Origin of the sequence: Jiangella aurantiaca (genome assembly GCF_004349105.1) — a bacterium.
Taxonomy (GTDB): Bacteria; Actinomycetota; Actinomycetes; order Jiangellales; family Jiangellaceae; genus Jiangella; species Jiangella aurantiaca.
This window is the reverse complement of the sequence record NZ_SMLB01000004.1, coordinates 1-113659: the sequence shown is the minus strand read 5'-3', so window position 1 is coordinate 113659 and position 113659 is coordinate 1. Positions and strand designations below refer to the sequence as shown.

Below are 113659 nucleotides of genomic sequence, written 5' to 3'. Positions count from 1 at the left end.
GTCCGCGCCCGCGGTGGCGGACCGGACGACGGGGTCGGCGCCGGCGGCCTGGACGGGGTGCAGCCGCAGGCTCGCGCCGTCGTCGACCGGCACCGTCACCGCGGACGGCGTCGCGTTGAAGACCACGACCAGCCGCTCGCGGTCCGGGTCGAGGTCCTCACCTGCCCGGTCGTCGAGCTGCATGACGATGGCGCCGGCGGGCTGCGACGGTCCGCCGTCGCCGAACGACACCCGCTCCCGCACCAGCTCGGCCGACCCGAGCCGGAACAGCGGCGACGAGAACCGCAGCCGCAGCAGGTCCTGCGCCATCGCCGTCGACGTCGCGAGGTCGGCCGGGCCCGGCTTCAGCGACGGCGACGCGAGCAGCGGGCGCATGAAGTCCCACTTCGCGGAGTTGTCGGTCGCGGGCGGCAGGCCGGATCCGAACGTGCTCTCCTGCCCTGTCCAGTCGATCCGGTTGAACCAGTCGCCGGAGTCGTAGGAGTTGCGGTCCAGCGACTTCGACCGCAGCAGGTCCGCGCCCGCGTGCCAGAACGACGGGCCCTGGGCGAGCGCCGTCGTGGCCAGCGACAGCACGTTCATCCGCACGCGGTCGGCCATCGGCGTGTCCGCCGGCAGCTTGTACGCGAGCGCGTCGTAGAGCGTCTCGTTGTCGTGCGCGTCGACGTAGGTGATGACCTCGGCCGGGTCGGCGGTGTAGCCGGCCGGCGAGCCGTTGTAGTCGACGTCGGCGCCGGTCACGGCCGCGCCGGTGCTGTCGGTGAACGGGTAGTCGCGCAGGTTGCCGGTCAGCCCGACCTTGATCAGGTCCTGCAGGTGCAGCAGCCGTTCGCGCTGCTCGCCCGGCGTCCCGTTGACGGCCGCGCCGTTCGGGTCGGTGAACAGGCCGCTGCCGAAGCCCTGCTGCCGCGGGTCCTCGTCGAACGGGCCGCCGCCGCGGACGCCGTCGCGCAGCCGGTCGTTGAAGGTCCCGATGCCAGCGCCGTACAGCTCCAGCTGCGTGGCCTGCCGGAACCGGGCGTTGTTCGCGACCTCGCCGAAGTTCCAGCCCTCGCCGTACACGTAGACGGACGCGCCGTCGACGCCGTCGCGCTCCACCGTCAGCTCGTCCAGGGCGGCGCGGACGCGCTCCATCGTCGCCCGGCTGTGGTGGCCCATGAGGTCGAACCGGAACCCGTCGACCTTGTAGTCGCGCGCCCAGGTGACGACGGAGTCGACGATCAGCTTCTCCATCATCGCGTGCTCCGACGCCGTGTTCGCGCAGCAGGTGGACGTCTCGACGGTGCCGGTGGCGGAGAGCCGCTGGTAGTAGCCGGGCACGATCCGGTCCAGCACCGACTGGTCGTCCTGGCCGGCGGCGTGGGTGTGGTTGTAGACGACGTCCATGACGACCCGCAGCCCGGCGCCGTTGAGCGCTGCCACCATCTCGCGGAACTCCCGCGTCCGGCCGGGGCCGTCCGGGTTCGTCGCGTAGGAGCCCTCCGGGACGGTGTAGTGCAGGGGGTCGTAGCCCCAGTTGAACCCGTCCTGCCCGGCGACCGCCGCGGTGCACGCCTGCTGTGCCTCGCCCGCGGGGTCCGCCTCTGTCAGCGCTTCGAGATCGCAGTCGGGGGTGGCCTGTGCGGCGCGGTCCTCCGGCACCGTAGCGATGTCGAACACCGGCAGCAGGTGGACGGTGTTGAGCCCGGCGTCGGCGAGCGCGGACAGGTGCCGCATCCCGGCCCCGTCGGCGTCAGCGAAGGCCAGGTACGTGCCGCGGTGCGCCTCCGGCACGGACTCGTCGCCGATGGAGAAGTCGCGGACGTGCAGCTCGTAGATGGTGGAGTCCTCCGGCTGCGCCAGCTCCGGCTTGACGAGACCGGCCCACGCCGGCGGCGCCAGCGCGGGGTCGTCCAGGTCCACGACCAGCGACCGCTGCGAGTTCGTCGTCAGCGCCATGCTGTACGGATCGGTGACGACGTTGGTCTCGACGGCGCCGGTCTCCGGCACGTACACCTGCACGGCGAACGCGTACGCAGCGCCGGCCCAGCGCGGGTTTCCGCGGGCGGTCCAGACGCCGTCGCCGTCGCGGCGCATCGGCACCGTCTGCTCGGTGCTCGACCCGGGCGGCGTGAGCAGCAGGTCGACCTGCTTCGCCGTCGGCGCCCAGACCGCGATGTCCGGGCGGCGGCCGTGCCAGACGACGCCCAGCTCACGGTCCGCGGCGCGCACGTGGACGTCGTCCAGGACGCCGGGCAGCTGGACCCCGGTGGCGTCGACCAGCCGGCCGAGGTCGTCGTACGCGGCGACGGCGAGCTGCCCGGTGAGCAGCTCCTCGACGTCCTTCGTGGCGGCCAGAATGAGCGCGTCGTACCCGGCCAGGTGCGGGTACTGCTCCCGAATCTCCTCCGGCAGCTCACCCAGGGTGAGCGGGTACGACGTCCCGCCGGTGACGGCCTCGGCGTCCAGCCCGAGGCCGCCCGACGGCGCCGCGTGCAGCCGGAAGCTCCAGTCCGCCGCGGCCGCCGGCAGGTCCCAGGCCAGCAGCCCACGCTCCAGCCAGTGCGCCTTCTGCTGGGTGAGGTCGGCCTGCGACTCCGCGGCCGACGCCGTCACCGTCAGCACGTGGGTGGCGACGTCATAGCTCAACGTGGCGCGGGCGCCGGCCGGCACGGTGAAAGCGATGTTGGACCCGTCCGGCGCACCACCCGCGCCGTAGTTCTCGTCCCAGCTCAGCCCGTGCGTCACCTTCGCCTCGTACGTCCCGGCGGCGATGCCCGTCGTCGAGAGTGTGTAGATGCCGTCGCCGTCGGGATCCTTCAACCACGATCGCATGCAGGCCGGGTCCCAGTCGCCCGGGCAGCCCAGCTCGGACTGGAACGACCCCGGCACGGTGACGATCGGGTCCTGCGCGTCGCTGGTGATCCAGTGCGTGGCATGGTCGTAGTAGAACGTGACGTCGCCGGCCGCGGGCAGCGGCAGTGGGATGTTCGGGCCGTCGCGGCGGGCGCCCAGGCCATAGTTCTCCGCCCACGAGCCGTCGATCGCGACCTTGTACTCGAAGTCACCCGCGGGCAGTGCGAACGTGCCCTTCCAGACGTCGTCGTTCGCGTCCAGCGTCAGGCCGGCCTGCACGCACGCCGGGTCCCAGTCGCCGCCGCAGCCCATCTCGGTGTTCAGGCTGCCGGGGACGGTGACCCGGTCCGGCTGCTCGACCGGCCCGCCGCCGCCCGGCTCCTCGCCCTCGTCCTGCGGCTCGCCCACCACGCCGTACGTCGAGGTCACCGAGAGGTTGCCGGAATGGTCCTTCAGCACCGCGCGGTACTCCACCAGCGTCCCGTGCGCGAGGTCCGTGACGTCGTGGAAGACGCGGTACGGGGCGTTGTCGTCGGTACCGAGCACCTGCCACGCGGACGTGCCGAGCGGCCGCCAGGCCAGCGTCACCTGGTTGAAGCCGCCGGCCGGCACGGAGACCCCGACCTCGGCGCGGCCGCCGACGGTCCCGCCGGCGCCGGGCGTGCGGAAGTGCAGCGCCGGCGCGTCCTTGGCCGCCTTCAGCGGCTTCGGCGCCCGCCAGACCGTCGCCGACAGCGGCGGCACGGTGACGGTGACGCGGCCGTCGGCGTCGGAGCGGAGGTCGGCGGCGCCGGCCGGCCAGACGCCCTTGAACGAGGTGCGGGCGTTGAACGTGTCGAAGCCGACCGTCTGCGGTTGCGTCGAGTTGTTGGTGGCGACGACGTACTCGACCTGCTCGTCGGCGTCGATGCGGCTGAACGCGTACACGCCGGCGTCGTCGCTGGCGTAGCGGTGGATCTGCGCGCCGTCGGCGAGCGCCGGGTGCTCGTCGCGCAGTGCGGACAGCTCGGCCAGGCGCCGGTAGATCGGGTGCTCCGAATCGAAGTTCTCCTCCGCCGTCGTGGCGTCGGTGCCGATGAGGTCGTCGTCGTTGTAGCTGGCGACCTGGCTCTCGAACATGTCCTGCCGGGCGTCCTTGTCGCCGCCGTCGCCGGTGAAGCCCTGCTCGTCGCCGTAGTAGACGACCGGCTGGCCGCGGGTCAGGTACATGAGGTCGTGCGCGAGCAGGGAGCGGTCCAGCTGCTCGTCCGGCGCTACCCCGGTGTCCTGGACGAACATCCCGATGCGGCCCATGTCGTGGTTGCCGAGGAAGGTCGGCAGCGAGTACGCGTTGGAGTCGGCGTCGGTGTAGTGGTCGTCGCCGGCGAACAGGTCACGCAGCTCCGTCGTCGGGCGGCCGGTCGCGAAGCCCTGCGCCCGGGCCTGGAAGCCGAAGTCGATGGTGGCCTGCAGCCCGCCCTCGGTCGTGTACCGCGACATCGCGGCCGGGTTCGCGTCGTACACCTCGCCGAACATGAAGAAGTCGTCGGCTCCGGAGTCGTGCGCGGCGTCGAGCACCTCGGGCGCGAACTTCTGCCAGAACTCCATGTTGACGTGCTTGACGGTGTCGATGCGGAACCCGTCGACGCCGAACGCGGCCCAGTACCGGTAGATGTCGATCATCCCGTCGCGGACGGCGGGCTGCTCGGTGAACAGGTCGTCCAACCCGACGAAGTCGCCGTACAGGTCGCCCTCGCTGCCGTCGAAGGCCGCGTTGCCGCGGTTGTGGTAGAGCGTCGGGTCGTTCAGCCAGGCCGGGACCTTGACCGTCGCATCCTCGGGCGTGCGGAAGAACGGCGTGTACGGGAACGAGGTCTCCGTGTCCAGCGGCGGGAACGTGTCGCCGGCGGCGTACTGGCTGTCGTCGAAGACGTTGCCGACGGCGTCGCGGTACGGGACGTCGCTCTTCGGGACGTACGTGTACTGCCCCTGCTCGTAGTCGATGACGTCGGCGGTGTGGTTGGTGATGATGTCGAAGAACACCTTGATGCCCCGTGCGTGCGCCTCGTCGATGAGCCGGCGCAGTTCGTCGTTGGTGCCCAGGTGCGGGTCGATCCGGGTGAAGTCGGTGATCCAGTAGCCGTGGTAGCCGGCGCTGACGTCGGCGCCGCTGCCCTGCACCGGGCGGTTCATGAACGACGGCGTCAGCCAGATCGCCGTCGTGCCGAGGTCCTCGATGTAGTCCAGCCGGCGCAGGATCCCGGCGAGGTCGCCGCCGTGGTAGAAGCCCTTGTCCGCGGGGTCGTGCCCATGGACCAGCCGCGGTTCCTCCGCCCCGGGCGGTACCCCGTGACCCCCGGTGTCGTTCGCCGGGTCGCCGTTGTCGAACCGGTCGGCCATGACGAAGTAGAACCGCTCATCGGTGAGCCCGGCGCGCAGGCTGTCGCCGGCCAGCTGTTCGTCCTCCTCGGTGAGGCCGGGCTGCGGGTGCGTCGGCGCGACGGCGATCCGGTGCGACGCGTGGTCGTAGGAGAACGTCACCTCGGCGTCGGCCTCGAGGACCAGCGGGAGGTTCGGGCCGTTCGCGACGCCGCCCGCGCCATAGTTCTCGTCCCAGCCGCCGTTCAGCGCGACCTTGAACTCGTAGCTGCCCGGCTCGAGGGTGACGGCGCTCTCGTAGGTCCCCGTGCTCGTGCGGGTCAGCTCGGTGGCGTCGCAGGCGGGGTCCCAGTCACCGGCACATCCCAGTTCGCTCTGCAGACTGCCCACCAGCGTGACGGTGTCGGGCTGCGGCGTGTGGTCGGCGACGGCGGGAGTGGCGGCCGTCGCTGCGGTGGCGGCGACGAGCCCCAGGGAGGCCGTCAGAACGAGGAGGCGGCGGGCGGTCGGCAGGGTCGGCATCGAGCACTCCCGGGGCGGACGGCGGTGTCACGGTGTCCGAGACGCTAGCCACCCCCGGCGACCGTTGCAAGACTTGCAGCAAGCTTTCAAGGCCGGGGTTCGACGCGTGCCTTGTGGTGACGTATGGAATGATCCGGTGTCATGACACCCGCTCGCGTCGTCGTGTCCACTCTCGCCGCGGCGGGATTGGTGCTGGCCGCTGCCGCGTGCTCTGGTGAGTCCGAGGAGCCCACCGGCCTCGAGACGTCTGCCGCGACGGCCGCGCCCACGACCACTGAAGACCCCGACGCCGCCGCCGTCGCCGAGATCGAGGCGCAGTACCAGCGCTACTGGGACATTGTCATCGCGTCCGAGAACGAGCTCGACGAGTCCTACGAAGAGCTCAAGACCGTGGCGACGGAGCTGATCGCCCAGACTCAGGTGGCCGACGTCCGCGGCCTGGTCGACACCGGCGTCACCCGCGACGGCGCGCCGGTCCTCGGCCCGCCGCAGGTCACCGTCGACGGCGACACCGCCCGGGTCGAGAGCTGCGTCGACGAGGACGGCTGGAACGTGTACCAGAACGGCGAGCCGCTGGAGCGCGAGCTGCTGGGCCCGCGGCCCCGGGTCTTCGACCTCGAGCGGGTCGACGGGCAATGGTTGGTCAGCGAACGAGTGGATCAGAGCGAGGCGACCATCACATGCTGAGGCGAACGATCACGTCGCTGCGGCTGCTGCTGGCCACGGCGGTGGCCGCCACCGGCCTGCTGGTCATGCTGCCCACCGCGTCGGCCGAGTGCGAGCTGGTGTGGTCGGAGCTGCCGAACGGCGAGATGGGCTGGGTCGAGGAGTGCAGCGACTCCGGCGGCGACGACGGCGAGGACACCGGTGGCGACAACGGTGACGGCGGCGAGCAGGAGCCCACGTGCGACCTGAGCCAGGTCGAGGGCGAGGGCCCGCCCACCGCGGTGCAGTGGTGCATGGGCACCGAGGCCTGCTGGGGCAACATCCCCTCGCTGAACCCGCCGGAGGACTGGGAGCAGCTGGCCGGCGAGCCGTCGCCGGGCGAGGGCTACATCGTCACGTTCGTGGTCTGCTACCCGAGCAACCCCGGCGGCACCTGGCAGTGGATCCTCCCGCCGGAGGAGCAGGGCCCGAGCCTGTGGGACCTCGCCTGGCAGGCGTTCGGCAACATCGCCACGCCCGACTTCACGCTGGCGTTCTCGCCGCCGGACCGGTCCTTCGTCAACCTCGACACCTGGTACTGGGCCGAGGGCCCGAGCGACGGCGAGATCATCGGCGAGTCCACGGGCGCGGTCAACGCCATCGCGACGCCCGACCGCATCGAGGTCGACCCCGGCGACGGCAGCGGCGTGCTGCAGTGCCCGTTCACCGTGGCAGAGAGCGACGCCTGCAGCCACGTCTACGCCGAGGCGTCCGTCGACCATCCCGACGGCTACCCGGCCCGCATGCGGCTGGTCTACGACATCTCGTTCACCAACAACGGCGATCCGCTGGAGCTGGATGGACTACCCACCACGCTGGAGAGCCCCTGGGTGGACGGCCCGCTCCCGGTCGCCGAGGCCCAGTCGATCGTCGTCGAGTGAGCCCCGCCGCCGGTCCCCGTCACGCGGCGCCGGAAGTGCACGCGACCGGTTCTCACCGACCGAGGTGGGGGCGCCTTGCATGTCAGCGCGATGAGCCATGGGCAGGGCAGCACAAAGGGTTGATGATCACGGAGAAACGCGGGTTCCGGGACGCTGGGAACGCCCCGACCCGTGGAACCGGGACCACGCCAGTGCACCTGGAGGTGTGCCCAGACTCGCCCCGCCCCCTGCATAGCGCCCTGGGCCGCCGTCGCCTCATGTTGATCATGGAGAAGGTCGAGTTTCCAGCGCCCCGGGACCCGACCTTCTCCATGATCAACAAGGATTTGGTGACGTGCGAGAAGCCCCCTGATCGCTCGGCTCGCCCGATCCTCGAGTCAGGCCGCTCGCCGTCGCGTCACGCGGCGGGAACGGGCACGGGCGGCGGCGGGCCGACGTAGCGGGCCGCCGGCCGGATGATCTTGCTGTCGGCGGCCTGCTCGAGGATGTTCGCCGTCCAGCCGACCACCCGGGCGACGGCGAACGTCGGGGTGAACATCGCGCGCGGCAGCCCGCACTGCTCCATGACGACGCCGGCGTAGAACTCGACGTTGGTGTGCAGCTCGCGGCCGGGCTTGAGCTCGGCCAGGATCGCCTCGACCTGCCGCTCCACCTCGACGGCGAACTCGACCAGCGGGCCACCGAAGCCGACCGCGATCTCGCGCAGCATCCGCGACCGCGGGTCCTCGGTGCGGTAGACCGGGTGGCCGAAGCCCATGATCCGGTCGCCGGCCAGCACCCGCTCGCGCACCCATGACTGGATCCGGTCCGGCGTCCCGATGGCGTCCAGTGTGTCCAGTGCCCGGCTCGGCGCGCCGCCGTGCAGTGGGCCGGACAGCGCCGCGATGCCGCCGACCAGGCAGGCGGCGACGTCGGCACCGGTCGACGCGATGACCCGGCCGGTGAACGTCGACGCGTTGAAGCCGTGGTCGATGGTCGAGATGAGGTACCGCTCGACGGCGCGGGCGTGCTCGGGCGCCGGCTCCCGGCCGGACAGCATGTAGAGGTAGTTGGCCGTGTGCCCGAGGTCGGCGCGCGGCTCGACCGGGTCCAGCCCCTGCCCGAGCCGGTACAGCGCCGCCAGCAGCGTCGGCACCACGGCGCCGGCCAGCAGCGCATCGTCGCGCCGCTCGTCGGCGGTGAGGTCGTAGACCGGACGGAACCCGGCGGCGGCGCCGGTCAGCGACAGCGCCGTACGCAGCCCGGCCATCGGCCCCGACGCCGCGCTCGCGCGGGCGATCGCAGGCAGCGCCGCCCGCACGTCGTCCGGCAGCGCCCGCAGCCCGGCGACCCGGCGGGCGAACGCCGCACCCTCCGCCGCGGACGGCAGCGCGCCGGCCAGCATCAGGTGCCAGACGTCCTCGAACGTCCGGGTCGTGGCCAGCTCGACGGCGGAGTACTCGCGGTAGTGGTAGAAGCCCTCGCTGCCACGGACGTCGCCGAGGACGGTCTCGGTGACGACGACCCCCGCCAGCCCGCGCGGCACCTGTGCAGTCATGATCCCTCCAGCCCAGCATGCTCAATGGTTGACGACCATCGTAGATATATTGATTTCGGTCAAGATCGGAGTCGAGGAGGCGGGACGATGGCTGACCAGCGGCGTCTCACGACGCGACAGGTCGCGGCCAGGCTCGGCGTCAAGCCCGAGACGGTGTACGCCTACGTGAGCCGTGGGCTGCTCGGCAGCCGCCGAGGCCCCGGCGGCCGGGCCAGCACGTTCGACCCCGACGAGGTGGAGCGGCTCGCCCACCGGCGCCGCGGCCGCCCCGGCGGCGGACCGGCCGCGGCCCGCGAGCAGGACGCCGCCGGCCCGGTGTACAGCGGCGTCACGCTGATCGAGGACGACCGCTACTACTACCGCGGCGTCGACCCGATCGAGCTGGCGCGGCGGGCCTCGTTCGAGGAGGTCGCCTGGTGGCTGTGGACCGCCGACCAGCGGCCGGGGCCGCCGTTCGCCGCCCCGCCCGACGGGCTGTCCGCGGCCCGGGCGGTCGGAGACGCGCTGCCGGCCCAGGCCGGACTGGTCGACCGGCTCCGGGTGGCCGCGGTCGCCGCGGCGGCGGCCGACCCGGTCCGGTTCGACCTGCGCCCCCGCACCGTGGCGGCGACGGCCCGCGGCCTCATCGCCACCTTCGTCGACGCACTCCCCCGCCGCGACGGCGCCCCGCCCAGCACCCAGTCCGGCGCCGTCGAGGGCTCGATCGCGGCCCGCCTGTGGCCGCGGCTGACCGCGCGCCCGGCCGACCCACACACCGTCACCGCCCTCGACACCGCGCTGGTCCTGCTCATCGACCACGGGCTGGCCGCGTCCACCGTCACCGCACGGGCGGCCGCGTCGGCGCGGGCGCATCCGTACGCCGTCGTCTCGGCGGCGCTGGGCGCCGTCGAAGGGCCGCTGCACGGCGCGGCGAGCGGGCTGGCGCACCGGATGCTCGCCGATGTGCTCGAGCGCGGCGCCGGGCCGGTCGTCGCCGAGCACCTGCGGGCCGGGCGGCGGCTGCCCGGACTGGGGCACCGGCTCTACCGGACCACCGACCCGCGGGCGCAGGTGCTGTTCGAGCGGCTCGCGGCGGTCCCCGAGGCCGCGCCCGTCCTGGCCGCCGCGCACGCCGTCACCGAGACCGCCGCGACCCACCTGCCACTGCCGGCGAACGTCGACCTCGCGCTCGCGACACTGTCCGTCGCGACGGAGATGCCGCCGGAGGCCGGTGAGACGATCTTCGCGGTGGCCCGGACCGCGGGCTGGATCGCGCACGCGCTCGAGGAGTACGAGGAGCGGGCGCTGCGGGTGCGGGTCACGGGGCGCTACGAGGGACCGCCACCGCCGGTCCCGCCGCCGTCACTGCGCTGACGGCTCCGGCGGGAGGTGCTCGACGGCCCAGGCGGAGATCTGGTCGAGCGCCGGCAGCAGCGCGCGGCCGCGCTCGGTGAGCTCGTAGGTGACGGAGACCGGCGGCCCCGCGTCGACCCGCCGGTGCACAAGCTGATGCCGCGTCAGCTCTGCCAGCCGGTCGGCGAGGACGGAGTCACTGAGCCCGTCGATTGCGCGGGACAGTTCGCGGAACCCGGCCGGGCCGAACCTCAGACTGCCCAGGACCAGCGCGTTCCAGCGCTTGCCGAGGATGACGAACGCCCGGGTGAGCGCTTCGTCGGCCCGCACACAGGTGTCCAGGTCGTGACTGGTGCGGACGTTCGCGGCCATAGGAGGAATACTAGCGCGAGCGATGTTGCTTCGAATTTCGAAGCTGCTACGAGACAGCTCGTAGCTTCGACTCTCCGAGGAGAATTCCGTGACCGAGACCCACGGCTCGCGCCCCTCCGTCGTCATCGTCGGCGGCGGGTTCGGCGGCATCAACGCCGCCAAGGCGCTCGACGAGGTGGCCGATGTGACCCTGGTCGACCCGTCCGACACGTTCCTGCACAACCTCGCGTCCTGGCGCGCGCTGGTCGAGCCGGAGTGGCTGGACCGCATCTTCCTGCCGTACGACCGGCTGCTCGCCCACGGCCGGTTCGTCCGCGACCGGGCCGTCGACGCCGACGGCACCGGCGTCACGCTGGCCTCCGGCGAACGGCTGGCCGCCGACTACGTCATCCTCGCGACCGGCTCCTCGTACCCCTTCCCGGCCAAGACCGACGAGCCCGACGTCGCCGTCGCGCGCGGACGGTTCCTGGAGGCGCACCACGCGCTTCGCGGGTCGGCCCGCGCTCTGGTGATCGGCGCGGGAGCGGCCGGCCTGGAGCTGGCCGGCGAGATCAAGACCGCCTACCCGGAGAAGGACGTCACGCTGGTCGACCTGGCCGACGACATCCTGCCCGGCCCGTACGACCAGGAGCTGCGCGAGGAGCTGCGCCGCCAGCTCGACAAGCTCGGCGTCCGCCTGGTCCTCGGCAGCCCGCTGCGGGCCCTGCCGGACGCCCCGGCCGCGACGGCGGCTCCGGTCACCGTCACCACGGAGGCCGGCGAGGAGCTGACCGCCGACATCTGGTTCCGCGCGTTCGGCGTCACCCCGGCGACGGGGTTCGTCACCGGCTCGCTGGCCGCGGCCCGCGACGCCCAGGGTTACCTGCGCGTCGACGACCAGCTGCGGGTCGTCGGGCACGAGAACGTGTATGCGATCGGCGACATCGCCGACGCCGACCGCAACATGGCGGCGACCGCCCGGCTGCAGGCGGAGCTCGTCGCGGCCAACCTGACCGCGCGGATCACGGACAACGGCGAGGTGGCCGACTACCAGAAGCTGCCGCCGCTGGTCGCCATCCCGCTCGGCCCCGAGGGCGGCGCCGGCCAGCTCCCCGGCGTCGACGGCGTTGCCGGACCCGAGGTGATCTCGCAGGTCAAGGGCAAGGCGATGCTCATGGAGGCATACGACGACCTGTTCAACGTCCAACCGGCCGCCTGACGCAATCGCTCCGGCCCGCCCGCCGCGGGCGGGCCGGAGCCTCGACGGGGTGCATGCATGTTGGTAGCATTGCATGCATGGAGACGAAGCCCATTCAGATCCGGGATGTTCCCGTCGACGCCCTCGACGTCATGCGCATGCGCGCCGCCGCCGAAGGGATGAGCCTCGCCGCATACCTCCGGCGCATGGTCATCGAGGCGGCCGCGCAACCCACCGTCGCCGAGGTGCTTGCACGTGCGGCCCAGCGCCCGGCCGCGGGGTTGACGATGGCTGACATCGTTGCGGCGACCCGCGCCGGGAGAGGTGAGTGAGCGCGCTCGTCGTCGACACCTCGCTGGTCCTCTACGCCTTGAGCGAGGCGCAGCATGACGACGTGCTGCGCAAGCGGTTGTCGGCCCCACGGGTCCTGCACGCGCCGCACCTCATCGACTTCGAGATCAGCAACGCTCTGCGCGGCCTCACACTGGGCGGCAAACTGACCGTGGCTCAGGCCGACGGCATCAGGGCCGACTTCGTCGAGTTGCGCATCGAGCGCTTCCCGGGCGCGATCTTGTCCGGACGAATGTGGGAGCTCCGCCACAACTACACCGCCTACGACGCCGCCTACATCGCGCTAGCCGAACTCCTCGCCTGTCCGCTGCTCACCGGCGACGCCAAGCTGCTGGGTGCCCACCACGCCGAGATCGAGCTCTATCCGACCCCGTAGCCGACCTTCACCGGGTGAGCGAATACGCCGTGACGTCCGTAGACGTGGTTCGAGGTGGGGTCGGCCAGGTCCGTGTAGCGATGCCACCGCTCGAACCGTCGTCGGCCGCGGTCGCGAAGGTGCCGCCGGACCTGTCACCGCGGACCCGGTCGACGGCTGTGAGCAGCACCGAGTGCAGCCGGCTCGCGCTCCCGCCAGGCGTGTGCCCGCTGCCGGAACTCGTCCCGCGTCGGCGGTGACGTCGACCCGCACCGTCAGCGCACCCGGGTGACGCGGCCCTCGTCCCAGACCGGCTCCGGTGACTCGTAGACCGAGCCGTTGGCGCCGAAGACCAGAAAGCGGTCGAAGTCGCGGGCGAACCAGCGGTCGTGGGTGACCGCGAGCACCGTCCCGTCGAAGGCCGCCAGCCCGTCCTGGAGGGCCTCGGCCGACACGAGGTCGAGGTTGTCGGTGGGCTCGTCGAGTAGCAGCAACGTGGCGCCGGACAGCTCCAGCAGCAGGATCTGCAGCCGCGCCTGCTGTCCGCCGGACAGCGACTCGAACCTCTGCTCGCCGGCGTGGGCGAGCTCGTAACGGTCCAGCGCCCGGCTGGCCTCCTCGCGGGGCATCCCGGCCCGGCGGCCGTCGCCGCGATGCAGGATCTCCAGCAGACTGCGGCCGATGAGCTCCGGGTGGTCGTGCGTCTGCGCGAACCAGCCGGGCCGCACCCGCGCGCCCAGCCGCGCGAGCCCCGTGTGTAGCACCGGCGCGATCGGCACGTCGTCGACGGGCTGGTGCTCGGGCTCCGGGTCGGACCCGCCGGCGGCCAGCAGCCGCAGGAAGTGCGACTTGCCGGAGCCGTTCGAACCGAGCACGGCGACCCGCTCGCCGTACCAGACCTCCAGGTCGAACGGCTTCATCAACCCGGTCATCTCCAGCGACTCACAGATGACGGCGCGCTTGCCGGTGCGCCCGCCGCGCAGCCGCATGCGGACGTTCTGCTCGCGCGGGATGGCCTGGGGCGGGCCGGCGTCCTCGAACTTCTGCAGCCGGGTCTGCGCGGCCTGGTACCGCGAGGCCAGGCCGTCGTTGTAGGCGGCCTTTTGCTTGTACATGAGCACCAGCGCCTTGAGCTTGGCGTGCTCCTCGTCCCAGCGCCGGCGCAGCTCCTCGAGCTTGGCGAACCGCTCGCGCCGTGCCTCGTGATAGCTGGCGAACCCACCTGGATGCACCCAGGCGGTGTTGCCGGCCGCGCCCAGCTCGACGGTGACGACGCGGGTGGCGGTGCGATCGAGCAGCTCGCGGTCGTGGCTGACATAGAGGACCGTCTTCGGCGACTCCACGATGCGGTCCTCGAGCCAGCGCTTGGCCGGGACGTCGAGGAAGTTGTCGGGCTCGTCCAGCAGCAGCACCTCGTCGGGACCACGCAGCAGCGCCTCGAGCACCAGCCGCTTCTGCTCGCCGCCGGACAGCGACGACACTTCGCGCCAGCGGCACCGCTCGAACGGGATGCCCAGCGCGGCCGTGGTGCACACGTCCCACAGCACCTCGGTCTCGTACCCGCCCGCGTCGGCCCACTCGCCCAGCGCGGCGGCGTACTTCATCTGGGTGGGCTCGTCGTCGCGGTCCATCATGGCCAGCTCGGCGGCGTCGACGGCGGCAGCGGCGGCCCGCACCCGCGGCGGCGCCACCGACAGCAGCAGGTCGCGGACGTCCTGCGCGCCGCGGGCCACGAACTGCCGCATGACGCCGACCCCGCCGCTGCGTGTCACCGCGCCGCCGTGCGGGGCGAGGTCGCCGGCGACGATGCGCAGCAGCGTCGTCTTGCCCGACCCGTTCGCACCGACCAGCGCGACCTTGGCGCCGTCGCCGACCCGGAACGAGATGTCGTCGAGCAGCACCCGCCCGTCGGGCAGCGTGAACGAGACGGCGTTGAGGTCGACGTGGCCCATGCGCTCAGTCTCGCCCGCGCCGGCCGCGCCGGTCGAGAGGTTTTCACCGGGTCAGAAGCCGGGCGGCTGCTCCCCCGCCATGACGGCGACCAGCACGTCAGGCGCGAGGTCCTCCTTGTGGACGTACGCCCGCGCGCCGCTGGTCCGGGCGTCCTGCGGCAGGTCCGACGCCGGGTACGTCGACATCAGCAGCACGACGGTGTCAGGCGCGGCCGCGACGAGCCGGCGCGTCGCCTCGAGGCCGGAGATGCCGGGCAGGTTGATGTCCATCAGGACGAGCCCGGGCCGCAGCGCCGCCGCCTGCGTGACCGCGTTTTCGCCGCTGGTGGCTTCGCCGGCCACCCGGAACCCGGGCGTGGCGCCGACCACGAACCGCGCGACGGACAGGTAGGTCTCCTGGTCGTCGACCACGAGGACGTCGACGACGGCGGGCGGAGCCTCGGCGTGGGGGGTGTGCGCACTACCGGCCATGCAACCAGCATCGCCCTCCCACGATCTCCGCGGCCACCCGGACACCACCAGTCCCGGAGGGGTGCCAGCACCCCCAGCCCGTCAGCGCAGCGAGGCGAGGTACAGCAGGACGGCGGTGACCCTGCGGTGCACGTCGGGCTCGGCGGTGAGGCCGAGCTTGGCGAACAGCGCGTTGATGTGTTTCTCGACGGCGCGTTCGGTCAGCACCAGGGCTGCGGCCACCCCGGCGTTGCTCTTGCCCTGCGCGATCTGCTCGAGCACCTCCAGCTCGCGCTTCGTCAGCCCGGCGAGCGGGTCGCCGGCCGGACGGGTGCCGGCGACCAGAACCTCGACGACGCGCGGGTCGACGACGCTGCCGCCGCGGGCCACCTCGCGGACCGCGGCGGCCAGCTGGTCGGGCTCGCTGACCCGCTCCTTGAGCAGGTAGGCGCGCCGCTGCGAGCCGCCGGAGAGCAGCTCCAGCGCGTACGCGGGCGCGGCGTACTGCGACAGCACGACGACGCCGGTCTCGGGCGCGGTCTGCCGCAGCCGGGTGGCGGCGCGGATGCCCTCGTCGCTGGACGTGGGCGGCATCCGGATGTCGGTGACGACGACGTCGGGCCGGTGTTCGTCGACGGCGGCGAGCAGGCCGTCGAGGTCGCCGGCCACGCCGACGACCTCGATGTCGGGGAACAGGCCGAGCACGCGCTGGACGCCCTCGCGCACCAGCAGGGCGTCGTCGGCGACGACGACGCGGACCCGGGTGCCTGTGGTCACGGGTGGGAGCGTACCGGTTGCGGCCACCGAGGACGGGGTCATACCGGCAGCGTCCCGTGCACGACGGTGCCCCGGCCCGGTCCGCTCTCGACGGTCAGCCGGCCACCGAGCGCGCCGAGGCGGTCGCGCATGTTCACGAACCCGTGGCTCTCGCCCGTGGCCGCGGGGTCGAAGCCGGCACCGTCGTCGCACACCTCGAACTCCAGCCCGCCGTCCGCCGCCTCTGCGACGCGCACCGTCACCGACGCCCCCACGCCCGCGTGCTTCCCGGCGTTCTGCATGGCCTCGAGGCAGCAGAAGTAGACGGCTGCCTCGGCGCCGGGCTCGAACCGGCGCTCGGTGGCGACGTCGACGGTGGTCGGGCGGGCGGCGCGCCCGGCGGCCGAGCGCAGCGCCTCGCCCAGCCCGTGCTCGCGCAGCAGCGGCGGGTAGATGCCGTGCGCCAGGTCGCGAAGCTCGGTCAGCGTCTCATGCACGTCGGTGCGCAGCTCGTCCAGCAGCACGGCGGTGCCTCCGGACGCCAGCCGGCGGGCCAGGCCCAGCTTCACCTCCAGCGCCACCAGGCGCTGCTGCGCGCCGTCGTGCAGGTTGCGCTCGATCTCCCGGCGCGACGCGTCGGCCGCGGAGACGATGCGCGCACGCGACTCGCGCACCTCGACCAGCTGCAGCGCGACGGCGGCCCGCAGCCCGGCGTTGTCCAGCTCGGGGCGGGCCGCGGCGACGACGGCGTGCAGCAGCTCCCGCGGCGTGCCGGGCGCTCCGCCGATGCTGGCGATCGGCTGGTCCGGTCCGGACAGCCGGACGTCGTCGTCGCCCGCGACCGTTGGCCGCCCGTCGCCCGTGACCCACTCGCCGCGACCCTCCACCCAGTAGGCCACTCGCAGGTCCGGGTCGCCGAGCGCACGGCGGAGCACGTCGTCGATGGTCACGTCCGGCGCCGGGTCGTGGACGTGCTCGCGGACCATGCGCACGGCCTCGAACCGGCGCCGGTTGAATCGGCGGTCGACGGCGTCCTGCAGCCGGCGGCGCGCCGCACCGGCCACGCTCACCGCGGCGAGGGTGGCGACGACGGCGGACAGCTGCGACTCGCCCACCGCGGCTCCGGCGGCGACCACCACGACGACGTAGACGGCGGCCAGGACGGCGCTGAGCAGCGCGTATGTCAGTGCGCGGCTGAGGATCCGGTCGACGTCGAACAGGTGGTACCGCGTGATCGCCAGCCCCGTCGCCACCGGCAGCAGGATGAGGAAGAGCCCACCGACCACGTCGAGGACGGCCTGGTAGTCCAGGTAGGACGTCACGAACGCCGCCGCCACCAGCACCGGGATCAGCACAGCGGCCGGCGCCAGCCAGAGCAGCTGCCGGCGCTCCCGGCCGGCGGCCCGGCGGAAGCGCACCAGCAGCGACAGCGCACCGACCAGCACGCCGAGACCGGTGGCGATCCCCGCGGCGACACGGACCGCGTCGAGCTCGTCAGCCACGCCGGTCAGCGGCACCGGGGTCTCGATCTCGGCCAGGGGCGGGTCGAGGTTCGCCTTCGTGACGAACGCGGAGCCGATGGCGACCACTCCGCTGATCACCGTCGCCCACGCCAGCCGGCCCCACGCCGGCGAGAGCGGCCGGCCGTCCGGCGTCAGGTGGAACACCAGCGCGATGGCGACGAACCACAGCAGGTACGCGGAGTCGGCCACCACTGCGACCACTGCCGCGAACGGCAGGCTTCCCGGCCGGGCGACCGCGCCATAGGCGGCATAGCCGGTCATGGCCGGGCCGACGGCCTGAAGCGCGCCAAGGAGGAGGAAGAGCCATCCGACCGGGTGCCGAGGCCGGCGGATCGTCAGGGCGGACCCGACCACCAGTGCGCTGAGCATCGCCAGGACGTACATGAAGCCTTCGGTCAGGCCCTGGGTCAGGTCCGGGCGGCCGGCGTCGCTCACCAGTTCGTCGGTGACCAGCACCAGCGCGATGCAGGCCAGCACCAGCAGCCACACCGTCGCGACGGCCGCGCCGATGAATCGGCGGGACGTGATCGGGTCCAGCCGCGGCCGAGTCAGCCGCCCGCTCATGGCCGGCCCGCCTCCGCGGCCCGTTCGCGCGGTGCCAGAGCGGCCGTCGGCAGCGTCCCTCGGACGGAGGCGCCCGCGCCGGGCGCGCTGTCGACCGTCAGCTCGCCGCCGAACGCGCCGAGGCGGTCGCGCATGTTGACGAAGCCGTGGCTCTCGCCGGTGGTCGTGGGGTCGAAGCCGGCGCCGTCATCTGCGACCTCGAACTCCAGGCCGCCGGCCGCAGAGCCGTTCACCCGGACCGTCACCGACGCGCCCGGGCCGGCGTGCTTGGCGGCGTTCTGCATCGCTTCGAGGCAGCAGAAGTACACCGCCGCCTCGGCCTCCGGCGGATACCGCAGGTCGGTCGCCGGCTCCACGCGGGTGGGCACGGCGGCCCGGTTCGCGGCATTGCGCAGCGCCTCGCCGAGGCCGTGCTCGCGCAGCAGCGGCGGGTAGATGCCGTGCGCCAGCTCGCGCAGTTCCGTCAGCGTCTCCTGGACGTCGGTGCGCAGCTCGTCCAGCAGGGCCGCCGCGTCGCCGGTCGCCAGCCTGCGGGCCAGCCCGAGCTTCACCGCAAGCGCGACGAGCCGCTGCTGCGCGCCGTCGTGCAGGTTCCGCTCGATCTGCCGCCGCGACGCGTCGGCCGCGGAGACGATGCGGGCCCGCGACGCCTGCAGCTCGGCGTTGCGGCGGCGCAGCTCCTCCAGCGAGGCCTGCAGCGCGGAGTCGAGACGGACGTTGTGCAGCGCCAGGCCGACCTGCCGGGCGAGGTCGGTCAGCACGCGGTCATCGTCGTCGCTGAACGGACGGTCTTCCGTGGAGCGCACCACCACGAGCAGCCCGAGCAGCCGGCCCAGGTGCGTCACCGACGCGACCCGTACCGACCGCCGTCCCGGCTCGCCGGCGCCGGCCAGAACCGACGGCAACCACATCGCCGCCCACGCGTTGCCGGAGACCCGCGCCCGGCTGACGGCGGCCAGCTCGGCCCCGGCGAGGGCCAGCCGGCCGCGGCCGCGCTCCGGCACCGAGACCGTCCGTTCCAGTACGCCGTCCTCGCCTGTCCACACCTCCGCGCCGAGCGGTCCGAGGGTCGAGCGGAGCGTCTCGGCCAGCTGCAGCAGCAGCTCGTCCATCGGGACGGCGCGGGTCATCCGCGACCCGAACGTCTCCAGCGCCGAGGACGCCGGCCGCTGCGGCCGGCCGGCCCACTGCTCGGCCAGCTCGCGCAGCCGGACGCGCACCGGCTCGGCCAGCAGGACCGCCGTCAGCGCGGCCAGCATCGAGAACGCCAACACGCCCTGCCCGTCCTCGTCGACCTCGCTGCCCAGCCCGATCACCACGACCAGGTAGACGGCCAGCACCGTGAGCACCAGCCCGCAGAACACGAACGACGGGCCGGCGACGGCGCCCGCGCGGCGACGCAGCCGGGGCACGGCGGCCGCCGTCACGGCGACCGGGACCGCGGCCAGCCCGAGCAGCGCCCACGGCAGCAGCTCCCCCGGCACGTCGATCAGCGTGCGCAGCGCCCACACCGTGAGGGCGACAGTGCCCGCGACCAGGGACGCCCATCCGGCCCACAGCGCCACGTCGCGCCGGTTCCGAGCCCGGGCCGCGGCGAGTGTCGCGTTCATGCCGGCCACCTCCTCATTCCGCTCTCAAGGCCTGCCAAACGGGGAACGACCCCGCCCGCCGGGCCGGCCACACTGCCAGCGCGACGGCGGCCAGCAGCGCCACGGGGACCACGACGACCAGCGCCGGCAGCACCGGTGGCGGCACGTAGTGCGTCACCGTCGCGTCGGTGACGTAGCGCCACAGCCAGCGGCCGGCCGCGACGCCGAGCGGCGCGCCGATCGCCAGCCCGGCCAGCACGATGACCACCGCCTGGGTGACGACCGCGGCACGGCACTGCCGGCCGGTCAGCCCGGCGGCGCGCAGCACAGCGAGGTCGTGCCGCCGCCGGCGGACCGCCACGGCCAGCGCGTGCCCGACGGCGGCCAGGGCGAGCACGGCGAGGAACACTGAAAGGTAGAGCGGGATCGCGCGTATCACGCGTAGCTCCACCGAGTGGTCGCGCTGCAGCGCCGGCGTCACCGCCTGGTCCGCTGCGACCGTCGACACGGCCCGGTCCAGCCGCTCGGCCACGGCCGCCGGGTCGGCGCCGTCGCGCAGCGCGATGTGGGCGACGTGGAAGGCGGGGGCGTCGAACAGCGCGTCGAACCCGGCCGCGCTGACCCAGGCACCGTCGACGTTGTAGTTCTCCGGCCCCTCCGGCAGGAAGGCAAGCCCGGTGACCGTGAATCGATGTGACGCCCGGGTCCCGGTCAGCTCGACAGTGTCACCCACGCGGACCGACAGCAGCTCGGCCACGTACGGGCCCAGCGCGACCTCGTCGGCGGCGGCCGGCATCCGCCCCTCGTCCACGATGACCGGCAGCGGCGTGGCCACCGGCTGGAAGGAGTAGACCATCGGGTTGGTCGCGCCGGCCTGCGCCACCGCCGACCGGCTGTCGTTGACGGCGGCGACCTCCGGGTCGGCCGCGAGCAACGACAGGACCCGCGCGGCCGTGCCGTCGCCGGCGGCGTCCAGCGGAGCCTCCAGCGCGTGCACCTGGCCGTACCGGGCGGGGGTGGTCTGGGCGTCGTTGACGCCGGCCGCCAGGGTGAGTGCGGCCACCGTGCCCGCGACCCCGGCGACGGCGCCGGTCAGCGCCGGCCGGACGGGCACGGCCCGCCGGCCGCGTCCCGGCTCCAGTGCCAGCCGCGTGCCGAGCACCACGGCCAGCGACGGCATGGTGCGGTTGACCGCGTCCGCGACCGGCGAGCGGCGTGGCGAGCCGGCCACCCGGTCCGCTCGCAACGTGGCGACGGCTGCGAGCGCCGCACCCGCCGCCACCGAGGCCACCACGGCGCACCACCCGCCAGCGAGCACCGGCCAGTCCGCTTCGATGCCGGGCGTCGGCTCGCGGTGCGCCGCCGTCCCGACCGGGAACCACGCCGACGCGAGCACGGCCGCGCCGGCTCCGGCCGTGACCCCGGCCACGCCGGCGAGCACCGGGCCCGTCGCCGCCGCTGCCACCTGCTGCCGCGGCGTGAGCCCCAGCGCGCCGAGCACCCGCAGCTCGGTCACGGACGCCGCGGCGTAGCGGGCGATCGCCTGGCCCACCAGGAACACGGCGGCGGCCGTGGCGGCGACGGCGAAGCCGTTGACGGCCGTCGTCTCGATGTCGATGATTCCCTGGACGAAGACGGACGCCGCGGCATGGTTCCACATCGTGAGGTCGGTCCGGCCGGTGTACTCGGCCAGCGCGTCCTTGAAGGCCGCGTAGCCGCTGCCGCCGTCGTCCAGCCGGACCAGCCCTCTCGTGTCGCCCGGATCGCGCAGCAGGTTCGGCGCGTACGCCGTGAAGAAGGCGGCCGCGGGGACCAGCCAGCCCGGCGCGCCCTCCGTATCGGTGAGCAGCGCCGAGCGCACCACACCGACGATGCGGATCCGCACCGATGGCCCGTCCGCCGGTGGGAGGCCGGCCCCGTCCGCCGAGCTACCGCCACGCCAGTCGACTATCGCGGCGGCCAGCGTTTCGGGTCGGTAGAGGCGCACCGTGACGGTGTCGCCGACGCCGCGGCCGTACGTCCGGACGAACCGCGGCGTCACGATCGCCTCGTCGAGCCGCCCAGGGTCGGCGAGCCGGCCCTCGAAGACCACCGGGCGTTCCACCGTCCTCAGGACGTCCAGGTCGGCCGGTACTGGACCCTCCACCGGCACGCCGTCCAGCTCGTAACTGGCGAACGCCACCTCGCCGACGGCCGCGACGCCCGGCAGCGCGCGGACCGCGTCCCAGTCGAACCCCGGGTCGCCGGGCAACACCTCCGCCGTGGCCGGCAGCGTGCTGTGCTCCAGACGCTCGACGGCGCTCTCGCCGCGCCGGGCGCCGGCCACCGCCGTCAGCACGGCCGCGGTCGCGAACGCCACCAGCAGCGCCAGCACCAGCAGTGAACGCCACCGCCGCCGCAACTCCAGCCGCAGCCACGCCCCCGTCATCACTCAGCCCTCAGGACGGAACCGACCCGCATCGACGCGGCCCGGTGCGACGGCCACGCCGCCAGCAGGTTCGCCGCCACCAGCGCCGCCGGCACGACCAGCGCGAGCGCGGTGGCGGCCACCGGCGGCACGTAGAACAGCGGCGTGGTCTCGGCGACGTACCGCCACACCACGCGCCCGAGCGCGACGCCCAGCGGGACGCCGGCCACCAGACCGGCCAGGGCCAGGACCGACGCCTGCGTCGCCACGACGGCCCGTGATTGCGGCCGGGTCATCCCGACGGCCCGCAGCACGGCCATCTCGTGCCGGCGCCGCCGCACCGCGGTCGCCAGCGCGTGCCCGACGGCGCCCAGCGCGAGCACCGCGAGGAAAGCGGCGAGGATGACCGGCAGCTCACGTATGGACGCCAGCTCGGCCACCGGCGACGGCGGCTCCACCGGCTCCGGCGCGACGTTCTCGCCGCCCGGTACCGTGGCCGCCGCCTCGGCGAGCTCCTGACCGATGTCGTCGAGCGTCACCCCGGGTTCCAGGTCGACGAAGCCGGCGTGGAAGCGGAAGCCGTCGAACAGCCCGTCGTAGGTCGCCGCCGTGACGAGTCCGCCGTCGGTGTAGCGGTTGTGCGAAAGCTCCGGCATCAGCCCGACGCCGACCACGGTCAGGCCGTCCTGGCCCGCGGTCCCCGTGAGCTCGATCGTGTCGCCGACGCCGGCGTCGAGCTGACGTGCGGAGTCCGGGCCGAGCATGATCTCGCCGGCCGCCTCCGGCCGCCGGCCCTCGGTGACGACGACGTCCAGAGGCTCGCCGACAGGGTCGGAGGTGAGGACGGCGAGCGGCCGGGCGCCGGTCTCGGCCACGGCGGATCGGGTGTCGTTGACGCCACGAACCCCGTCGACGCCGGCCACCGCCGTGAACAGCTCCCGCGCTGCCGGCAGGACGTCCTCGCCGTCCTGGCCGTCGAGGCCGACGTACAGGGTGAGGTCGTGGACGACGCCGAGCCGCTCCGGATGGGCGGCGACGTCGTCGACGCCGTCGGAGAACGTGAACGCCGCGATGACGCCGAGCACGCCGAACACCGCGCCGGCCAGCGCCGGCCGTACCGGCAGGGCGCGCCGGCCGCGGCCGGGCTCCAGCGCGAACCGGGCGCCTACGACCGCGGCGACCGGCAGCCCGGCCCGCGCCGCGGCGGTGGCGACGACGGATCGGCGGCCCGGAGCGGCGCTGTCGGCGGCGCGCAACGCCGCCGCGGCGGACAGGACGGCGCCCAGCGTCACCAGCGCCGGGGTGAGGACCAGCCCGGCACCGAGCACGACCGAGTCGGCGTCGAACCCGGGATCCGGCTCGGCCGGTGCCGCCGCGCCGATGGGGAACCAGCGCGACGCCACGACGGCGCCGGCGACCGCGAGCAGCGCACCGGCGGTCGCGGCCAGCGCGGGACCGGTCACCGCGACGCGCAGCGCCTGGCCAGGGGTCAGCCCGAGCGCCTGGAGCACCCGCAGGTCGTTCACCGTCGCGGCGGTGTTCCGGGCCACCGCCTGGCCCACCAGGACCACCGCCGCGGCGGCCGCGACCAGGGCGAACACCCGCAACCCGGCCGCCTCGAACGCGGTGAGGTCGCGCTGGCGGGCGTGGATGACCTCGCCCAGGTCCCAGACGTCGATGTCGGACCGGCCGGTGGCGGCGGCGAGCTCGCCGGCGAACCGCTCGGTCGCTCCCGGTCCGGGCGCCAGCCGCACCAGCGCGTTGCTGCGGGCGGTGTTCTGGGCGCCGTAGAAGCTCTCCGGGTACGCGGCCAGCACGGCCGGCGACAGCACCACTCCGCCCGCGCCGTCGGGAGCATCGCTGAACCACGGCGAGCGGACCACGCCGACGATCGTCACGTCCAGCCGCGGCCCGGTCGCCACTTCGGGCTCGGCCTGCTCGAGGTGGTAGAGGTCGACGGCCTCCGGCGAGAGCAGCCGCACATCGATGGAGTCGCCGACGCCGCTGCCCTGGGCGTCCGGCCAGGCCGCGGTGACGACCGCCTCGTCGAGGCGATCGGGATCGGGCAGCCGGCCGTCGAGCACGACCGGCCGCTCGATGTCGCGCAACGCGGCCTCGTCCATGACCCATGTGTCCGGGTCGCCGGTGGAGCCGGCGACCTCGACCTGTCCGAGCGGCCACACCGCCAGCGCCTCGACCGAGGGCAGCCGGCGCACCGGGTCCCAGTCGAAGCCGGCGCTGTTCGGCAGCACCACGGCCGTCGCCGGCAGCGTCCGTTGCACCAGGCGGTCGACGGCGGTCTCCCCGCGGCGGGCGCCCGCGAGCGCCGTCATCACGGTCGCCGCGGCCACGGCCACCAGCAGCGCCAGCACCAGCAGCGAGCGCCACCGCCGGCGCAGGTCCACCCGCAGCCACGCCGCCGTCATCACTCGGCCCTCAGCACGTGTCCGACCCGCATGGTGGCCGCACGCCGCGACGGCCAGAGTGCGAGCAGCCCGGCCGTGAGCAGCGAGAGCAGCGCCACGAGGGCCACCTCACGCCACACCGCCGGCGGCAGGTAGTGCGCTTGCATGGCGTGCGCGACCGAACGCCAGACGGTGCGTCCCAGGGCGATGCCGAGCGGAACGCCGAAGGCCAGCCCGACGAGCGCCAGGACGACTGACTGCGTCGTCACCGCGACCCGGGACTGCCTGGGCGTCATGCCCAGCGCGCGCAGCACCGCCACTTCCCGCCGACGGCGCCGGACCGCCGTCACCACCGCGTGGCCGACGGCTCCGGCGGCCAGCGCAGCCACGAAACCGCCGAGGGCGATGGGTACCGAACGCATGAGCCGCAGCTCCGCGGGGCTGTCGAACTCGAATGGACGGACTCCGTAGGACTGGTCAGGGGCCGCCTCGGCCAGCCGAGGAATGATCGTCTCCGGCTCGACGCCGGGCTCCAGGCCGATCTCGGCGTACTCGTACAGGAACGCGCCATCGAACAGGGCCTCGTATGCCGCGGCCGAGACGAGCGCCGCCCGCCCGAATCCGGGACCGAGGACGCCGATGCCGACGACGGTCAGGTCGGCCTCGCCCGCGGTCCCGGCGAGCGGGAGGGCGTCGCCCATGCGCAGGCTCAAGGCATCGGCCGCGCTGCGCGAGATCAGGACCTCGTCCGCGCCGGCCGGCATGCGGCCGGCGGCGACGAGGTATCCCAACGGCTCACCGACCGGGCTGAACGAGAGCACGGTGAGCTGGGCACCGCCGGCCTCGCCCAGCTGGCCGCGGATGCCGTTGACCCCGCGGACGCCCGGCACCTCGGCGAGCGCCGGGAACACGTCGTCCGCCGGCGCGAAGGCGCCGCGGTCGAAGCCGACCCAAGCCTCCACCTGGTGGACGACGCCGAACCGGGCCGGGTTCTCCGCCGCATCCCGGGCGGCTGCGGCGAACGTCAGCGCCGCCAGCACGCCGGTCACCCCGACCACGGCCCCGACGAGCGCCGGCCGGACCGGGCCGGCGGTCCTCGCCGTGCCGGGCTCCAGAGCGAACCGGGTGCCCAGGACCAGCGCCATCGGCAGCCCCGCACGCGAGGCGGCGCGGGTGACGCCGGAGGTGCGCGTCCGCGCCGGACGCCGCGCCGACCATCCCGCCGCGACCACACCAGCCGCCGCGATGGTGACCAGCAGCGGGAACCCGAGCAGTCCGGGGAGCAGCACCACCGCGTCGACGTCGAACCCCGGCGCCGGCTCGTGGAACAAGGCGGAGCCGACCGGGAACCATCGCGATGCCACCACGGCGCCGGCGACGCCGAGCACGGTCCCCGCCGCCGCCGCGATCGCCGGGCCGGCCGCCGCGGCGCGGGCGACTTGGCCGGGGGTCATGCCGACGGCCGAGAGCACGCGCAGGCCGGCTCGTGCCGCGATGACGTGACGGCTGATCGCCCCGCCGATCAGGAAGGCGGCGGCCACCGTCGCCGTGCCGGCGAGGACGTACAACGCGGTGGCTTCGAACCTGAGGGTGTCGCCGACGGCGCGGGCCGGGCCGGCCAGGTCGTGCACCGTGATGTCGGCCCGCCCGGTGACCCGTGCCAGGCCGGCCCGGAAGGCCGGAATCGCGTCCTCGCCGCCGGCCAGCCGGACCAGGGCGCTGACGGCCGCGAGGCCCCGCGTGCCGAGGAGGTTCGGCCGGTACGCCGCGTACAGGCCGGCCGAGGGCACCAGGACGCCGGGGCTGTCGAGCTCGTCGCCGAACAGCGGCGACCGGACGACACCGACGATCGTGGCGCTGACGACCGGGCCGGCCGCCGGCGCGCCGGAGTCCGGCTCCAGACCGGCCTCGACCGCGGCCGCCTGCTGCGGGTACGTCAGCAGCCACACGTCGCCGCCCAGCAGGCCGATCCGCACGCCGCCCGGCACCTGCCCGGTGTCCACCTGCTCCGGCGAATAGAGCCCGAGCGCGACGGTGTCGCCGACACCCTTGTCATAGGTGCGGGTGAACGCCGGGGTCACCACCACCTGGTCGGCTCGGGCCGGGTCGGCCAACCGGCCCTCGAGTACGACCGGACGCTCCAGCGCGCGCATGGTGCCGGTGTCGGCCGGCGGCAGCATGAACGAGCCGGGTGCGGGCCGGCCGTCGATCTCATAGCCGGTGTGGGCGACCAGCCCAAGGGCCTCGACCTCGGGGAGCTCACGGACCGGCGTCCAGTCGAAGCCGGGCGTGACCGGCGCGACCAGCAGCGTGGCCGGCGCGGTGGCGTCCTGCAGCCGGTCCATGGCACTGGCGCCGCGTCTGGCGCCGGCCACCGCCGTCAGCACCGTCGCCGTCGCCAGAGCCACCAGCAACGCCAGTACGAGCAGCGAGCGCCAGCGGCGGCGGAGGTCCAGCCGCAGCCAGGCCGCGGTCATCATTCGGCCCTCAGCACGGAACCGACCCGCATCGACGCGGCCCGGTGCGACGGCCAGGCGGCCAGCAGGTTCGCGGCGACGAGCGCCAGCGGCACCACCAGGAGCAGCGCGAGCGCGGCGATCGGCGCGACGTAGAGCAGCGGCGTCGTCTCCGCGACGTAGCGCCACACAGTGCGGCCCAGCGCCAGGCCCAGCGGCACGCCGGCCGCCAGCCCGATCAGCGCCAGCAGGCTCGCCTGCGTCACCACGAGGCCGCGGGACTGCCAGCGGGTCATCCCGAGCGCCCGTAGCACCGCCACCTCGTGCCGGCGCCGGCGGACGGCGGTGGCCAGCGCGTGGCCAACGGCGCCGAGCGCCAGCACGGCCAGGAACCCGGCCAGGAGCACCGGCAGCGTGCGCACCTGCCGGATCTCCGCCAGCCGGCTGGGCTCCGGTGCCGGGTAGAGCATGTTCGCCGGGTCGAGCTCTGCCGGGTCCATCCCGGCCGCCTCGGCGGCGGCCGCGACGACCGGCGTCACGGCGGTGACGAGCCGGCCGGTCACCTCGGCCGGATCGCTTCCGGGCCGCAGCGCGACCATCACCATGTGGTACTTGAACGCCGGCGAGACCGGGCTGTCGGCGTCGAACAGCGTGTCGTAGCCGTCCGCAGTGACCCACCCGCCGGAGACATAGTTGTTGTGCGCGCCCTCCGGCACGAACGCCAGGCCGGTGACCGTCATCTCACGGACGCCGGCCGTGCCGGTGACGGACACGACGTCGCCCACCGACACGCCCATCGCCGCGGCGCTGTCCGGAGCCAGCGCCACCTCGGCTGGATCCTCCGGTGGCCGCCCCTCCGTCAGCACCGGCTGCAGGGGCGCGCCGACCGGGTCCAGCGTGAACAGGGTCACCGGCCGGTGGTCCAGCTCGGCCACCGCGACACGGGTGTCGTTCACGGCGACGACGTCCGGCTCGGCGGCCAGCACGCGCAGCACGTCGGGCGCCGGGACCATGTCCTCGCCCTCCAGGCCGAGGTAGCCCTCGATCTGATGCACCTGCCCGAAGCGCGACGGGTTCGCGACGGCGTCGTCGACACCGTCGGAGAACGTGAACGTCGCGACCACGCCCAGGACGCCCACGACCGCACCCACCAGTGCCGGCCGCACGGGGACGGCCTGCCGGCCGCGCCCCGGCTCGAGCGCGAACCGGGTGCCGACCACCACCGGCACCGGCGCGCCCAGCCGCCGCGCCACCGCGGCCAGCGCCGACGGCCGGCTGCGTGCCGACCGCGCAGACCGCAGCGCAAGCCGGGCCGCGGTGACGGCGCCCAGCGCCGCGAGCACGGACGTGAGCACGCCGACCACCAGGACGACTGGCAGGTCGACGTCGAACCCCGGCGCCGGCTCGAACAGCGCGGCCGTGCCGATCGGGAACCAGCGCGACGCCACGACGGACGCCGCGGCCCCGGCCATCGCCCCGGCGACGGCCGCGGCCACCGGTGCGGCGGCCGCGGCCAGGGCGGACTGTCCCACCGTCATACCGACCGCACGCAGCACCTGCAGGTCCGCGGCCGACGACGCCGCGTACCGAGCCACCGCCTGGCCGACAAGGAAGACCGCCGCCGCGCCCGCGGCGACGGCGAACACCGTCAGCGCCTCGGCCTCGAAGTCGGCCACGTCGGCTGCGTGCCGGCCCTCCCCGGCCAGGTCCATGAAGTCGATGTCGCTGCGCCCGCTGACCTCCTCCAGGCCGGCCTTGAACGCCGGGAGGTCCGCCTCGCCGCCGCGCAGCCGGACCAGCGCGTTGGCGATGCCCTGTCCCGAGGCGCCGAACAGGTTCGGCCCGTACCGCGCGGCCAGGCCTGGCGACGGGGACAGCCCGCCCTCGGCGTCGCCGAGCTTGTCACTGAACCACGGCGAGCGGATCACACCCACGATCCGGGCGTCGACGACCGGGCCGTCGGGCTCTGGCGGCGACATGGCGCCGCTGGCGAGAAGGTCCTGGGTCTCCGGAGCGAACAGCCGCAGCGTGACGCTGTCTCCGACGCCGAGGCCGCGGGTCTCCTCGAAGTTCGGGCTGATCGCGACCTCGTCGGCGCGAGTGGGATCCGGGAGCCGGCCCTCCAGTACCACGGGGCGCTCGATGGTGCGGAACACCTCGTCGTCGCCCGGTGGGAACGCCAGGGCGAAGGAGTCCGGCGGCACGCCGTCGACCACGTACGAGGCGGTGAGCACGAAGGTCGTCAGTGCCTCGACCTCGGGCAGCGCGCGGACGGCGTCCCAGTCGAAGCCCGGCTGGTTCGGCAGGACGGCGATGTCGGCCGGGAGCGTCCGGTCCATGAGCCGGTCGACGGCGGTGGCGCCGCGGCGGGCGCCGGCCAGCGCCGTCATGACGGTGCCGGCGGCCAGCGCCACCAGCAGCGCCATCACCAGCAGCGAGCGCCACCGGCGCCGGGTGTCCAGGAGCAGCCAGGCGCGGACAGCGGTCACGGAGCGCGCTCCTCCGCCACCGCTGTGGTGGCCGCCGGGCCGATCCGGACGCCGTCGTCGCCGTCGATGCGACCATCACGCATCCGCACCACGCGCGACGCGCCGGCGGCGACGTCGGCGGAGTGGGTGACCATGAGGATGGTCTGGCCGTCGCCGTGCAGCCGGCGGAACAGCTCCAGGATCTCCGCGCCGCCCTCGCTGTCCAGAGCGCCGGTCGGCTCGTCGGCCAGCAGCACGGCCGGCTCGTTGACCAGCGCGCGGGCGATCGCCAGCCGCTGCCGCTGCCCGCCGGAGAGCACCGACGGCAGCTGCTCGGTGCGGTCGCCGAGGCCCAGCAGGTCGAGCAGGTCGCGGGCGCGCGACTCGGCGGCCCGGCGGCGCAGCCCGCCCAGGATCGCCGGCAGCGCGATGTTGTCCAGCGCAGAGACGCCCTCGAGCAGGTTGAAGAACTGGAACACTATGCCCACGTGGTGCCGGCGGAACCGGGCCAGCCAGTTCTCGTCGCGGCCGCTCACCACGAGGTCGTCGACGACCACCTCGCCCTCGTCGGCCTGGTCGAGCCCGGCGAAGATGTTCAGCAGGGTCGACTTGCCACAGCCGGACGGTCCCATCAGCGCGACGAACTCGCCGCGGTCCACCCGCAGGTCGACGCCGCGCAGTGCACGGACGGGCGCCAGCTCCGCCTCGAACGTCCGGCGGACCCCCTGAGCCAGCAGTGCGGTCATCGGCTGTACTCCTTCACCTCGTCGTGCGCGGCCGCGGGCGCGACCACCCGGCACGCCGTCACGGCAGCGTCGCGGCCCTTGACCCGCACGGGGTCCAGCCGCTGGAACGTCCACGCCGGCGCGGCCCCCGCGGTGGCCTCGCTGGCCACCGTCGTGCCGGCCGGGCGGGCGAGGTCCTGCAGGCGTTGCGCCAGGTTCACGGTGTCGCCGACCAGCGTGTACTCCAGCCGCTCGTCGCTGCCGAGCAGCGCGGCGGCCACCTCGCCGGTGGACAGGCCGATGCCCATGCCGAACGGTTCCAGCCCCTCGGCCGCCCACTCGGCGTCGACGACGGCCTGCCGCCGGTGCATGTCGAGGGCGGCCCGCAGCGCCCGCTCGGCGTGGTCCGGCTGCGGGAACGGTGCTCCGAAGACCGCCATCACGGCGTCGCCCACATACTGCATCACGGTGCCCCCTTGGTCGAGGATGGCACCGTTCATGGCCCGGCGGTGGGCATTCAGCTGACGCGCCAGCGTCGACGGGTCGGACCGCTCGGCGATGCCGGAGTAGCCGCGCACGTCAGACATCAGCACGGTGACGATCAGCCGCTCGGTGCGCGCGACCGCGCCGGGGTCGTCGCGCAGCTTGTTCGCCAGCCCGGACGGCAGCAGCCGGGTGAGCGTCTCGCCCTGCTCCTCGCGCTCCAGGATCGCGGTGTGCAGCTTGCGCAGCCGCTCCAACGCCCCGCGCACGCCGGAGCTGGCGTCGCGGGCGAGATGCAGGAACAGCTCCTCGACGGCGTGGTCGACCGCTTCGGGCGTGCTCTGCAGTGTGGCGGCGATGGCCTTGACGGCCCGCCCCTCGGCCACCATGGTGAGCAGCCGTTCCTCGTCGGCGGACAGCCCGGCGCCACTCCGCGCCGGTGTCACGAGGGCCTGGACGATCTCAGGGTCGAGCATGGAACCCCCCGCCGCGACCTCGCGGACCGCCCGGGCGAGCCGGTCGCCGTCCGCCACCCGCTCCTTGAGCAGGTATGCGTACCCGGCCGCCCCCTGGGCCAGCAGTGCGACCGCGTACTCCGGGTCGTCGTACTGCGAGAGCACGACGATCCCCGTCCCGGGCAGGCGCTTGCGGACCTCCTTGGCCCCCTCGATCCCCTCGTCGGCGAACCGCGGCGGCATCCGGATGTCGGTGACGACGACCTGCGGCCGGTGCTCGTCGGCTCGAGCCACGAGGCTGTCGTAGTCCTCGGCCATCGCGACGACGTCGATGTCACCGGCGACGCGCAGCAACGCCCGAACGCCCTCGCGGACGAGCAGGTTGTCGTCTGCGAGGAGCACTGTGATGCGCGCGCCGGTCGAGGTCATGCGGATATGACACTCCTACCGGCGCATTTGCACCAGTGCTGCAGCCACCCGAATGCGCGGGGTGCCAGCATCCCCATCCGGGGCACATCACGACGTTTTCTGGAGCCTCACCGACGACTGCAATCGTGTCGAGGCTCGGGTGATCCTGGTGATGTACGCGATCGTTGATGATCACAGCTCACGGACCCCGGCCGCCGCCGCTACGTCATGCGGCCGGGACCGCCGAAGGTGGCCAGGCCGACGACCCAGCCGGTGAACAACCCGTAGGCAGCACCCGCCGCGGCCGCCTGGAACGCGCCCAGCGTCGACGGGTCGCTCATGAAGATCGCCGCCAGCAGACCGGCGCCGGCGCCGGCGAAGATGTACGCAGACCAGCCGGTGAGCAGCTGGGCGGCGCCACTGCGCTCTCGCGAGAGGCGCGGGCCCGTGAGCAGGGCCAGGAACACCGCGGTCAGGACGATCACGAGAATCGCGCGCAGTGCGATAGCGACGATGTCCCGGACCGGAAGGTCGGCGTCGAAGTCCCATGACGGCCAGGTGAGGAGGGTGAGGAACCAGTCGAGGGCACCTGTCCCGTTCGCGTTGTCACGGGCCCAGTCGCCATACGGCGGACTGCCGAACACGAGGACCAGAACGAGCGCCGCGATCACGCCGGCGGCGGTCGTCGCCCGATACCGCGTCAAGACTCCCATATCGGGAGGAATACCCCGCGCGATCACGGTCACACCGGGCGTGCCAGCACCCCTCCGGACCGGCCTGCCTGCACCCTGCCCCGCGCCTCGGGCGCTTCCTACCGTGGTGACCAGGCTCGACACGTCCGTCCGAGGGGGCACACCATGACCACCCGAATCGAGGCCACCGCCACCACGCTGTCGTGGATCCCGTCCGAGGCCGTCACGGGACTCACCAAGGCCGCCTTCGAGACCGGCTTCACCCACTACGACCCGCCGCCGCCCGACGTCGTCGGGGACCTCGACCAGCTGCGTGCCGACGACCGGTTCCGGTACGCGAACCTGCTGACCGGCTGGGCCGAGGTCGAGGACGGGCGGATCGTCCGGGCCGGCTACGGCGACGCGTCCGGCGTGCTGATGGGGTCGACGACGGTGCGCGTCGGCCGGCTGGGCGCCACGTTCGCCGCGGTCGCGCTGCCGGTGCTGCGCCACGAGCCGGAGTTCCGGCCCGACGGCAGCGTGCGGCTGACGCAGACCTGCGGCGGCCGGACCGCGCTGCCGGCACCGCGCGCCGTCCCGCACCCGCCGTACGTCAAGCTGCAGGCGCCGCTGGTGTGGACGACGCTCACTCTGACGCTGTACCCGGACGGCCGCTCCGAGCCGGGCCTGCCGGGCGCCAGCACGTTCCCGCGCCACTGGGTCTACGACGACGCCGGCGCGCTGGTGCTGAAGTCCGGCCTGACCGACTACTCGGCCTGGGCGGCGCACTCGTTCGGCGCCCGCACGCCGTGGGGCGACGAGGACTCGCCGGCGCTGACCGTCGAGGTGGAGAGCGCGACCGAGCGCGTGCTGTCGCGCATGCTGATGAGCGGGGAGCAGAAGCCGGTCATCCGCACGCTGGCCGCCGACGAGATGCTGACGCTGCAGGGCGAGCCCGGCGACGATCTCTACCTGCTGCTCGACGGGGTGCTGCGAGTCGAGGTGGACGGGCGCCGGCTGGCTGAGATCGGGCCCGGCGCGGTGCTGGGCGAGCGCGCCGTCCTGGAGGGCGGACGACGCACCTCGACGCTCATGGCCGTCACGCCGATCCGCGTCGCGGTCTGCTCCGGCGCCGCGATCGACCGGGGCAAGCTGGCCGAGCTCGCCGAGCGGCACCGTGCGGAGGACGTGCCGGCGTGAGGATCACCCTGCACGGTGTCCGGGGCTCGACGCCCGCGCCCGGTGCCGCGTTCGTGCGCACCGGCGGGCACACGTCGTGCGTCACGGTCACCGTGCGGGGTGAGCCGGACCCGCGGCTGGTGCTCGACGCCGGCACCGGGCTCACGAACCTGACGACGATGCTGGGCGGCGCGCCGTACCGCGGCGACCTGGTGCTGAGCCACCTGCACTGGGACCACGTGCAGGGGCTGCCGTTCTTCCGTTCCGGCGACGTCGACGGCGCGGAGGTGCGGCTGTGGCTGCCTGCGCAGGACGGCGCCGCGCCGGACGTACCGGGGTCGGCAGCCGCGCTGCTGCGCCGGGCGATGTCGCCGCCGCACTTCCCGATCGGACCCGACGGGCTGGCCGGGCGGTGGCGGTTCGAGGCCCGCGACGCCGGCTGGGCGGAGGCGGGTGGGGCGCGGGTCCAGCTGGCCGACATCCCGCACAAGGGCGGCCGCACGTTCGGCATCAGGGTGACGGCCGACGGCGCCTCGTTCGCCTACCTGCCCGACCACGCCGCCGGCGCCGGCGACGGCCCCGCCGCCGACCTCGTCCGCGGCGTCGACCTCCTGCTGCACGACGCGCAGTTCTCCGACGCCGAGCGCTACTGGGCCGAGGCGTACGGCCACTCGACCATCGGCGACGCGATCGCGCTGGCCGCGCGGGCGCGGGTGGGCCGGCTGGTGCTCATCCACCACGCCCCCACGCGTTCGGACGACGACGTGGACGAGCTGGCCGCGAAGCACGCCGCGGCCGCCCCGCTCCCCGTCACCGTCGGCCGCGAGGGCGACGTGCTGGAGCTGTGAGCTGCTGTCGGTCACGGACCGAGCAGAGCCGCGGGGATGACGGCGATGCCGTCCGGGCGCCGATACGCCGCCTTCCCCGTGGTGATGACACCGGCGTCGAGTAGATCGTCCTGCAGCTGCTCACGCAACCAGCGCAGGTGCGTGATGTCCTTGTCGTCGACGGACGGTGAGAGTTTGACCTCGAATGCCACGACGCGTCCGTCGTCTCGAGCGACGATCAGATCGACCTCACGGTCGCCACGTGCGGTGCGCAGGTGATGGACGTCCGCCCGCGATCTCTGCGCATAGACCCGAACGCTCAACGTCACGAGTGATTCGAAGAGCGCACCGAGAAGCGGCCCGTCGCGGCGGACCGGCGGACCCGCCGACGGCTGATCGAGCAGCGCCGATGCGCCGACGCCCAGTAGACGCGCAGCCAGCGCCGGATCGGCAAGGTGGTGCTTGGGCGCCTGGCTCAGCCGAGTGAAATGGTTACGCGTCGGCAGCCAGCCCGGGACCGGCTCGAGGAGCCAGAGCTGGGCGAGAACGTCTCGGTAGGCGATCGTGGTCGTCTTGGCGGGTTGCTCACCGTCGCCGGCGGTGGCCGCTTGGAGGATGACGTTGTAGGAGGCCGTGCTCGCTGTCGCGGCCGCATACGCCTGGAGCCAGGCTCGCAAGGTGGCCGGGCGACGAACGACGTGTCCCTGCTCGGGGAAGTCCCGCCTGACGATCTCCGCCAGGTAGCCGTCGAGGGCGTCCCTGCGGTGCGGTTCATCCAGGGTACGGATCGCGGGGAACCCGGATCGGACGACCTCGTCGGTGTAGGCGGCCAGGTCCAGCCGGCTCTCCCCAGCGATCTCGGGGCGACGGCCGGTCAGGAGGGCGGCCAGGCTGACCGTCGGTGTTGTCACTTGGCGCTCGCACAATGACATGGGCCGCATGCGGAGCCGCACGATGCGACCAGCGCCGGAATGGGTCGGCGCGTCCACCGGGCTGGCGCTCCCGGTCAGAACGAACCGGCCGGCTGACGGGTTGCGGTCGACACTTCGCCTGACCAGGTCCCACACCCGGGGGTACCGCTGCCATTCGTCGACCAGCACTGGGGGCGGCAGCCGATCGAGCCGGCCACGATCGGCGTCGAGGAGCGCCATCTCGTCGTCATCGTCGAGAGCGATCAGTGAGGTGGCTCGACGCGACGCGGTGGCCGTCTTGCCTACGGCCTTCGGACCCTCGATGCTGAGCGCGGGAAGTCCGGCCAGCATGTCATCGAGTTCGACATCCACGATCCGCGGGATGTATCGCACCCAGCCACAACCGTTCTTCGCGCTCAAACGCTACCGTTTTACGGTTTCAAACGCTACCGTTTTACGGCCTCAAACGCTACCACAGAGCGGTGTACTGGAGCTGTGAGCTACTGGATGCCGTGGCGGCGCAGGATGGCCTCGATGTCGTCGAGCTCCGGGTCGCCCGTCGACGACTGCTGCTGCTTCTTACCGCGCTTCGGGCCGGCGTCGACCGCGCCCTTCGGGGCCGGCCCCGACTCGCCGACGGCGTCGGGCTTGGCCGAGCCCTTGGGGACCTCGAGCTTCTGGCCAACCGAGAACAGCAGGCCCGCGATGCCGAGCATGATGACACCCGCCCAGGCGACCGGCGAAAGCACGAGCCCGGCGATGAAGCCGACGATGCCGATGGCGGAGGCGCCCATGAGCAGGAACCCGCCCGCCGCCATCTGCAGCGAGGCCGCCCAGCCCTTGGCCCGTGCCTGTCGCACGGACAGCACGACAAGGCCGAGGCCCAGAATGGCTACGGCAATCTCGATCGCGTCGGTGAACACTCCTCCAGGCTACGCGTCCCGGCCGCGTTTGCCCTCAGGGATCTCCCCGAGCTTTCCACCCTCCGCGAGATGGAGGTCAGCGCAGCGTGCGGACGTTGCGGGCGGCGCGGGCGCGGGCGGCCAGCTCGGCGTCGGGCGGGTAGCCGACGGACTCCAGCGTCAGCCCGTGCGGCGGGATGACGACGACGGCGGGGTCACGCCGGCCCGCCGCGAGCACCGTCGCCGGCCACTCGACCGGCCGCCGGCCGTCGCCGACCAGCAGCAGTGCGCCGATCATCGCTCGCACCTGGTTGTGGCAGAACGCGTCTGCCTCGATGGTCGCGACGGCCAGGCCGTCGGCCGTCCGCTCCCAGGTCAGCACCCGCAGCTCGCGGATCGTCGTGGCACCCTCGCGTGGCCGGCAGTACGCCGCGAAGTCGTGCTCGCCGAGCAGCCCGGCGGCCGCGGCGTTCATCGCGTCGACGTCGAGCGGGCGGTCGTGCCACAGTACGAACGAGCGCAGCAGCGGGTCGGCGCCGTACGGGGTGTCGGCGACGCGGTAGCGGTAGCGGCGCCAGACGGCGGAGAACCGGGCGTCGAAGCCGGGCGGCGCCTCTGCGACGCCGTGCACCCGGACGTCGGCCGGCAGCACCCCGGCCAGTCGCCGCAGGAGCGCGACCGCCGGCGGCCGGTCCGAGCGGCCGGGCGCCGCCGCCCACGCCGTCGCCGGTACGTCGACGTGGCAGACCTGGCCGCGGGCGTGCACCCCGGCGTCGGTCCGCCCGGCGACGGTGACCCGCGGCGGGTCGATGCGCAGCACCCGGCCCAGCGCCTCCTCGAGGACGCCCTGGACGGTGCGCCGGCCGGGCTGCGCGGCCCAGCCGGAGAAGCCCGACCCGTCGTAGGCGAGGTCGAGCCGGACGCGCAGCAGCCCGCCGACCCCGGACACGAGATCGGCGGGCTGCATGATGCTGCTGACGCGGTGAGGGAGGGTCAGGCCTTCTCGGCCGGGCCCTCGGCGGCGTCGGCCGCGGCCTCCTCAGCGGTGTCGGACGCGGACTCCTCGGCACCGGCCGCCTCGTCGACGGCAGCCTGAGAGGGCGTTGTCTCGGTGGTCGATTCGTCCGCCGGAGCGTCGGTGACCTCGGCCGCCGACGCGGCAGCGGCAGCCGGAGCCGCCGTCGCCGCGCGCCGGGCGGCGTTCGTCGCCTCGGTCACCACCTGCTCGGCCAGCGGCTCGACCAGCTCGATGACCGCCATCGGAGCGTTGTCACCCTTCCGCGGACCGATCTTCACGATCCGGGTGTAGCCGCCGTTGCGGTTCTCGTAGCGCGGGCCGATCTCGGCGAACAGCGCGTGCACGACGTCCTTGTCGCGGATCGTGCTGAGCACCTGGCGCCGCGCGTGCAGGTCGCCGCGCTTGGCCTTGCTGATCAGCCGCTCGGCGACCGGACGCAACCGGCGGGCCTTGGCCTCGGTAGTAGTGATGCGGCCGTGCTCGAACAGCGCGGTCGCCAGGTTGGCGAGGATCGCGCGCTGGTGAGCCGGCGAGCCTCCCAGGCGAGCACCCTTGGTTGGGGTGGGCATGGTGATCGTTCTCCTGTGTGGTGGCGACCGCTACCGGCCGCGCTCGGTCAGTACTGCTCGTCTTCGGCGTAGGACTGGTCGTCGTCGCCGTAGCTGTCGACGGCCGCGGCCGGGTCGAAGCCCGGCGCGCTGTCCTTCAGGCCGAGGCCCATGGTGGCCAGCTTCGCCTTGACCTCGTCGATCGACTTCTGGCCGAAGTTGCGGATGTCGAGGAGGTCGGCCTCGCTGCGGGAGACGAGCTCACCCACGGAGTGGATGCCCTCACGCTTGAGGCAGTTGTACGAGCGGACGGTGAGCTGCAGGTCCTCGATCGGCAGCGCGAGGTCCGCGGCCAGCTGGGCGTCGACCGGCGACGGGCCGATCTCGATGCCCTCGGCCTCGATGTTCAGCTCGCGAGCGAGACCGAACAGCTCGACCAGCGTGCTGCCGGCCGACGCGAGCGCGTCGCGCGGCCGGATCGACGGCTTGGTCTCGACGTCGACGATGAGGCGGTCGAAGTCGGTACGGCCCTCGACGCGGGTCGCCTCGACCTTGTAGGTGACCTTCAGCACCGGCGAGTAGATGGAGTCGACCGGGATGCGGCCGATCTCGGCGTCGGCGCGCTTGTTCTGCACGGCCGACACGTAGCCGCGGCCGCGCTCGACCGTCAGCTCCATCTCCAGCTTGCCCTTGCCGTTCAGCGTGGCGATGTGCAGGTCGGGGTTGTGCACCTCGACCCCGGCGGGCGGCGCGATGTCGGCGGCGGTGACGGCGCCGGGGCCCTGCTTGCGCAGGTACATCACGACCGGCTCGTCGTGCTCGGACGAGACGACGAGGCCCTTGAGGTTCAGGATGACGTCGGTGACGTCCTCCTTCACCCCGGGGATGGTGGTGAACTCGTGCAGCACACCGTCGATGCGGATCGACGTGATGGCCGCGCCGGGGATGGACGAGAGCAGGGTCCGGCGCAGCGAGTTGCCGAGCGTGTAGCCGAAGCCCGGCTCCAGCGGCTCGATGGTGAACCGGGCGCGGTAGTCGTTCAGCGACTCTTCGCTGAGACTGGGACGCTGGGTGATGAGCACTTCTGACTTCCTCTCCGCGACGCCCGCTATATGACTGTCGCGATCAGGCTGCCGTGGCCGGCCGGATTGCCGGCCGCGGCGGTGGTGCGGACTACTTCGAGTAGAACTCGACGATGAGCTGCTCCTGCACCGGCGTGTCGATCTGCTGCCGGGACGGGAGCTGGTGGACCAGCACGCGCAGCTGGTTCGGGATCACCTCGAGCCACGCGGGGACCGGGCGGTCGCCGTGGGTCTCGCGGGCGATGATGAACGGTGTCGTCTCCTTGGACTTGTCCCGCACGTCGATGACGTCGTGCAGCGCCACCTGGTACGACGGCACGTTCACCTTGCGGCCGTTGACCAGGAAGTGGCCGTGGACGACCAGCTGGCGGGCGTGCCGGCGGGTACGGGCCAGGCCGGCGCGGTAGACGACGTTGTCCAGGCGCGACTCCAGCAGCTGGAGGAGGACGTCACCGGTGCGACCCTGGCGACGGTTGGCCTCCTCGTAGTAGCGGCGGAACTGCTTCTCCAGGACGCCGTAGGTGTAGCGCGCCTTCTGCTTCTCGTGCAGCTGGAGGCGGTACTCGCTCTCCTTCTGCCGGCCGCGGCCGTGCTGGCCGGGCGGGTACGGACGGCGTTCGTACGCCTTGTCCTCGCCGATCAGGTCGACGCCGAGCCGGCGCGACTTCTTCGTGAGTGGACCGGTGTAACGGGCCATGGTGGTTCAGGTCTCCTCGTTCGTCTCGGTGGCGTCAGACGCGGCGGCGCTTCGGCGGCCGGCAACCGTTGTGGGCCTGCGGGGTCACGTCCGAAATGGAACCGACCTCGAGGCCGACGGCCTGCAGCGAGCGGATCGCGGTCTCCCGGCCCGAGCCCGGGCCCTTGACGAACACGTCGACCTTACGCATGCCGTGCTCCTGAGCACGGCGGGCGGCGGCCTCGGCAGCCATCTGCGCGGCGAACGGCGTCGACTTACGCGAGCCCTTGAAGCCGACCTGGCCGGCACTGGCCCATGCGATCACGTTGCCCTGGGGGTCGGTGATCGAGACGATCGTGTTGTTGAACGTGCTCTTGATGTGCGCGACACCGTGAGCGACGTTCTTCTTCTCCTTGCGGCGCACCTTGGTCTGGCGGCCCTTTGCGGGTGGCATGTGTGCGGTACTCCTGTCCGAAAGCTTCTGAGGTCAGCGGTTCGCTGCTCGCGACGGCGTGAGAGACGCCGTCGCGGCACTCACTTGCCGGCCTTCTTCTTGCCGGCGACGGTCTTCTTCCGACCCTTGCGGGTACGGGCATTCGTGTGAGTGCGCTGACCACGGACGGGGAGCCCGCGGCGGTGCCGGATGCCCTGATAGCTACCGATCTCGATCTTGCGGCGGATGTCGCTCTGCACCTCGCGGCGCAGGTCACCCTCGATCTGGTAGTTCGCCTCGATCCAGTCGCGGAGCTTGACCAGCTCCTCGTCGCCGAGGTCCTTGACGCGGATGTCCGGGCTGACGCCCGTGTTCTTCAGAGTCTCCAGCGCTCGGGTACGCCCGATGCCGAAGATGTAGGTGAGTGCTACCTCCAGGCGCTTGTCGCGCGGGAGGTCGACGCCGACGAGGCGTGCCATGCGGTGTTCCTCACTTCATTTTCGCGGAGGTGTCTGGCGCACCGCGTCTCGGTGGCCCTGTGCCGCCGAGCCCCGGCCTCCGCCCGGGGGTAGTCCCTGCCGTGCGAGGCAGGGGTGCAGGTGCGTTGTCCTGGAGTATTCAGTTGTGTCCGGGCGAGCGGTGCGGGTGATCAGCCCTGGCGCTGCTTGTGGCGCAGGTTCTCGCAGATCACCATGACCCGGCCGTGACGGCGGATCACCTTGCACTTGTCGCAGATCGGCTTGACGCTCGGCTTGACCTTCATCGGGGACTCTTTCGTTGACGTGTGCCGAGAGTTCGGAGCGTGGGCCGAAGCCGCCGGCAGTGTCGTGGGTGGTTTGCTACTTGTAGCGGTAGACGATGCGACCGCGGGTCAAGTCGTACGGGCTCAGCTCCACCACCACGCGGTCCTCGGGGAGGATCCGGATGTAGTGCTGGCGCATCTTGCCGGAAATGTGGGCGAGCACCTTGTGACCGTTCGAGAGCTCTACCCGGAACATCGCGTTCGGGAGAGCCTCGGTCACGGTGCCCTCGATCTCGATGACCCCGTCCTTCTTCGGCATGTCCTCCGCACTTCTTCTGTCGGTCGTCTTCCGCCTCGGCACACCACGCCACCAGGAGTCCTGAGAGGGACGGGCGGCGAGCTGTCACGAGCACCCCGTCCCGGTCGAGAACGACCGGAACCAGCCGCAGGGCGCAACGAAACAGACCACAGTGGGCCGACCAAGAATTGTACGGCACTCGGCCTACCAGAGGCCAATCGCGGTTGGCAAGCCGACCGGCGGTCAGCGCTGCGCGGGAGTCTCCCCCGAACGGTACGCCATCTCGAGGCCGCCGAGCAGCACGCCCCAGGGCCCGGCCACCCAGATCGGCCAGAAGTACTCCGGGCCGCCGCCACCGATGCTGACCAGCAGCCACACCATCAGGTTGATGGCCACGCAGATGCCGTAGAACCACCACGCCGCGGTGAGCATGCCGCGTGCGATGCGCCGTCCGGTGCGCCGCGGCACCGGGCGCGGCGCGGACAGCGGCCGCGGCATGATGCCGGCCGGTTGGCGGCGCACCGGCAAGTCGGCGATGATCCGGTCGAGGTCCTGGTACGTCTTGGCGGCATACGTCGATTCGACCCGGGAGAGCAGCTCGTCCTGGTTCAGCCGGCCCTCTCCGTGCGCGTCGCGCAGGATCTCCGCCACGCGATCGCGATCGGCGTCGCTGGCGCGCATCTCGAATCGCTCGGCTCCCATGCGTTCCAGTATCCGCCGGTGCACGGGGTCCGCCTATCGGGGTAACCCCCCAGTTCGCCCCCGGGACCACCCCCGAAATGACCACGTTCAGCAGGCCCGACCGGCGTTGATCAGTTTCCGGCGGCCGGGCCGGGCCATCACCAGGATTTCTCGAGCATCAACACGATTACAGACGTAGTGCGACACGAGAGTTCGTAGTGAACGTGATCTTTTCGCGGCCGGAGGAGGCCAGCGGCGCCCAGCCAGAGCGGAGTCGAGCAGGGGGCTGGCCAAACGCGGCAACCCCGACAGACGTCAGGCGCGGTGGGCAGCGGCGGCCGGCACGCCGAGCGCCTCCAGCCGCACGGCGCCGCCGTCGAGGGCGGTGAGCACCCACGGGCCGTCGGGGGTGACTGCGATGCTGTGCTCGAAGTGTGCCGCCCAGGAGCCGTCGTCGGTCTTGACGGTCCAGTCGTCGTCGAGGACGTGAGTCTCGGGGCCGCCGAGGGTGATCATCGGCTCGACCGCGAGGCACAGGCCCGGCACCAGCTTGGGGCCGCGCTGGCGGGTGCGGTAGTTCATCACGTGCGGGTCCATGTGCATCGCGGTGCCGATGCCGTGGCCGCCGTACTCCTCGACGATGCCGTAGTCGCCGCGGGCCTCGATGGTCTGCTCGATGGCGGTGCCGATGTCGCGCACCCGGCGGCCGGCCTTCATCGCGGCGATGCCGGACCACAGCGCGTCCTCGCAGTCGACGAGGAGCCGGGCCACCTCGTCCGGCAGCTCGCCGTCGCCCACCGGCACGGTCACGGCGGCGTCGCCGTGCCAGCCGTTCAGGACGGCGCCGAAGTCGAGCGAGACGATGTCGCCGTCGCGGAACGGGGTGTCGTCGGGGATGCCATGGACGACGACGTCGTTGACGGAGACGCAGACCGTCGCCGGGAAGCCGCCGTAGCCGAGGAAGTTCGACGTGGCGCCGCGAACCTTCAGCTCGCGCCGGGCGATCGCGTCGAGGTCGAGCGGAGTGGCGCCGGGCACGATGGCCGCGCGCATCAGCTCGTGGATCTCGGCCACGACCAGCCCGGCCGCCCGCATGCCGGCCAGCTGCTCCGGCGACTTGATCTCGATGATCGCTCCTGGGTGGCTCAGTTCGGCGGCTGCGGCGGCTGCTCGATCGCGTCGGCCACCCGCCGCTGGACCTCCTCGACCGAGCCCAGGCCGTCGACCTCGAAGACGAGGCCGCGCTCGCGGTAGACCGCGATCAGCGGATCGGTCTGCTCGAGGTAGACCTCCTGCCGCTTGCGGATGGTCTCGGGGGTGTCGTCCTCGCGACCCTCCTTGAGCGCCCGTTGGTGCAGCCGCTTGACGACCTCGTCGACGTCGACTTTCAGGACGATGACGTGGTCGAGCTCGTGGCCCTGCTCGGCCAGCACCTTGTCGAGGAAGTCGACCTGCGCCAGCGTGCGCGGGTAGCCGTCGAGCAGGAAGCCGTCGGCGACGTCGGCCTGCGAGAGGCGGTCGCGGACCACCTCGTTGGTCAGCTCGTCCGGCACGTAGAGGCCTGGGCCGAGGTAGGGCTTCACCCGGCGGCCGAGGTCGGTCTCGTTCGCGATGTTCGACCGGAAGATGTCACCGGTTGAGATGGCCGGCACCGCGAAGCGCTTGGCCACCAGCTCGGCCTGGGTGCCCTTACCCGCGCCCGGCGGGCCCATGATCAACAGTCGCGTCACCGCAAGAACCCCTCGTAGTTGCGCTGCTGCAGCTGGCTCTCGATCTGCTGCACGGTCTGCAGGCCGACACCGACCATGATCAGGATGGAGGTGCCGCCGAACATGTTGTTGAACGACTGGCCGCCGTCGGCGGGGTTCAGCACGTTGAAGGCCAGCAGTGGCAACAGGGCCACGAGCGCCAGGTAGACGGCGCCGGCCGACGTGATGCGGTTGAGCACGTAGGCCAGGTATTCCTCGGTGGCCCGGCCGGCACGGATGCCCGGCACGAAGCCGCCGTAGCGCTTCATGTTGTCGGAGATGTCCTTCGGGTTGAACGTGATGGACACGTAGAAGAACGCGAAGCCGACGATGAACAAGAAGTACGCCACGATGTACGCGGGGTGGTCGCCGCGGGTGAAGTTGTCCTGGATCCACAGCGCCCAGCCGGACGTCTGGTTGAACTGTGCGGCCAGCAGCGGGATGTAGAGCAGGGACGAGGCGAAGATGACCGGGATGACGCCGGCCTGGTTGATCTTCAGCGGGATGTACGTGGCCGAGCCGCCGTACATGCGCCGGCCGACCATCCGCTTGGCGTACTGGACCGGGATGCGGCGCTGTGCCTGCTCGACGAAGACGATGAGCGCGACGACGATCAGCGCGACCAGGATCACCAGGCCGAAAATGCCCCAGCCGCGGCTGGTCTGGATGCCCCAGAACAGGCCCGGCACGCTGGCGACGATCTGGGTGAAGATCAGCAGCGACATGCCGTTGCCGACGCCGCGGTCGGTGATCAGCTCGCCCAGCCACATGACCAGGCCGGTGCCGGCCGTCATCACGATGATCATGATCGCGGCGGTGGTCAGCGAGTCGTCCTGCAGCACCTCTTCCGGGCAGTTCGGGAAGAACTGCCCGCGGCGGGCCAGCGTGACGATGGTGGTCGCCTGCAGCAGCGCCAGGCCGATGGTGAGGTACCGGGTGTACTGCGTGATCTGCGCCTGTCCCGACGCGCCTTCCTTGCGCAGCGCCTCGATGCGCGGGATCACGACCGTCAGCAGCTGCAGGATGATGCTGGCGGTGATGTACGGGATGATGCCCAGCGCGAACACCGCGAGCTGCAACATCGCTCCGCCGGAGAACAGGTTGAGCATCCCGTAGATGCCCTCGTTCCCGGCGAGGTCCACGCAGGTACGTACCGCGGGGACGTCGACGCCGGGCGTGGGCAGGACCGACCCGACTCGGAAGATCGCGATGATGCCCAGCGTGAACAGCAATTTCTGGCGCAGGTCAGGTGTACGGAACGCCTGTGCGAACACTCTGAGCACTTCAGGGCCTCCTGCATGGCCGACGGCGGAGACGACTGCGCAGTCGAAGCCGGCGCGGTGGTACGGACGGAAAAGACGGTAACACCGCCGGGTCCGAACGACCGAAAGCGCCTGTCGCCTGGTAAGACGGCAGGACGCTCTCGGAACCGTTCGGCCACACGGTGCGGGGCGCCTACACCTCGGTGACGGTGCCCCCAGCAGCGGTGATCTTCTCCTTGGCGCTGGAGGAGAACGCGTTGGCGTTCACTCGCAGCGCAACGGAGATCTCACCGGTGCCCAGAACCTTGACCGGCTTGCCGGCCCGCACAGCGCCCTTGGCCACGAGGTCGTCGACGGTGACGTCCCCGCCCTCCGGGAACAGCGCCGCCAGCTTGTCCAGGTTCACGACCTGGAACTCGACGCGGAACGGGTTCTTGAACCCCTTCAGCTTCGGCAGGCGCATGTGCAGCGGCATCTGGCCGCCCTCGAAGCGGGCCGGTACCTGGTAGCGGGCCTTGGTGCCCTTGGTGCCGCGACCCGCGGTCTTGCCCTTCGACGCCTCTCCGCGACCCACACGGGTCTTCGGGGTCTTGGCGCCGGGGGCCGGCCGCAGGTGGTGCGGCTTCAGCGGCGAGTTGCTCATGTGTCTCTCGACCTCCTCGGCTGTACATTTTCGGCCTCAGCGGCGGAGATTGCTTCGACCGTGACGAGGTGCGCCACCGTCTTGACCATGCCCCGGATCTCAGGGCGGTCCTCCTTGACGACCTCGTGTCCGATCCGCTTCAGGCCGAGCGAGCGCAGGGTGTTGCGCTGGGACGACGTCCCGCCGATCGGGCTCTTGACCTGACGGACCTTCAGCTGCCCGCTCATGCCGACGCTCCCGCGGCCTGGGCGCGCAGCAGCGCGGCCGGTGCGACGTCCTCCAGCGGCAGGCCGCGGCGGGCCGCCACCTGCTCCGGACGCTCGAGCGACTTCAGCGCCTCCACCGTGGCATGCACGATGTTGATCGCGTTGGACGAGCCGAGCGACTTGCTCAGGACGTCGTGGACGCCCGCGGCCTCCAGGACGGCGCGCACCGGGCCACCGGCGATGACGCCGGTACCGGGCGAGGCCGGACGGAGCAGCACGACGCCGGCAGCCTTCTCACCCTGCACGGGGTGCGGGATGGTGCCCTGGATCCGCGGCACCTTGAAGAACTGCTTCTTGGCCTCCTCGACGCCCTTGGCGATGGCCGAGGGCACCTCCTTGGCCTTGCCGTAGCCGACGCCCACGGTGCCGTCGCCGTCGCCGACGACGACCAGAGCGGTGAAGCTGAAGCGACGGCCACCCTGCACGACCTTGGCGACGCGGTTGATGGCGACCACGGTCTCGATGTAGTTGGTCTTGTCCGCACCGCCGTCGCCGCGACGGTTGTCGCGATCGCGACGGTCACGACGATCGCGGCGCTCGCCACCGGCACCGCCACCGCGGCGCTGGGGTTCAGCCATGATGTCCCTCTATCCTCTCGAGAATCTTGCCGGTCGTCAGAGCTTCAGGCCGCCCTCACGGGCGCCCTCCGCCACCGCGGCCACACGGCCGTGGTACTGGTTGCCGCCACGATCAAAGACAACGGAGACCACTCCGATTGCCTTGGCGCGGTCGGCGACGAGCTCGCCGACCCGGCGCGCCTTGGCGGTCTTGTCGCCGTCGAGCGAGCGCAGGTCGGCCTCCATGCTGGTGGCCGAGGCCAGGGTGCGGCCGGTGGAGTCGTCGACGACCTGGACCACCATGTGCCGCAGCGACCGGGTGACGACCAGGCGCGGACGCTCGGCCGTGCCGGTGACCTTCTTCCGGACCCGCAGGTGCCGGCGGTCGCGGGCAACCCGCTTGTCGCCCTTCTTGATGTGGCGATTGATCGCGATGCCCATGCCTTACTTCCCAGCCTTTCCGACCTTGCGCCGGACGTGCTCGCCCTCGTAGCGCACGCCCTTGCCCTTGTACGGCTCGGGCTTGCGGATCTTGCGGATGTTCGCCGCGGTCTCGCCGACCTTCTGCTTGTCGATGCCCTGCACCGAGAACTTGGTCGGCGACTCGACGGCGAACGTGATGCCCTCGGGCGGCTCGACGACGACCGGGTGGCTGAAGCCGAGCGCGAACTCGAGGTTCTGGCCCTTGGCGGTGACGCGGTAGCCGACGCCGACGATCTCGAGCTTCTTCACGTAGCCCTCGGTGACGCCGGTGACCATGTTGGCGACCAGCGTGCGGGTGAGCCCGTGCAGCGCCCTGCTCTCGCGCTCGTCGTCGGGACGGACGACCTGCAACGCGCCGTCGTCACCCTTCTCGACGCCGATGATCTCGGGCAGCGTGTGGTTCAGGGTGCCCTTCGGCCCCTTGACCGTCAGCGCGCGGCCGTCGACGTTGACCTCGACGCCCGACGGAACGGGGATCGGGAGCTTGCCGATACGCGACATGAGTGTTGCGCTCCTTTCCCGTTACCAGACGTAGGCGAGGACTTCCCCGCCCACGCCCTGCTTGGCTGCCGCCTGGCCGGTGAGCAGGCCCTGCGACGTGGAGATGATGGCGATGCCCAGCCCACCGAGCACGCGCGGCATGTTGGTGGCCTTCGCGTAGACCCGCAGGCCCGGCTTGCTGACGCGGCGGATGCCGGCGATCGAGCGCTCACGGGACGGGCCGTACTTCAGGGTGAGTTCGAGCGTCTTGCCCACCTGACCCTCGGCCGGCTCACGCACGGAGAACCCGGCGATGTAGCCCTGCTGCTTGAGGATCTCGGCGATGTGCACCTTGATCTTGCTGTGCGGCATCGCCACGGTGTCGTGGTGCGCCGTGTTGGCGTTGCGCAGACGGGTGAGCATGTCTGCGATCGGGTCGGTCATGGTCATGTGTGGTTGCCGCTTTCCCGTCGTGGTTTCCGCTTCGCGGACCTGCGACGATCCGAAGGGTCTGGCTGCTGGGTGACCAGCATTGGCCGATTACCAGCTGGACTTGGTGATGCCCGGCAGCTCGCCGCGGTGCGCCATCTCGCGCAGGCACACCCGGCACAGCCCGAACTTCCGGTACACCGAGTGCGGACGCCCGCACTTCTGGCACCGGGTGTACGCGCGTACCGCGAACTTCGGCTTGCGCGAAGCCTTGATGACAAGAGCCTTCTTGGCCACGTCAGTTCTCCTTGAACGGGAAACCGAGCAGCTTGAGCAGCGCCCGACCCTGGTCGTCGTTGGTGGCGGTCGTGACGACCGTGATGTCCATGCCGCGGACCCGGTCGATCCTGTCCTGGTTGATCTCGTGGAACATCGACTGCTCGTTGAGGCCGAAGGTGTAGTTCCCGTTGCCGTCGAACTGCTTGCCCGACAGGCCGCGGAAGTCCCGGATGCGCGGCAGCGCGATGGTCACCAGGCGGTCCAGGAACTCCCACATGCGGTCGCCGCGCAGCGTGGCGTGCGCACCGATGGGCATGCCCTCGCGCAGCTTGAACTGCGCGATCGACTTGCGCGCCTTGGTGATCGCCGGCCGCTGGCCGGTGATGGCCGCGAGGTCGGCGACCGCGCCCTCGATGAGCTTCGCGTCGCGGGCGGCCTCGCCGACACCCATGTTGACGACGACCTTGGTCACCGTCGGCACCTGCATGACGTTCGCGATCTGGAACTGCTCGCGCAGCGCCGCGATGATCTCGTCGCGGTAGCGCTGCTTGAGCCGCGGCAGTGCGCGGGTCTCAGTGGTGGTGGTCATCAGATGTCCTCACCGGTGCGCTTGGCGTACCGGACCTTGTTGCCGTTGTCGTCGATGCGGTACCCGACCCGGGTGCCCACCGTCTTCTTCTTGCCCTCCACGTCGGCCTCGACGGCGATCATCACGTTCGAGACGTGGATCGGCGCCTCCTGGTGGATGATCCCACCGGACTGCTGCGTGCCGCGGGCCGTCTGGGTCGGCTTCTGGTGCTTGGTGATGCGGTTGACGCCCTCGACGAGGACACGCTCCTGGCGTGGGTAGGCCGCGATGACCTTGCCCACCAGGCCCTTGTCCTTGCCGGCGATGACGATGACCTTGTCACCCTTCTTGATCTTCATCTCACAACACCTCCGGAGCGAGCGAGATGATGCGCATGAAACGCTTGTCCCGCAGCTCACGACCGACGGGGCCGAAGATGCGCGTCCCGCGCGGGTCCCCGCCGTCCCTGATGATGACCGCCGCGTTCTCGTCGAAGCGGATGTAGGAGCCGTCCGGACGGCGTCGCTCCTTCACGGTCCGCACGACGACGGCCTTGACGACGTCGCCCTTCTTGACCGCGCCGCCGGGAATGGCGTCCTTGACGGTGGCCACGATGACATCACCGATGCCGGCGTATCGCCGACCGGAGCCACCGAGCACACGGATGCACAAGAGCTCCTTGGCACCGGTGTTGTCGGCGACCCGCAGTCGCGACTCCTGCTGAATCATCTCGCTCCTACTTCGCCTTCTCGAGGATCTCCACGACGCGCCAGCGCTTCGTGGCCGACAGCGGACGGGTCTCCATGAGCAGGACGCGGTCGCCGATGCCGGCGGTGTTCTGCTCGTCGTGGGCCTTCAGCTTGCTCGACCGACGGACGACCTTGCCGTAGAGCGGGTGCTTGAAGCGGTCCTCGACGGTGACGACGACGGTCTTGTCCATCTTGTCGCTGACCACCACGCCCTGGCGGGTCTTGCGGTAGCCACGGCCGCCCGGGGCACTTCCGGCGGTCTTCGGGCTCTCGGTCACGTTCTCTTCCTTGTTCGCGGGGCTCACTCGGCACCGTCCTCGTCCGAGGCACGCTTCTCAGCCGAGGACGCAGTGTCCTGGGGGGCTGCCTTCTTGGCCGTCCGCTTGCGCGGAGCGGCCTTCTTCGGCGCCTCGGCGTCATCGGCCTCGGGCTCGGCCTTGGCGGCGGTCTTCTTGGCCGCCGTCTTCTTCGGCTCGGCCTTGGCCTCCGCCTTCTCGGCCTTCGCCTCAGCCTTCTTCTCGGCCGGGGCGGCCACGACCGTGACGATGCCCAGCTCGCGCTCGCGCATCACCGTGTAGATGCGCGCGATGTCGCGCCGGACGGCCTTCAGCCGGCCGTGGCTCTCGAGCTGACCGGTCGCACCCTGGAACCGCAGGTTGAACAGCGACTCCTTGGCCTTCTTCAGCTCCTCGACCAGCTCGTCGTCCGAGCGGTCGCGCAGCGAAACGGCGTCGAGGTTCTTCGAACCGATCGCCATCAGAACTCACCTGCCTCGCGCTTGACGATGCGCGCCTTCATGGGGAGCTTGTGGATCGCACGCGTGAGCGCCTCGCGAGCCACGGTCTCGTTCGGGTACGACAGCTCGAACATGACCCGGCCCGGCTTGACGTTGGCGATCCACCACTCCGGCGAACCCTTACCGGAACCCATGCGGGTCTCGGCCGGCTTCTTGGTCAGCGGACGGTCGGGGTAGATGTTGATCCACACCTTGCCGCCACGACGGATGTGCCGGGTGATGGCGATACGAGCGGCCTCGATCTGACGGTTGGTCACGTAGTGGCCCTCGACCGCCTGGATGCCGTACTCACCGAAGGCCAGCGACGTGCCGCCCTTGGCCATGCCGCGGCGCTTCGGGTGGTGCTGCTTGCGGTGCTTGACCTTGCGGGGGATCAGCATGGTCTCAACCCTCCTGGCCCGTCGTGGTCGCGGCGGCGTCGGCGGCCGGCGCCTCAGGCGCGGTCGCCTCGGCCGGAGCGGCCTGGGTGGCGGGAGCGTTGTCGCGGTCGCCGCGGCCACCCGGCCGGCGGCGCTCGGGACGGCCACGGCCGCCACCGCCGCCGCGCTGCTGCTGAGCGCGGGCCTGCGCGGCCTGCTCAGCGGCGCGCTCGGCGCGGGAGCCGCTCACGTCACCCTTGTAGATCCACACCTTCACGCCGATGCGGCCGAAGGTGGTGCGGGCCTCGTAGAAGCCGTAGTCGACGTCGGCGCGCAGCGTGTGCAGCGGGACCCGGCCCTCGCGGTAGAACTCCGAGCGGCTCATCTCGGCGCCGCCGAGACGGCCCGAGCACTGGATCCGGACACCCTTGGCACCGGCACGCATCGTGGTCTGCAGCGCCTTGCGCATCGCGCGGCGGAACGCCACACGAGCCGAGAGCTGCTCGGCCACGCCCTGGGCGACCAGCTGAGCGTCGATCTCGGGCTGCTTGACCTCGAGGACGTTCATCTGGACCTGCTTGCCGGTGAGCTTCTCGAGCTCAGAGCGCAGGCGGTCCGCGCCCACCCCGCGGCGGCCGATGACAATGCCCGGCCGGGCGGTGTGGATGTCGACGCGCACGCGGTCGCGAGTGCGCTCGATGTCGACGTGCGAGATGCCGGCGCGCTCCATGCCGTCGGTCATCAGCTTGCGGATGGCGACGTCTTCGGCGATGTAGTCGCGGTAGCGCTGACCCTGGGTCGTGCTGTCGGCGAACCACCGGCTCTTGTGATCGGTGGAGACACCCAGCCGGAACCCGTGCGGGTTGATCTTCTGACCCACTAGCGGGCCCCTCCCTTCGCTGCGGCACCGGCCGAGGCACGTTTCCCCGTCGAGGCCGCGGTGACTGTCGCCTTGTCGTCGACGATCACCGTGATGTGGCACGTCCGCTTGTTGATGCGGCTCGCGCGGCCGTGTGCGCGCGGACGAAACCGCTTCATCGTCGGGCCGTCGTCGACATACGCCTGCGCGATGACGAGCGTCTCGCGCGGCGTGCCGGCGAGGTCGTCGGCGTTGGCGATGGCGCTCTCGAGCACCTTGCGCACCGGCTCGGCGGCCGCCTGCGGGGCGAACCGCAGCAGCGCCGAGGCCTCGTCCGCGTCCATTCCACGGATCAGGTCCACCACACGGCGCGCCTTCATGGGCGTGACGCGGACGAACCGCGCTTGAGCCCTGGCTTCCATCGTTACTCCTCAGTCATTCCGTGGTGGACGTCACCGGCGCCGGGCGCGGCGGTCGTCCTTCTCGTGGCCCTTGAACGTGCGCGTGGGCGCGAACTCGCCGAGCTTGTGCCCGACCATCGCCTCAGTGACGAACACCGGGACGTGCTTGCGGCCGTCGTGCACCGCGATGGTGTGGCCGATCATGTCCGGCACGATCATCGAGCGACGGGACCAGGTCTTGATGACGTTCTTCGTGCCCTTCTCGTTCTGAACATCGACCTTCTTGGCCAGGTGCTCGTCGACGAAGGGGCCCTTCTTCAGGCTGCGCGGCATCTTTTCCTACTCCCGACTCAGCGCTTCTTGCCGGTCTTGCGACGGCGGACGATCTGACGGTCGCTGGGCTTGTTCTTCCGGCGGGTGCGCCCCTCGGGACGGCCGTTCGGGTTGACCGGGTGACGGCCACCGGAGGTCTTGCCCTCACCACCACCGTGCGGGTGGTCGACCGGGTTCATGGCGACACCGCGGACCGTCGGGCGCTTGCCCTTCCAGCGCATGCGGCCGGCCTTGCCCCAGTTGATGTTCGACTGCTCGGCGTTGCCGACCTCGCCGACGGTGGCGCGGCAGCGCACGTCGACGTTGCGGATCTCGCCGGACGGCATGCGCAGCTGCGCCCAGGTGCCCTCCTTGGCGACCAGCTGGACGCTGGCGCCGGCGGAGCGGGCGATCTTCGCGCCGCCACCGGGCCGTAGCTCGATGGCGTGGACGACCGTACCGACCGGGATGTTGCGCAGCGGCAGGTTGTTGCCGGGCTTGATGTCAGCACCCGGGCCGGCCTCGACCGTGGCGCCCTGCGCCAGGCGGAACGGCGCCAGGATGTAGCGCTTCTCGCCGTCGGCGTAGTGCAGCAGCGCGATGCGCGACGTCCGGTTCGGGTCGTACTCGATGTGCGCGACCTTCGCCGGAACGCCGTCCTTGTCGGCCCGCCGGAAGTCGATGACCCGGTACTGGCGCTTGTGCCCGCCACCCTGGTGACGGGTGGTGATCTTGCCGGAGTTGTTGCGCCCGCCCTTCTTGGGCAGCGGCCGCACCAGCGACTTCTCGGGCGTGGACCGGGTGACCTCGACGAAGTCGGCGACGCTGGAGCCGCGTCGGCCCGGTGTCGTCGGCTTGTACTTACGGATTCCCATTCGTCGTTACCTCGGTAGCTCGTGTCCTGGCCGGCTCAGCCGACCGGGCCGGAGAAGATGTCGATGCGCTGGCCTTCGGCGACCGTCACGATCGCGCGCTTGGTGTCCGGGCGCTTGCCCACGCCGAAGCGGGTGCGGCGGCGCTTGCCCTGGCGGTTCTGGGTGTTGACACCGGTGACCTTGACGTTGAACACCTTCTCGACCGCGATCTTGATCTCGGTCTTGTTCGCGTCGGGCGCGACGACGAAGGTGTACTTGTTCTCGTCGAGAAGGCTGTAGCTCTTCTCGGACACGACCGGCACGATGAGGATGTCGCGCGGGTCCCTGCGGTTGACGGTCACTTGGTGTCCTCCCCTGTGGAGGTCGTGGTGGCCGCGTCCGATTCGCTGCCGCCCAGGAACGCGTCGAGCGCGCCCTTGGTGAAGACGATGTCGTCGGCGCAGAGCACGTCGTAGGTGTTCAGCTGGTCGGCCACGAGCAGGTGCACCTGCGGCGCGTTGCGCAGGCTCTTCACCGTCACCTCGTCACCCCGCTCCACCACGACCAGCACGCTGCGGCGATCGGTCAGGGTCTGCAGAGTCGTCAACGCGGCCTTGGTGCTCGGCGCGTCGCCGTCGACGAAGCCGGTGACCACGTGCACGCGGCCGTGGGTCGCACGGTCGGACAGCGCACCGCGCAGCGCGGCGGCCTTCATCTTCTTCGGCGTCCGCTGCGAGTAGTCGCGCGGCTGCGGGCCGTGGACGATGCCACCGCCGGTGAACTGCGGCGCGCGGATCGAGCCCTGGCGGGCCCGGCCGGTGCCCTTCTGGCGGTACGGCTTGGCGCCGCCGCCGGAGACCTCGGCGCGGGTCTTCGTGGAGTGCGTGCCCTGCCGGGCCGCGGCCAGCTGCGCCACCACGACCTGGTGGATCAACGGGACGTTGACCTGGACCTCGAAGACCGACGCGGGGAGCTCAACAGTGCTGTCGGTGCCGCCCTTGGGGTCGAGAACCGTCACGGTGCTCACTTCACAACTCCCTTCGCGGCCGTGCGGACGAAGACGAGCCCGCCATTGGGGCCCGGGACCGCACCCTTGAGGAGCAGCAGCCCCTTCTCGGCGTCGACCGCCTGGACGGCGATGTTCTGGGTGGTCATGCGCTCGGCGCCCATGCGGCCGGCCATGCGCATGCCCTTGAAGACGCGGCCCGGCGTGGCGCAGCCTCCGATGGAGCCCGGCGAGCGGTGCTTGCGCTGCACACCGTGCGAGGCGCGAAGACCGTGGAAGCCGTGGCGCTTCATGACACCGGCGAAGCCCTTGCCCTTGGTCGTGCCCGTGACGTCGACCTCCTGGCCGGCCTCGAACACCTCGACCGTGACCTCCTGGCCGAGCGTGTACTCGGACGCGTCGGCGGTACGCAGCTCGGCGACGTGCCGACGCGGCGTGACGCCGGCCTTCTCGAAGTGGCCCTGGGCGGGCTTGGTGACCTTGCGCGGGTTCGGCGCGCCGAAGCCGAGCTGGACCGCGTCGTAGCCGTCCTTCTCGGGCGTGCGGACCTGCGTGACCACGCACGGCCCGGCCTTGATCACGGTGACCGGCACGATGCGGTTGTTCTCGTCCCACACCTGGGTCATGCCGAGCTTCTCGCCCAGCAGGCCCTTGCGCACCGTGGTCACGGCCTCGGAAGACTGAATACTCATCGTCGGCGGTCCCTCAGAGCTTGATTTCGATGTCGACGCCGGCCGGCAGGTCGAGACGCATGAGCGAGTCGACGGTCTTCGGCGTCGGGTCGATGATGTCGATGAGCCGCTTGTGCGTACGCATCTCGAAGTGCTCGCGGCTGTCCTTGTACTTGTGCGGCGACCGGATGACGCAGTACACGTTCTTCTCGGTAGGCAGCGGCACCGGGCCTGCGACCTGCGCACCCGTGCGCGTCACCGTGTCGACGATCTTCCGCGCCGACGTGTCGATGACCTCGTGGTCATAGGCCTTGAGCCGGATGCGGATCTTCTGTCCCGCCATGGCTGCTTGTCGTCCTCACTCTTCGTACTGCTAAGACCCGATCTGAACCAACACTGAGCTGCTGCTCCGCCGACCCCCGCGGTCGGGCGTGTCGCATCTCGCGGCACATATCGGCCACGACGAACACGCTGGTCATCGGGGTTTGCGGCCGGACCAGGCCACGCCATGACGGCGCAGTGCCAGCCCTATCGGAGTTCTTCGTCATCGGCCCCGGTGTCTCACCGTGCCTGAACGCACAGGCGCCTGACGTCGCCCTCCGCCGAGCAACCTGAACAGTATGCCAGATCAGATTGGCTGAGGCCAATCGCGGTACGAGGGGCGGCCGAGACGGCCGCCCCTCGCAATGTCGAACTACTTGAGGATCTTGGTGACGTTGCCGGCACCGACGGTCCGGCCACCCTCACGGATGGCGAACTTCAGACCCTCTTCCATGGCCACCGGCTGGATCAGCTCGACGGTCATCGAGGTGTTGTCACCCGGCATGACCATCTCGGTGCCCTCGGGCAGCGTGACGACGCCGGTGACGTCCGTGGTCCGGAAGTAGAACTGCGGACGGTAGTTGTTGAAGAACGGCGTGTGCCGGCCACCCTCGTCCTTGGACAGGATGTAGACCTGCGCCTCGAAGTCGGTGTGCGGCGTGTTGCTGCCGGGCTTCACGGCCACCATGCCGCGCTCGACGTCCTCACGCTTGGTGCCACGGAGGAGCAGGCCGACGTTCTCGCCGGCGCGCGCCTCGTCGAGGGTCTTGCGGAACATCTCGACGGCGGTGACGGTGGTCTTCTGCGCCGGGCCGGGACGGATGCCGACGAGCTCGACCTCCTCGTTGGCCTTCAGCACACCGCGCTCGACGCGGCCGGTGACGACCGTGCCACGACCGGTGATGGTGAAGACGTCCTCGATCGGCATGAGGAAGGGCTTCTCGATGTCGCGCACCGGGTCCGGCACGTTCTCGTCGACGGCCTCCATGAGGTCCTCGACCGTCTTGACCCACTCCGGGTCGCCCTCGAGCGCCTTGAGCGCCGAGACCTTGACGACCGGGACGTCGTCGCCCGGGAACTCGTACTCGGAGAGCAGCTCACGCACCTCGAGCTCGACGAGCTCCAGGATCTCCTCGTCGTCGACCATGTCGGCCTTGTTCAGCGCGACCAGGATGTACGGCACGCCGACCTGACGGGCCAGCAGCACGTGCTCCTTGGTCTGCGGCATCGGGCCGTCGGTGGCCGCGACCACCAGGATCGCGCCGTCCATCTGCGCCGCGCCGGTGATCATGTTCTTGATGTAGTCGGCGTGGCCCGGAGCGTCGACGTGCGCGTAGTGACGCTTGTCGGTCTGGTACTCGACGTGCGCGATGTTGATGGTGATACCGCGCTGCTTCTCCTCCGGCGCCTTGTCGATGTCGTCGAAGGCGAAGGTCTCGTTCAGGTCCGGATACTTGTCGTGCAGCACCTTGGTGATGGCAGCCGTGAGCGTGGTCTTGCCGTGGTCGACGTGACCGATGGTGCCGATGTTGACGTGCGGCTTGGTCCGCTCGAACTTCGCCTTAGCCACTGTAGGGCCCTCCTGTGGACTTCGTACGTTGCCGATCCCCCGCGGTGCGGTGTGTTCGGCTGTGCGTTTCTGGTCGGGATTGCTCGTGGTGCATGGACCGGGCAGAAGACCCGGAGAGATTACTCTCCCCGGACCTTCTTGATGATCTCTTCCGCGACATTCCGGGGAACCTCGGCGTAAGAGTCGAACTGCATGGAGTAACTCGCCCGGCCCTGGGTCTTGCTGCGGAGGTCACCGACGTAGCCGAACATCTCCGACAGCGGGACCAGCGCCTTGACGATGCGCTGGCCGGCACGCTCCTCCATGGCCTGAATCTGGCCACGGCGGGAGTTGAGGTCGCCGATGACCTCGCCCATGTAGTCCTCGGGCGTGGACACCTCGACCTCGAACATCGGCTCGAGCAGCACCGGGTCGGCGCGCCGAGCAGCTTCCTTGAACGCCATGGAACCGGCGATCTTGAAGGCCAGCTCCGAGGAGTCGACCTCGTGGTACGCACCGTCCCGCAGCGTCACCTTGACGTCGACCAGCGGATAGCCGGCGACGACACCGAACTCCATCGCCTCCTGCGCGCCCGCGTCGACCGAGGGGATGTACTCGCGCGGGACGCGGCCGCCGGTGACCGAGTTCACGAACTCGTAGCCGCCGTCGCCCTCGCCGCCCGTAGGCTCGATGTCGATGATGACCCTCGCGAACTGGCCGGATCCGCCGGTCTGCTTCTTGTGGGTGTACTCGACCTTCTCGACCTTGCGGCGGATGGTCTCGCGGTAGGCGACCTGCGGTTTGCCGACGTTGGCCTCGACCTTGAACTCGCGCTTCATGCGGTCGACCAGGATCTCGAGGTGGAGCTCGCCCATGCCCGAGATGATGGTCTGGCCGGTGTCCTCGTCGGTGCGGACCTGGAAGGTCGGGTCCTCGTCGGCGAGGCGCTGGATGGCGGTGCCCAGCTTCTCCTGGTCGCTCTTCGTCTTCGGCTCGATGGCCACCGAGATGACCGGAGCCGGGAACTTCATCGACTCCAGGATCACCGGCTGCGCCGAGTCGGACAGGGTGTCGCCGGTCGTGGTGTTCTTCAGCCCCATGACGGCGACGATCTGGCCGGCGCTGGCCTTCTCGATCTCCTCACGCTTGTTCGCGTGCATCCGGTAGATCTTGCCGATGCGCTCCTTGTTGCCCTTGGTGCTGTTCAGCACCATGGTCCCCGTGGTCAGCGTGCCCGAGTAGACCCGGACGAACGTGAGCTTGCCGAGGTGCGGGTCGGCCATGATCTTGAACGCCAGCGACGACAGCGGAGCGTCCTCGTCGGGCTCGCGCGACAGGATCTCTTCCTCGCTGTCGACCGCGTGGCCCTCGACCGCGCCGACGTCGACCGGCGACGGCAGGTAGCGCACGACGGCGTCGAGCATGGGCTGAACGCCCTTGTTCTTGAACGCCGAGCCGGTGAGCACCGGGGTGAGATTGCCGGCGATGGTGGCGCGGCGGATCGCGGCGATGAGCTCGTCGCGCTCCGGCTCCTTGCCGTCGAGGTACAGCTCCATCATCGCCTCGTCGTTCTCGGCGATGGTCTCGAGCAGGCGGTCGCGCCACTCCTGGGCGGCCTCGATGTGGGTGTCGGGGATGTCGACGGTGTCGTACATCTCGCCCAGCGGCGTCTCGGCCGACCAGACCAGCGCCTTCATGTCGACGAGGTCGACGAGACCGCGGAAGTCCGCCTCGGCACCGATCGGCAGCTGCAGGACCAGCGGGGTGGCCTTCAGCCGCGTCACGATCATGTCGACGCAGCGGTGGAACTCGGCACCGGTGCGGTCGAGCTTGTTGATGAAGCAGATGCGCGGAACACCGTACTTGTTGGCCTGGTGCCAGACGGTCTCCGACTGCGGCTCGACGCCGGCGACGCCGTCGAACACGGCCACCGCACCGTCGAGGACGCGCAGCGACCGCTCGACCTCGACCGTGAAGTCGACGTGGCCGGGCGTGTCGATGATGTTGATGGTGTGGCCGTCCCACTCACAGGTGGTCGCGGCCGAGGTGATCGTGATGCCGCGTTCCTGCTCCTGCTCCATCCAGTCCATGGTGGCTGCGCCATCGTGGACCTCACCGATCTTGTAGTTGATACCGGTGTAGTACAGGATCCGCTCGGTGGTAGTGGTCTTGCCCGCGTCGATGTGGGCCATGATGCCGATGTTGCGGACCTTGGCCAGATCGAGCTTGCGGAGGTCGGTCGCCATGTGCGTGCGTTCGCTTCCTTATATGCGGTCTCGTCGACTCGGCGCCAGCGACTACCAGCGGTAGTGCGCGAAGGCCTTGTTCGACTCGGCCATCTTGTGGGTGTCCTCGCGCCGCTTCACGCTGGCGCCGAGGCCGTTGGAGGCGTCGAGGATCTCGTTCATCAGACGCTCCGTCATGGTCTTCTCACGACGGGCGCGGGAGTAGCTGACCAGCCAGCGCAGGGCCAGCGTGGTGCTGCGGCCGGCGCGCACCTCGATCGGCACCTGGTAGGTCGCGCCACCGACGCGGCGGCTGCGGACCTCGAGGGTCGGCTTGACGTTGTCGAGCGCGCGCTTCAGCGTGACGACGGGGTCGGTGCCGGTCTTCTCGCGGCAGCCCTCGAGGGCGCCGTGCACGATGCCCTCGGCGATCGACTTCTTGCCGTCCTCGAGCACCTTGTTGACCAGCTGGGTGACCAGCGGCGACCCGTAGACCGGGTCGACGACGACCGGCCGCTTCGGGGCAGGACCCTTGCGGGGCATCAGCTCTTCTCCTTCTTCGCGCCGTAACGGCTGCGCGCCTGCTTGCGGTTCTTGACGCCCTGCGTGTCGAGCGAACCGCGGATGATCTTGTACCGGACACCCGGGAGGTCCTTCACCCGGCCGCCGCGCACGAGCACCATCGAGTGCTCCTGCAGGTTGTGGCCGACACCGGGGATGTACGCGGTGACCTCGATCTGGCTGGTCAGCTTGACACGGGCAACCTTGCGCAGAGCCGAGTTCGGCTTCTTCGGCGTGGTGGTGTACACACGCGTGCACACGCCGCGACGCTGCGGGCTGCCCTTGAGCGCCGGGGTCTTGTTCTTGGCGACCTTGTCCTGGCGGCCCTTGCGGACCAACTGCTGGATCGTAGGCACTACGTCTCCGTGTCCTCTGCTCGTCGAACTGCCTCGACTGGTCTGGTTTCCGGGGATCACACCGCTCGTTCGCCTGGCGTCTGCGCAGGTCGCGGGTGCCTTTCGGCGACCCCCGCGGTCGGGCGTGTCGGCCCGGTCCCACGCCGCACGATCAGGCTCCCGATCGATGTGGTCGGTTGATCTGTCCGGTATGCGCCAGCCTCTGAAGCCGGGCGCGCCGGATTGCCCGGAGCAGTCCAGGCACGAAGACTGAGGTTACCCGGTCGAGGGTACCCAGGTCAAAGTGATGCCGCAGCTCGACGGGAAGACGTCTGCTGACGATAACGCACCGGTCTCGCCCGCGTCACGACCCCACGCCGGAGGCGTCACGTCCGCCGTCCCCGGCGGGGCGGGCGTGGTCAGCAGCGGTAGCCGGCGTCGGCCAGCCCGGCCTCGCGCTCCAGCGGGTGCTCGCACGGCTTGCGTGGGTTGTGCCGGACGACGTACTTCCAGATGAACCGGGCGTACCCGTACCGCGCCCACTGCTCGGAGTGCACCCGCTCGTGCCGCAGCAACCGGGCCAGGCTCGGCGCGCCGGACCCGGGCGGTCGCCGACCGGCCTCCACCGTCGTCCGCAGCACCTCGGCCGGATCGTCGAACGACCCGTTCACCAGGTAGATCTCGCCCCAGGTGGTGCCGCCGCGGGCGGCGAACCAGTCGACCGGGTTGGGGACGGCGCGCAGCGCGCGGCCGCCGGCGGCCGCCAGCATGGTCCCCTCCGGGGTGGCTACCAGCGCGCCACGCTTCACCGCAACGCCGGCGTCGCCGCGGTTCATGCCGAGCAGCCCGGTGTACGACCAGCGATTGCGGTCGCGCCGCGCGTCGGCGCGGTTCGGCCGTCCGCCGTTGACCAGCTCCGTCAGCCGGGCCAGCTCGCGTGCCCGCCGGGCGTCGTCCACCAGCACGTACGGCCGGCCGTCCGGGCCGCGCCAGACGGTGCGCCCGGCCAGCGGAGCGAATGTCGCCGCCGTGACGCCTTCCTCGCGCGCGACGTCGACCACCTGCTCCGGCGTGAGCCCGGACGCCAGCGTCCAGCGCACCCACTCGCGGTACCACTCGTCCGGCTCGCCATGCAGCCGGCCGGCGTCACGGAGCAGTCCGACTGTCGGCTCGGTCATCGGCTCCTCCTCGGCCGGCGGCGGGACCCCGCCCGGTGGCGGCGGATCCCCGCCCGCTTGGGTGGGGTCCCACCCTACGGGCGGGCGCCGACACTCGCCGATGCTTCGGTGGCCTGCGGCGCCAACCAACTGGCGCCAAGCCGGCCGGTGTGGTCCCTGGCGGCAGTGAGTCCCACAAGGTTCGCTGGTGTCCACGTGGCGAGATTTGGCGGCGTTTCAGGGGTCATCATGAGGCTATTTGGTGCCCCAACACGATTGCAGGCGTGTTGAGGCTCGGGTAATCCTGGTGATGTCGACGAGCCGGAAATGGGAAACGAGGCGCTGTCACATTCGGGTTCCGGGAACGACCCATAGGAAGTGTGGTCCTCTCGTCCTCCGCGCGACCGGTACGGACCGCCGCCCGCGGGCTGGCGGAGCTGTCCGGCCTGGTTCACGACGGCACCGGCACCCTCGCCGCGTCGGTTCTGTCCCACGTTCGCCTCGCCGGCCGGTGCGCGGGCCCGGCGCTGTCACCGTCGCAGCACAACGCCGTCCGTGCCGCCGCCGTCGCCATGCAACAGGCGCTCGCGGCCGCCGCCGAGACGCTGACGCTCGTCGTCGAGTCCGCGGCCGACGACCTCGGCGCCCTGCTCCGCCCGGTCCCGGCCGCGGCGGATGCCACCCCGCACGGCCCGCGGCGCGGCCTCACGCCGTCGCAGCGCCGGGCACTCCATCACTACACGACGATCGAGGGGGTCGAGGAGATGAACGCCTACCTGCGCCGGCCGGCCGAGGTGCCGGCGCGGCGGCGGCCCGTGCTGCGCCGGCTGATCGACGACGCCGTGGCGGGGCTGGCGGCGCTGCCGCGATTCACCGGCGTCGCCTATCGCGGCACGTCGCTGCCGGCCGCGCAGCTGCCGCGGTGGCGGCCGGGCGTCGTCGTCGCCGATCGGGGGTTCGTCAGCGCGTCGGCCAGCGTGTCGGTGGCCGAGGCGTTCCGCGGTGGCGGCAACGCCTTCATCACCGTCGTCGGCCGCAGTTGCGCGGACATCCGGGCGCTGTCGTCGTTCGCGCACGAGGCCGAGGTGCTGTATCCGCCCGGCACGCGCTTCCGGGTGATCGGCCGGTCGTGGGACGATCGACATGAGTGCTGGAGCTTCCTGATCGAGGAGGTGGACCCATGCGCTTCGACCGCGACACCTACGACGGGCTGAGCGACGAGGACAAGTCCCTGTATCTGCAGGCGGTCCGCGACGCCCAGCAGGACGTCCCGCCACCGGGCGAGATCGCCCCCGAGAAGGGGGCGAGCCAGGAGGGCTTGGAGGTCGTCGACGACGACGAGGACTGACGAGCCCGGGAATGACGACGGCGCCGCCACCCACGCGGGGTGACGGCGCCGTCGTTCAGGGACGCCGGACTCGTCAGTTGTACGAGCCGAAGTCGTAGTCCTCCAGGCGCACGGCCTCGCCCGACCCCTGGCCGAACTCGTAGTCGGAGTAGTCGGCGCCGTAGTCGACCATGGAGTACATGGCCGCCTTGGCCTCCTCGGTCGGCTCGACCCGCAGGTTGCGGTAGCGGGGCAGGCCCGTACCGGCCGGGATGAGCTTTCCGAGGATGACGTTCTCCTTCAGGCCGATCAGCGGGTCGGACTTGGCGTTGATGGCCGCCTCCGTGAGCACCCGCGTGGTCTCCTGGAACGACGCCGCCGACAGCCACGAGTCGGTGGCCAGCGACGCCTTGGTGATGCCCATCAGCTGCGGACGACCCGAGGCCGGCTGACCGCCCTCGGCCACCGCACGCCGGTTCTCCTCCTCGAACCGCGACCGCTCGACCAGCTCGCCGGGGAGCAGGTCGGTGGTGCCGCTCTCGAGCACGGTGATCCGGCGCAGCATCTGCCGCACGATGATCTCGATGTGCTTGTCGTGGATCGACACACCCTGCGACCGGTAGACCTCCTGGACCTGGTCGGTCAGGAAGACCTGGACCGCCCGCTGGCCCTGGACCCGCAGCACGTCGTGCGGGTCGGCCGTACCGGAGTGCAGCAGCTCGCCGACCTCGACGCGGTCGCCGTCCTGGACACGCCACTGGGCGATCCCCGGGGCGCGCCGGTTGGTCCACTCGAACACGCGACGCGACAGCGGGAACGACTGCTCCTCGCCGCCATCGTCGGGGACGATGACCGCGTGGGCGCCCTTGGCGTCCTCCTCGATGCGGACCCGGCCGGCCGTCTCCGCGAGCGGAGCCTTGCCCTTCGGGGCGCGCGCCTCGAACAGCTCGACCACACGCGGCAGACCGTGCGTGATGTCCTCACCGGCGACGCCGCCGGTGTGGAACGTCCGCATGGTGAGCTGGGTGCCGGGCTCGCCGATGGACTGGGCGGCGATGATGCCGACCGCCTCGCCGACGTCGACGAGCTTGCCCGAGGCCAGCGACCGGCCGTAGCACATGGCACAGACGCCGGTCTTGCTCTCGCAGGTCAGGACGCTGCGGACGCGGACGTTCTCGACGCCCGCGGCCACCAGCCGGCCGATCTCGACGTCGCCGAGGTCGTCGCCGGCCGAGGCCACCTTCGTGCCGTCGGGCGCCACGACGTCCTCGGACAGCGAGCGCGCGTAGACCGAGGTCTCGACGTGCTCGTCGACGACGAGCCGGCCGTCGGCGCCGGTCGTCGCGATCGGCAGCGACAGACCACGCTCGGTCCCGCAGTCGACCTCGCGGATGATGACGTCCTGGGAGACGTCGACCAGCCGGCGGGTCAGGTAACCGGAGTCGGCGGTCCGCAGCGCGGTGTCGGCCAGACCCTTGCGGGCACCGTGCGTCGAGATGAAGAACTCGACGACGGACAGACCCTCGCGGAAGCTCGCCTTGATCGGCCGCGGGATGGTCTCACCCTTCGGGTTGGCGACCAGGCCGCGCATACCCGCCAGCTGGCGGATCTGCATCCAGTTACCACGGGCACCGGAGGTGACCATGATGTTGATGGCGTTCTCCGACGCGAACGACGCGCGCATGGCCTCGTCGACCGCGTTGGTGGCGTCGGTCCAGATGTCGATGAGCTCCTCGCGCCGCTCGCCGTCGGAGATGACACCGCGGGCGAAGTTGCGCTCGACCTTCTCGGCCTTGGACTCGAACTCCTCCAGGATGGCGGACTTCGTCGGCGGCGCCACGACGTCGTCGAACGAGACCGTCACGCCGGACCGGGTGGCCCAGTGGAAGCCGATCTCCTTCAGCGCGTCCAGCGTCGCGGCCACCTGAATCTTCGGGTACCGCTCGGCGAGGTCGTTGACGATGCTGCCGAGGCGCTTCTTGTCCACGACGGCGTCGACGAACGGGTAGTCCAGCGGCAGCGCCTCGTTGAACAGCGCCCGGCCCAGGGTGGTGCGCAGCGTCAGCGGCTGGCCCGACTCCCAGTCCTCCGGGGTCTCGTAGCCGGCCGGCGGCACGACGTCGTTCACCCGCAGGGTGATCGGCGCCTGCAGCGACAGCTCACCGCGGTCGAAGGCGGCGATGCCCTCGGCGACGGACGAGAACGCCCGGCCCTCGCCGGTCTGCTCGCCGCGGTCCGAGGTCAGGAAGTAGATGCCCAGCACCATGTCCTGCGTCGGCATGGTGACCGGCCGGCCGTCGGCCGGCTTGAGGATGTTGTTGCTGGACAGCATCAGGACGCGAGCCTCGGCCTGGGCCTCGGCCGACAGCGGCAGGTGCACGGCCATCTGGTCGCCGTCGAAGTCGGCGTTGAACGCCGTGCAGACGAGCGGATGGATCTGGATGGCCTTGCCCTCGATGAGCTGCGGCTCGAACGCCTGGATGCCGAGGCGGTGCAGCGTGGGCGCCCGGTTCAGCAGGACCGGGTGCTCGGCGATGACCTCCTCGAGGACGTCCCAGACGACCGGGCGCGCGCGCTCGACCATGCGCTTCGCGCTCTTGATGTTCTGCGCGTGCGACAGGTCGACCAGCCGCTTCATGACGAACGGCTTGAACAGCTCGATCGCCATGCCCTTCGGCAGGCCGCACTGGTGCAGCTTGAGCTGCGGGCCGACGACGATGACCGAACGGCCGGAGTAGTCCACGCGCTTGCCCAGCAGGTTCTGGCGGAACCGGCCCTGCTTGCCCTTGAGCATGTCGGAGATCGACTTCAGCGGCCGGTTGCCGGGACCCGTGACGGGACGCCCGCGGCGGCCGTTGTCGAACAGCGCGTCCACGGACTCCTGGAGCATCCGCTTCTCGTTGTTGACGATGATCTCGGGCGCGCCGAGGTCGAGCAGCCGCTTGAGGCGGTTGTTCCGGTTGATGACCCGGCGGTAGAGGTCGTTGAGGTCGCTGGTCGCGAACCGGCCACCGTCGAGCTGCACCATCGGGCGCAGGTCCGGCGGGATGACCGGGACGGCGTCGAGCACCATGCCGCGGGGGTCGTTCTTCGTCGTCAGGAACGGCGAGACGACCTTGAGCCGCTTGAGCGCACGGGTCTTCTTCTGGCCCTTGCCGGTGCGGATGAGGTCGCGCAGCTTCTCGGCCTCGGCCTCGAGGTCGAAGCCGTCGATGCGCTCCTTGATGGCCTGCGCGCCCATGCCGCCGCGGAAGTACTGGCCGAAGCGGTCGCGCATCTCGCGGTACAGCAGCTCGTCGCCCTCGAGGTCCTGGACCTTGAGGTTGCGGAAGCGGTCCCAGACCGCGTTCAGGCGATCGATCTCGGCCTCGGCGCGCTTGCGCAGCTGGCTCATCTCGCGCTCGGCCGACTCCTTGACCTTGCGGCGAGCGTCGCCCTTGGCGCCCTCGGCCTCGAGCTCGGCGAGGTCGGCCTCCAGCTTCTTCGCCCGGGTCTCGATGTCGGCGTCGCGGCGCTGCTCGATCTGCTTGCGCTCGACGTCGATCTGGCCCTCGAGCGAGGAGAGGTCGCGGTGCCGCGACTCCTCGTCGACCCAGGTGATCATGTAGGCGGCGAAGTAGATGACCTTCTCGAGGTCCTTCGGCGCGAGGTCGAGCAGGTAGCCCAGGCGCGACGGCACACCCTTGAAGTACCAGATGTGCGTGACGGGGGCGGCCAGCTCGATGTGGCCCATCCGCTCGCGGCGCACCTTGGCGCGGGTGACCTCGACGCCACAGCGCTCACAGATGATGCCCTTGAAGCGGACGCGCTTGTACTTGCCGCAATAGCACTCCCAGTCGCGGGTGGGACCGAAGATCTTCTCGCAGAAGAGCCCGTCCTTCTCCGGCTTGAGGGTGCGGTAGTTGATGGTCTCAGGCTTCTTGACCTCACCGTGCGACCACTCGCGAATGTTGTCGGCGGTCGCGAGGCCGATGCGTAGCTCGTCGAAGAAATTGACGTCGAGCACGTGTGTCCTTCTCTCGCTCAGATGTATCAGGTCTGTGGTGGCCGGCGGAAATGGGAGGCCGGCTCAGCGGACCGGCCTCCCACCACCGTCAGACCTCTTCGACGCTGCTCGGCTCGCGCCGGGACAGGTCGATTCCGAGTTCTTCTGCCGCGCGGAAGACGTCCTCGTCGGTCTCCCGCATCTCGATCTGCGACCCGTCGCTGGAGAGCACTTCGACGTTGAGGCACAACGCCTGCATCTCCTTGAAGAGCACCTTGAACGACTCAGGGATACCCGACTCGGGGATGTTCTCGCCCTTGACGATGGCCTCGTAGACCTTGACCCGGCCGGGAACGTCGTCGGACTTGATGGTGAGCAGCTCCTGCAGCGCGTAGGCGGCGCCGTAGGCCTGGAGCGCCCAGACCTCCATCTCGCCGAAGCGCTGACCGCCGAACTGCGCCTTACCACCCAGCGGCTGCTGCGTGACCATCGAGTACGGACCGGTCGACCGGGCGTGGATCTTGTCGTCGACGTGGTGGTTGAGCTTCAGGATGTACATGTAGCCCACCGCCACCGGCTTCGGGAACGGCTCACCGGACCGGCCGTCGAACAGCTGCGCCTTGCCGTCGCCGCCCACCAGGCGGACGCCGTCGCGGGTCTTGGTCGTCGATCCGAGCAGGCCGGCGATCTCGTCCTCGCGCGCACCGTCGAAGACCGGCGTGGCGACCTTGGTGTCGGCCGGCGCCTCGGCGGCGCCGATGGCCCGCAGGCGGGTCTTCCACTCCTCGTCGTCGCCGTCGACCTCCCAGCCGGTCTTGGCCACCCAACCGAGGTGGGTCTCCATGACCTGGCCGAGGTTCATGCGGCTCGGGACGCCCAGTGGGTTCAGCACCATGTCGACCGGGGTGCCGTCCTCGAGGAACGGCATGTCCTCGACCGGGAGGATCTTCGCGATGACGCCCTTGTTGCCGTGCCGGCCGGCGAGCTTGTCGCCGTCCTGGATCTTGCGCATCTGGGCGATGTAGACGCGGACCAGCTGGTTGACGCCCGGCGGGAGCTCGTCGCCCTCGTCGCGGTCGAACACCCGGACGCCGATGACCTTGCCGGACTCACCGTGCGGCACCTTCAGCGAGGTGTCGCGGACCTCGCGCGCCTTCTCACCGAAGATCGCGCGGAGCAGCCGCTCCTCCGGGGTCAGCTCGGTCTCACCCTTCGGGGTGACCTTGCCGACCAGGATGTCGCCGTTGGTGACCTCGGCGCCGATACGGATGATGCCCCGCTCGTCGAGATCGGCGAGGACTTCGTCGGACACGTTCGGGATGTCGCGGGTGATCTCCTCGGGGCCCAGCTTGGTGTCGCGGGCGTCGACCTCGTGCTCCTCGATCTTGATCGAGGTGAGGACGTCGTCCTGGATGAGCCGCTGCGAGATGACGATGGCGTCCTCGTAGTTGTGGCCCTCCCACGACATGAACGCGACCAAGAGGTTCTTGCCCAGCGCCATCTCACCGAGCTCGGTGGACGGGCCGTCGGCGATGACCTGGCCGGCCTCGATGCGCTGCCCCTCGTCGACGATCGGCTTCTGGTTGATGCACGACCCGGCGTTGGAGCGGCGGAACTTGGCCAGCTGGTAGGTCTGGTAGGTGCCGTCGTCGGCCATGACGGTGATGTAGTCGGCCGACAGCTCGGTGACCACACCGCTCTTCTCCGCCAGGATGACGTCGCCGGCGTCCTCGGCCGCGTGCGACTCCATGCCGGTGCCGACCAGCGGCGACTCGGACCGGAGCAGCGGCACGGCCTGCCGCTGCATGTTCGAGCCCATGAGTGCGCGGTTGGCGTCGTCGTGCTCGAGGAACGGGATCATCGCGGTGGCCACGGAGACCATCTGCCGCGGCGACACGTCCATGTAGTCGACCTGGTCGCCCGGGACGGTCTCGATCTCACCGCCGCGCTTGCGGACCAGCACCTTGTCCTCGGCGAACCGGCTGTCGTCGGCCAGCGGCGCGTTGGCCTGCGCGATGACCTTGCGGTCCTCTTCGTCGGCGCTGAGGTACTCGATGTCGTCGGTGACCTGGCCGTCGACGACCTTCCGGTACGGCGTCTCGATGAAGCCGAACGGGTTGATGCGTCCGTAGGTGGCCAGCGAGCCGATCAGGCCGATGTTCGGGCCCTCAGGCGTCTCGATGGGACACATGCGGCCGTAGTGCGACGGGTGGACGTCGCGGACCTCCATGCCGGCCCGCTCACGGGACAGACCGCCCGGACCCAGCGCGTTGAGCCGGCGCTTGTGCGTCAGCCCGGCCAGCGGGTTGGTCTGGTCCATGAACTGCGATAGCTGGGAGGTCCCGAAGAACTCCTTGATCGCGGCCACGACCGGCCGGATGTTGATCAGCGTCTGCGGCGTGATGGCCTCGACGTCCTGAGTGGTCATGCGCTCGCGGACGACGCGCTCCATGCGGGACAGACCCGTGCGGACCTGGTTCTGGATGAGCTCGCCGACGGTGCGGATGCGGCGGTTGCCGAAGTGGTCGATGTCGTCGACCTCGACCGGCACCGTGAGGTCGCCGTTCGTCAGCTCCGTCTCACCGGCGTGCAGCCGCACGAGGTAGCGCAGCGTGCCGATGATGTCGTCGATGGTCAGCGTGCTCTGGTCGAGCGCGACGTCCAGGCCGAGCTTCTTGCCCAGCTTGTAGCGGCCGACCCGGGCGAGGTCGTAGCGCTTCGGGTTGAAGTACGCGTTCTCGAGCAGCTGCTGCGCGGCCTCGCGCGTCGGCGGCTCACCCGGACGCATCTTCCGGTAGATGTCGAGCAGCGCCTCGTCCTGGGTGGTGGTGTGGTCCTTCTCCAGGGTGGCGCGCATCGACTCGTAGTCGCCGAACTCCTCGAGGATCTGCTCGTTGGTCCAGCCCATGGCCTTGAGCAGCACGGTGACGTTCTGCTTGCGCTTGCGGTCGAGCCGGACGCCGACCATGTCGCGCTTGTCGATCTCGAACTCCAGCCAGGCACCCCGGGACGGGATGACCTTGGCGGTGTAGATGTCCTTGTCCGAGGTCTTGTCGAGCGAGCGCTCGAAGTACAGGCCCGGCGACCGCACCAGCTGCGACACGACGACGCGCTCGGTGCCGTTGACGATGAACGTCCCCTTGGGGGTCATGAGCGGGAAGTCGCCCATGAACACCGTCTGAGACTTGATCTCGCCGGTCTCGTTGTTGATGAACTCGGCGGTGACGAACAGCGGCGCGGAGTACGTGAAGTCGCGCATCTTGCACTCGTCGATGCTGTTCTTGGGGTCCTCGAAGCGAGGGTTCGAGAACGACAGCGACATGGTCGCCGAGAAGTCCTCGATGGGGCTGATCTCGTCGAGGATCTCCTGCAGGCCCGACGTGGTGTTGACGTCGGTGCGCCCCTCGGCCTCGGCGGCGGCGACTCGCGCCTGCCAGCGCTCGTTGCCGAGCAGCCAGTCGAAGCTGTCTATCTGAAGGGCGAGAAGGTTCGGAACGTCAAGAGGTTCGCGAATCTTGGCAAAAGAGATGCGGCGCGAGACATTGGGGCCAGCAGTGGTGGTGGGCGTGACGGCCAACAGGGGTCCTTCCGAGGGCACACGGTCGGAATGCACGCGCAGTCCTCAACCCAAGCGGGCAGCATCGGCGAAGGGCAGCGCAAAGCTGCAGTCTAACCCAATGGGCACACTGCTGTCGAGTGGTCAGCCACTCCGCGCTTCCTTCTGTCTCGCATCCCCCACCCCGCTGCCAGATCAGCATCTCGTCAGGAGGTCGCCCACGTCAAGCACCGACGCCCCCCAGTTCGCCGATTTCTCCCCTCAATTGCCGCATTCGGCGTGCTCAGAAGCTGATCGACGAATCATCCGAACGTACGATCCAGTCGTGCGCCGGGGGGTGGCCGGGGACGGGTGCGGCACTGCGGAGGTGCGGGTGAGAGGTGGTCGGAGGCGGCCGAATTTCGCTGTGGGCGAACGAACCGGCCGTCGTTCCCGTGTGCCGGACGGGCGTCGCGGTCGGCCGAGCTGAGCCGGAAGATCTCCAGCCCATGCCAGAGCCCTCGTCCTGCCCCGACAGCCGTGATCATCAGCTGGCGGCTGCCCCCAGGGAGGTGGCCCACGGCAGCCCGATCATGCCGGCGCACGTCCGCCCAGGCAATGTCACCGATCGCGATGTCACCGATCGCGATGTCACCGACCGGCTGTGAGCCGCCATTGAAACTGCCGATGATGGCGTCACTGATCATGAGGATCTGGCGGTCACGGGCGAGGCCGGGTGATCGGCACGGCGACGTCGGCGTCGTCACGCACCCCATGGCAGCTCACACCGCCGCCACCGAGTCGATCATGGAGAAGGGTCGGTTTCCCGCAACTGCAGAGCCGACCTTCTCCATGATCAAGCCGTACCCGGTCGTCGTCGTTGCCGTGTGCGCCAGCCTCGTCACCGACAACGGCGGCTGACAGCCGGCCAGCGCCGAGAGACGTCACCGGCCAGTCCCTGTCACCGATCCAGCCCACCGCGGCACCCAGAACGCGAACGGGCCCGGCACCCCACATGGGGTACCGGGCCCGTGCTGCCAGTGGGTCAGTGACTCACTTGACGGAGACGGTGGCGCCGGCGGCCTCGAGGGCCTCCTTGGCCTTGTCCGCGGCCTCCTTGTTGACCTTCTCGAGCAGCGGCTTCGGCGCGGCCTCGACCAGGTCCTTGGCCTCCTTGAGGCCGAGCGAGGTCAGGGCGCGGACCTCCTTGATGACCTGGATCTTCTTGTCACCGGCCGACTCGAGGATGACGTCGAACTCGTCCTTCTCCTCCTCGGCCGGGGCGGCACCACCGGGGGCAGCGGCGCCCGGAGCGGCGGCGACGGCGACCGGGGCGGCCGCGGTGACCTCGAAGGTCTCCTCGAACTTCTTCACGAACTCGGAGAGCTCGATGAGGGTCATCTCCTTGAACGCGTCGAGGAGCTCCTCGGTGTTGAGCTTCGCCATGGTGGCGGGTTTCCTTTCTCTGTTCGGCTGACTGCCGGGTTGTCGTACGGGCTCGGGGCCGTTGGACGACCCCCGGGCGTTCAGCCCTCGTTCTGCTCCGTCGCCTCGGCCGCGTCGGCGGCCTCGGCAGCGGGTGCCTCGTCGGCGGCCGCCTCAGCAGCGGGCGCCTCCTCGGCCGGCGCCTCGACGGCGGCCGGCGCCTCGACGGCGGCCGGCGTGCCGGCGCCACCGGCGAGGATGCTCGGGTCCTCTTCGGCCTTCTGCCGCAGCGCCTCGACGACGCGAGCGGTCTGCGCCAGCGGGGCGTTGAACAGCGACACCGCGTTCTGCAGCGACGCCTTCATCGCACCGGCCAGCTTGGCCAGCAGGACCTCGCGCGACTCGAGGTCGGCGAGCTTGGTGATCTCCTCGCCGGTGAGCGGGGCCCCGTCGAGCAGGCCACCCTTCACCACGAGGACGGGGTTCGCCTTGGCGAAGTCACGCAGGCCCTTCGCGGCCTCGACCGGGTCGCCCTTGACGAAGGCGATGGCCGACGGGCCGGACAGGTAGTCGTCGAGCCCCGAGATCCCGGCTTCCTTCGCCGCGATCTTGGTCAGCGTGTTCTTCACCACGGCGTAGGACGCGTTCCCACCGAGCGACCGACGCAGTTCCGTCAGCTGCTTGACGGTGAGGCCGCGGTACTCGGTCAGCACGACCGCGTTGCTGGCACGGAACTCGTCCGCGAGCTCGGCGACCGCGGCTGCCTTGTCAGGCCTCGCCATGGGGCTCCTTCTCCAGATGGTGGTGCCGGTGGAGACCCTCAGACATGAAGAACGCCCCGGCGCAGGCGCGGGGCGAAAACACACCGGCGGCAACGGCCGACGGCACGACATTCGTCTCTCACCTGCGCGGGCCGCCCACATTGCTGCGGGACCTTCGTCACGATCGGCGGGCGATCGTGAGACCGGCGGTCTTTGGCAGCGTCAATGGTACGGGCAGCGGGGCGCCGTCGCCAAATCAGCCGAACGGGCCGGTCTTCTGGTCCTGGAACGAGTGCACCATGTCGCGCAGCTCCTCAGTGCGCTCGGCCGGCCAGTCGTCCGGCGGCGCGACCGCCAACCAGGCGTCCACCAGCTCGCCGCCGTAGTTGTGCCCGTGCCCAGCCGGCACCGTCGCCGACAACGCCATGTCAGCGGTGACCTGCCAGAACGTGACGAACGGGTACCAGTCGAGGGACGGCAGGACGTCCGGACCGTGCTCCTCGTCGATCCACTCGGGCTGCTCGAACATCAGGTCCCACGACCACAGCGTCACCGGGTCGGAGGCGTGCTGCAGGAACAGCACCGGCGGTCCTTCGTCGAACTCGAGGTCAAGCGGCTCCTGCCAGCCGCCCCAGAACTTCACCTCGCGTCCGCCGTCGACCACCGGCAGCCGGGCGGGCGAGCCGGGGTCGCGCCGCGCGGTCAGCTCGGTGCGCAGCGAGTGTCGGCTGGGCGAGCCGACCCACAGCGCGCCGTCGACCTTCGAGCGCAGGTCGTCCAGCGAGTCGAAGGCGGACGCGCTGCCCATCGCGCCGAGGCTCTCACCGTAGACGATGAGCTTCGGCCGCTGCGACGGCAGCCGCTCCAGCCAGGCCTCGTGGACGGCCTCGAACAGCGCCTGGCCGGCGAGGCGCACCTGCTCCTGGTCGGCGACGAACGAGATCCAGCTGGGCAGGTAGGAGTACTGCAGAGCGACGATTGCGGAGTCGCCGTTGTAGAGGTACTCCAGCGCGTCGGCGGCCGCGCCGTCGACCCAGCCGGTGCCGGTCGTCGTCACGACCACGAGGACCTGACGGTTGAAGCCCCCGGCCCGCTCCAGCTCCCGCACGGCCAGCGACGCCAGCCCGGCCGGCGTCTCGGCGGAGTCCATGCCGACGTAGGCGCGGACGGGGTCCAGCGCGGGCCGGCCGCTGAACACCGTCAGCTCGTCGACGGTCGGCCCGGACGACACGAACTCGCGGCCCTTGCGGCCCAGCGAGGCCCAGGTCACCAGCGAGCCGGGGCCGCCGGAGTGGGTCACGGAGCCAGGCGCGTTGTTGCCGGCCTCGGTCTCCATGTTGACCGCGGCGAACGCATCGTTGGCCACGCCGAGCAGCGTCGGATAGAGCAGGCCGGTCCACGACCAGAACGTCAGCCCGCCCACGCACAGCACCGACGCGACCAGCGCCACGGCCGGCGGCACCCAGCGGGCGAAGAACCGCCGCAGCCGCCGCGACGCACCGCGCACCAGCCGGGCCAGCGCCAGGAAGACGACGAAGACGGCGCCCGCGACCAGCAGGATCAGCAGGTAGTGGTTGGGCCCCGGACTCTCGACGTCCATCAGGGCGCGCAGCTCGGTCTGCCAGGCGGCGTTGTCGGCCAGGTACCAGGCGACCGCCGCAGCCGTCATCCCCGCCAGGCCCCACCAGGCGATCAGCTGGGTCCGCCGCGACGGCGCCAGCAGTTCCGGCCGCATCCGGCGCACGAACAGCCGGACGACCCAGCCGATCAGCACGCCGAGCGCGTAGCCGATGGTCGCCGTCAGACCACTGACCAGCGCCTGGTAGATCCAGGTGCGCGGCAGCAGGGTCGGCGTCAGCGACCAGCAGAAGAAGCAGGCGGCGCCGATCAGCCCGCCGTAGTCGGGACGCAGCCAGCTGAGGAACCGGCCGAGCACCGGGATCTCGCGCACCGACGGCAGCCCGCGGCGCACGGACGCGCCGCGGTCCAGCAGCTGCGTCACCACGACCACGTCCCGACGGCGTCATGGGCAGGAGAACACGACCGCCGCGAGCCAGCAGACTGGATCGCGGCGGTCGGCGGGCGGCGAGCCGTCAGCAACGGCTCACCGGTTCGAACTCATGCGTCGGCGGTCTCCGTCACCCGCACCTTGGACGGGTCGAGCGGGATGCTCGGGCCCATGGTGGTGGTGAGCGTCGCCTTGCGGATGTAGCGACCCTTCGACGCCGACGGCTTGAGGCGGTTGACCTCGTCGAGGGCGGCCGCGTAGTTCTCGGCCAGCGCCTGCTCGGTGAACGACGTCTTGCCGATGATGAAGTGGAGGTTCGCGTGCCGGTCGACCCGGAACTCGATCTTGCCGCCCTTGATGTCGGAGACGGCCTTCTCGACGTCCATGGTGACGGTGCCGGTCTTCGGGTTCGGCATCAGGCCGCGCGGGCCGAGCACCCGGCCCAGCCGGCCGACCTTGCCCATGAGGTCCGGCGTGGCGACGACGGCGTCGAAGTCGAGCCGGCCGCCCTGGACCTCCTCGACGAGCTCGTCGCCGCCGACGATGTCGGCGCCCGCAGCCTTGGCCTCCTCAGCCTTCGGACCGACGGCGAAGACCAGGACCCGAGCGGTCTTGCCGGTGCCGTGCGGGAGGTTGACGGTGCCGCGCACCATCTGGTCCGCCTTGCGGGGGTCGACGCCCAGCCGCAGCGCCACCTCGACGGTGGAGTCGTACTTGGTGGTCGACGTCTCGCGGGCCAGCTTGACGGCCTCGAGCGGGTTGTACAGGCGGTCGCGGTCGATCTTCTCGGCCGCGGCGCGGTAGGACTTGCTGCGCTTCATGTCTTCTCCTCGTGGTTCCTGGAGTCGTGGTGCGGGCCCAGCGCTGGGACCCTCCCACTGGCCGGCCGGTCAGCCCGGCCGGCGGTTTCAGTCGGCGACCGTGACGCCCATCTGCCGGGCGGTGCCCGCGATGATCTTCTCGGCGGCCTCGATGTCGTTGGCGTTGAGGTCGGGCATCTTCTGCTCGGCGATGGCCCGCAGCTGCTCGCGGCTGATCGACGCGACCTTGGTGCGGTGCGGCTCGCCGGAGCCCTTCTCCACACCCGCGGCCTTGAGGATCAGCTTGGCGGCCGGCGGCGTCTTCGTGACGAAGGTGAAGGAACGGTCCTCGTAGACCGTGATCTCCACCGGGATCACGTTGCCGCGCTGCGACTCGGTGGCCGCGTTGTACGCCTTGCAGAACTCCATGATGTTGACGCCGTGCTGGCCCAGCGCAGGGCCGACCGGCGGTGCGGGGGTCGCCTGGCCGGCCTGGATCTGGAGCTTGATCAGGCCTGCGACCTTCTTCTTCGCTGGCATTCCTCGGGTCCTTGTCGTGATGGTGATGCTGTCCCATGCGCACCGGACGGCGCGCGCGGGGCCGTCAGAGCTTCTGGATCTGGTTGAACGAGAGCTCGACGGGGGTCTCGCGGCCGAAGATCTCGACCAGTCCCTTGATCTTCTGGGAGTCGGCGTTGATCTCGTTGATGGTCGCGTGCAGGGTGGCGAACGGCCCGTCGACGACCATGACGGAGTCGCCGACCTCGAAGTCTACGACCTCGACCTGCTTCTTCTCCTCCGCCGGCTTGGCCTGCTCGGCCACCTGCGGGGCGAGCCACCGCTCGACCTCGTCGAGACCCAGCGGGATCGGCTGGTGCGCGTGTCCGACGAACCCGGTGACGGCCGGGGTGTTGCGGACCGCGGACCACGACTCGTCGGTCATGTCCATGCGCACCAGCACGTAGCCGGGGAAGCGGTTGCGCTTCACCAGGCGGCGCTGGCCGTTCTTGATCTCGGCGACCTCTTCGGTGGGCACCTCGATCTCGAAGATGTAGTCCTCCATGTTGAGGCTGCCGATGCGGTTCTCGAGGTTGGCCCGGACCCGGTTCTCCATGCCGGAGTAGGTCTGGACGACGAACCACTCGCCCGGCTTCGCGCGCAGCACCCGGCGGAACTCCGCCAGCGGGTCGGACTCCTCGGACTCGACGCTGCCGGCGGCCTCGTCCGCGGCGGACTCCGCCTCGGTGGCAGCCTCAGCCGGACCGGGCTCGCCCGCAGGCGTCTCCTCGGTCTCGACGTCCTCGATGGTCGACTCGTGCTCGGACACTGTGTGCGCTTCTTCCTCCTGGATGCGGCTGATCACGGATCGATCAGCCGAAGATCTCGAACATCGCCCAGCCCAGACCCAGATCGAGCAGCGAGACGACGGTGATCATGATCGCCACGAAGACGAGCACGACCGCCGTGTACGTCAGCAGCTGCTTGCGGGTCGGGTAGACGACCTTGCGCAGCTCGGCCACGACCTGGCGGGTCCAGAGCGACAGTCGAGCGAACGGCCCGCGGCGCCGGGGCGAACGCGGACGCTCGGGTATAGCGGTCTTGCCGCTGGTCTCCGTCACGTGCTACCTCGCTGACTCTGGAACGTCGCCCGGGGCCGGACTCCGTCGTCGATCAGGCCGCTGGGTGTGGCGACCTCGCAGGGCAGGAGGGACTTGAACCCCCAACCGCCGGTTTTGGAGACCGGTGCTCTACCAATTGAGCTACTGCCCTTCGAATGGACGCGACCGTCCCAGCCAAAGATGTGCGGGCACGCTTCGGCCGGGGGTCGGACGACCACCCAAGAGTGAGAGTGTACGGGGTGAGGGCCGTCCTGGTCGAACTCGCTGCGGAGAGCGCTCATCACCACCACAGACCACCCAACGGAGATCGCCCTCGATCCGTTCCGGCCCTGAGGCCGCTGATCGCTGGCGCCGCCGGTCAGCGGCTTCTACTGTCGGAAGAGAGGCCCGCGACCGGACGGAGAACGGCATGAGCGGTACGGCGGACCCGCCCACGAACGCCGACGCAGGCAGCGCCGGCCCCGGCAGCGCCGCGCAGTTGCGCCCGCCCCGCGACGTCCTCCTGGCCGTGCGCCTGATGTATGCCGGCGCCGCGCTGACGGCGCTGCTCGGTCTGCTGCGGCTGATCGACCCCGACGCCTACGAGGACGCCCTCGACACCTCGTCGGGCACCAGCGCGCGCGGCTCGTACGTCGCCTACCTGTTCGTCGTCGCACTGATCTGGCTGCTGGTGGCCCGGTACTGCGGCCGCGGCAGCCGGCGGGCCCGGCGGGGCGCGACGTTCTTCGCCGTGCTGTACATGGCCGCCGTGGCGGCAACGCTCGTCAGCACGCCGCGGTTCGACGCCTACAACGTCGTGAGCGTGCTCATCGCGGTGGTGGCCGTCGCCGTGATCTGGCTGCTGTACCGGCCCGATTCACGGCGCTGGTTCACGCGCCCCCGACCCCCGACCAGCTAGGGTGCCGTGCCAACAGGCACCCCGACGAGACGATGGAGATCGACCATGAGTGGCACCAACCCTCCGCCGGGAACCGGCCCGGGCGAGGACGAGAACCCATACGCGCAGTCGGGCCAGAACCGGCCGCCGGAGCAGCCGTGGGCGTCCACGCCGCCGCCCAGCGGTCCGCCGGCTTGGAGTGGACCGGTCGACGGGGGTGCCCCGGCCTGGGGTGACCCCGCCCCGCCATCGGAGCCGCCGCAGACGCTGCGCCGCGCGGCCGTGCTCATGTACGTCGGCGCCGGCCTGTCGGTGCTGGGCGTGCTGCTGACGTTCCTGGCCCGTGACGCCATCCGCGACGCGATCGCCGACAGCGACAGCAGCCTCAGCGCCGACGACGTCGACGCCGCCGCGAACCTCACCGTCGGAGTGGGCGTCGTGGTCGGCCTCATCGGCGCCGCGCTCTGGCTGTGGATGGCGGCCATGAACAAGGCCGGAAAGTCCTGGGCCCGTGTGGTCGCCACCGTGCTCGGTGGTCTGAACATCCTGTTCACGCTGTTCTCGCTGAGCGGGGGCGGCGGCCTCAACGTGATCATCAACGTGCTGACGATCGCGCTGGCCGGCTACATCCTGTACCTGCTGTACCGGCCGGAGTCGAGCGCCTACTACGCCGCGATGAGCGGCCGGCGGCGCTGACGTCGCCCAATCCGCACAACCCCTTGGCGCCGGATCAGCACTGCCGAGGTCGTCCGAGGGGAGATCGGAGAACCCCTTGGCGCGGCGCGGCGAGGTGATGCCAGGATGGACCGCATGACCTCGCCTGCGCCCGCCGGCGCCCACCCACGTGTCTCTGCCCGCATCTCCGCCATCGCCGAGTCGGCCACGCTCGCGGTGGATGCGAAGGCGAAGGCGCTCAAGGCGGCGGGCCGCCCGGTCATCGGCTTCGGGGCCGGCGAGCCCGACTTCCCGACGCCCGACTACATCGTCGAGGCGGCCGTCGAGGCTTGCCGCGACCCGCGCAATCACCGCTACACCCCCGCCGGCGGGCTGCCGGAGCTGAAGGAGGCCGTCGCCGCGAAGACGGCGCGCGACTCCGGTTACCAGGTCGAGCCGAGCCAGGTGCTCATCACCAACGGCGGCAAGCAGGCCGTGTACGAGACCTTCGCGGCGCTGCTGGACCCGGGCGACGAGGTCCTCATGCCGACGCCGTACTGGACCACCTATCCGGAGTCCATCGCGCTGGCCGGCGGCGTCCCCGTCGAGGTGCTGGCCGACGAGACCACCGGCTACCGCGTGAGGGTCGAGCAGCTCGAGGCCGCCCGCACGTCGCGCACCAAAGTGCTGCTGTTCGTGTCGCCGTCGAACCCGACCGGCGCGGTGTACTCCCCCGAGGCGGTCCGCGAGATCGGCCGGTGGGCCCACGAGCACGGCTTGTGGGTGGTCACCGACGAGATCTACGAGCACCTCGTCTACGGCGAGGCCCGGTTCTCCTCCATCGTCGTCGAGGTGCCGGAGCTGGCCCCCACCTGCGTCGTCGTCAACGGCGTCGCCAAGACGTACGCGATGACCGGCTGGCGGGTCGGCTGGATGATCGGCCCGAAGGACGTCATCAAGGCCGCGGGCAACCTGCAGTCGCACGCCACGTCCAACGTCTCGAACGTGGCGCAGCGGGCCGCGCTGGCCGCCGTCTCGGGCGACCTGTCCGCCGTCGAGCACATGCGCGCCGCGTTCGACCGCCGCCGGCGCACCATCGTGTCGATGCTCAACGAGATCGACGGCGTCTACTGCCCGGAGCCCGAGGGGGCGTTCTACGCGTACCCGTCGGTGAAGGACGTGCTGGGCCGGACCATCGCCGGGCGCACGCCGAAGACCAGCGCCGAGCTCGCCGAGCTGATCCTCGAGGAGGCCGAGGTGGCGGTGGTGCCGGGCGAGGCGTTCGGCCCGAGCGGGTATCTGCGGCTGTCCTACGCGCTGGGCGACGACGACCTCGCCGAGGGCGTCGGCCGCATCCAGCGGCTGCTCGGCTGAACCGCGCCGCGGTGACCGAACCTGCTCCTCGCGACCTCCGGGTCCTGCCCAAGGCGCACCTCCACCTGCACTTCACCGGCTCGATGCGGCACTCGACGCTGCTCGACCTGGCCGACGAGCACGGCGTGCGGCTGCCCGACTCGCTGCGCGAGGACTGGCCGCCGCTGCTGTCGGCGGCCGACGAGAAGGGCTGGTTCCGGTTCCAGCGGCTGTACGACCTCGCACGGTCGGTGCTGCGGACGGAGTCCGACGTGCGGCGGCTCGTGACCGAGGCGGCCGAGGACGAGGCGGCCGAGGGCTCGGGCTGGCTGGAGATCCAGGTCGACCCGTCCGGCTACGGCGGCCGATTCGGCGGCATCACGGCGTTCACCGACCTCGTGCTCGACGCCGCCCGCCAGGCCGCGGCGGCGACGGGGGTGGGGATCGCCGTGGTGATCGCGGCGAACCGGACCCGCCACCCGCTCGACGCGCGCACGCTGGCCCGGCTGGCCGCGCAGTACGCCGGGCGCGGCGTCGTCGGGTTCGGGCTCTCCAACGACGAGCGCCGCGGCGTCATCGCGGAGTTCGCGCCGGCGTTCGCCATCGCCGGCCGGGCCGACCTGCTCTCCGTCCCGCACGGCGGGGAGCTGCGCGGCCCGGACAGCGCCCGCGCCTGCCTGAACGACCTCCACGCCGACCGGCTGGGGCACGGTATCCGCTCGGCCGAGGATCCGGCCCTGGTCTCGCGCATCGTCGAGGAGCAGATCACCCTGGAGGTCTGCCCGGCGTCCAACGTCAGCCTCGGCGTCTACGCGATGCCGGAGGACGTGCCACTGCGCCTGCTGGCCGACGCGGGCGCGCGGGTTGCTTTGGGCGCCGACGATCCGCTGCTGTTCGGGTCGCGGCTGCTGGACCAGTACGAAACCGCCCGGCACGTGCACGGCTTCTCCGACGCCGAGCTGGCGGCGCTGGCCCGTGGCTCGATCGAGGGCTCCGCGGCGCCCTCCGACGTCCGCAAGGAGCTGCTGGAGGGCATCGACGCCTGGCTGGCGTCCTGAGCGGGCACTTCACCAGGCGTCTTCCCACTTCCCCAGGCTTGCATGCATGCCTGGTAGAGCGAGCACGCCGCGATCCGGGGCACGTCACGACGTTTTCTGGAGCATCATTACGCCTGCAATCGTGGTGAGGCTCCAGGAATCCTGGTGATGTAGGCGATCGTGTGCCCAGACTCGCCCCGTCCCCCTGATTGCTGCCCGTTCTTGGCCCGCCCAACGGATCGGGTCGGCGAGCATCATTTCAGGGCCGAGCTGGGACCTCAGGCGGGGACGGTGGCGGCGAGCGGCGCGGCGAGCTCGTCGAGGATGCCGGAGCCGCCGGAGCGCAGGTACCACTCGTAGCCGTAGGCCTCGTCGAAGCCGGCGTGGCCGAGCGAGTCGGAGCTGACCTGGCTCGCGTGCACCGCGATAGCGGCCCGCTTGACCGCCAGCTCCGACGACGTCGCGCCGAGGCGCAGTGCGACGTCGGAGGCGGGGACGCCGAACGGCAGCCCGGTGGCCTCGGCCGCGGCGTGGATGAGGTGCGACCGGGTGACGCGGTCGTGCAGGTGGTCGCGGTCGACGGTGGACTGGTAGGCGGCGACGCCGGTGAGCCGGGCGGCCGCGGCGCCGATCCGATGCGCCGCCAGGTGATCCGGGTGCCCGTAGATGCCGCGGCCGTCGTCGTGGACGATCGCCTCGGCGGACTCCTCGTCGATCAGCGCGGCGACGCGGCGGGCGACGCGCTCCGGGTCGGCGGCGGCCAGGGCGTCGGGGTGGACGTTGTCGGCGGCGCCGGGCAGCCCTGAGTCGCGTGCGCCGAGCAGCACCAGCCGCTCGACGCCGAGCAGGGCGGCCGCCCGCTCCAGCTCGGCGACCCGGCGCCGTGCCATCGTCTCGCCGGGCGCGAGCGGCACGTGCACCTCGCCGAGCTCGCCGAGCGTGGCGGTGACCAGCACGACCCGAGCGCCGGCGTCGGCCAGCCGGCGCATCGTCACGCCGGTGAAGATCGCCTCGTCGTCGGGGTGCGCGTGGAGGACGAGGACCGTGCGCCCGCGGAGGGGCGAGGGGTTCGAATACATTCCTGCCTGCTGTCGTGACGGGACCGGCCGCTGCCGGGTCCCGGAGTGGTCGGGTCGCGGGTGGGATTCAGCGACAGCGACAACAGCAGGGCATGCCGAGGATCGCCGCGACGGCGATATGGATCGGCATGGCGCTCACGAGCGGAGAGTCTGCCACATCCGTGAGCGCCCGCGCACCCCCATTCGCACGTTCAGGCGTCGACGAGCTCCGCCTCGGCCGCAGCGCGACGGTCGTACTCGTCGCGCGCGGCCGCGATCTCCTGCCGGTGCTCCTCGGTCCAGTTGACCAGCGCCTCGATGGTGTCGTGCAACGTGGCGCCGAGCGGTGTCAGCTCGTAGTCGACCCGCGGCGGGACGACGGGGTAGACCGTGCGGCGCACGAGGCCGTCGCGCTCCAACTGCCGCAGGGTGACCGTCAGCATGCGCTGACTGATGCCGTCGATCTCGCGCTTCAACTCAGTGAAGCGCAGGCTCCGGACGTCGAGCAGCGCGATGACGAGCAGCGACCATTTGTCCGCGACACGGTCGAGGATCTGCCGCACGTCGCAGTCCTCGCGCGGGTCCCACTTCTGGCAGTACGCGGGATCGGTTACCGGCGTGTACCCGGGTGACTTCGAAGTGCCTTCTTCCATGGTCAGCCATAGTGCCGGAAGATGCGATCAGTTACAAGAAGGAACTGACCCTCGGTTCGATAACTGTGAAGGAGCTCTACGTGCCCGTCCCACCGGCACCGTCCGACCGGCTCAGCGCTCGCGGCTGGGCCGTCCTGCTCGTGCTGAGCAGCGCGATCTTCCTCGAGGGGATCGACATCTCGATGATGGGCGTGGCGCTGCCCTCGATCCGCGCCGACCTCGGCATGTCCACGTCGTCCCTACAGTGGGTGGTCAGCGCATATGTGCTCGGCTACGGCGGGTTCGTCCTGCTCGGCGGGCGCGCCGCCGACCTGCTGGGCCGGCGTCGCATGTTCGTCCTCTGGCTCACCGTCTTCCTGCTCTTCTCCGGCCTCGGCGGCCTGGCGACCGACGGCTGGATGCTGATCGTCGCGCGGTTCGTCACCGGCGTCGCCGCGGCGTTCATGACCCCGGCCGGCCTGTCCATCATCACCACGACGTTCGCCGAAGGGCCGCAGCGCAACCGGGCGCTGCTGGTCTACGCCGGCATCGCGGCCGGCGGCTTCTCACTGGGCATGGTCACCGGCGGACTGCTGACGGCGATCGGCTGGCGGTGGGTGTTCTTCGCCCCGGTGATCCTTGCCGCGGCCATCCTGACGGCGGCGCTGCGGCTGATCCCGCACGACACCCCGCCGGAGCGGACCGGCGCCGGTTACGACATCGGCGGCACGCTCAGCCTCACCGCCGCGATGCTGCTGCTCGTCTACACCGTCGTCATGCTGCCCGAGGTGGCGCCGGCGTCGACGGCGGCGACGGCGGTCGCGGGGGTCGCGCTCCTGGCGCTGTTCGTGACGATCGAGCGCCGGTCGCGCACGCCGCTGCTGCGGCTCGGCCTGCTCCGGTCCGCGCCGCTGGTGCGGGCCAACATCGGGGCGATGATGCTGGTCGGCGGGTTCGTCGGCTTCCAGTTCGTCGCCGTGCTCTACCTGCAGGAGTTCCGCGGCTGGTCGGAGATGGAGACCGGGCTGGCGTTGATGGTCCTCGGGTTGGACGCGATCCTGGCTCCGACGCTGACGCCGGTGCTGGTGCGCCGGTTCGGGAACCCGGCGGTGATCGTCACCGGACTGGCGCTGGCGGTCGTGTCGTACGCACTGTTCCTGCGGCTGGGCGCGGACTGGACGTACGCAGCCATGCTGCCGTCGTTCCTCGTCCTGAGCGTGGCGTTCGCGCTGTCCTACGGGCCGCTGACCATCGCCGCCACCGACGGGGTCGCCGAGGAGGAGCAGGGGCTGGCCAGCGGCGTGCTGACGACGTCGTTCCAGTTCGGCTCGGCGCTCGGTCTGGCCGTCGTGACGGCGGTCGTGGTCGCCGGCAGTGGCGCGGACGGCGCCGGGCTTGACACGTTCCGGACGGCGCTGCTGGTCCCGCTGGCCGGCGCGGCGATCGGCGTCCTCGTCACCGGGTCCGGGCTGCGCCGACGGCGTGGGTCGGCGGTCGCCGCAGCGCCCCAGGCCGATGCCGCTGCCGAGAAGGTCTCCGCATGAACACACCTAGGATGAGCGGCGGGAGGACACGTGACCGGCTCCGATCCAGATGTCGTGACGACCGAGCGTCTTCTGGTGCGCCCGCCCCAGGAGACCGACCGCGCCCGGTTCGTCGAGCTCTTCCAGGACGACGACTTCATGGCGTTCTACCCGGCCGTCCTCTCCGCGAAGGAGGCCGAGGCCCGCTTCGACCACATGGTCGCCGTCTGCCGGACGGTCCCGTTCGGCAAGCAGCCGGTGGTCGAGCGGGCCACCGGGCTCGTCGTGGGCTACACCGGTGTCGACTACATCGACCTCGAACGCAGGACCTGGCTGGAATGGGGCTACCGGCTGGTGCCGGAGCGCAGGGGTCTCGGGTACGCGACCGAGGCCGGACAGGCCCTGCTGGCCAAGGCCCGCCGAACGTATGCGGGTGAGCTGCTGGCGATCATAGCCCCGGAGAACCACGCCTCGCAGAACGTCTGCCGCAAACTCGGCTTCACGTTCTGGAAGCAGGCGCCGGTGGACGGCGAGCTCTGCAACCTCTACACGCTCACCGTGGGCGGACCCGCCGAGTAGTCAGAGGGTACAGCCGACGAGCGTGGGCTCCGGCGTCAGCTCGACACCGAACGCCGCGCGCACGCCGTCGCGCACCTCGCGGGCGAGGCCGAGCAGGTCGGCGGTGCTGGCCTCGCCCCGGTTGGTCAGGGCCAGCGTGTGCTTGGTCGACAGCGAGACGTCGGGCCGGCCGCCGGTGTAGCCGCGGCCGAAGCCTGCGTGCTCGATCAGCCAGGCCGCGCTGGACTTCACCAGGCCGTCGCCGGCCGGCCACCGCGGCGCGCCGTCGGGCAGGGCGGCGGCCTCCGCCTCGGTGAGCAGCGGGTTGGTGAAGAACGACCCGGCGCTCCAGGTGTCGTGGTCGGCGGCGTCGAGCACCATGCCCTTGCCGGTGCGCAGCGCCAGCACGGCGGCGCGGACGTCGGTCAGCGGCGCCCGCTCGCCGACGGCGATGCCGAGCCGGCGGGCCAGCTCGGCGTAGGCGACCGGCCGGCCGAGGTTCCCCTCGCGTAGCTGGTAGCTGACGGTGAGGACGACGTAGCGCTCGGAGCCCTTGAAGCGGCTGTCGCGATAGGCGAAGCGGCAGTCGGCGTTGGCGAACGTGCGGACGCGGCGGTCCTGTCGGTCGTAGGTGCGCACCGTCCACACGGTCTGCGCGACCTCCTGGCCGTACGCGCCGACGTTCTGCATGGGCGTGGCGCCGACCAGGCCGGGGATGCCGGAGAGCGCCTCGACGCCGGGCCACTCGTTCTCGACGGTGTACGCGACGAGGTCGTCCCACGGCTCACCTGCGGCCGCCGTCAGCAGCACCCCGCCGCAGGCCGCGAGCGCGTCACTGTCGCAGGAGGCGCTGGCGTCGACGTCGATGCCGCGGGTGGCGACGCGCACCACCGTCCCGTCGAAGCCGGAGTCGCCGATGACGAGGTTGGAGCCGCCGCCGACCACCAGCACGGGCTCGCCGCGCTCGTCGCAGTCGCGGACGAGGCCGATGAGCTCGTCCTCGGTGGTGGCCTCGACGACGCGCTTGGCCGGGCCGCCGAGCCGCAGCGTGGTGAGCCCGGCGAGGGGGATGTCGAAGGTCTCGCGCACCGTCCGGACCCCCGCGCTCATGGCTGCGACGGCCGGTCGGCCGGCAGCCGGCACAGCGCCCGGGCCTGCGTCAGCACCTTCTGCTCGTCGACCTTGACGGTGAGCTCGAGCGCCACCAGGCCGTCGTCGCGGACGTCGGTGACGGCGGCGGCCACGCGGACGGCGACGCCGACGTCGTCGTCGGGGACGACCACCGGGCGGGCGAAGCGGACGCCGTACTCGACGACGGCGGCGGGGTCGCCGAGCCAGTCGGTGAGCAGCCGGCCGGCCAGCGCCATGGTGAGCATGCCGTGCGCAATGACGCCGGGCAGGCCGACGGACTTCGCGACCCGCTCGTTCCAGTGGATCGGGTTGAAGTCGCCGGAGGCCCCGGCGTACCGGACCAGGTTCTCGCGGGTGATCCAGTACATGTGGTCGGCGACGACGTCGCCGACCACCAGCTGCTCGGTCACCCGCTCAGTCACTGGCGTCTCCCCCGTCGGAGTCCTCGGGTCGCACCAGCAGGGTCGCCTCGGAGAGGCAGATGTCCGAGCCGTCCTCGCCCCGGACCTCGGTGCGGATCTTCAGCAGGTCGTTGCCGGCGACGGCGCGGACGCCGTCGAGCCGGGTGGTCGCCTCGACGCGGCTGCCCACCGGCAACGGCTGCGAGTACGTGAACCGCTGGTCGACATGCACGACCCGGGCGAACTCGATGCCCAGGTCCTTCATCAGCAGGTCGAAGCCGTTCATCACCGGGATCATCACGAACGTGGGCGGGGCGACGACGTCGGCGTGCCCGTAGCCGCGCGCCGCTGCGGTGTCGACGTACGCCGGGTTCGCGTCGCCGATCGCTTCCGCGAACTCGCGGATCTTCTCCCGGCTCACTTCATAGATCTGAGGAGGGTAGACCCGTCCGACGATCGAGGGATCAATGGGCATGCGCTGACGTTACCGTCACCAGGGCCGGGCTCCGACGGGAGACCCTGGCCACGAGCCTGTGCGCGAACGCGTCAGCGGGTCTCGCGGTGGACGGTGTGCGTGCGGCAGCGCGGGCAGAACTTCTTCAAGTCGAGCCGGTCGGGGTCGTTGCGCCGGTTCTTCTTGGTGATGTAATTGCGCTCCTTGCACTCCGTGCAGGCCATGGTGATCTTGGGGCGGATGTCAGCGCTCTTGGCGGCCACGGGTGCCTCTTTCGAAGACGTCTGGATCGTCGGAACCGTGCAAGGGTACCCGACCTGGTCACCTACCACCCAATCGAGCGACGTGACGGCCGGGCCGCTGTGGTAGCGGGGCGGAGGACGCCCCCGAGAAGATCCTTGCCCGCGACAACGACCCGGCCAACCGAGTCCGCGAGTTCGGCCGGCAGGTCACGAGGGCGCACACACCCTCAACCCGGAGATGCTCACCGTGGCCCGTCGCCTGCGACCCGACCTGGAGTGGCAGCACGGCGACGCCGGCAACCTGCCGTTCCCGGCCAACGCGTTCGACAGGGTGCTGTGCCAGAGGTCGCTGATGTTCTTCCCCGACCGTGCGCGGGCTCTGGCGGAAATGGCGCGAGTGACGAGTGATGACGGTGTGGTCGCGGTCGTCGTTCCGGCGAGTATCACCGACCAGCCCGCGTATGGCCCATTGGCGTCCGTGATCGCCCACGTGGCAGGTTCCGCGGCCGCGTCCCTCATGGACACCTATTGGTCGTGCGGAGATCTCGACGAGCTTCGCATCCTGTTCGAATCCGCTGGGCTGCAGATCACCGCCACCCGGACCCATCTCGGGACCGCACGATTCAGTTCGATCGATGCCATGGTGGCGACCGAGGTCAAGGGTTCGCCCCTGGCCAGGCGGCTCGACGAAGCGGCCTACCATCGGATCAGCCGCAGCGCCCATGACGCGCTGCGGACGTTCGAAACACCCGCAGGAGCAGTGCATGCCCCGCTCCGCGGCCACATCGTAGCCGCACGCAGGTTCCATGGCTGACACCACCCAGCCAGGCAGGCCCAGGTCGGCACGTACGGGACGGCGTGTTGAGCTGTCCATGTCGTGGGCGGCGAGCAGCATCAGTGCGACTGACAGCCTCTGCTCGGGCCATTTCGGTGAAGCGTCGGGTGTGTACTGGTCATATGGCGGGTGAGCAGGTGCGGCTGTGTGATCTGCTGGCGGCCCTCTCCGTGGCGACCGATTCGGGCATGGGCCAGCCGCCGGAGAAGGCGATCCGGTCGTGTCTCGTGGCGACCGGTCTTGCGAGGGCGATGGCTCTGCCCGAGGAAGAGGTCCGGGACGTCTATCTGGCGACGCTGCTGAGGCACTTGGGGTGCACGGCGACGGCGGCCGAGGAGGCCTTCTGGTTCGGGGGCGACGAACTCGTCTCGCGGCCGGCGGCCGAGCCTGCCGACTTTGCCGACAAGCGGGAGATGCTCGCCGTCACCCTCAGCACAGGCCGCGGCGCTGGATGGGCTCGACCCCTCCTGGTCGCCCGGGCGTTGGTCGGCGCGAAGGAGGACGAAAGGATCCTTCGCGGGGTCTGCGAGGCCGGCGCTGCGCTGGCAGGGCGGCTCGGGCTGACTCGCCCGGTGCGGGACAGTCTCAGTCAGGTCTTCGAACGCTGGGACGGCAAAGGCACCCCGGTAGGGCTTGCCGGGGACCAGATCACGCTCCCGGCGCGGATCGCCGACGTCGCGACCCAGGTCGAGATCTTCCACCGCGTCGGGGGCGTCGATGCCGCGTTGGCCATGGTGGCGGAACGGTCTGGAGGATGGTTCGACCCGAAGGTCGCTGACGTCGTCCGACGCCATGGTCGACGGCTGCTCCGCGAGATCGGCGACGCCGACCCGTGGGTGGCGGTGCTGGAGGCGGAACCGGATCCGGTAGCCGTGGTCGACGAGACCGGCGTCGATCGGGTCGCCCGGGCCTTCGCCGAGATGACCGACCTCAAATCCACGTACACGCTGAGCCACTCGACGCAGGTGTCCGCGTTGGCGACCGCGGCGGCGAAGGCGCTCGGACTGCCGTCGCGCGAGGTACGAGATCTCGGGCGCGCGGGGCTGCTGCACGATCTCGGTCGCATCGCGGTGTCGAGCGGGATCTGGGAGAAGCGTCGCCCGCTGACTCGTGCCGAGTGGGAGCAGATCCGGCTGCATCCGTACCACACCGAGCGGATCCTGACCCGGTCCGTGCCGTTGGAGCGCCTGGGGCGGATCGCCGGCCTGCACCACGAGCGCCTCGACGGCAGCGGCTATCACCGTGCCGCGGCCGCAGCCGCGATCCCGACGTCCGCACGGGTCCTGGCCGCCGCCGACGCCTACCAGACGCTGACCCAGGAACGGCCACACCGCGCCGCCGTCGAACCCGAGCGCGCCGCCGACCTCGTCGCCGCCGAGGCCGGGCGTGGTCGGCTCGACCCTGACTGTGTTCGTGCTGTCATAGAGGCCGCCGGACAGGTCCCTCGGCACGTGCGGGTGAGCCCGCCCGCCGGGCTCAGCGACCGCGAGATCGAAGTGCTGCAGCTGGTCGCACGCGGCCTGTCCAACCGTCAGATCGCACGCGAACTCGTCATCTCCCCACGCACCGCCGAACACCACGTTCAGCACGTCTACGACAAGATCGGCACCTCGACCCGGGCAGGTGCAGCGCTCTTCGCGATGGAACATGACCTGCTCCGCCGGTGAGTCGCTCTCATGGGGCGATGAACCTCCGGATGAGGTCGGCGACCATTGCCGGATGCTCCCGGTGGGCGATGTGCGCGTGGCCTTCCAGGACATGCACGCGCGCTCCACGGATCGCGGCCGCGGCCGCGTCGGTCGCCGACTTCACCTCTGGTGGGCTCTCCGAGCCTGACAGCAGCAACGTGGGCGCGCTGACGCTGGCGAAGGCTCCCGGGCGGTACACCCACTCCTGCTCGGCTCGCGCCTCGCGTGCGATGGTCGGCGCGGTGGCCACCCGGCCCGGCCATTCCGGGTCGCCGCGCCGCGCCTCGATCTGCTCCTCGGAGAACCCCAGGATGTCACGGAACAGCATGACGACCGCGTTCTCGTAGTCGCCGGCCGCGACGACCCGTTCGACCGCTTCGATCCAGCCCGCGGGGTAGGTCAACCCCAGACCCGGTTCGTAGAGCACCAGGTGGCTGACATTCCCCGTCCGCGCCGCGGCTCCCATCGCGCAACCGGCGCCGTAAGAGTGGCCCCACAGCACAACCGGACCGGAGCGGGTCGCGACTGCGTCGACCACCGCGGCGACGTCCTCGAAATCCCGCTCGATGACGTATTCCCCGCCGTCGCCGCTGGCACCGAAGCCGCGCCGGTCCATCGCGAAGGTGGTGAAGTCCGCCCGCAGCTCGGCGACGAGCGGCGCGGAGACGGTGTGGTCCTGGATCGAGCCGTGGACGACCACCAACGGAGGCCCGCCGCCGTCGACCCAGACGGCCAAGGAGACTGCATCCGCGGCGACGACGTCGAACCGATCCACAGCAGAGACCGTACTCATCTGCCCGCTCCCTGCCGCTCGTGGCGCGAGACGAAGCCGGCCAACGTTGCGACGTACTCGTCCGGGTGCGTGACGTGCGGAATGTGGCCGGCGTCCGCGTAGGCGAGCCGTTCGGCCTGCGGCAGCGACACCGTCAGCCGCTCGTAGATCGGCTCCGTGATCCGCGTCGTCGGCGACGCCGAGTCGCCGCCGATCGTCAACAGCACCGGGCGGGCGAACCGGGCCAGCGCCCGCTCGTCGACCGTTCTCCAGGACCCGTCGCGCAACTCGTCGAGATAGGTCGGCGCGTTGCGGGTCATCATGGCGCGCATCGGTTCGGGCAGGGCGGCCCAGGCGCCCGGCCCGAGAGCGACCTTCTCGACGAAGCACTCCGCCCCACCCGAGTGGTCGCCCCTTTCGAGAAGCCGCAGCACCTCGCCCATCGGCCCCTCGTCGATCGCGGCCCACTCCTGTGCCTCGGGGCTGCCGGCAGGCAGCAGTGCCGCCAGCGGGGGCTCGTGCACGACGATCCCGCGCAGAAGACCGGGGCGCGCGGCCGCGAGCTTCAGCGTGATCGCCGCCCCACTCGAATTGCCCGCGACCCATGCGGGCGCCAGGTCGAGATGCTGGATCAACGCGGCGACATCAGCCACGTCCTCATCGAAACTGCCCTGCCCTGGTGGACAGGAACTCTCGCTGTGCCCCCGCCGGTCGTATGCGACCACACGGAAGAGCTGGGACAGCCCGGGGACGACAGCATCCCAGTTGTGGCGCGAGCCCCAGCTGCCATGGACGAGAACCAGTGGAATCACACCGTGACCGCTCACCGAGTAGCCAATGCGTACCCCATTGGCAACGACGGACCTTCCCTCAGCCTTGGTCGGCACCATCGTGGGCCTCCTTGCAACGACGTATGGAGCCAGTCGCTTCGAGCGTCACGCTCGGCGACCTGTCGTCGCATCGGTAGACCTACCCAACGTGCGGCCAACTCGAGCCGGTCGTGGTCGAGGTGCGGCGGACGACCCGGGCTGGTGTGAGCGTTGACGGCGACGTCCGAGCGGCCCGGGCCGTCCCGGGAGCTGCGGCTGGCCCCTGGTTGTGGTCAGCGCAGCCCCACAGAACCCAGCGAGAGACCCCGACCACGCGGCGACCGGGTGTTGCTGCGGCGCATGCCTGGGGTGATCGCCTGCCCGTACTTGTGTCAGCGCAACGGCACGGTCTCTTACTCGGTCGTGTCGGCCTCGGTGAGCGGGCCGTCGACGATGAGCGGTTCACTGAGATCGGCCAGGAGCCGGCAGATGCGGGCGCGCGACACTGGTCCCGCAGCAACCGCTACTCACCGATCCCGAGCTTGCTAGTCCTGCCCGGCGCCCGGCGCCCTACGCGGCGTCCTGCCGAGAAGGACGCCCAGCGACACCATGCCGATCGCGAGTACCAGATGGAGCCAATCGTCGGCAGCGTTCATCGGCACGAAGTTCGCCGTACTGTCCTCGTCGACGAACAGTCCGTACAGCCACAGCACGGCATAGACCGCGCCGCCCCAGATGAGGAAGTTACGCGCTCCGGCATAGCTGCGGCCCATGAACAATCCGACGAGACCAAATAGAAGATGCACAATATTGTGCAGAACCGAAACCTGGAAAATTCCCAGAAGCATCGCCTCGGATTCATGACTGGCGAACTGTATCTCGCTGAAGTCGGTGGTGATTCCCGGGATGAATCCCATCACGCCGACCGCCAGGAAGACCACGGCGACCGCCGTGGCAGCCGTCTGCACCGGCGTAGCGGTCATGCTGCTTCTCACGTCGTCTGGCATGGCGTGGGCCCTCCCTTCGAGCCATCTGGCTCGTCCCATGTATGTGCGCTCACTCTGGTCGCCGCCCGACTTTCGCCGGTGTGTGCGTAGGACTCCAACGCGCCCCGAACGCGGCCTCGAGCAGTGAGCCGGCCGCTGTCGTCCCAAGCGCGGCGCGCTCCTGCTCAGCTCGTTCTCGCTCGCTCACGACGTCAGCGCATGAGGCGGTTGAGTATGCCCTTGTGCACCTCGGTCGCTCGTTGCTGCTCGCTCGCATAGGCGCTGATCACTTCGATTGAGCCGGTCAACGCGGGGATCGTCCACTGGAGGACGGACAGCTGGCGCTGGGCGGTGGCGGCGTCAGCAGGCGTCGACGCCGTGGGCTCGGTGCCGCTCTCCGCCGGAACGTCTTCGCGCTTCGACACCTTCGCGCCCAGTGCTCGGCCGTAGGCGGTGGCGCCCAACGCCGCCGCCGTCAGCACCGTCTTCGTCAGCGACATGGCGAGGACGCCTTGCTGCGCCTTGATCCGGGGCGTGTTCGCCGCCAGCAAGCCCGCGCTGCCGACGAGATGGACGCCGATCGCCACGGCGTTGATCGGAGTCCAGCGGTTCCAGCCGACGTTCGCGACCGCGCCGGTGCTCCTGGAATCGCCTGCGGCGCCGGCCGCCTGGTTCAACGAGATTGCGTTGGCCAGCGTTCCACCGAACCACGCGGCGAGGCCGACGTCGTGCATTGCGTGCAAAACCGTGTTGCGAACCATGATGCTCCCCCACCAGAATCGATTGATCAGCGCCATACCCGCGGTTGCCGACTCAAAACGTCGAGGGCGGCGTCAGTCGGAGCGATCTCAGTGCCCCGCGCTGCCGGCAGCTCGGTCGCATCCGCGAGCGCAACGTCCGCGGACCGCGACCATCACTCGGCTGCGCACAAGCCCTTACGCGCACGCGACGCGCCGCAACGTCTGAAGAGCGACCGCACATGAGACGCCCGTCCGCGTCTCGAACTCCGAATCGTCGACGGCATTCGGGCCGTGGAGGACCTCGTTCAGCGCGTTGACGATCGCAAGCAGATCTGTCGGCCGCCATCGAGGATGACGGTGTGGGCGTGGCCGTGCGTGCCTCTGGGGCCCGGCTGTGCCGCCGTGCGCGATCGTCGCGGTGACGCCCGGCTCGGCGCGGTGTCGGCGACCATCGCGCCGGCCTCGGCCGTGATGATCACCTACCCTTCGTGCCGCCCCGCAGGGCCGGTGCACCATCGACCGTCGAGCCGGCGCCGGAGATTCTCCGGCGCCGTGACCTGCGGTGCCGGCATGGACTCCCGGCCGTGTCCGGACATCGGACGTGGTTGGTCACCCGGTCACCGTGGATGATCTCGGCCCGCGCCGACCGTGGGTGGCGATCCGGCGGTGGCGCGGTCATGGGGCTCACGTCGTCACGGTGGCGCCGCCCATGACCGGACCGGCCGGTAGGGGCGGCAACAGTTCGTCGTCGAGGTCCGTGACGGCCTGGCGTCATCCACCCTGGCGGCCAACGAACAGATCATCCTCTCTCGAGATGTGCTCGTCACTGGCCGGCCACTCCTCGAGCGAGCCGCCCCACGCCTCTGGAGGGACTTGCTAGCGGCCCGCCGCAGACAGTGCATGCACGCCCACACGTCCTCGATCGGCAGACCCGCCGAGAGTTGGGAGACATGTCTAGTGCAAGCTCTGATCTGGGCCGAACCGACTCCCGACCACAACGCCTTGCGATGTGATGTCGAATTGACGAAGTTGCTGCGTGTGGCCGCTTCCGCGGGTCTTGAGCACCGTGATCGCCCGTTTGAGTTCGGAGTCCCCCCGAAGGAACTGAAGTAGAAGCACGTTGTCGGACAGATGTGACACCCCGTACTCGGACAGCTGCCGGACGCCGAACAATTCCGGTACCTCTTGGGTCATGATGACGCTGATTCCCCGGCGTGCGCATCGCTGAAGAAGGGAGTAGACGTACTCGCGGAACCTCAGCTCGTCTCCACACGCCGCCCGGAGGTCCCCAAGGCTGTCGAGGGCCACCCGCTGCGCTCCTGTGCGCTCCAAGATCTCGAGCAGGTCGTAGACCCACTCATCGAGGTACAAGTCGACAGGAGGCCTGTACATGAGCTCGACCTTGGAATCTTCGAGCGACCACGAGAAACCCCGCACGAAGCGCTCGAGCTGGACAGGATTCTCCTGGAAAGTCGCGATGACACCAGTCTCGCCGCGCTCCGCCCCGGCGAAGATGAAATGCAATGCGAGGAGGGTCTTACCGATTCCCGATGGGCCGGCGAGCAGCGTCGACGCGCCCCGCCAAAAACCGTCGGCAAGCATCGCGTCGATAGACGCCACTCCAGACGAGATGCGCTCCACGTGTTCGTCGTAATTCGAGACACCCAGCGGATCGGCCAGTCGCGGAAAGATATCGAAGCCCCTGGGCGACAACCGATAACTGTGCTTGCCGCTGCGAAAGTCGCTACCACGAATCTTCAGAACCTGGAGAGTGCGGATTTCGCGTTCAGCCTCGCGCTGCGTGCTGAGCGCGAGAATGGCGTCACAGACCGCGAACTCCGGAGCATCGCTACTATCGTCACCGGTGTACTCGCCGACCCAGAAGGAAGTGACCGGCATGACTGACAAGCGTCCGGCCAGCTCATGCAAGAAGCGGCGGAAGGCGCCGGCGTCGCTCGCGAAGGCCTGCAAGGCCTTGAAACTGTCGATGACCATCAGAGCGGGCCGTCGCTGCAAGAGCAACTCGTTGATGCGGTCGAGCACGCCCGCAAGGCCGTGGTCGTTCAACTGCTGGCCGACATTCTCGTAGATCACACGGGAGCCGAGCGCCGAGGCGTCGAAGTACTCCAGGGACTGGCCGTAGCGGAGAATCTTGTCGAGCGGTTCCGACACGGTGGAAAGGTAGAGCGCCGGCCGGTCCACAGTTGCGTTGTGGAACACGTACTGCTGGGCGAGGATGGTCTTTCCTGATCCCGGCTTCCCGATGAGCAGAGTGATGCCATTGAGCGGTAGGCCACCGCCGAGGACGGCATCCAGGTGCTCAGAGCCGCTCGGTAGGCGATCGGTCATTGGATGCGGCTCCTAGGACGTAGGTAGGCGCTCGTGCCAAGAAGGTCACGCACCGTTGAGATGAACTGCAGCGGATCGAAGGGCTTCTGGAGGAACGCGTCGGCGCCCGCCTCGAGCGCGACGTCGCCTGAGTCGATCGCTGAGATCGCGAGGATGGGAACCGAACTGTTCTTTCGTGTCGTCGCGCACAAGGTCAGGCCGGCTCCGCCGGAGATCATCAAATCGATGACGACAAGGTTCGGCGCGTGATCGTGCAAGATCCGCTGAGCCTCGCCTGCATCCACTGCGACGCGGGCGACGTAACCTTCGGTCCGCAGGAAGTACTCTGCGTACTCGGCCGCGTACGGGTCGCGCTCGGCAAGCAGGATCATGAACGAAACCCCGTGGGAATCGGGTGTCACCCTACCGGCTGACGGCGCAAGCATACCGTTGTCGGCCAAGGCCTGCGGGCCGGCCTGCTCCGCTGGGCGCCGTCGCTCGGCGAGCAGCCGATGGGCCACGGCCGGTTGAAGGCCGGAGGCGACCTGCTCGCACACGAAGCGCAGCTCATCCACTTGGTCCCGGCTGTAGAGCCGCTGGCCACCAGGGCTTCGGGTAGGGACGATCTGCCCGTACCGGTCCTCCCACGAGCGCAATGTCTGAGCACGGATGCCGAGCATGGTCGCCACGGCTCCGATGCTGTACACGCCGACGCTATCGCGCCTCATATCCGTATCCTAAGCGAGGCTTCCCTGCTATGCCCCTCGTAGCGGTCCACATGTCGCACGCAAGCTGCGCAAGAGCTACGCACTAGTTGTGCTTCTGTCACAGAAGTTCTACAGTCTCTTCATGAGTCGAGCTTGGCAAACGCGGGAGGCGGACGTTGCCCCGCGGTGTCGCCTGCACGGCGGTGCCACATGAGCACGTGGCGGCTCACGACGGGGACCGAAGGTCCTGGTTCCGCCGTCGCGGAGCGCATGTCCGTGACGACTCGAGAGGCCGCTGGCCGGGATTCGCTGGCATATCTCCTGGGGAAGGCGGCCATGGACGTGGGCATGCAAGCAGATCTCGGCGCAACGATCGGAGCCGTGGCCCGCAACGCCGTGGAGATCATCGGTGGGGTGGCCGGTTCATCGGCGCTCTTCAGCTCACGCCGTTGGCGCCTCAACCTGTCGGCGGCAACGACGGCTCGCGTTGGTGAAGCCGACGAGCGTCAGTTCGAGACGGGGGACGGGCCGTCCTACGCCGCCATGCGCCAGGCGACGGTGGTCACAGTGCGGGACACGGCGGTGGAACAGCGGTGGCGTCGGTGGGCATCGGCGTCGTGCGAACTCGGACTTCGAAGCATGGTGGCGGTGCCGCTGGATCTCTCCCCATACCACTGGGCCGTCATGAGCGTGTACTGGGATCGTCCGGATCAGCCGTCCAGAGAGAATGTGGCTGCCGCTGCCCTGTTCGCCCCGCACGCCGCGGTGGCGATCACCAACGCGTGGCAGTCATCCATGTTGCGCGAGGCGATCCAATCCCGGCATCAGATCGGCCTGGCACAGGGAATCCTCATGGAAAGGCTCGGCCTGGACGCCCGGCAGTCATTCGACGTCCTGCGCCGGCATTCCAGGGACAACAACATCAAACTGAACCGGATAGCGAAACATGTCGTGGAAACCAGGTCTCTCAGGGGCAGCTGGTGAGAACGGCGACTGAGCGTCGAACCTCTCAGACCCGCACTCGAGGCACGTCGCCAAGACGACGGCCGCGGAGAGTGGTCGGCTCTGGGCGGCTGCTGATGGGGTCGCTGTCCAGACCCATGGCGGAACGGGCGAACGGATCGTCGTGCTCATCTTTCGCCGCCACGATCAACTCCTCGAAGGACTGCCGGAGTACGAGCGCGGCACGGGTGGTGTGCCCGACACGGTCGCGACCCGCTGGACCGGCGAGGAGTTCCTGCTCGCGTGCGGTCTGTTCCGGCGGCTGAGCACTGGCGAACCGGCAGACGAACAGTTCCTGCACTTCGTGCACCCCGAACCGGCGACCCAGTCGACTACCTGCGCCCGTGGGAGCGTCGTTCACGCCAGGCAGGTGCGCAAGCATCGCTGAGGACGGCAAGCCCAGCTACCGGTCCACACGGACGCATGCGAGAGCGGCGGCGACGTCGCCGAGTCCGGCATCGCCTCGTTTCGTCCCGGAATGAAAACCCCTGGCTGACCAGGGGTTTTGGTAGCGGGGGCGGGATTCGAACCCGCGACACAACGATTATGAGCCGTTTGCTCTAACCACCTGAGCTACCCCGCCGAGGGGAGTCGGCGCCGCGCAAACGGCGCAGCCTCACCAGAGCCCCAATACGGAATCGAACCGTAGACCTTCTCCTTACCATGGAGACGCTCTGCCGACTGAGCTATTGGGGCGTGCGCCAGACGAGGGTACACAACCTCCGGCCGCGGTGCGAAATCGGCCGTCGGCTGTGGAGTTCACGTCCCGAACCGGCCGGTGCCGGGACGTGCGCTCACTGACCTCGAGAGGCGTGGCAGGTGCAGGATTCGAACCTGCGTAGGCTGTGCCGGCTGATTTACAGTCAGCTCCCTTTGGCCGCTCGGGCAACCTGCCGCGGTTCCCGGCCATCGGCTGGGACCGGTGAGAGAATACATCAGTGCGGAGGGCGCCGGACAATCGGTTCGGGCTCGAGAGATCCAGAAGGAGCCATCGTGGCTAGCGAGTCGTCGTTCGACGTGGTGAGCAAGGTCGACCGGCAGGAGGTGGACAACGCGCTCAACCAGGCTGCCAAGGAGATCGCCCAGCGCTTCGACTTCCGCGGCACCGGCGCCTCGATCCGCTGGCTCGGCGAGTTGGGCATCGAGATGGAGGCCTCCGCCGAGGACCGCGTCAACGCCGTGCTCGACGTCTTCAAGGAGAAGCTGGTCAAGCGCAAGGTCTCGCTCAAGGCGCTCGACGCCGGCGAGCCACGCGCGTCCGGCACCGTCTACAAGATCACCGCCACCCTGCAGGACGGTCTCGACCAGGACCAGGTGAAGAAGATCACGAAGGCGATCCGCGACGACGCGCCGAAGGGCGTGCGCACCCAGGTCCAGGGCGACGAGGTGCGAGTGTCGTCGAAGAGCAAGAACGACCTGCAGGCGGTCATGGCCATGCTGCGCGAGCAGGACTTCGACTTCGCGGTGCAGTTCACCAACTACCGCTGACGCACGCCCACACCGGACCACCCGACTCCCGGGCGGAGTTCGCGGGCTCTTCGGCCGACCGCCCTGCCCCGTTCACGGGAAGGTCGCGCCCGCGTCGCGGCGCGCCGTTGGGATCGGCGGATGAGGACTCATCTCTCGCGTTCGGTCGTGGCGGCCATCGCCGCGACCCTGCTGCTGCCGGCCGCCGCTGCCGCCGGGGAAGACGACGGCCGACCGGCCACGACAGGGAGCCACGGCTCCGTCACCCACCCCGTGCTCGAGGGCCGGGCCACGCTGTCCGCGGACTACCTGGCCGAGGGGCCGCCGTCGGGCGCCCTGGCGACGCCGGCGAACGGGCGCCAGGGCCCGTGGGACGGCCAGGTCATCCCCGGCTTCTCGGCCATGGTCGACAACGGCGACGGCACGTTCTGGGCGCAGCCGGACAACGGGTTCGGCTCGAAGGGCAACTCGGCGGACTTCCTGCTGCGCAACTACCTGGTCCGGCCGGACTGGAACACCGGTGACGGCGGCTCGGGCGAGATCGAGGTGGAGCGGTTCGTCTCGTACAACGACCGCAACCGCGTGCTGGACTTCCCGATCGTCAACGAGAACACGCCGGACCGGCTGCTCACCGGCGCGGACTTCGACATCGAGTCGGTCGTGCTGGCGAAGGACGGCACGTTCTGGGTGGGCGAGGAGTTCGGCCCGTTCGTCCTGCACTTCGCTGCCGACGGAACGCTGCTGGAACCGCCGGTCCCGCTGCCGCGCGGCCTGAAGTCGCCGCAGAGCCCGTACCTGCAGGCAGGCGAGGCACCGCTGGTCCGGTCCAGCCGCGGCTTCGAGGCGATGGCAGCCTCACCGGACGGCCGGTACCTCTACCCGATCGTCGAGGGTGCGTACACGAACGACCCCGACCAGCGCCGCCGCGAGATCCACGAGTTCGACACCCGCCGCGACCGGTACACCGGCCGCACGTGGAGCTACCAGACCCACCAGGACGCCAATGTCGTCGGTGACGCGTTCACCGTCGGCCGCGGCCGGTTCTGGATCATCGAGCGGGATGACTTCGAGGGCGACCAGTCGGTCGTCAAGCGCGTCTACGAGATCGACCTCAATCGCCGCGACGGCGACGGCTACGTGCGCAAGACGCTGATCCTCGACGCGCTACGCATCGGCAACCCGCTGGGCATCGACGCCGGCGAGGGCTACGGCTTGGGCGAGACGTTCGCACTGCCGGTCCAGTCGTTCGAGACCGTGCTGCGGCTGAAGGACGGCCGCGTGCTCATCGGCAACGACAACAACTACCCGGGCAACGACGCGCGCGTCACCGGCACGCCGGACGACACCGAGATGGCAATCGTCGACCTGCGCCCGGCCCGTCCCACCGACGACGGCGTCACTGTCGTCGGGCACCGCGGCGCGTCGGGCTACCGGCCGGAGCACACGCTGGCCGCGTACGAGACCGCGATCCTGCAGTGCGCCGACTACATCGAGCCCGACCTCGTCTCGACGAAGGACGGCGTGCTGGTCGCGCGGCACGAGAATGAGATCGGCGGCACCACCGACGTCGCCAGCCGCCCGGAGTTCGCCGGCCGGCGCACGACCAAGACGATCGACGGCACGCGGATCACCGGCTGGTTCACCGAGGACTTCACCCTCGCCGAGCTGCGCACGCTGCGGGCCAAGGAGCGCATCCCTGCCACCCGGCCGCAGAACACCGCGTTCGACGGGCTCTACCAGATCCCGACCCTCGACGAGGTGCTCGACCTGGCCCGCAACTCGCGCACCTGCGAAGGGCAGCCGGTCGGCGTCTACCCCGAGACGAAGCACCCGACGTACTTCGACGTCGAGGGGCTGTCGCTGGAGGAGCCGCTGGTGGCGCAGCTGGAGGCCAACGGGATGAACCACGCGGACGCGCCGGTCATCCTGCAGTCGTTCGAGACCGGCAACCTCGAGGAGCTGAACCGGATGACCGACGTGCGCATCGCCCAGCTGATCAGCTCCAGCGGCGCACCCTACGACCTCGCATCCAGCGGAGATCCGCGCACGTACGCCGACCTCGCGACGGCCGCCGGGCTGCGGGCGATCGCCCGCTACGCCGACGGCGTGGGCCTGGAGAAGAACGTCATGATCCCGCGCAACGCCGACGGCACGCTCGGCTCGCCGACTCCTGTCATCCGCGACGCGCACCGGGCCGGACTGGAGGTGCACGGGTGGACGTTCCGCCGCGAGAACCAGTTCCTGCCCGCGGAGTTCCGCTCGTCCGCCGACCCCGCCGGGATCGGCGACCTGGAAGGCGAGATCCGGGTGTTCCTCGAGGCCGGCATGGACGGCTTCTTCACCGACAACCCCGACCTCGGTGATGCTGCCGCCGAGGACTGACGGCTGGCAACCCACGTAGAACCGGCGCCCGGTCCGTGCACCCGCACGGGCCGGGCGTCTCGTCGCCCGGGCCGGCTCGTTCCATGACCTGCCGGCGTCGATCTTGGAGTTGTTCGGCCATCTACCGGACATACCGGACACAAAAGCCTAACTACTCCAAGATCAACGGGCTGGGGGCGCTGGACCCGTCGTGAAGCCCTTTTGGGGGTCTCAGCGGCGGTAGCCGGCCCGTTGTTCCAGCCGGGCGACCCGCTCGGCCATCGGCGGGTGCGACGCGAACAGCCTGGCGATGCCGGTCTGCTGCAGCGGGCTGGAGATCATGAGGTGGCTGGTGGCAACGATGTCGCGTTCCGGCGGCAGCACCAGGCGCCGGGTGCTCGCGTCGAGCTTGCGCAGCGCGGCGGCCAGGCCGAGCGGGTCGCCGGTGATGCGGCTGGCTTCGGCGTCGGCCTCGTATTCGCGGGCCGGCGTGACCGTCGCCCGGACGACGGCGGCGGCGACCGGCCCGAGCACCGTCAGCAGCGCCCGGCCCACCGGACCGGCCTGACCGCCGTCGCGGCCGCCGCCGAAGACCCGCAGGCCGGCGGCCACCATGACGATGCTGGCCACCGCGCCCGCCATCGACGAGACGATAGTGTCGCCGCGGCGGATGTGGGCGAGCTCGTGCCCGACGACGGCGCGCAGCTCGCGCTCGTCGAGCAGCTCGAGGATGCCCTCGGTGCAGCAGATGGCGGCGTGCGCGGGGTCGCGGCCGGTCGCGAACGCGTTCACCGCGCGCGTGGGGCTGACGTAGAGGCGCGGCATCGGCACCCGCGCGGGCGCCGTCAGTTCCCGGACCACCCGGTGCAGCACCGGCTGCTCGGCCTCGCTGACGGGGTACGCCCGCATGGCCCGTAGCGCGATGACGTCGGAGCGCAGGACCACATAGCAGTTCAGCCCGACGACGACGACCGCCGCCACGGCCAGGCCGGCCGGTCCGAACCACGCGCCGGCCAGCAGGCCCAGCGCCGACAGCCCGGCCAGCAACACCACGGCCTTCACACGATTGCGTTGCACGTCCACCTCTCGGGCGCCCGTCGCGACGAGCCCGGCGCCCTGCGAATCAACGCGCGGCGGACCTGCGGGGTTCCACCCGGCTCAGCTCAGCAGCAGCGTTGCTGCGGCGACCGGTCGCGGTCGTCTTGCCGGCGACGCTCGAACTCGCGCCTCGACAGCACCCGCGCCGCGGCGTCGTGCCGGCGACAGTGCTCGACATAGCGATCGTAGGCCGTCTCGCCACTGACCTCGCGGAGGTACCACCACATGCCCGCGGCGGCGCGCCCGACGGCGGCCAGGGCGGCGCTCATCCGTCACCGTCCCGCTCGCCGCGGGCGGCCGCCGCCATCAGCTCCCGTTCGGCGCGGGTCGGGATCAGCCCCGACGGCGCGACGATCGCCGACCGGACGTATGGCGCCTCGGTGGTGCTGACGCTGGACGGGTTGCGCAGCGCCTGGATGCAGACCCTGGCGGCGTCGGCGATGATGATCACCACCAGCAGCGCGAAGAACGCCGCCAGCACGCCGTCGACGGTGGAGTTCGTGACCACCTGCTCCATGTCCTCCAGCGACCGCGCCGGCGGCAGGATCTCGCCATTGTCCAGCGCCTCGGAGAAGCGGTCGCGCTGGGCGAAGAACCCGAGCGTGGGGTCGTCGGAGAACACCTTCTGCCAACTGGCCGTCAACGTCACCGCGGCGTCCCACAGCAGCGGGATGCCGGTCACCCACGCCCACTTCAGCCGTCCGCTCTTGACGAGGATGGTGGTCGCGACGGTCAGCGCGATCGCGGCGAGCAACTGGTTGGCGATGCCGAACAGCGGGAACAGCTGGTTGATGCCGCCGAGTGGATCGGTGACCCCGGCGTAGAGGAAGTAGCCCCACGCCCCGACGACCAGAGCGCTGGTGACCCACAGGCCCGGCTTCCATGACACGTCGCGCATCGGCTTCCAGACGTTGCCGAGGGTGTCCTGCAGCATGAACCGCCCGACCCGGGTGCCGGCGTCCACCGTCGTCAGGATGAACAGCGCCTCGAACATGATCGCGAAGTGGTACCAGAACGCCTGCCCGCCGGCGCCGAACCCGTCGGTGAAGATCTGCGACATTCCGACGGCCAGCGTGGGCGCGCCGCCGGTCCGGGCCACCAGCGTCGACTCCTCGACGGCGGCTGCCGCGGCGGCCAGCTGGTCGGGCGTGATGGCGAACCCGAGACCGGCCACGGCCTGTGACGCCGACTCCAGCGAGTCGCCCAGGAAGCCGGCCGGCGCGTTCATCGCGTAGTAGAGACCGGGGTCGATGACCGACGCGGCGATCAGCGCGCTGATGGCGACGAACGACTCCATCAGCATGCCGCCGTAGCCGATCATCCGGACCTGCGACTCCTTCTCGATCAGCTTCGGCGTGGTGCCGGAGGCGATCAGCGCGTGGAAGCCGGAGAGCGCGCCGCAGGCGATCGTGATGAACACGAACGGGAACAGCGATCCGGCGAAGACCGGGCCGTCACCGCTGGAGGCGAAGTCGGTGAGCGCCTCGTTCTGCAGCACCGGCCGCGCCAGCAGCAGCCCGACGGCGAGCAGGATGATGGTGCCGATCTTCATGAACGTCGACAGGTAGTCTCGCGGCGCCAGCAGCATCCACACCGGCAGCACCGAGGCGACGAAGCCGTAGATCACCAGCGCGAGCACCAGCGACTCCGGTGACAGCGTGAACGTGTCGGCCCAGCTGGAGTCCTGGACCCAGCCGCCGCCGACGATCGCCAGCAGTAGCAGGCCGACGCCGATGATGCTGGTCTCGATCACCCGGCCGGGCCGCATCGTGCGCAGGTAGAAGCCCATGAACAGTGCGATCGGGATGGTCATCGCGATCGAGAAGGTGCCCCACGCCGAGTGCGCCAGCGCGTTGACGACGACCAGCGCCAGCACGGCGAGCAGGATGATCATGATGGTGAACACGCCGATCAGCGCCGCGACGCCGCCGACGAGGCCGATCTCCTCGCGTGCCATCTGGCCGAGGCTCTTGCCGTTGCGCCGCATCGAGAAGAACAGCACGACCATGTCCTGGACGGCGCCGGCGAAAATCACCCCTACGACGATCCAGAGCGTGCCGGGCAGGTAGCCCATCTGCGCGGCGAGCACCGGGCCGACGAGCGGCCCCGCGCCGGCGATCGCGGCGAAGTGGTGGCCGAACAGCACCCGCCGGTCGGTCGGCTGGTAGTCGGTGTCGTTGCGCAGCGTCTCGGCCGGCGTCGCCCGGGTGTCGTCGACCTTGAGCACCCGGCGAGCGATGAACCGCGCGTAGAACCGGTAGGCGATGGCGTACGAGCCCAGCGCCGCTGCCAGCAGCCACAGTGCCGAGATCTCCTCGCCGCGGGTCAGCGCGACGACGCCCCAGGCGACCGCGCCCACGACGGCGACCAGCGTCCAGATCACGATCGATCTGAGCGGAGGACGCCCCCGGGGCGGGGCGGGCTCGGTGCGGACGGTGTCGACCATGACGACCTCCGAACTGATCTAGACCAGCCTGGTGACCGTAGAGATTACGCGTAGATGTCCTATCGGTCGATAGACGTCACGGACGTGTGATCTCTCACGCTTCGGACGGCAGGACGGTTCCTGTGGAAAGTCGCCGTAGCATGGATGGTCGGGAATCGAGCCGGGACACCCCGGACACACCGAACGTCATGAAGGAGGCGTCGACACACGGTGACCGTGAAGCACGTACGCGAGCTCGACCGTGTGGTGATCCGATTCGCCGGCGACTCCGGTGACGGGATGCAGCTGACCGGCGACAGATTCACTGCCGAGACCGCCTCTTTCGGGAACGATCTCTCCACACTTCCGAACTTCCCCGCCGAGATCCGGGCGCCCGCCGGCACGCTCCCCGGCGTCTCCAGCTTCCAGCTGCACTTCGCCAACTACGACATCCTCACGCCGGGCGACGCGCCCGACGTGTTGGTCGCGATGAACCCGGCGGCGCTGAAGGCGAACCTGCCCGACGTGCCGAAAGGCGCCACGATCATCGTCGACACCGGCGACTTCACGCCGCGGGCGCTGAAGAAGGTCGGCTGGGAGACCAACCCGCTCGAGGACAACAGCCTCAGCGCCTACAAGGTGCACGCGCTGGACCTCTCCGGCATCACCATGGAGGCGCTGGCGCCGTTCGACCTGTCCCGCAAGGACGCCTCGCGGTCGAAGAACATGTTCGCGCTCGGTCTGCTGTCGTGGATGTACGGACGCTCCATCGACGGCACGGTGACGTTCCTGCGCGAGAAGTTCGCCGCCCGCGAGACGATCCGCGACGCCAACATCGCCGCGCTCAAGGCGGGCTGGAACTACGGCGAGACCACCGAGGAGTTCTCGGTCTCGTATCAGGTCAAGCCCGCCGCCATGCCGGCTGGTACGTACCGGAACATCACCGGGAACCTGGCGCTGTCGTACGGCCTCGTCGCGGCGGCCCACCAGTCCCGGCTGCCCCTGTTCCTCGGGTCGTACCCGATCACTCCGGCATCCGACATCCTGCACGAGCTGTCCAAGCACAAGCGGTTCGCCGTGCGCACGTTCCAGGCCGAGGACGAGGTCGCCGCCATCGGCGCCGCACTGGGAGCGTCGTTCGGCGGGGCGCTCGGCGTCACGACGACGTCCGGGCCGGGCGTCGCGCTGAAGGGCGAGACCGTCGGCCTGGCGGTGTCGCTGGAGCTGCCGCTGGTCATCGTCGACGTGCAGCGCGGCGGCCCGTCGACGGGTCTGCCGACGAAGACCGAGCAGGCCGACCTGCTGCAGGTGATCTATGGCCGCAACGGCGAGTCGCCGGTCCCGGTGGTCGCCGCGTCGTCGCCGTCCGACTGCTTCCACGCCGCCATCGAGGCCGTGCGCATCGCCGTCACGTACCGCACGCCGGTGTTCCTGCTGTCCGACGGCTACCTCGCCAACGGCTCCGAGCCGTGGCAGGTCCCCGACGTCGACTCGCTGCCGACCATCGACCCGAACTTCGCCACCGAGCCCAACCACGACGGCGACGGCACCGGCGAGCGGGAGTTCTGGCCGTACCTGCGCGACGCCGAGACGCTGGCCCGGCCGTGGGCGCTCCCAGGCACGCCCGGCCTCGAGCACCGCATCGGCGGCATCGAGAAGCTCGACGGCCCCGGCACCATCTCGTACGACCCCAACAACCACGACCACATGGTGCGGCTGCGCCAGGCGAAGATCGACGGTATCGCCGGTATCCCCGACCTGGAGGTCGAGGACCCCGGTAGCGAGGCGCGCCTCCTGGTACTCGGCTGGGGGTCGACGTACGGGCCCATCGGCGCGGCCGTGCGGCGGGCCCGCAAAGCCGGCCACCATGTGGCCCAGGCGCACCTGCGGCATCTCAACCCGATGCCCGCGAACACCGGCGACGTGCTGCGGTCCTACGACCGCGTGCTGGTGCCGGAGATGAACCTCGGGCAGCTCGCCCTGCTGCTGCGCGGCAAGTATCTCGTCGACATCGTCGGGTACAACCGCGTGCGTGGGTTGCCGTTCAAGGCCGAGGAGCTGGCCGACGTGATCATGGAGGAGGTGGGTGCGCTGTGACCGCACCCGTCGATCTGGGCCTGCCCGGCCTCGCCGGGGTGCCCACCACCGATGTGAAGCAGACCAAGAAGGACTTCACCAGCGACCAGGAGGTCCGCTGGTGCCCCGGCTGCGGTGACTACGCGGTACTCGCGGCGGTTCAGGGCTTCCTGCCCGACCTCGGGCTGGCTCGCGAGAACATCGTCTTCGTCTCCGGCATCGGCTGCTCCTCCAGGTTCCCGTACTACATGAACACCTACGGGATGCACTCGATCCACGGCCGTGCGCCGGCCATCGCGACCGGCCTGGCCTCGTCGCGTCCCGACCTCTCCGTCTGGGTCATCACCGGCGACGGCGACGCGCTGTCGATCGGCGGCAACCACCTGATCCACGCGCTGCGGCGCAACGTCAACCTGACGATCCTGCTGTTCAACAACCGCATCTACGGGCTGACCAAGGGCCAGTACTCGCCCACCAGCGAACAGGGCAAGATCACCAAGTCGACGCCCATGGGCTCGCTGGAGTCGCCGTTCAACCCGGTCTCGCTGGCGCTCGGCGCCGAGGCCACGTTCGTCGCGCGCACCATCGACTCCGACCGCCAGCACCTCACGTCGGTGCTGTCGGCTGCGGCGGCGCACCGCGGCACGTCGCTGGTCGAGATCTACCAGAACTGCAACATCTTCAACGACGGCGCGTTCGAGATCCTCAAGAACCGCGACAGCCGCGATGAGGTGCTCATCCGGCTCGAGCACGGCGAACCGGTGCGGTTCGGCGCCGACGGGCAGCACGGCGTCCGGCGCAACCCGTCGACCGGTTCGCTCGAGGTGTGTGCCGGCGACGACCCGGGCGTGGTCGTCCACGACGCGACCGCCGACGACCCCACCCAGGCCTTCGCGCTGTCCCGGCTGGCCGACCCCGGCACGCTGGCCCGCAGCCCGATCGGCATCTTCCGCCAGGTCGAGCGGCCGGCGTACGGCGACCTCATGGCCGCCCAGCTGGACGAGGCCGCGGCGAAGCAGGGCGAGGGCGACCTGCAGGCGCTGCTGCGCGGCAAGGACACCTGGACGGTCGCCTGACGCGCGGGGCCGCCGCGCGTCAGTGGTGGCTCTGACACGTTTCAAGAAGCGGCTCCGGACGTTGACACAGGCTGCACGTGGCCGGTAGAAACGTGTCGAGCTGATTTGAAACGTCTCAACCGCCGACGGATCGCCGAGGGTGACGATGGACAATCTCACGGTCTCTGCGACCGGCTTCGAGTGGAGATCCGGCCACGAGGTCCTGCGCGCCGAGGCCTGGGGCAACGGCGTGCGCGTCCGGGCCGGCCTCGGCCGGATCCTCGACGACGTCCCCCACGCGCTGCTCGACGACGTCCCCAAGGCCTCGGCACCGGCCGTCGTCGCAGCCGACGACTCCGTGACCTTGCGGGTAGCCGACCTGAGCGTCGTGCTCTCGGCCGACGGGCGGTTGTCGTTCTCGCGGATCGGCGCGGCGGCTCCGACGCCTGCCGAGCCGTTCCTGGCCGAGCAGCCCGCGCACTTCTGGTGGCCCGGACCGCGGCTGTTCGCCGCCACGGCCAACGGTTACCACCGGATCGAACAGCGGTTCCGCGCCTGGGAGGGCGAACGGTTCTACGGCCTGGGCCAGCACACGCACGGCCTGTTCGACCAGAAGGGCGCCGTCATCGATCTGCTGCACCGCAACGGCGAGGTCTCCATCCCTTTCGTGATCTCCAGTCGCGGCTACGGCTTCCTGTGGAACAGCCCGGCGCTCGGGCGGGTCGAGCTGGCATCGAACGGCACGCGGTGGGTCGCCGACAGTGCTCGGCAGATCGACTACTGGGTCACCGCCGGCGAGCCGGCCACCGTCCTCGAGCACTACACAGAGGTCACCGGCCGCCCGCCCGTCTTCCCCAGCTGGGCGAGCGGGTTCTGGCAGTCCAAGCTGCGCTACCAGACGCAGGAGCAATTGCTCGGGGTCGCACGAGAACACCACCGCCGCGGCCTGCCGATGTCCGTCATCGTCATCGACTTCTTCCACGGCACGCACGTCGGCGACTACCGCTTCGATCCGGCGGAGTGGCCTGATCCGCGCGGCATGGTGGACGAGCTGGCCGGCATGGGTGTCGAGGTGATGGTGTCGGTGTGGCCGACCGTCACCGCGGTGTCGCGGAACTTCCCCGTCATGGCCGAGAAGGGCCTCTTCGTCCGCAACGAGCGCGGCGCCCCTGTCCACGTCGACGCCGGCGACAAGGGTGTGGTCGAGGGCCGCACCTTCATGGCCTATTACGACTCCACCAATCCGGCCGCACGGGAGTTCATCTGGGAACAGGTCCAGCGCGGGTACCACGACCACGGCATCTCGATCTGGTGGCTCGATGCCGGCGAGCCGGAGATCCGCCCGCTGGCCGTCGACAACCTGCTCTTCCACGCCGGGCCCGGGCTCGAGGTGGCGAACCTGTACCCGCGCGAGAACGCCAGGACGTTCTGGGAGGGGATGCGCGCCGCCGGCGAGACGGAGATCCTCACCCTGAACCGGTCCGCCTGGGCCGGGAGCCAGCGCTACGGTGCGGCGGTCTGGTCCGGCGACATCAAGGCGGACTTCGAGTCGCTCGCCCAGCAGATCCGCGCCGGTCTCAACATGGCACTGTCCGGGTTCTCCTGGTGGACCACCGACATCGGCGGCTTCCACGGTGGCGATCCCGAGGACCCAGAGTTCCGGGAGCTCATGATCCGGTGGTTCCAGTTCGGCGTCTTCTGCCCGATCACGCGGCTGCACGGCGACCGCGAGCCCCGGCAGCGTCCCGGGCCGCTGACCAACTCCGGGCCGAACGAGGTGTGGTCGTTCGGCGACGAGGTGTACGAAGAGCTGCGTCGCCAGCTGTTCCTCCGGGAGCGCCTGCGTGGCTACATCCATGACCAGATGGCCGTCGCGAGCGAACGTGGCCTGCCGCCGATGCGGCCGCTGCTCGTCGACCATCCGCACGATCCGGAGGTCTGGACTGTGGACGACCAGTACACCTTCGGCAGCGACCTCATCGTGGCACCGGTGCTGGAGTACGGTGCCCGGTCCCGGCAGGTATACCTGCCGGCGGGTGAGCGCTGGCGGCACGTCTGGACCGGCACCACGTACGAGGGCGGCCGCCGCTACGACGTCGAGGCACCGCTGAGCTCCATTCCGGTCTTCGCCCGGGACGGCGCCGAGACCGGCTGGGCGGTGCCATGAGTGACGCGGCGCAGATGGAGCGGTGGCGTCCGCTCGATCCACAACGCTGAAGGCACCTGTCCGGCCGCGAGCCCGTCCACCGGTTCTAGGTCGCCACCATGAGCGGCTGCTACGCGAGTCACGGCGAGAGCTTCCTCACCGACGCGGCTGAACTTCCCGCGGCAGGTTCTCGAGGACGTCGACGGCGTCGGCCTCGACCCGATCGACAAGTGGGACGACACCACGTCCACCGTCGGCATCCCCAGGTCGGTCTCCCTGCAGTACCTCGGGCGGCACAGGGTCCGCCTGGAGAGCGCAAGATCATCTCGGCCGATTCGAAATCGAGAGAGGACTGACGGTCAGCCCTTCACCGCGCCGGCCGCCAGCCCTTGGATGATGCGCTGGTTGAGCGCGAGGTAGAGCACGAGGATGCCGCCGATGGTGATGCAGATGGCCGCGAAGAGAGGCCCGTAGTCGAGCGATCCGTACTGGCCGCTGAAGTTCAGCAGCCCCGCCTGGATGGTGTTGAGGTCACGGCGGTTCGCGAACGTGATGGCGAAGAGCAGATCGTTCCAGATGAGGAAGAACTGCACCAGCGCGACGGTGAGAACGGCGTTGCGGACCATCGGGAAGCCGATGGAGCGGAAGGACCGGATCATTCCAGCGCCGTCGATGGTCGACGCCTCGAAGATCTCCCGCGGGATGGCGCGGAAGTACGTCGCCATCATGAACACCGTCAACGGCAGCCCGTGCCCGGTGTAGGTGATGATGAGCGGCCACAGCGAGCCGGTGAGGTGCAGCTCGAAGTAGATCGTGAACAGCGGGAGCAGGATCATCTGACCGGGCACCATGATGCCGGCGAGGATCGTGAGCAGCACCGTGTTCCGGCCCTTCCACACCATCACCTCCAACGTGAACCCGGCCGCGACACCCAGGACGATGATGAAGAACAACGACGGCAGCGTGGCGACCACGCTGTTCCGGATGGTGGTCGCGAGCTGGCCGGTCTCCCAGGCCGCGGTGTAGTTGTCCCACCGGTAGTCGACAGGCAACGACCACGACGGGGTGTTCAGGAACTCGTTGCTCGACTTGAGCGAGTTGATGAACATCCAGAACAGCGGATAGACCTCGACCACCAGCAGCGCCGCGATCGCCAGCGCCACCAGCAGGCGCCGGACGGAGCGCCGTGCGGCGCCCGGCCGTCGTCCCGGCCGCGCGGGTGCGCGGCCGGGGGCGGGCGCCTGCGCCTCGGTGTCCAGGAGCACGAGACCCCTCCTCTCACGTTGTGATGTCGCGTCGCGCGGACCGGAAGATGAAGAGCGTGACGATGAAGCACATGATCGTGAGCAACAGGGCGATGGTCGCGCCGTAGCCGTAGTCGCTGTAGGCGAACGCCGTCCGGTACATGTACAGCGTGAGCGGAGTGTTGCTGCTGCCCGGACCGCCGTTCGTGAGGGCGAGTACGGAGTCGAAGACCTTGATCGTGCCGTTGATGCTGAAGATGATCGACGAGAGGAGGATCGGCAGCGACAGCGGCAGCACGATCCGGCGGAACAGGCTCCATCCGCGTGCCCCGTCGATGCGCGCGGACTCGATGATGTCGTCGGGGATGTCGATGAGCCCCGCGTAGATCAGCACACCGTAGAAGCCCACGGACCGCCAGATGTCCATGACGACGATGACGATGAACGCGGTCGTGCCGGAACCGAGCCAGTCCACCCGGTCCAGGCCGACGTTCACCAGCAGCTCGTTCACGATCCCGTCACGGGGCGCGGACTGGAAGATCTTCTGGTAGAGCAGGGCGACGGCCACCGTGGGAACGACGACCGGGAAGAAGACCAGCGTGCGCACCAGCGTGGACGACCGGCGGAGCACGAAGACGTAGAACAACGCGAGCGTGTACCCGATGACGACCTGGCCGATCGTCATGATCACCGCGTACTTGAGGGTGAACAACAACGCGGCGTGCACGTCGGGGTCGTCGACGAGCCGGGAAAAGTTGCTGAGCCCCGCGAAGCGGAATCCCTCGAGCGGGTTGCCACTGACGAAGGTGTACCCGAAGGACCACACGACCGGTACGAGCATCACCAGCGTGTAGACCACCAGCGCGGGGCCGAGCAGGATGGCGATCGCGCGGCGATCACCGAGTACGGATTTCATGGGCGACTTTCCCGCGGTGCGCCGGGTCTCAGCCGGCGTCCAGGTCCGTCTGGAGCATGCTCATGAAGTCTTCCGGGCTCATCTCTCCGGTCACCAGCAGTGCGGCGTTGTGCGAGGAGTCCTGGCCGGCCTTGGCGTTGAACAACGCCTCCATCCACAGCACGGTGTCGCTGGTGGTCGCGATGATCTCCTGCACCTCCTGCGTCAGCGGCGGCAGGCCGGGGACGTCGTTGACGACCTTGAATCCGGAGATGGTGTTCTGGTCGCGCAGGGACATCTCACCGAAGTTCTCGGTGATGCACTTCGTCCAGTCCCCGACCTCGCTCGTGAAGGTCCCGCTGCCGAAGGTGGACGGCAGTCCGACGTTGGAGGGGTACTGGTCGATGCTGCCCGCGCCACCCTCGACGGCCGGGAACGGCATGAAGCCGACGTTATCGACGCCGATCTGGTTCTGCTCCGGGTCGTTGATCGCGGTGAGTGCCCAGGTGCCCATGTAGAACATCGCCGCGTTGCCGGTGAGGAACTCGTTCTGCGCGCTGTCGTAGTCCAGCGACGCCACGTTCTCCCCGAGGTAGCCGTTCTCGCCGAGGCTCGCGATCTGCGCGGCCGCCTCGACGTACTCCGGGTCGGTCAGCTTCGCCTCGCCGTCGGCCACCTTCTGCAGCGCGTCCGGGCCGAGCGAGCGGTAGATGTACCCGCTGAGCAGCCTGGTGATCGGCCAGCCCTGTTCTCCGGACGCGGCGAACGGCGTGATGCCCTGTGCCGCGAACGTCTCGGCGGCCGCCATCAGGTCATCCCAGGTCTGCGGCTCATCGAGGCCGTTGTCGGCAAAGTAGGCCTTGTTGTAGAAGATGCCCTCGACGTTGTACTGGAACGGCAGGAAGTTGAACGCGCCACCGTAGAGGTTCTTGATGGTCGAGATGGCGCCCGGCTCGATCAGGTCGAGTACGCCGAGCTCCTCGAGCTCCTTCTCGAAGTCCACCAGCTTGCCGGCTTCCCAGAGCTTCGCTCCCTCTTCCGGCGTGCCACCGGCCGCGAACATGACAGGCAGCGCGTCCTGACCCACCAGCAGTTGGATCTGAGCGTCGAGCTCGGCTTGCGGGATCGAGCTGATCTCGAGCGGAAGAACCTCGTTCTGCTCCGCGCACACGCCTTGGGCCATGTCTTCCAGCACCGGCGGGATGTTGCCGTTCTCGGCATTCACGAGATAGGTGAGCTTGTCCGGGGCGTCGACAGACGCCTCACTTCCGTCGTCGCCGCCGCAGGCTGCGAGACCGAGTGCGACTGTGCTCGCAATGGCCGCGACGACGATCCGGCGATCACGGAACGTGGCAGTGGTCACAATTCCTCCTCGAACGCGACCTTGATACGTTTCAACGGCCGATGTTAGCCACGCCACACGGCACCGTCAAGACATTCGGGCAGGGCAACTGCGCTTGCTCGCGACCTTGCCGGTTCCCTGCTACCGTCGCTGTTGAATCGATATCAACCTGCATCGGGCCGTCGGGCCTGGGCCCGGTACAGTCAGTGCCACGACGGCCACGGTCGTTCCTGCAGGGGGTTGAACATCATGGCTAGGGTCGGCATCCGCGATGTCGCCGCGCAGGCCGGCGTCGCGGTCGGCACCGTCTCCCACTACCTCAACCACCCGGGCAAGGTCTCCCCGGAGAAGGCAGCCCGGATCAGGCAGGCGATCGACGCGCTCGGGTTCGTCCCGAACAACGCCGGTCGGCAGCTCCGACTCGGGCGGAGCTCGGCGATCGCCTACATCGCGCCCGACGTGAGCAACCCGTTCTTCTCGTCCATCGCCGAAGGTGTAGAACAGCGCGCCTCACAGCTGAACCTCGTGGTGTTCCTCGCCAACTCACATCGCAGCCGCGAGCGCGAGAACACCTATCTCGACGTGTTCGAGCAGAACCGCGTTCGCGGCATGCTCGTCGCGTCCCATGAGCCCATCGAGGACCGGCTCCTTCGCGTACGCGCCCGCGGCACCCCATGCGTGCTGGTCGGCCAGGCGGCGATGTCCGACGAGCAGGCTTCCGTCTCCATCGACGACGTCAGCGGCGGCCGGCTTGCGGGCACACACCTCGCCGAGCTGGGACGTCGCCGCCTCGCGTTCGTCGGCGGTCCCCTGAACATCAGGCAGATCGGCGATCGCCTCAGCGGCGCCAGCGCGGCAGTTCGCGATCATGGCCTGGCGACCCTCGAGGTCATCGACATGCCCGACCGCACGGTTCGGGGTGGCAGGGAGGCGGCACGTCTCGTGCTCGAGCGGCCCGCCGACAGCCGTCCGGACGGGATCTTCGCCTCCAACGATCTGCTCGCCCTGGGCATGATGCAGGTGCTCATCAGCGAAGGCGTCCGCGTCCCCGACGACGTCGCCATCGTCGGGTACGACGACATCGAGTTCGGCGAGGCGTCGCTCATCCCGCTGACGTCCGTCAAGCCGCCGCACGAGACCTTCGGGTTCGCCGCCGTGGATCTCCTCGTCGACGAGATCGCGGACCGCGGAGACCACCCCCGCCATCGAGTGTTCGAGCCGCAGTTGGTGGTGCGCGCCAGCACGACCGGCGGCGCCGCGGGGGCCGCCTGGTGAACGTCTCGCGTCATGAGCCAACCGTGCGGTAGTTGCTGGCGGACCCGTAGCATGCGCTGGTGAGCACCTCCCGGTCCGGTCTGCTGTTCGGCGTCGGCGCGTACGCGCTCTGGGGTGTCTTCCCGCTCTACATCAAGCTGCTGGAAGACACCGGCGCGGCTGAGATCCTGGCGCACCGGGTCGTATGGTCGCTGGTCCTGGTGCTCGGGCTGCTCACCGTCGCACGCAACCTCGGCCGGCTGCGGACGCTCGGCCGGCGGTCGTACGGACTGCTGACGCTGGCCGCGCTGCTCATCTGCGTCAACTGGGGCGTCTACATCTGGGGCGTCAACAACGACCACATCGTCGAGACGTCGCTCGGCTACTTCATCAACCCGCTGGTGACGGTGGTCCTGGGCGTCCTGGTCTTCGGCGAGCGGCTCCGGCGGCTGCAGTGGGCGGCGCTCGGCCTGGCCGCCGTCGCCGTCATCGTGTTGACCGTCGACTACGGGCGGCCGCCCTGGATCGCGCTGGCGCTGGCGTTCTCGTTCGGCACCTACGGCCTGGTCAAGAAGAAGGCCAACGTCGATGCCGTGGAGAGCCTCGCGGTCGAGACCGCGGTGCTGTTCCTGCCGACGCTCGCCTACCTGGTGGTGCTGGGCGCGAACGGTACTGGCGACTTCGGCACGGCCGGCTGGGGGACGACGCTGCTGCTGGCCGGCTGCGGGCTGGTGACGGCGGTGCCGCTGCTGTTCTTCGGGGCGGCGGCGGTGCGGGTGCCGTTGACCACGTTGGGGACGCTGCAGTACCTGACGCCGACGCTCCAATTCCTGCTCGGGGTCGCGGTGTACGGCGAGACGGTGCCGCCGGTGCGGTGGGTCGGCTTCGCCCTCATCTGGACGGCGCTCGTCGTGCTGACGGCCGAGGTCCTCGTGCGGCGACGGCGGGAGCGGCGGGCCGCGATCGACCGGCTCGTGCTGGATCCCTCGACCGCCACTGGGTGACCCGGCCCACCAGGCATGCATTCCTGATCATCCGCGATCGCGGACACCACCACGATTACCCGAGCCTCAACACGATTGCAGGCGTGTTGAGGCTCGAGAAAACCTCATGATGGCCCCCGCGCCCCGGGGGCCATCATGAGG

The 113659-nt window shown here is 70.5% G+C and carries 107 protein-coding genes, 4 tRNA genes and 3 pseudogenes (1 of these 114 cut by a window edge); 28 read left to right on the top strand and 86 right to left on the bottom strand.

Translation table 11 applies throughout. The features are described 5' to 3' along the window. Window positions 1-5715 carry the 5' portion of a pullulanase-type alpha-1,6-glucosidase gene (gene pulA / locus E1262_RS04340; RefSeq protein WP_132101803.1) on the bottom strand. It extends 48 nt beyond the left edge of the window, so the window shows 5715 of its 5763 coding nt (coding positions 1-5715); it begins with the start codon at window positions 5713-5715; its stop codon lies off the left edge, out of view. A 141-nt stretch (window positions 5716-5856) separates the two neighbouring features. Here pulA and E1262_RS04335 point away from each other — a divergent pair, with 141 nt between their 5' ends. Beyond that, window positions 5857-6402 (top strand): nuclear transport factor 2 family protein, encoded by a 546-nt coding sequence (locus E1262_RS04335; protein WP_132101802.1) that lies wholly within the window; start codon window positions 5857-5859, stop codon window positions 6400-6402. Then, window positions 6396-7301, top strand: coding sequence for a hypothetical protein (locus tag E1262_RS04330; protein ID WP_132101801.1), 906 nt, complete (start codon window positions 6396-6398; stop codon window positions 7299-7301). The genes E1262_RS04335 and E1262_RS04330 overlap by 7 nt, the downstream gene beginning before the upstream one ends. Before the next feature lie 397 nt (window positions 7302-7698). On the opposite strand, the gene E1262_RS04325 is transcribed toward E1262_RS04330, so the two are convergent. Beyond that, a complete protein-coding gene (locus E1262_RS04325; RefSeq protein WP_132101800.1) occupies window positions 7699-8838 on the bottom strand; it encodes a citrate synthase/methylcitrate synthase in 1140 nt (379 codons plus the stop codon). A gap of 87 nt (window positions 8839-8925) precedes the next feature. On the opposite strand from E1262_RS04325, the gene E1262_RS04320 reads away from it, so the two are divergent. Then, on the top strand, window positions 8926-10191 hold the full coding sequence (locus E1262_RS04320; RefSeq protein WP_132101799.1) for a citrate synthase: 1266 nt from the start codon (window positions 8926-8928) through the stop codon (window positions 10189-10191). Here E1262_RS04320 and E1262_RS04315 read toward each other — a convergent pair. After that, the gene (locus E1262_RS04315; RefSeq protein ID WP_132101798.1) at window positions 10180-10542 is read right to left on the bottom strand and encodes a winged helix-turn-helix transcriptional regulator; all 363 of its coding nucleotides are present in this window, start codon (window positions 10540-10542) and stop codon (window positions 10180-10182) included. The genes E1262_RS04320 and E1262_RS04315 overlap by 12 nt on opposite strands. A gap of 88 nt (window positions 10543-10630) precedes the next feature. On the opposite strand from E1262_RS04315, the gene E1262_RS04310 reads away from it, so the two are divergent. The 3 genes from E1262_RS04310 to E1262_RS04300 all read left to right on the top strand — a co-directional run bounded on the left by E1262_RS04310 (window position 10631) and on the right by E1262_RS04300 (window position 12446). Beyond that, window positions 10631-11740 (top strand): NAD(P)/FAD-dependent oxidoreductase, encoded by a 1110-nt coding sequence (locus E1262_RS04310; protein WP_132101797.1) that lies wholly within the window; start codon window positions 10631-10633, stop codon window positions 11738-11740. 77 nt (window positions 11741-11817) lie between these two features. Beyond that, complete coding sequence (locus E1262_RS04305; RefSeq protein WP_132101796.1) at window positions 11818-12051, top strand: hypothetical protein; 234 nt, start codon at window positions 11818-11820, stop codon at window positions 12049-12051. Next, window positions 12048-12446, top strand: a complete 399-nt coding sequence (locus tag E1262_RS04300; RefSeq protein ID WP_132101795.1) for a type II toxin-antitoxin system VapC family toxin — start codon at window positions 12048-12050, stop codon at window positions 12444-12446. The genes E1262_RS04305 and E1262_RS04300 overlap by 4 nt, the downstream gene beginning before the upstream one ends. A 254-nt stretch (window positions 12447-12700) precedes the next feature. On the opposite strand, the gene E1262_RS31975 is transcribed toward E1262_RS04300, so the two are convergent. The 12 genes from E1262_RS31975 to E1262_RS04240 all read right to left on the bottom strand — a co-directional run bounded on the left by E1262_RS31975 (window position 12701) and on the right by E1262_RS04240 (window position 31779). After that, window positions 12701-14377, bottom strand: coding sequence for an ABC-F family ATP-binding cassette domain-containing protein (locus tag E1262_RS31975; protein WP_132101794.1), 1677 nt, complete (start codon window positions 14375-14377; stop codon window positions 12701-12703). 51 nt (window positions 14378-14428) lie between these two features. After that, window positions 14429-14848 carry a response regulator gene (locus tag E1262_RS04290; protein ID WP_132101793.1) on the bottom strand — a complete coding sequence of 140 codons (420 nt, stop codon included), beginning with the start codon at window positions 14846-14848 and terminating at the stop codon, window positions 14429-14431. A gap of 81 nt (window positions 14849-14929) precedes the next feature. Next, the gene (locus E1262_RS04285; protein ID WP_132101792.1) at window positions 14930-15646 is read right to left on the bottom strand and encodes a response regulator transcription factor; all 717 of its coding nucleotides are present in this window, start codon (window positions 15644-15646) and stop codon (window positions 14930-14932) included. Next, window positions 15643-17670 (bottom strand): sensor histidine kinase, encoded by a 2028-nt coding sequence (locus E1262_RS04280; protein WP_132101791.1) that lies wholly within the window; start codon window positions 17668-17670, stop codon window positions 15643-15645. Before E1262_RS04280 ends, E1262_RS04285 begins: the two co-directional genes overlap by 4 nt. Next, window positions 17667-19280 carry a GAF domain-containing sensor histidine kinase gene (locus E1262_RS04275; protein WP_132101790.1) on the bottom strand — a complete coding sequence of 538 codons (1614 nt, stop codon included), beginning with the start codon at window positions 19278-19280 and terminating at the stop codon, window positions 17667-17669. The genes E1262_RS04280 and E1262_RS04275 overlap by 4 nt, the downstream gene beginning before the upstream one ends. A gap of 13 nt (window positions 19281-19293) precedes the next feature. Next, window positions 19294-21687 carry an ABC transporter permease gene (locus tag E1262_RS04270; protein WP_132101789.1) on the bottom strand — a complete coding sequence of 798 codons (2394 nt, stop codon included), beginning with the start codon at window positions 21685-21687 and terminating at the stop codon, window positions 19294-19296. Continuing rightward, the gene (locus E1262_RS04265) at window positions 21687-24092 is read right to left on the bottom strand and encodes an ABC transporter permease (RefSeq protein ID WP_132101788.1); all 2406 of its coding nucleotides are present in this window, start codon (window positions 24090-24092) and stop codon (window positions 21687-21689) included. Before E1262_RS04265 ends, E1262_RS04270 begins: the two co-directional genes overlap by 1 nt. Then, window positions 24092-26551, bottom strand: a complete 2460-nt coding sequence (locus tag E1262_RS04260) for an FtsX-like permease family protein (RefSeq protein ID WP_132101787.1) — start codon at window positions 26549-26551, stop codon at window positions 24092-24094. The genes E1262_RS04265 and E1262_RS04260 overlap by 1 nt, the downstream gene beginning before the upstream one ends. After that, window positions 26548-29016 (bottom strand): ABC transporter permease, encoded by a 2469-nt coding sequence (locus tag E1262_RS04255; protein WP_203453521.1) that lies wholly within the window; start codon window positions 29014-29016, stop codon window positions 26548-26550. The genes E1262_RS04260 and E1262_RS04255 overlap by 4 nt, the downstream gene beginning before the upstream one ends. Next, on the bottom strand, window positions 29013-29741 hold the full coding sequence (locus E1262_RS04250) for an ABC transporter ATP-binding protein (RefSeq protein ID WP_132101786.1): 729 nt from the start codon (window positions 29739-29741) through the stop codon (window positions 29013-29015). The genes E1262_RS04255 and E1262_RS04250 overlap by 4 nt, the downstream gene beginning before the upstream one ends. Next, window positions 29738-31087, bottom strand: a complete 1350-nt coding sequence (locus E1262_RS04245; protein WP_132101785.1) for an adenylate/guanylate cyclase domain-containing protein — start codon at window positions 31085-31087, stop codon at window positions 29738-29740. The genes E1262_RS04250 and E1262_RS04245 overlap by 4 nt, the downstream gene beginning before the upstream one ends. A gap of 200 nt (window positions 31088-31287) precedes the next feature. Beyond that, window positions 31288-31779 (bottom strand): hypothetical protein, encoded by a 492-nt coding sequence (locus tag E1262_RS04240; RefSeq protein ID WP_132101784.1) that lies wholly within the window; start codon window positions 31777-31779, stop codon window positions 31288-31290. A 144-nt stretch (window positions 31780-31923) separates the two neighbouring features. Between E1262_RS04240 and E1262_RS04235 the strand changes: the two genes are divergently transcribed. Together E1262_RS04235 and E1262_RS04230 are read left to right on the top strand one after the other, a co-directional pair. Further along, window positions 31924-32937, top strand: a complete 1014-nt coding sequence (locus tag E1262_RS04235) for a cyclic nucleotide-binding domain-containing protein (protein ID WP_132101783.1) — start codon at window positions 31924-31926, stop codon at window positions 32935-32937. Further along, window positions 32934-33764 carry an MBL fold metallo-hydrolase gene (locus E1262_RS04230; protein WP_132101782.1) on the top strand — a complete coding sequence of 277 codons (831 nt, stop codon included), beginning with the start codon at window positions 32934-32936 and terminating at the stop codon, window positions 33762-33764. The genes E1262_RS04235 and E1262_RS04230 overlap by 4 nt, the downstream gene beginning before the upstream one ends. 11 nt (window positions 33765-33775) lie before the next feature. On the opposite strand, the gene E1262_RS04225 is transcribed toward E1262_RS04230, so the two are convergent. The 40 genes and pseudogenes from E1262_RS04225 to E1262_RS04030 all read right to left on the bottom strand — a co-directional run bounded on the left by E1262_RS04225 (window position 33776) and on the right by E1262_RS04030 (window position 59925). Beyond that, the gene (locus E1262_RS04225) at window positions 33776-35026 is read right to left on the bottom strand and encodes an ATP-binding protein (RefSeq protein ID WP_203453520.1); all 1251 of its coding nucleotides are present in this window, start codon (window positions 35024-35026) and stop codon (window positions 33776-33778) included. A gap of 128 nt (window positions 35027-35154) precedes the next feature. Next, window positions 35155-35577, bottom strand: a complete 423-nt coding sequence (locus E1262_RS04220; protein ID WP_132101781.1) for a hypothetical protein — start codon at window positions 35575-35577, stop codon at window positions 35155-35157. Window positions 35578-35653: 76 nt separating this feature from the next. Beyond that, complete coding sequence (truA, locus tag E1262_RS04215; RefSeq protein WP_203453519.1) at window positions 35654-36523, bottom strand: tRNA pseudouridine(38-40) synthase TruA; 870 nt, start codon at window positions 36521-36523, stop codon at window positions 35654-35656. A 26-nt stretch (window positions 36524-36549) separates the two neighbouring features. Next, window positions 36550-37143 (bottom strand): 50S ribosomal protein L17, encoded by a 594-nt coding sequence (gene rplQ, locus E1262_RS31885; protein ID WP_132101780.1) that lies wholly within the window; start codon window positions 37141-37143, stop codon window positions 36550-36552. Window positions 37144-37190: 47 nt separating this feature from the next. Then, window positions 37191-38204 carry a DNA-directed RNA polymerase subunit alpha gene (locus E1262_RS04205; protein WP_069110661.1) on the bottom strand — a complete coding sequence of 338 codons (1014 nt, stop codon included), beginning with the start codon at window positions 38202-38204 and terminating at the stop codon, window positions 37191-37193. A 91-nt stretch (window positions 38205-38295) separates the two neighbouring features. Further along, on the bottom strand, window positions 38296-38901 hold the full coding sequence (gene rpsD, locus E1262_RS04200; protein WP_132101779.1) for a 30S ribosomal protein S4: 606 nt from the start codon (window positions 38899-38901) through the stop codon (window positions 38296-38298). 34 nt (window positions 38902-38935) lie between these two features. Beyond that, window positions 38936-39334 carry a 30S ribosomal protein S11 gene (rpsK, locus tag E1262_RS04195; protein ID WP_026877472.1) on the bottom strand — a complete coding sequence of 133 codons (399 nt, stop codon included), beginning with the start codon at window positions 39332-39334 and terminating at the stop codon, window positions 38936-38938. Between the two features lie 80 nt (window positions 39335-39414). Next, window positions 39415-39792 carry a 30S ribosomal protein S13 gene (gene rpsM / locus E1262_RS04190; protein ID WP_116947034.1) on the bottom strand — a complete coding sequence of 126 codons (378 nt, stop codon included), beginning with the start codon at window positions 39790-39792 and terminating at the stop codon, window positions 39415-39417. Between the two features lie 170 nt (window positions 39793-39962). Further along, window positions 39963-40076 carry a 50S ribosomal protein L36 gene (rpmJ, locus tag E1262_RS04185; RefSeq protein WP_015883600.1) on the bottom strand — a complete coding sequence of 38 codons (114 nt, stop codon included), beginning with the start codon at window positions 40074-40076 and terminating at the stop codon, window positions 39963-39965. A 76-nt stretch (window positions 40077-40152) separates the two neighbouring features. After that, entirely contained in the window at window positions 40153-40374 is a 222-nt protein-coding gene (gene infA / locus E1262_RS04180; protein WP_026877474.1) for a translation initiation factor IF-1, read from the bottom strand. A 222-nt stretch (window positions 40375-40596) separates the two neighbouring features. Next, complete coding sequence (locus E1262_RS04175; protein WP_132101778.1) at window positions 40597-41055, bottom strand: DUF1707 SHOCT-like domain-containing protein; 459 nt, start codon at window positions 41053-41055, stop codon at window positions 40597-40599. 294 nt (window positions 41056-41349) lie between these two features. Beyond that, window positions 41350-42165: a type I methionyl aminopeptidase gene (gene map, locus E1262_RS04170; RefSeq protein ID WP_132101777.1), complete on the bottom strand. Its 816-nt coding sequence runs from the start codon at window positions 42163-42165 to the stop codon at window positions 41350-41352. Between the two features lie 14 nt (window positions 42166-42179). Next, window positions 42180-42755, bottom strand: a complete 576-nt coding sequence (locus E1262_RS04165; protein WP_132101921.1) for an adenylate kinase — start codon at window positions 42753-42755, stop codon at window positions 42180-42182. Between the two features lie 5 nt (window positions 42756-42760). Next, the gene (gene secY, locus E1262_RS04160) at window positions 42761-44065 is read right to left on the bottom strand and encodes a preprotein translocase subunit SecY (protein WP_132101776.1); all 1305 of its coding nucleotides are present in this window, start codon (window positions 44063-44065) and stop codon (window positions 42761-42763) included. Between the two features lie 172 nt (window positions 44066-44237). Further along, entirely contained in the window at window positions 44238-44687 is a 450-nt protein-coding gene (rplO, locus tag E1262_RS04155) for a 50S ribosomal protein L15 (protein ID WP_132101775.1), read from the bottom strand. Window positions 44688-44734: 47 nt separating this feature from the next. Then, window positions 44735-44914, bottom strand: a pseudogene (gene rpmD, locus E1262_RS04150) (50S ribosomal protein L30); the annotation flags it as partial. Then, window positions 44911-45531, bottom strand: coding sequence for a 30S ribosomal protein S5 (rpsE, locus tag E1262_RS04145; protein WP_111253860.1), 621 nt, complete (start codon window positions 45529-45531; stop codon window positions 44911-44913). The gene rpsE and the pseudogene rpmD, both read right to left, overlap by 4 nt. Before the next feature lie 36 nt (window positions 45532-45567). After that, the gene (gene rplR, locus E1262_RS04140) at window positions 45568-45951 is read right to left on the bottom strand and encodes a 50S ribosomal protein L18 (RefSeq protein WP_132101773.1); all 384 of its coding nucleotides are present in this window, start codon (window positions 45949-45951) and stop codon (window positions 45568-45570) included. A gap of 3 nt (window positions 45952-45954) precedes the next feature. Beyond that, window positions 45955-46494 (bottom strand): 50S ribosomal protein L6, encoded by a 540-nt coding sequence (gene rplF, locus E1262_RS04135; RefSeq protein ID WP_132101772.1) that lies wholly within the window; start codon window positions 46492-46494, stop codon window positions 45955-45957. A gap of 21 nt (window positions 46495-46515) precedes the next feature. Beyond that, window positions 46516-46923, bottom strand: coding sequence for a 30S ribosomal protein S8 (gene rpsH / locus E1262_RS04130; protein ID WP_132101771.1), 408 nt, complete (start codon window positions 46921-46923; stop codon window positions 46516-46518). A 90-nt stretch (window positions 46924-47013) separates the two neighbouring features. Then, on the bottom strand, window positions 47014-47199 hold the full coding sequence (locus tag E1262_RS04125; protein WP_119662875.1) for a type Z 30S ribosomal protein S14: 186 nt from the start codon (window positions 47197-47199) through the stop codon (window positions 47014-47016). 1 nt (window position 47200) lies between these two features. Continuing rightward, complete coding sequence (rplE, locus tag E1262_RS04120) at window positions 47201-47770, bottom strand: 50S ribosomal protein L5 (RefSeq protein WP_132101770.1); 570 nt, start codon at window positions 47768-47770, stop codon at window positions 47201-47203. After that, window positions 47770-48108 (bottom strand): 50S ribosomal protein L24, encoded by a 339-nt coding sequence (gene rplX, locus E1262_RS04115; protein WP_132101769.1) that lies wholly within the window; start codon window positions 48106-48108, stop codon window positions 47770-47772. Before rplX ends, rplE begins: the two co-directional genes overlap by 1 nt. A 1-nt stretch (window position 48109) precedes the next feature. Next, entirely contained in the window at window positions 48110-48478 is a 369-nt protein-coding gene (rplN, locus tag E1262_RS04110) for a 50S ribosomal protein L14 (RefSeq protein WP_046772624.1), read from the bottom strand. A gap of 7 nt (window positions 48479-48485) precedes the next feature. Further along, on the bottom strand, window positions 48486-48803 hold the full coding sequence (rpsQ, locus tag E1262_RS31230; protein ID WP_132101768.1) for a 30S ribosomal protein S17: 318 nt from the start codon (window positions 48801-48803) through the stop codon (window positions 48486-48488). Between the two features lie 116 nt (window positions 48804-48919). After that, a pseudogene (gene rpmC / locus E1262_RS31225) lies at window positions 48920-49255 on the bottom strand (50S ribosomal protein L29); the annotation flags it as partial. Beyond that, window positions 49255-49674: a 50S ribosomal protein L16 gene (gene rplP, locus E1262_RS04095; protein ID WP_092614288.1), complete on the bottom strand. Its 420-nt coding sequence runs from the start codon at window positions 49672-49674 to the stop codon at window positions 49255-49257. The gene rplP and the pseudogene rpmC, both read right to left, overlap by 1 nt. A gap of 4 nt (window positions 49675-49678) precedes the next feature. Continuing rightward, window positions 49679-50533 carry a 30S ribosomal protein S3 gene (gene rpsC / locus E1262_RS04090; RefSeq protein ID WP_132101766.1) on the bottom strand — a complete coding sequence of 285 codons (855 nt, stop codon included), beginning with the start codon at window positions 50531-50533 and terminating at the stop codon, window positions 49679-49681. Next, window positions 50533-50934 (bottom strand): 50S ribosomal protein L22, encoded by a 402-nt coding sequence (rplV, locus tag E1262_RS04085; protein ID WP_132101765.1) that lies wholly within the window; start codon window positions 50932-50934, stop codon window positions 50533-50535. Before rplV ends, rpsC begins: the two co-directional genes overlap by 1 nt. A gap of 30 nt (window positions 50935-50964) precedes the next feature. Continuing rightward, window positions 50965-51246, bottom strand: a complete 282-nt coding sequence (gene rpsS, locus E1262_RS04080) for a 30S ribosomal protein S19 (RefSeq protein WP_132101764.1) — start codon at window positions 51244-51246, stop codon at window positions 50965-50967. 17 nt (window positions 51247-51263) lie between these two features. Further along, entirely contained in the window at window positions 51264-52100 is an 837-nt protein-coding gene (rplB, locus tag E1262_RS04075) for a 50S ribosomal protein L2 (RefSeq protein WP_132101763.1), read from the bottom strand. A gap of 35 nt (window positions 52101-52135) precedes the next feature. After that, entirely contained in the window at window positions 52136-52483 is a 348-nt protein-coding gene (rplW, locus tag E1262_RS04070) for a 50S ribosomal protein L23 (RefSeq protein WP_420810504.1), read from the bottom strand. Next, window positions 52438-53106 carry a 50S ribosomal protein L4 gene (gene rplD / locus E1262_RS04065; RefSeq protein WP_132101762.1) on the bottom strand — a complete coding sequence of 223 codons (669 nt, stop codon included), beginning with the start codon at window positions 53104-53106 and terminating at the stop codon, window positions 52438-52440. The genes rplW and rplD overlap by 46 nt, the downstream gene beginning before the upstream one ends. Further along, window positions 53103-53777 carry a 50S ribosomal protein L3 gene (gene rplC, locus E1262_RS04060; RefSeq protein WP_132101761.1) on the bottom strand — a complete coding sequence of 225 codons (675 nt, stop codon included), beginning with the start codon at window positions 53775-53777 and terminating at the stop codon, window positions 53103-53105. The genes rplD and rplC overlap by 4 nt, the downstream gene beginning before the upstream one ends. Before the next feature lie 13 nt (window positions 53778-53790). After that, entirely contained in the window at window positions 53791-54099 is a 309-nt protein-coding gene (gene rpsJ, locus E1262_RS04055) for a 30S ribosomal protein S10 (RefSeq protein WP_026877498.1), read from the bottom strand. 351 nt (window positions 54100-54450) lie between these two features. Beyond that, window positions 54451-55647 carry an elongation factor Tu gene (tuf, locus tag E1262_RS04050; protein WP_132101760.1) on the bottom strand — a complete coding sequence of 399 codons (1197 nt, stop codon included), beginning with the start codon at window positions 55645-55647 and terminating at the stop codon, window positions 54451-54453. Between the two features lie 119 nt (window positions 55648-55766). Beyond that, window positions 55767-57872, bottom strand: coding sequence for an elongation factor G (gene fusA, locus E1262_RS04045; protein ID WP_132101759.1), 2106 nt, complete (start codon window positions 57870-57872; stop codon window positions 55767-55769). Window positions 57873-57923: 51 nt separating this feature from the next. Next, the gene (gene rpsG / locus E1262_RS04040; protein WP_092614269.1) at window positions 57924-58394 is read right to left on the bottom strand and encodes a 30S ribosomal protein S7; all 471 of its coding nucleotides are present in this window, start codon (window positions 58392-58394) and stop codon (window positions 57924-57926) included. Then, complete coding sequence (gene rpsL, locus E1262_RS04035) at window positions 58394-58768, bottom strand: 30S ribosomal protein S12 (RefSeq protein WP_026877502.1); 375 nt, start codon at window positions 58766-58768, stop codon at window positions 58394-58396. Before rpsL ends, rpsG begins: the two co-directional genes overlap by 1 nt. A gap of 398 nt (window positions 58769-59166) precedes the next feature. After that, window positions 59167-59925 carry a hypothetical protein gene (locus tag E1262_RS04030; RefSeq protein WP_132101758.1) on the bottom strand — a complete coding sequence of 253 codons (759 nt, stop codon included), beginning with the start codon at window positions 59923-59925 and terminating at the stop codon, window positions 59167-59169. Between the two features lie 359 nt (window positions 59926-60284). Between E1262_RS04030 and E1262_RS04025 the strand changes: the two genes are divergently transcribed. Further along, a complete protein-coding gene (locus tag E1262_RS04025; RefSeq protein ID WP_132101757.1) occupies window positions 60285-61118 on the top strand; it encodes an ADP-ribosyltransferase in 834 nt (277 codons plus the stop codon). Further along, on the top strand, window positions 61085-61252 hold the full coding sequence (locus tag E1262_RS30170; protein WP_162605765.1) for a hypothetical protein: 168 nt from the start codon (window positions 61085-61087) through the stop codon (window positions 61250-61252). Before E1262_RS04025 ends, E1262_RS30170 begins: the two co-directional genes overlap by 34 nt. 73 nt (window positions 61253-61325) lie before the next feature. Here the strand turns inward: E1262_RS30170 and E1262_RS04020 are convergent, their stop codons facing one another. Together E1262_RS04020 and rpoB are read right to left on the bottom strand one after the other, a co-directional pair. Then, window positions 61326-65237, bottom strand: a complete 3912-nt coding sequence (locus E1262_RS04020) for a DNA-directed RNA polymerase subunit beta' (protein ID WP_132101756.1) — start codon at window positions 65235-65237, stop codon at window positions 61326-61328. 88 nt (window positions 65238-65325) lie between these two features. Further along, window positions 65326-68796, bottom strand: a complete 3471-nt coding sequence (gene rpoB, locus E1262_RS04015; RefSeq protein WP_132101920.1) for a DNA-directed RNA polymerase subunit beta — start codon at window positions 68794-68796, stop codon at window positions 65326-65328. A 573-nt stretch (window positions 68797-69369) separates the two neighbouring features. Here rpoB and E1262_RS04010 point away from each other — a divergent pair. Further along, window positions 69370-69672 (top strand): hypothetical protein, encoded by a 303-nt coding sequence (locus E1262_RS04010; RefSeq protein ID WP_132101755.1) that lies wholly within the window; start codon window positions 69370-69372, stop codon window positions 69670-69672. 132 nt (window positions 69673-69804) lie between these two features. On the opposite strand, the gene rplL is transcribed toward E1262_RS04010, so the two are convergent. From rplL to E1262_RS03970, 8 genes are all read right to left on the bottom strand, one after another. Continuing rightward, entirely contained in the window at window positions 69805-70197 is a 393-nt protein-coding gene (rplL, locus tag E1262_RS04005; protein WP_132101754.1) for a 50S ribosomal protein L7/L12, read from the bottom strand. Between the two features lie 80 nt (window positions 70198-70277). Further along, window positions 70278-70958, bottom strand: a complete 681-nt coding sequence (rplJ, locus tag E1262_RS04000; RefSeq protein ID WP_132101753.1) for a 50S ribosomal protein L10 — start codon at window positions 70956-70958, stop codon at window positions 70278-70280. Window positions 70959-71193: 235 nt separating this feature from the next. Next, window positions 71194-72939, bottom strand: coding sequence for an alpha/beta hydrolase (locus E1262_RS03995; RefSeq protein ID WP_162605764.1), 1746 nt, complete (start codon window positions 72937-72939; stop codon window positions 71194-71196). A gap of 116 nt (window positions 72940-73055) precedes the next feature. Beyond that, complete coding sequence (rplA, locus tag E1262_RS03990; protein ID WP_132101751.1) at window positions 73056-73766, bottom strand: 50S ribosomal protein L1; 711 nt, start codon at window positions 73764-73766, stop codon at window positions 73056-73058. A gap of 87 nt (window positions 73767-73853) precedes the next feature. Then, window positions 73854-74285, bottom strand: a complete 432-nt coding sequence (gene rplK, locus E1262_RS03985) for a 50S ribosomal protein L11 (RefSeq protein ID WP_132101750.1) — start codon at window positions 74283-74285, stop codon at window positions 73854-73856. A gap of 64 nt (window positions 74286-74349) precedes the next feature. After that, window positions 74350-75108, bottom strand: a complete 759-nt coding sequence (gene nusG, locus E1262_RS03980; RefSeq protein WP_238992818.1) for a transcription termination/antitermination protein NusG — start codon at window positions 75106-75108, stop codon at window positions 74350-74352. 7 nt (window positions 75109-75115) lie between these two features. Continuing rightward, window positions 75116-75364, bottom strand: a complete 249-nt coding sequence (gene secE / locus E1262_RS03975) for a preprotein translocase subunit SecE (protein ID WP_132101748.1) — start codon at window positions 75362-75364, stop codon at window positions 75116-75118. A gap of 78 nt (window positions 75365-75442) precedes the next feature. Then, window positions 75443-75515, bottom strand: a tRNA-Trp gene (locus E1262_RS03970). A gap of 258 nt (window positions 75516-75773) precedes the next feature. On the opposite strand from E1262_RS03970, the gene E1262_RS03965 reads away from it, so the two are divergent. The 4 genes from E1262_RS03965 (at window position 75774) to E1262_RS03950 (ending at window position 79306) form a co-directional block, all read left to right on the top strand. Continuing rightward, entirely contained in the window at window positions 75774-76262 is a 489-nt protein-coding gene (locus tag E1262_RS03965) for a hypothetical protein (protein WP_132101747.1), read from the top strand. Between the two features lie 45 nt (window positions 76263-76307). After that, window positions 76308-76937, top strand: a complete 630-nt coding sequence (locus E1262_RS03960) for a hypothetical protein (RefSeq protein WP_132101746.1) — start codon at window positions 76308-76310, stop codon at window positions 76935-76937. A gap of 105 nt (window positions 76938-77042) precedes the next feature. After that, window positions 77043-78269 carry a pyridoxal phosphate-dependent aminotransferase gene (locus E1262_RS03955; protein WP_132101745.1) on the top strand — a complete coding sequence of 409 codons (1227 nt, stop codon included), beginning with the start codon at window positions 77043-77045 and terminating at the stop codon, window positions 78267-78269. Between the two features lie 11 nt (window positions 78270-78280). Then, entirely contained in the window at window positions 78281-79306 is a 1026-nt protein-coding gene (locus tag E1262_RS03950) for an adenosine deaminase (protein WP_132101744.1), read from the top strand. Window positions 79307-79563: 257 nt separating this feature from the next. On the opposite strand, the gene E1262_RS03945 is transcribed toward E1262_RS03950, so the two are convergent. Beyond that, window positions 79564-80364, bottom strand: coding sequence for a PIG-L family deacetylase (locus E1262_RS03945; RefSeq protein ID WP_132101743.1), 801 nt, complete (start codon window positions 80362-80364; stop codon window positions 79564-79566). A 191-nt stretch (window positions 80365-80555) separates the two neighbouring features. Then, the gene (locus E1262_RS03940) at window positions 80556-80996 is read right to left on the bottom strand and encodes a winged helix-turn-helix transcriptional regulator (protein ID WP_132101742.1); all 441 of its coding nucleotides are present in this window, start codon (window positions 80994-80996) and stop codon (window positions 80556-80558) included. Window positions 80997-81076: 80 nt separating this feature from the next. Between E1262_RS03940 and E1262_RS03935 the strand changes: the two genes are divergently transcribed. Next, a complete protein-coding gene (locus E1262_RS03935) occupies window positions 81077-82519 on the top strand; it encodes an MFS transporter (protein ID WP_132101741.1) in 1443 nt (480 codons plus the stop codon). A gap of 54 nt (window positions 82520-82573) precedes the next feature. After that, window positions 82574-83077 carry a GNAT family N-acetyltransferase gene (locus E1262_RS03930; protein ID WP_162605763.1) on the top strand — a complete coding sequence of 168 codons (504 nt, stop codon included), beginning with the start codon at window positions 82574-82576 and terminating at the stop codon, window positions 83075-83077. On the opposite strand, the gene E1262_RS03925 is transcribed toward E1262_RS03930, so the two are convergent. From E1262_RS03925 to rpmG, 4 genes are all read right to left on the bottom strand, one after another. Next, window positions 83078-84166 carry a UDP-N-acetylmuramate dehydrogenase gene (locus tag E1262_RS03925; protein ID WP_132101739.1) on the bottom strand — a complete coding sequence of 363 codons (1089 nt, stop codon included), beginning with the start codon at window positions 84164-84166 and terminating at the stop codon, window positions 83078-83080. Next, the gene (locus tag E1262_RS03920; RefSeq protein ID WP_132101738.1) at window positions 84163-84609 is read right to left on the bottom strand and encodes a MaoC/PaaZ C-terminal domain-containing protein; all 447 of its coding nucleotides are present in this window, start codon (window positions 84607-84609) and stop codon (window positions 84163-84165) included. The genes E1262_RS03925 and E1262_RS03920 overlap by 4 nt, the downstream gene beginning before the upstream one ends. Then, complete coding sequence (locus tag E1262_RS03915) at window positions 84602-85063, bottom strand: FAS1-like dehydratase domain-containing protein (RefSeq protein ID WP_132101737.1); 462 nt, start codon at window positions 85061-85063, stop codon at window positions 84602-84604. The genes E1262_RS03920 and E1262_RS03915 overlap by 8 nt, the downstream gene beginning before the upstream one ends. Before the next feature lie 71 nt (window positions 85064-85134). Further along, window positions 85135-85305, bottom strand: a complete 171-nt coding sequence (gene rpmG, locus E1262_RS03910; RefSeq protein WP_026877526.1) for a 50S ribosomal protein L33 — start codon at window positions 85303-85305, stop codon at window positions 85135-85137. A 217-nt stretch (window positions 85306-85522) separates the two neighbouring features. Here rpmG and E1262_RS03905 point away from each other — a divergent pair, with 217 nt between their 5' ends. Next, complete coding sequence (locus E1262_RS03905) at window positions 85523-86098, top strand: class I SAM-dependent methyltransferase (protein ID WP_132101736.1); 576 nt, start codon at window positions 85523-85525, stop codon at window positions 86096-86098. An 83-nt stretch (window positions 86099-86181) separates the two neighbouring features. After that, the gene (locus tag E1262_RS03900) at window positions 86182-87786 is read left to right on the top strand and encodes an HD domain-containing phosphohydrolase (protein ID WP_203453517.1); all 1605 of its coding nucleotides are present in this window, start codon (window positions 86182-86184) and stop codon (window positions 87784-87786) included. Between the two features lie 7 nt (window positions 87787-87793). On the opposite strand, the gene E1262_RS03895 is transcribed toward E1262_RS03900, so the two are convergent. From E1262_RS03895 to E1262_RS03870, 6 genes are all read right to left on the bottom strand, one after another. Continuing rightward, a complete protein-coding gene (locus E1262_RS03895; RefSeq protein WP_203453516.1) occupies window positions 87794-88582 on the bottom strand; it encodes an alpha/beta fold hydrolase in 789 nt (262 codons plus the stop codon). A 14-nt stretch (window positions 88583-88596) separates the two neighbouring features. Then, a complete protein-coding gene (locus E1262_RS03890; protein WP_132101734.1) occupies window positions 88597-89469 on the bottom strand; it encodes an alpha/beta fold hydrolase in 873 nt (290 codons plus the stop codon). A gap of 464 nt (window positions 89470-89933) precedes the next feature. Next, window positions 89934-90371 (bottom strand): DUF4383 domain-containing protein, encoded by a 438-nt coding sequence (locus E1262_RS03885; protein WP_132101918.1) that lies wholly within the window; start codon window positions 90369-90371, stop codon window positions 89934-89936. A gap of 215 nt (window positions 90372-90586) precedes the next feature. Then, entirely contained in the window at window positions 90587-91171 is a 585-nt protein-coding gene (locus E1262_RS03880; protein WP_203453515.1) for a hypothetical protein, read from the bottom strand. Window positions 91172-92068: 897 nt separating this feature from the next. Next, window positions 92069-93463 (bottom strand): DUF7125 family protein, encoded by a 1395-nt coding sequence (locus E1262_RS03875; RefSeq protein ID WP_132101733.1) that lies wholly within the window; start codon window positions 93461-93463, stop codon window positions 92069-92071. After that, entirely contained in the window at window positions 93460-94170 is a 711-nt protein-coding gene (locus E1262_RS03870) for a MerR family transcriptional regulator (RefSeq protein ID WP_132101732.1), read from the bottom strand. The genes E1262_RS03875 and E1262_RS03870 overlap by 4 nt, the downstream gene beginning before the upstream one ends. A 315-nt stretch (window positions 94171-94485) precedes the next feature. On the opposite strand from E1262_RS03870, the gene E1262_RS03865 reads away from it, so the two are divergent. Then, the gene (locus E1262_RS03865) at window positions 94486-95133 is read left to right on the top strand and encodes an ANTAR domain-containing protein (protein WP_162605760.1); all 648 of its coding nucleotides are present in this window, start codon (window positions 94486-94488) and stop codon (window positions 95131-95133) included. Window positions 95134-95255: 122 nt separating this feature from the next. After that, window positions 95256-95464 (top strand): annotated as a pseudogene (locus tag E1262_RS03860) (squalene cyclase); the annotation flags it as partial. A gap of 193 nt (window positions 95465-95657) precedes the next feature. Here E1262_RS03860 and E1262_RS03855 read toward each other — a convergent pair. From E1262_RS03855 to E1262_RS03845, 3 genes are all read right to left on the bottom strand, one after another. After that, a tRNA-Met gene (locus E1262_RS03855) sits at window positions 95658-95734 on the bottom strand. Window positions 95735-95774: 40 nt separating this feature from the next. Continuing rightward, window positions 95775-95847, bottom strand: a tRNA-Thr gene (locus tag E1262_RS03850). A gap of 117 nt (window positions 95848-95964) precedes the next feature. Then, window positions 95965-96046, bottom strand: a tRNA-Tyr gene (locus E1262_RS03845). Window positions 96047-96144: 98 nt separating this feature from the next. On the opposite strand from E1262_RS03845, the gene E1262_RS03840 reads away from it, so the two are divergent. Both E1262_RS03840 and E1262_RS03835 read left to right on the top strand, forming a co-directional pair. Continuing rightward, window positions 96145-96639 (top strand): YajQ family cyclic di-GMP-binding protein, encoded by a 495-nt coding sequence (locus E1262_RS03840; RefSeq protein ID WP_132101730.1) that lies wholly within the window; start codon window positions 96145-96147, stop codon window positions 96637-96639. A 120-nt stretch (window positions 96640-96759) separates the two neighbouring features. Next, window positions 96760-99000, top strand: coding sequence for an esterase-like activity of phytase family protein (locus E1262_RS03835; protein WP_132101729.1), 2241 nt, complete (start codon window positions 96760-96762; stop codon window positions 98998-99000). 210 nt (window positions 99001-99210) lie between these two features. Here E1262_RS03835 and E1262_RS03830 read toward each other — a convergent pair whose 3' ends face one another. From E1262_RS03830 to E1262_RS03820, 3 genes are all read right to left on the bottom strand, one after another. Beyond that, a complete protein-coding gene (locus tag E1262_RS03830; RefSeq protein WP_132101728.1) occupies window positions 99211-100062 on the bottom strand; it encodes a M48 family metalloprotease in 852 nt (283 codons plus the stop codon). Window positions 100063-100142: 80 nt separating this feature from the next. Further along, window positions 100143-100346: a YbdD/YjiX family protein gene (locus E1262_RS03825; RefSeq protein WP_132101727.1), complete on the bottom strand. Its 204-nt coding sequence runs from the start codon at window positions 100344-100346 to the stop codon at window positions 100143-100145. After that, entirely contained in the window at window positions 100343-102523 is a 2181-nt protein-coding gene (locus tag E1262_RS03820) for a carbon starvation CstA family protein (protein WP_132101726.1), read from the bottom strand. Before E1262_RS03820 ends, E1262_RS03825 begins: the two co-directional genes overlap by 4 nt. 210 nt (window positions 102524-102733) lie before the next feature. Between E1262_RS03820 and E1262_RS03815 the strand changes: the two genes are divergently transcribed. The 3 genes from E1262_RS03815 (at window position 102734) to E1262_RS03805 (ending at window position 107800) form a co-directional block, all read left to right on the top strand. Next, entirely contained in the window at window positions 102734-104599 is a 1866-nt protein-coding gene (locus tag E1262_RS03815; protein ID WP_238992814.1) for a 2-oxoacid:acceptor oxidoreductase subunit alpha, read from the top strand. A 14-nt stretch (window positions 104600-104613) separates the two neighbouring features. Beyond that, on the top strand, window positions 104614-105654 hold the full coding sequence (locus E1262_RS03810) for a 2-oxoacid:ferredoxin oxidoreductase subunit beta (protein ID WP_132101915.1): 1041 nt from the start codon (window positions 104614-104616) through the stop codon (window positions 105652-105654). Window positions 105655-105799: 145 nt separating this feature from the next. Beyond that, window positions 105800-107800, top strand: coding sequence for a glycoside hydrolase family 31 protein (locus E1262_RS03805; protein WP_132101725.1), 2001 nt, complete (start codon window positions 105800-105802; stop codon window positions 107798-107800). A 338-nt stretch (window positions 107801-108138) separates the two neighbouring features. On the opposite strand, the gene E1262_RS03800 is transcribed toward E1262_RS03805, so the two are convergent. Genes E1262_RS03800 through E1262_RS03790 form a run of 3 tightly spaced genes read right to left on the bottom strand, consistent with a single transcriptional unit; the run spans window position 108139 to window position 111281 of the window. After that, on the bottom strand, window positions 108139-109044 hold the full coding sequence (locus E1262_RS03800; protein WP_203453512.1) for a carbohydrate ABC transporter permease: 906 nt from the start codon (window positions 109042-109044) through the stop codon (window positions 108139-108141). A gap of 13 nt (window positions 109045-109057) precedes the next feature. Further along, the gene (locus E1262_RS03795; protein ID WP_132101724.1) at window positions 109058-109939 is read right to left on the bottom strand and encodes a carbohydrate ABC transporter permease; all 882 of its coding nucleotides are present in this window, start codon (window positions 109937-109939) and stop codon (window positions 109058-109060) included. 28 nt (window positions 109940-109967) lie between these two features. Further along, window positions 109968-111281: an ABC transporter substrate-binding protein gene (locus tag E1262_RS03790; protein ID WP_132101723.1), complete on the bottom strand. Its 1314-nt coding sequence runs from the start codon at window positions 111279-111281 to the stop codon at window positions 109968-109970. A 228-nt stretch (window positions 111282-111509) separates the two neighbouring features. Between E1262_RS03790 and E1262_RS03785 the strand changes: the two genes are divergently transcribed. Both E1262_RS03785 and rarD read left to right on the top strand, forming a co-directional pair. Continuing rightward, complete coding sequence (locus E1262_RS03785) at window positions 111510-112535, top strand: LacI family DNA-binding transcriptional regulator (protein ID WP_203453511.1); 1026 nt, start codon at window positions 111510-111512, stop codon at window positions 112533-112535. Between the two features lie 59 nt (window positions 112536-112594). Next, a complete protein-coding gene (gene rarD / locus E1262_RS03780) occupies window positions 112595-113518 on the top strand; it encodes an EamA family transporter RarD (protein WP_203453510.1) in 924 nt (307 codons plus the stop codon). The last annotated feature ends 141 nt before the right edge of the window (window positions 113519-113659 follow it).

Coding starts and splice junctions, on each gene's coding strand:
- E1262_RS04335 (WP_132101802.1), top strand. CDS start 5,857: ATGACACCCGCTCGCGTCGTCGTGTCCACTCTCGCCGCGGCGGGATTG.
- E1262_RS04330 (WP_132101801.1), top strand. CDS start 6,396: ATGCTGAGGCGAACGATCACGTCGCTGCGGCTGCTGCTGGCCACGGCG.
- E1262_RS04325 (WP_132101800.1), bottom strand. CDS start 8,838: ATGACTGCACAGGTGCCGCGCGGGCTGGCGGGGGTCGTCGTCACCGAG.
- E1262_RS04320 (WP_132101799.1), top strand. CDS start 8,926: ATGGCTGACCAGCGGCGTCTCACGACGCGACAGGTCGCGGCCAGGCTC.
- E1262_RS04315 (WP_132101798.1), bottom strand. CDS start 10,542: ATGGCCGCGAACGTCCGCACCAGTCACGACCTGGACACCTGTGTGCGG.
- E1262_RS04305 (WP_132101796.1), top strand. CDS start 11,818: ATGGAGACGAAGCCCATTCAGATCCGGGATGTTCCCGTCGACGCCCTC.
- E1262_RS31975 (WP_132101794.1), bottom strand. CDS start 14,377: ATGGGCCACGTCGACCTCAACGCCGTCTCGTTCACGCTGCCCGACGGG.
- E1262_RS04290 (WP_132101793.1), bottom strand. CDS start 14,848: ATGGCCGGTAGTGCGCACACCCCCCACGCCGAGGCTCCGCCCGCCGTC.
- E1262_RS04285 (WP_132101792.1), bottom strand. CDS start 15,646: ATGACCCCGTCCTCGGTGGCCGCAACCGGTACGCTCCCACCCGTGACC.
- E1262_RS04280 (WP_132101791.1), bottom strand. CDS start 17,670: ATGAGCGGGCGGCTGACTCGGCCGCGGCTGGACCCGATCACGTCCCGC.
- E1262_RS04275 (WP_132101790.1), bottom strand. CDS start 19,280: ATGAACGCGACACTCGCCGCGGCCCGGGCTCGGAACCGGCGCGACGTG.
- E1262_RS04270 (WP_132101789.1), bottom strand. CDS start 21,687: ATGACGGGGGCGTGGCTGCGGCTGGAGTTGCGGCGGCGGTGGCGTTCA.
- E1262_RS04265 (WP_132101788.1), bottom strand. CDS start 24,092: ATGACGGCGGCGTGGCTGCGGGTGGACCTGCGCCGGCGGTGGCGCTCG.
- E1262_RS04260 (WP_132101787.1), bottom strand. CDS start 26,551: ATGATGACCGCGGCCTGGCTGCGGCTGGACCTCCGCCGCCGCTGGCGC.
- E1262_RS04250 (WP_132101786.1), bottom strand. CDS start 29,741: ATGACCGCACTGCTGGCTCAGGGGGTCCGCCGGACGTTCGAGGCGGAG.
- E1262_RS04245 (WP_132101785.1), bottom strand. CDS start 31,087: ATGACCTCGACCGGCGCGCGCATCACAGTGCTCCTCGCAGACGACAAC.
- E1262_RS04240 (WP_132101784.1), bottom strand. CDS start 31,779: ATGGGAGTCTTGACGCGGTATCGGGCGACGACCGCCGCCGGCGTGATC.
- E1262_RS04235 (WP_132101783.1), top strand. CDS start 31,924: ATGACCACCCGAATCGAGGCCACCGCCACCACGCTGTCGTGGATCCCG.
- truA (WP_203453519.1), bottom strand. CDS start 36,523: ATGCAGCCCGCCGATCTCGTGTCCGGGGTCGGCGGGCTGCTGCGCGTC.
- rplQ (WP_132101780.1), bottom strand. CDS start 37,143: ATGCCCACCCCAACCAAGGGTGCTCGCCTGGGAGGCTCGCCGGCTCAC.
- rpsD (WP_132101779.1), bottom strand. CDS start 38,901: ATGGCCCGTTACACCGGTCCACTCACGAAGAAGTCGCGCCGGCTCGGC.
- rpsK (WP_026877472.1), bottom strand. CDS start 39,334: ATGCCACCCGCAAAGGGCCGCCAGACCAAGGTGCGCCGCAAGGAGAAG.
- rpsM (WP_116947034.1), bottom strand. CDS start 39,792: ATGGCACGCCTCGTCGGCGTCGACCTCCCGCGCGACAAGCGCCTGGAG.
- rpmJ (WP_015883600.1), bottom strand. CDS start 40,076: ATGAAGGTCAAGCCGAGCGTCAAGCCGATCTGCGACAAGTGCAAGGTG.
- infA (WP_026877474.1), bottom strand. CDS start 40,374: ATGCCGAAGAAGGACGGGGTCATCGAGATCGAGGGCACCGTGACCGAG.
- E1262_RS04175 (WP_132101778.1), bottom strand. CDS start 41,055: ATGGGAGCCGAGCGATTCGAGATGCGCGCCAGCGACGCCGATCGCGAT.
- rplO (WP_132101775.1), bottom strand. CDS start 44,687: ATGAGCAACTCGCCGCTGAAGCCGCACCACCTGCGGCCGGCCCCCGGC.
- rpsE (WP_111253860.1), bottom strand. CDS start 45,531: ATGGCTGAACCCCAGCGCCGCGGTGGCGGTGCCGGTGGCGAGCGCCGC.
- rplR (WP_132101773.1), bottom strand. CDS start 45,951: ATGGGCATCGCGATCAATCGCCACATCAAGAAGGGCGACAAGCGGGTT.
- rplF (WP_132101772.1), bottom strand. CDS start 46,494: ATGTCGCGTATCGGCAAGCTCCCGATCCCCGTTCCGTCGGGCGTCGAG.
- rpsH (WP_132101771.1), bottom strand. CDS start 46,923: ATGACCATGACCGACCCGATCGCAGACATGCTCACCCGTCTGCGCAAC.
- rplE (WP_132101770.1), bottom strand. CDS start 47,770: ATGACCACCACCACTGAGACCCGCGCACTGCCGCGGCTCAAGCAGCGC.
- rplX (WP_132101769.1), bottom strand. CDS start 48,108: ATGAAGATCAAGAAGGGTGACAAGGTCATCGTCATCGCCGGCAAGGAC.
- rplN (WP_046772624.1), bottom strand. CDS start 48,478: ATGATTCAGCAGGAGTCGCGACTGCGGGTCGCCGACAACACCGGTGCC.
- rplP (WP_092614288.1), bottom strand. CDS start 49,674: ATGCTGATCCCCCGCAAGGTCAAGCACCGCAAGCAGCACCACCCGAAG.
- rplV (WP_132101765.1), bottom strand. CDS start 50,934: ATGGAAGCCAGGGCTCAAGCGCGGTTCGTCCGCGTCACGCCCATGAAG.
- rpsS (WP_132101764.1), bottom strand. CDS start 51,246: ATGCCGCGCAGCCTGAAGAAGGGCCCCTTCGTCGACGAGCACCTGGCC.
- rplB (WP_132101763.1), bottom strand. CDS start 52,100: ATGGGAATCCGTAAGTACAAGCCGACGACACCGGGCCGACGCGGCTCC.
- rplC (WP_132101761.1), bottom strand. CDS start 53,777: ATGAGTATTCAGTCTTCCGAGGCCGTGACCACGGTGCGCAAGGGCCTG.
- rpsJ (WP_026877498.1), bottom strand. CDS start 54,099: ATGGCGGGACAGAAGATCCGCATCCGGCTCAAGGCCTATGACCACGAG.
- fusA (WP_132101759.1), bottom strand. CDS start 57,872: ATGGCGACCGACCTCCGCAAGCTCGATCTGGCCAAGGTCCGCAACATC.
- rpsG (WP_092614269.1), bottom strand. CDS start 58,394: ATGCCCCGCAAGGGTCCTGCCCCGAAGCGGCCGGTCGTCGTCGACCCG.
- E1262_RS04030 (WP_132101758.1), bottom strand. CDS start 59,925: ATGACCGAGCCGACAGTCGGACTGCTCCGTGACGCCGGCCGGCTGCAT.
- E1262_RS30170 (WP_162605765.1), top strand. CDS start 61,085: ATGCGCTTCGACCGCGACACCTACGACGGGCTGAGCGACGAGGACAAG.
- E1262_RS04010 (WP_132101755.1), top strand. CDS start 69,370: ATGTCACCGATCGCGATGTCACCGATCGCGATGTCACCGACCGGCTGT.
- rplL (WP_132101754.1), bottom strand. CDS start 70,197: ATGGCGAAGCTCAACACCGAGGAGCTCCTCGACGCGTTCAAGGAGATG.
- rplJ (WP_132101753.1), bottom strand. CDS start 70,958: ATGGCGAGGCCTGACAAGGCAGCCGCGGTCGCCGAGCTCGCGGACGAG.
- rplA (WP_132101751.1), bottom strand. CDS start 73,766: ATGAAGCGCAGCAAGTCCTACCGCGCCGCGGCCGAGAAGATCGACCGC.
- rplK (WP_132101750.1), bottom strand. CDS start 74,285: ATGCCAGCGAAGAAGAAGGTCGCAGGCCTGATCAAGCTCCAGATCCAG.
- E1262_RS03965 (WP_132101747.1), top strand. CDS start 75,774: ATGAGCGGTACGGCGGACCCGCCCACGAACGCCGACGCAGGCAGCGCC.
- E1262_RS03960 (WP_132101746.1), top strand. CDS start 76,308: ATGAGTGGCACCAACCCTCCGCCGGGAACCGGCCCGGGCGAGGACGAG.
- E1262_RS03955 (WP_132101745.1), top strand. CDS start 77,043: ATGGACCGCATGACCTCGCCTGCGCCCGCCGGCGCCCACCCACGTGTC.
- E1262_RS03945 (WP_132101743.1), bottom strand. CDS start 80,364: ATGTATTCGAACCCCTCGCCCCTCCGCGGGCGCACGGTCCTCGTCCTC.
- E1262_RS03940 (WP_132101742.1), bottom strand. CDS start 80,996: ATGGAAGAAGGCACTTCGAAGTCACCCGGGTACACGCCGGTAACCGAT.
- E1262_RS03925 (WP_132101739.1), bottom strand. CDS start 84,166: ATGAGCGCGGGGGTCCGGACGGTGCGCGAGACCTTCGACATCCCCCTC.
- E1262_RS03915 (WP_132101737.1), bottom strand. CDS start 85,063: ATGCCCATTGATCCCTCGATCGTCGGACGGGTCTACCCTCCTCAGATC.
- E1262_RS03905 (WP_132101736.1), top strand. CDS start 85,523: ATGCTCACCGTGGCCCGTCGCCTGCGACCCGACCTGGAGTGGCAGCAC.
- E1262_RS03890 (WP_132101734.1), bottom strand. CDS start 89,469: ATGGTGCCGACCAAGGCTGAGGGAAGGTCCGTCGTTGCCAATGGGGTA.
- E1262_RS03885 (WP_132101918.1), bottom strand. CDS start 90,371: ATGACCGCTACGCCGGTGCAGACGGCTGCCACGGCGGTCGCCGTGGTC.
- E1262_RS03880 (WP_203453515.1), bottom strand. CDS start 91,171: ATGGCGCTGATCAATCGATTCTGGTGGGGGAGCATCATGGTTCGCAAC.
- E1262_RS03875 (WP_132101733.1), bottom strand. CDS start 93,463: ATGACCGATCGCCTACCGAGCGGCTCTGAGCACCTGGATGCCGTCCTC.
- E1262_RS03870 (WP_132101732.1), bottom strand. CDS start 94,170: ATGAGGCGCGATAGCGTCGGCGTGTACAGCATCGGAGCCGTGGCGACC.
- E1262_RS03865 (WP_162605760.1), top strand. CDS start 94,486: ATGGACGTGGGCATGCAAGCAGATCTCGGCGCAACGATCGGAGCCGTG.
- E1262_RS03835 (WP_132101729.1), top strand. CDS start 96,760: ATGAGGACTCATCTCTCGCGTTCGGTCGTGGCGGCCATCGCCGCGACC.
- E1262_RS03825 (WP_132101727.1), bottom strand. CDS start 100,346: ATGAGCGCCGCCCTGGCCGCCGTCGGGCGCGCCGCCGCGGGCATGTGG.
- E1262_RS03820 (WP_132101726.1), bottom strand. CDS start 102,523: ATGGTCGACACCGTCCGCACCGAGCCCGCCCCGCCCCGGGGGCGTCCT.
- E1262_RS03805 (WP_132101725.1), top strand. CDS start 105,800: ATGGACAATCTCACGGTCTCTGCGACCGGCTTCGAGTGGAGATCCGGC.
- E1262_RS03795 (WP_132101724.1), bottom strand. CDS start 109,939: ATGAAATCCGTACTCGGTGATCGCCGCGCGATCGCCATCCTGCTCGGC.
- E1262_RS03785 (WP_203453511.1), top strand. CDS start 111,510: ATGGCTAGGGTCGGCATCCGCGATGTCGCCGCGCAGGCCGGCGTCGCG.